The 82,779-nt window shown below is 71.1% G+C and carries 71 protein-coding genes, 6 tRNA genes and 1 riboswitch; of the genes, 36 read left to right on the top strand and 41 right to left on the bottom strand.

Going from position 1 to position 82,779, the window contains the following annotated elements:
• Positions 1–445: 445 nt before the first annotated feature.
• Entirely contained in the window at positions 446–787 is a 342-nt protein-coding gene (locus tag ACFXKZ_RS26635) for a DUF2277 domain-containing protein (RefSeq protein ID WP_380003495.1), read from the top strand.
• 208 nt (positions 788–995) lie between these two features.
• The gene (gene dnaE, locus ACFXKZ_RS26630) at positions 996–4,544 is read left to right on the top strand and encodes a DNA polymerase III subunit alpha (RefSeq protein WP_380003494.1); all 3,549 of its coding nucleotides are present in this window, start codon (positions 996–998) and stop codon (positions 4,542–4,544) included.
• A gap of 112 nt (positions 4,545–4,656) precedes the next feature.
• Here the strand turns inward: dnaE and ACFXKZ_RS26625 are convergent, their stop codons facing one another.
• Positions 4,657–5,064, bottom strand: coding sequence for a winged helix-turn-helix transcriptional regulator (locus tag ACFXKZ_RS26625; RefSeq protein ID WP_380003493.1), 408 nt, complete (start codon positions 5,062–5,064; stop codon positions 4,657–4,659).
• Positions 5,065–5,269: 205 nt separating this feature from the next.
• Between ACFXKZ_RS26625 and ACFXKZ_RS26620 the strand changes: the two genes are divergently transcribed.
• The gene (locus ACFXKZ_RS26620; protein ID WP_380003492.1) at positions 5,270–6,130 is read left to right on the top strand and encodes an NAD(P)H-binding protein; all 861 of its coding nucleotides are present in this window, start codon (positions 5,270–5,272) and stop codon (positions 6,128–6,130) included.
• A gap of 97 nt (positions 6,131–6,227) precedes the next feature.
• Here the strand turns inward: ACFXKZ_RS26620 and ACFXKZ_RS26615 are convergent, their stop codons facing one another.
• On the bottom strand, positions 6,228–7,421 hold the full coding sequence (locus ACFXKZ_RS26615; RefSeq protein WP_380003491.1) for a macrolide family glycosyltransferase: 1,194 nt from the start codon (positions 7,419–7,421) through the stop codon (positions 6,228–6,230).
• A gap of 899 nt (positions 7,422–8,320) precedes the next feature.
• Between ACFXKZ_RS26615 and ACFXKZ_RS26610 the strand changes: the two genes are divergently transcribed.
• Complete coding sequence (locus ACFXKZ_RS26610; RefSeq protein WP_380003490.1) at positions 8,321–8,800, top strand: hypothetical protein; 480 nt, start codon at positions 8,321–8,323, stop codon at positions 8,798–8,800.
• Positions 8,801–9,899: 1,099 nt separating this feature from the next.
• On the opposite strand, the gene ACFXKZ_RS26605 is transcribed toward ACFXKZ_RS26610, so the two are convergent.
• The gene (locus ACFXKZ_RS26605) at positions 9,900–10,469 is read right to left on the bottom strand and encodes a CGNR zinc finger domain-containing protein (RefSeq protein ID WP_380003489.1); all 570 of its coding nucleotides are present in this window, start codon (positions 10,467–10,469) and stop codon (positions 9,900–9,902) included.
• A gap of 156 nt (positions 10,470–10,625) precedes the next feature.
• Here ACFXKZ_RS26605 and ACFXKZ_RS26600 point away from each other — a divergent pair, with 156 nt between their 5' ends.
• Entirely contained in the window at positions 10,626–12,041 is a 1,416-nt protein-coding gene (locus tag ACFXKZ_RS26600; RefSeq protein WP_380003487.1) for an MFS transporter, read from the top strand.
• Between the two features lie 57 nt (positions 12,042–12,098).
• Here the strand turns inward: ACFXKZ_RS26600 and ACFXKZ_RS26595 are convergent, their stop codons facing one another.
• On the bottom strand, positions 12,099–12,590 hold the full coding sequence (locus ACFXKZ_RS26595; protein ID WP_380003486.1) for a MarR family winged helix-turn-helix transcriptional regulator: 492 nt from the start codon (positions 12,588–12,590) through the stop codon (positions 12,099–12,101).
• A gap of 245 nt (positions 12,591–12,835) precedes the next feature.
• Here ACFXKZ_RS26595 and ACFXKZ_RS26590 point away from each other — a divergent pair, with 245 nt between their 5' ends.
• A complete protein-coding gene (locus ACFXKZ_RS26590) occupies positions 12,836–14,518 on the top strand; it encodes an MFS transporter (protein WP_380003485.1) in 1,683 nt (560 codons plus the stop codon).
• A gap of 64 nt (positions 14,519–14,582) precedes the next feature.
• Here the strand turns inward: ACFXKZ_RS26590 and ACFXKZ_RS26585 are convergent, their stop codons facing one another.
• Entirely contained in the window at positions 14,583–15,941 is a 1,359-nt protein-coding gene (locus ACFXKZ_RS26585) for an MFS transporter (RefSeq protein ID WP_380003540.1), read from the bottom strand.
• A gap of 205 nt (positions 15,942–16,146) precedes the next feature.
• On the opposite strand from ACFXKZ_RS26585, the gene ACFXKZ_RS26580 reads away from it, so the two are divergent.
• The 4 genes from ACFXKZ_RS26580 to ACFXKZ_RS26565 all read left to right on the top strand — a co-directional run bounded on the left by ACFXKZ_RS26580 (position 16,147) and on the right by ACFXKZ_RS26565 (position 19,783).
• The gene (locus tag ACFXKZ_RS26580) at positions 16,147–16,614 is read left to right on the top strand and encodes a winged helix-turn-helix transcriptional regulator (protein ID WP_380003484.1); all 468 of its coding nucleotides are present in this window, start codon (positions 16,147–16,149) and stop codon (positions 16,612–16,614) included.
• Positions 16,615–17,090: 476 nt separating this feature from the next.
• A riboswitch (cyclic di-AMP (ydaO/yuaA leader) is annotated at positions 17,091–17,229 on the top strand.
• 8 nt (positions 17,230–17,237) lie between these two features.
• Positions 17,238–18,332, top strand: coding sequence for an NlpC/P60 family protein (locus ACFXKZ_RS26575; RefSeq protein WP_380003483.1), 1,095 nt, complete (start codon positions 17,238–17,240; stop codon positions 18,330–18,332).
• 176 nt (positions 18,333–18,508) lie between these two features.
• Positions 18,509–19,378 carry a DUF72 domain-containing protein gene (locus ACFXKZ_RS26570; RefSeq protein WP_380003482.1) on the top strand — a complete coding sequence of 290 codons (870 nt, stop codon included), beginning with the start codon at positions 18,509–18,511 and terminating at the stop codon, positions 19,376–19,378.
• Between the two features lie 332 nt (positions 19,379–19,710).
• Positions 19,711–19,783, top strand: a tRNA-Lys gene (locus tag ACFXKZ_RS26565).
• Positions 19,784–20,089: 306 nt separating this feature from the next.
• On the opposite strand, the gene ACFXKZ_RS26560 is transcribed toward ACFXKZ_RS26565, so the two are convergent.
• Positions 20,090–21,568, bottom strand: coding sequence for an MFS transporter (locus tag ACFXKZ_RS26560; RefSeq protein WP_380003481.1), 1,479 nt, complete (start codon positions 21,566–21,568; stop codon positions 20,090–20,092).
• 113 nt (positions 21,569–21,681) lie between these two features.
• Positions 21,682–22,059, bottom strand: coding sequence for a nuclear transport factor 2 family protein (locus tag ACFXKZ_RS26555; protein ID WP_380003480.1), 378 nt, complete (start codon positions 22,057–22,059; stop codon positions 21,682–21,684).
• 210 nt (positions 22,060–22,269) lie between these two features.
• On the opposite strand from ACFXKZ_RS26555, the gene ACFXKZ_RS26550 reads away from it, so the two are divergent.
• Positions 22,270–25,005: an ATP-binding protein gene (locus tag ACFXKZ_RS26550; protein WP_380003479.1), complete on the top strand. Its 2,736-nt coding sequence runs from the start codon at positions 22,270–22,272 to the stop codon at positions 25,003–25,005.
• A gap of 924 nt (positions 25,006–25,929) precedes the next feature.
• Here ACFXKZ_RS26550 and ACFXKZ_RS26545 read toward each other — a convergent pair.
• A complete protein-coding gene (locus ACFXKZ_RS26545; protein ID WP_380003478.1) occupies positions 25,930–26,508 on the bottom strand; it encodes a TIGR03086 family metal-binding protein in 579 nt (192 codons plus the stop codon).
• A 90-nt stretch (positions 26,509–26,598) separates the two neighbouring features.
• Here ACFXKZ_RS26545 and ACFXKZ_RS26540 point away from each other — a divergent pair, with 90 nt between their 5' ends.
• Both ACFXKZ_RS26540 and ACFXKZ_RS26535 read left to right on the top strand, forming a co-directional pair.
• On the top strand, positions 26,599–27,393 hold the full coding sequence (locus tag ACFXKZ_RS26540; RefSeq protein WP_380003477.1) for a DUF6597 domain-containing transcriptional factor: 795 nt from the start codon (positions 26,599–26,601) through the stop codon (positions 27,391–27,393).
• Between the two features lie 106 nt (positions 27,394–27,499).
• Positions 27,500–28,738, top strand: a complete 1,239-nt coding sequence (locus ACFXKZ_RS26535; RefSeq protein WP_380003476.1) for a DUF2786 domain-containing protein — start codon at positions 27,500–27,502, stop codon at positions 28,736–28,738.
• Between the two features lie 10 nt (positions 28,739–28,748).
• Here the strand turns inward: ACFXKZ_RS26535 and ACFXKZ_RS26530 are convergent, their stop codons facing one another.
• The 3 genes from ACFXKZ_RS26530 to ACFXKZ_RS26520 all read right to left on the bottom strand — a co-directional run bounded on the left by ACFXKZ_RS26530 (position 28,749) and on the right by ACFXKZ_RS26520 (position 33,389).
• A complete protein-coding gene (locus ACFXKZ_RS26530; protein ID WP_126636560.1) occupies positions 28,749–29,285 on the bottom strand; it encodes a helix-turn-helix domain-containing protein in 537 nt (178 codons plus the stop codon).
• 98 nt (positions 29,286–29,383) lie between these two features.
• A complete protein-coding gene (locus ACFXKZ_RS26525; protein WP_380003475.1) occupies positions 29,384–31,666 on the bottom strand; it encodes a DEAD/DEAH box helicase in 2,283 nt (760 codons plus the stop codon).
• Positions 31,667–31,874: 208 nt separating this feature from the next.
• Complete coding sequence (locus tag ACFXKZ_RS26520) at positions 31,875–33,389, bottom strand: hypothetical protein (protein WP_380003474.1); 1,515 nt, start codon at positions 33,387–33,389, stop codon at positions 31,875–31,877.
• Between the two features lie 253 nt (positions 33,390–33,642).
• Here ACFXKZ_RS26520 and crcB (ACFXKZ_RS26515) point away from each other — a divergent pair, with 253 nt between their 5' ends.
• Both crcB (ACFXKZ_RS26515) and crcB (ACFXKZ_RS26510) read left to right on the top strand, forming a co-directional pair.
• Complete coding sequence (crcB, locus tag ACFXKZ_RS26515) at positions 33,643–34,026, top strand: fluoride efflux transporter CrcB (protein ID WP_380003473.1); 384 nt, start codon at positions 33,643–33,645, stop codon at positions 34,024–34,026.
• Positions 34,023–34,373 (top strand): fluoride efflux transporter CrcB, encoded by a 351-nt coding sequence (crcB, locus tag ACFXKZ_RS26510; protein WP_380003471.1) that lies wholly within the window; start codon positions 34,023–34,025, stop codon positions 34,371–34,373. The genes crcB (ACFXKZ_RS26515) and crcB (ACFXKZ_RS26510) overlap by 4 nt, the downstream gene beginning before the upstream one ends.
• Positions 34,374–34,379: 6 nt before the next feature.
• Here crcB (ACFXKZ_RS26510) and ACFXKZ_RS26505 read toward each other — a convergent pair whose 3' ends face one another.
• On the bottom strand, positions 34,380–34,739 hold the full coding sequence (locus tag ACFXKZ_RS26505; RefSeq protein ID WP_078976134.1) for a metallopeptidase family protein: 360 nt from the start codon (positions 34,737–34,739) through the stop codon (positions 34,380–34,382).
• Positions 34,740–34,866: 127 nt separating this feature from the next.
• On the opposite strand from ACFXKZ_RS26505, the gene ACFXKZ_RS26500 reads away from it, so the two are divergent.
• From ACFXKZ_RS26500 to ACFXKZ_RS26480, 5 genes are all read left to right on the top strand, one after another.
• Positions 34,867–34,939: transfer RNA gene (locus tag ACFXKZ_RS26500), tRNA-Glu, on the top strand.
• A 107-nt stretch (positions 34,940–35,046) separates the two neighbouring features.
• Positions 35,047–35,121: transfer RNA gene (locus ACFXKZ_RS26495), tRNA-Asp, on the top strand.
• 44 nt (positions 35,122–35,165) lie between these two features.
• Positions 35,166–35,242: transfer RNA gene (locus ACFXKZ_RS26490), tRNA-Phe, on the top strand.
• Positions 35,243–35,418: 176 nt separating this feature from the next.
• Positions 35,419–36,150: a VIT family protein gene (locus tag ACFXKZ_RS26485; RefSeq protein WP_380003470.1), complete on the top strand. Its 732-nt coding sequence runs from the start codon at positions 35,419–35,421 to the stop codon at positions 36,148–36,150.
• Positions 36,151–36,236: 86 nt separating this feature from the next.
• Entirely contained in the window at positions 36,237–36,566 is a 330-nt protein-coding gene (locus ACFXKZ_RS26480) for a DUF6401 family natural product biosynthesis protein (RefSeq protein WP_380003469.1), read from the top strand.
• Positions 36,567–36,569: 3 nt separating this feature from the next.
• Here ACFXKZ_RS26480 and ACFXKZ_RS26475 read toward each other — a convergent pair whose 3' ends face one another.
• From ACFXKZ_RS26475 to ACFXKZ_RS26465, 3 genes are all read right to left on the bottom strand, one after another.
• A complete protein-coding gene (locus tag ACFXKZ_RS26475) occupies positions 36,570–37,343 on the bottom strand; it encodes a hypothetical protein (protein WP_380003468.1) in 774 nt (257 codons plus the stop codon).
• 920 nt (positions 37,344–38,263) lie between these two features.
• Positions 38,264–38,470, bottom strand: coding sequence for a developmental transcriptional regulator BldC (gene bldC / locus ACFXKZ_RS26470; RefSeq protein ID WP_020555617.1), 207 nt, complete (start codon positions 38,468–38,470; stop codon positions 38,264–38,266).
• 534 nt (positions 38,471–39,004) lie between these two features.
• Positions 39,005–39,883 (bottom strand): hypothetical protein, encoded by an 879-nt coding sequence (locus ACFXKZ_RS26465; RefSeq protein WP_380003467.1) that lies wholly within the window; start codon positions 39,881–39,883, stop codon positions 39,005–39,007.
• A gap of 155 nt (positions 39,884–40,038) precedes the next feature.
• On the opposite strand from ACFXKZ_RS26465, the gene ACFXKZ_RS26460 reads away from it, so the two are divergent.
• Complete coding sequence (locus ACFXKZ_RS26460; RefSeq protein WP_380003539.1) at positions 40,039–41,139, top strand: Glu/Leu/Phe/Val dehydrogenase; 1,101 nt, start codon at positions 40,039–40,041, stop codon at positions 41,137–41,139.
• A gap of 239 nt (positions 41,140–41,378) precedes the next feature.
• Complete coding sequence (locus tag ACFXKZ_RS26455; protein ID WP_020555620.1) at positions 41,379–41,630, top strand: DUF3073 domain-containing protein; 252 nt, start codon at positions 41,379–41,381, stop codon at positions 41,628–41,630.
• A 195-nt stretch (positions 41,631–41,825) separates the two neighbouring features.
• Here the strand turns inward: ACFXKZ_RS26455 and purM are convergent, their stop codons facing one another.
• From purM to ACFXKZ_RS26440, 3 genes are all read right to left on the bottom strand, one after another.
• On the bottom strand, positions 41,826–42,899 hold the full coding sequence (gene purM / locus ACFXKZ_RS26450; RefSeq protein ID WP_380003466.1) for a phosphoribosylformylglycinamidine cyclo-ligase: 1,074 nt from the start codon (positions 42,897–42,899) through the stop codon (positions 41,826–41,828).
• A 120-nt stretch (positions 42,900–43,019) separates the two neighbouring features.
• Positions 43,020–44,576 carry an amidophosphoribosyltransferase gene (gene purF, locus ACFXKZ_RS26445; RefSeq protein WP_380003465.1) on the bottom strand — a complete coding sequence of 519 codons (1,557 nt, stop codon included), beginning with the start codon at positions 44,574–44,576 and terminating at the stop codon, positions 43,020–43,022.
• A 37-nt stretch (positions 44,577–44,613) separates the two neighbouring features.
• Positions 44,614–45,402, bottom strand: coding sequence for a sterol carrier family protein (locus ACFXKZ_RS26440; protein ID WP_380003464.1), 789 nt, complete (start codon positions 45,400–45,402; stop codon positions 44,614–44,616).
• 126 nt (positions 45,403–45,528) lie between these two features.
• Here ACFXKZ_RS26440 and ACFXKZ_RS26435 point away from each other — a divergent pair, with 126 nt between their 5' ends.
• Positions 45,529–45,888, top strand: coding sequence for a hypothetical protein (locus tag ACFXKZ_RS26435; protein ID WP_380003462.1), 360 nt, complete (start codon positions 45,529–45,531; stop codon positions 45,886–45,888).
• Positions 45,858–46,727, top strand: coding sequence for a hypothetical protein (locus tag ACFXKZ_RS26430; RefSeq protein ID WP_380003461.1), 870 nt, complete (start codon positions 45,858–45,860; stop codon positions 46,725–46,727). Before ACFXKZ_RS26435 ends, ACFXKZ_RS26430 begins: the two co-directional genes overlap by 31 nt.
• 128 nt (positions 46,728–46,855) lie before the next feature.
• Here ACFXKZ_RS26430 and purL read toward each other — a convergent pair whose 3' ends face one another.
• From purL to purS, 3 genes are read right to left on the bottom strand one after another with little or no spacing between them, the layout of a single operon-like run.
• Complete coding sequence (purL, locus tag ACFXKZ_RS26425) at positions 46,856–49,105, bottom strand: phosphoribosylformylglycinamidine synthase subunit PurL (protein WP_380003460.1); 2,250 nt, start codon at positions 49,103–49,105, stop codon at positions 46,856–46,858.
• The gene (gene purQ, locus ACFXKZ_RS26420; RefSeq protein ID WP_380003459.1) at positions 49,105–49,782 is read right to left on the bottom strand and encodes a phosphoribosylformylglycinamidine synthase subunit PurQ; all 678 of its coding nucleotides are present in this window, start codon (positions 49,780–49,782) and stop codon (positions 49,105–49,107) included. Before purQ ends, purL begins: the two co-directional genes overlap by 1 nt.
• Complete coding sequence (gene purS / locus ACFXKZ_RS26415; protein ID WP_078976147.1) at positions 49,779–50,042, bottom strand: phosphoribosylformylglycinamidine synthase subunit PurS; 264 nt, start codon at positions 50,040–50,042, stop codon at positions 49,779–49,781. The genes purQ and purS overlap by 4 nt, the downstream gene beginning before the upstream one ends.
• A gap of 495 nt (positions 50,043–50,537) precedes the next feature.
• Here purS and ACFXKZ_RS26410 point away from each other — a divergent pair, with 495 nt between their 5' ends.
• From ACFXKZ_RS26410 to ACFXKZ_RS26400, 3 genes are all read left to right on the top strand, one after another.
• Complete coding sequence (locus ACFXKZ_RS26410; protein ID WP_126636576.1) at positions 50,538–50,864, top strand: Lsr2 family protein; 327 nt, start codon at positions 50,538–50,540, stop codon at positions 50,862–50,864.
• Between the two features lie 214 nt (positions 50,865–51,078).
• A tRNA-Gly gene (locus tag ACFXKZ_RS26405) sits at positions 51,079–51,150 on the top strand.
• A gap of 91 nt (positions 51,151–51,241) precedes the next feature.
• Positions 51,242–51,317, top strand: a tRNA-Gly gene (locus tag ACFXKZ_RS26400).
• Between the two features lie 151 nt (positions 51,318–51,468).
• Here ACFXKZ_RS26400 and ACFXKZ_RS26395 read toward each other — a convergent pair.
• From ACFXKZ_RS26395 to ACFXKZ_RS26365, 7 genes are all read right to left on the bottom strand, one after another.
• Complete coding sequence (locus ACFXKZ_RS26395) at positions 51,469–52,371, bottom strand: phosphoribosylaminoimidazolesuccinocarboxamide synthase (RefSeq protein ID WP_380003457.1); 903 nt, start codon at positions 52,369–52,371, stop codon at positions 51,469–51,471.
• 73 nt (positions 52,372–52,444) lie between these two features.
• Entirely contained in the window at positions 52,445–53,821 is a 1,377-nt protein-coding gene (locus tag ACFXKZ_RS26390; RefSeq protein WP_380003456.1) for a hypothetical protein, read from the bottom strand.
• Positions 53,822–54,013: 192 nt separating this feature from the next.
• Complete coding sequence (gene purD / locus ACFXKZ_RS26385) at positions 54,014–55,294, bottom strand: phosphoribosylamine--glycine ligase (RefSeq protein ID WP_380003455.1); 1,281 nt, start codon at positions 55,292–55,294, stop codon at positions 54,014–54,016.
• Positions 55,295–55,337: 43 nt separating this feature from the next.
• Complete coding sequence (locus ACFXKZ_RS26380; protein WP_380003454.1) at positions 55,338–55,940, bottom strand: hypothetical protein; 603 nt, start codon at positions 55,938–55,940, stop codon at positions 55,338–55,340.
• A gap of 89 nt (positions 55,941–56,029) precedes the next feature.
• A complete protein-coding gene (locus ACFXKZ_RS26375) occupies positions 56,030–56,752 on the bottom strand; it encodes a GntR family transcriptional regulator (RefSeq protein ID WP_380003452.1) in 723 nt (240 codons plus the stop codon).
• Between the two features lie 261 nt (positions 56,753–57,013).
• Positions 57,014–58,366 carry an aspartate aminotransferase family protein gene (locus ACFXKZ_RS26370; protein ID WP_380003451.1) on the bottom strand — a complete coding sequence of 451 codons (1,353 nt, stop codon included), beginning with the start codon at positions 58,364–58,366 and terminating at the stop codon, positions 57,014–57,016.
• Positions 58,367–58,478: 112 nt separating this feature from the next.
• Positions 58,479–59,771 carry an adenylosuccinate synthase gene (locus ACFXKZ_RS26365; protein ID WP_380003449.1) on the bottom strand — a complete coding sequence of 431 codons (1,293 nt, stop codon included), beginning with the start codon at positions 59,769–59,771 and terminating at the stop codon, positions 58,479–58,481.
• 124 nt (positions 59,772–59,895) lie between these two features.
• On the opposite strand from ACFXKZ_RS26365, the gene ACFXKZ_RS26360 reads away from it, so the two are divergent.
• Positions 59,896–60,837 carry a diacylglycerol kinase family protein gene (locus ACFXKZ_RS26360; RefSeq protein WP_380003448.1) on the top strand — a complete coding sequence of 314 codons (942 nt, stop codon included), beginning with the start codon at positions 59,896–59,898 and terminating at the stop codon, positions 60,835–60,837.
• Positions 60,838–61,010: 173 nt separating this feature from the next.
• Here ACFXKZ_RS26360 and ACFXKZ_RS26355 read toward each other — a convergent pair whose 3' ends face one another.
• The gene (locus ACFXKZ_RS26355) at positions 61,011–61,427 is read right to left on the bottom strand and encodes a DUF3151 domain-containing protein (protein WP_380003447.1); all 417 of its coding nucleotides are present in this window, start codon (positions 61,425–61,427) and stop codon (positions 61,011–61,013) included.
• A gap of 88 nt (positions 61,428–61,515) precedes the next feature.
• On the bottom strand, positions 61,516–62,538 hold the full coding sequence (gene fbaA, locus ACFXKZ_RS26350; RefSeq protein ID WP_380003446.1) for a class II fructose-bisphosphate aldolase: 1,023 nt from the start codon (positions 62,536–62,538) through the stop codon (positions 61,516–61,518).
• 461 nt (positions 62,539–62,999) lie between these two features.
• On the opposite strand from fbaA, the gene ACFXKZ_RS26345 reads away from it, so the two are divergent.
• The gene (locus ACFXKZ_RS26345) at positions 63,000–63,626 is read left to right on the top strand and encodes a sigma-70 family RNA polymerase sigma factor (protein WP_380003445.1); all 627 of its coding nucleotides are present in this window, start codon (positions 63,000–63,002) and stop codon (positions 63,624–63,626) included.
• Positions 63,623–64,588, top strand: coding sequence for a hypothetical protein (locus tag ACFXKZ_RS26340; protein ID WP_380003444.1), 966 nt, complete (start codon positions 63,623–63,625; stop codon positions 64,586–64,588). The genes ACFXKZ_RS26345 and ACFXKZ_RS26340 overlap by 4 nt, the downstream gene beginning before the upstream one ends.
• A gap of 28 nt (positions 64,589–64,616) precedes the next feature.
• Here ACFXKZ_RS26340 and ACFXKZ_RS26335 read toward each other — a convergent pair whose 3' ends face one another.
• The gene (locus ACFXKZ_RS26335; RefSeq protein ID WP_380003443.1) at positions 64,617–65,996 is read right to left on the bottom strand and encodes an FAD-dependent oxidoreductase; all 1,380 of its coding nucleotides are present in this window, start codon (positions 65,994–65,996) and stop codon (positions 64,617–64,619) included.
• 160 nt (positions 65,997–66,156) lie between these two features.
• On the opposite strand from ACFXKZ_RS26335, the gene ACFXKZ_RS26330 reads away from it, so the two are divergent.
• On the top strand, positions 66,157–66,822 hold the full coding sequence (locus ACFXKZ_RS26330) for a DedA family protein (RefSeq protein WP_078976160.1): 666 nt from the start codon (positions 66,157–66,159) through the stop codon (positions 66,820–66,822).
• Positions 66,823–67,342: 520 nt separating this feature from the next.
• Here ACFXKZ_RS26330 and pyrE read toward each other — a convergent pair.
• The 3 genes from pyrE to murJ form a co-directional block, all read right to left on the bottom strand.
• The gene (gene pyrE / locus ACFXKZ_RS26325; protein ID WP_126636590.1) at positions 67,343–67,882 is read right to left on the bottom strand and encodes an orotate phosphoribosyltransferase; all 540 of its coding nucleotides are present in this window, start codon (positions 67,880–67,882) and stop codon (positions 67,343–67,345) included.
• Positions 67,883–67,919: 37 nt separating this feature from the next.
• On the bottom strand, positions 67,920–68,663 hold the full coding sequence (locus ACFXKZ_RS26320) for a hypothetical protein (RefSeq protein ID WP_380003440.1): 744 nt from the start codon (positions 68,661–68,663) through the stop codon (positions 67,920–67,922).
• Between the two features lie 88 nt (positions 68,664–68,751).
• Entirely contained in the window at positions 68,752–70,413 is a 1,662-nt protein-coding gene (gene murJ / locus ACFXKZ_RS26315) for a murein biosynthesis integral membrane protein MurJ (protein WP_380003438.1), read from the bottom strand.
• A gap of 336 nt (positions 70,414–70,749) precedes the next feature.
• Here murJ and ACFXKZ_RS26310 point away from each other — a divergent pair, with 336 nt between their 5' ends.
• Positions 70,750–71,943, top strand: a complete 1,194-nt coding sequence (locus ACFXKZ_RS26310; protein WP_380003437.1) for a lipid II:glycine glycyltransferase FemX — start codon at positions 70,750–70,752, stop codon at positions 71,941–71,943.
• Positions 71,944–71,968: 25 nt separating this feature from the next.
• On the opposite strand, the gene ACFXKZ_RS26305 is transcribed toward ACFXKZ_RS26310, so the two are convergent.
• Positions 71,969–73,552, bottom strand: a complete 1,584-nt coding sequence (locus tag ACFXKZ_RS26305) for a polyamine aminopropyltransferase (RefSeq protein WP_380003435.1) — start codon at positions 73,550–73,552, stop codon at positions 71,969–71,971.
• A gap of 124 nt (positions 73,553–73,676) precedes the next feature.
• Positions 73,677–74,183, bottom strand: a complete 507-nt coding sequence (locus ACFXKZ_RS26300) for a DUF2617 family protein (RefSeq protein ID WP_380003433.1) — start codon at positions 74,181–74,183, stop codon at positions 73,677–73,679.
• Positions 74,184–74,413: 230 nt separating this feature from the next.
• Here ACFXKZ_RS26300 and ACFXKZ_RS26295 point away from each other — a divergent pair, with 230 nt between their 5' ends.
• On the top strand, positions 74,414–75,565 hold the full coding sequence (locus ACFXKZ_RS26295; protein WP_380003432.1) for a pyridoxal phosphate-dependent aminotransferase: 1,152 nt from the start codon (positions 74,414–74,416) through the stop codon (positions 75,563–75,565).
• Positions 75,566–75,638: 73 nt separating this feature from the next.
• Here ACFXKZ_RS26295 and ACFXKZ_RS26290 read toward each other — a convergent pair whose 3' ends face one another.
• From ACFXKZ_RS26290 to ACFXKZ_RS26275, 4 genes are all read right to left on the bottom strand, one after another.
• Entirely contained in the window at positions 75,639–76,130 is a 492-nt protein-coding gene (locus tag ACFXKZ_RS26290) for a YbjN domain-containing protein (RefSeq protein WP_380003431.1), read from the bottom strand.
• Positions 76,131–76,223: 93 nt separating this feature from the next.
• Positions 76,224–77,312: an RNA ligase (ATP) gene (locus tag ACFXKZ_RS26285; protein ID WP_380003430.1), complete on the bottom strand. Its 1,089-nt coding sequence runs from the start codon at positions 77,310–77,312 to the stop codon at positions 76,224–76,226.
• A 2,093-nt stretch (positions 77,313–79,405) separates the two neighbouring features.
• Positions 79,406–79,525, bottom strand: coding sequence for a DUF397 domain-containing protein (locus tag ACFXKZ_RS26280; RefSeq protein WP_380003429.1), 120 nt, complete (start codon positions 79,523–79,525; stop codon positions 79,406–79,408).
• On the bottom strand, positions 79,485–80,402 hold the full coding sequence (locus ACFXKZ_RS26275) for a helix-turn-helix domain-containing protein (protein WP_380003428.1): 918 nt from the start codon (positions 80,400–80,402) through the stop codon (positions 79,485–79,487). Before ACFXKZ_RS26275 ends, ACFXKZ_RS26280 begins: the two co-directional genes overlap by 41 nt.
• Positions 80,403–80,664: 262 nt before the next feature.
• Here ACFXKZ_RS26275 and ACFXKZ_RS26270 point away from each other — a divergent pair, with 262 nt between their 5' ends.
• On the top strand, positions 80,665–80,958 hold the full coding sequence (locus ACFXKZ_RS26270; protein ID WP_380003427.1) for a hypothetical protein: 294 nt from the start codon (positions 80,665–80,667) through the stop codon (positions 80,956–80,958).
• A 190-nt stretch (positions 80,959–81,148) separates the two neighbouring features.
• Entirely contained in the window at positions 81,149–81,481 is a 333-nt protein-coding gene (locus ACFXKZ_RS26265) for a hypothetical protein (RefSeq protein ID WP_380003425.1), read from the top strand.
• 229 nt (positions 81,482–81,710) lie between these two features.
• On the opposite strand, the gene ACFXKZ_RS26260 is transcribed toward ACFXKZ_RS26265, so the two are convergent.
• Positions 81,711–82,091 (bottom strand): hypothetical protein, encoded by a 381-nt coding sequence (locus tag ACFXKZ_RS26260; RefSeq protein ID WP_380003424.1) that lies wholly within the window; start codon positions 82,089–82,091, stop codon positions 81,711–81,713.
• 152 nt (positions 82,092–82,243) lie between these two features.
• Between ACFXKZ_RS26260 and ACFXKZ_RS26255 the strand changes: the two genes are divergently transcribed.
• Positions 82,244–82,606, top strand: a complete 363-nt coding sequence (locus ACFXKZ_RS26255; protein WP_380003422.1) for a cupin domain-containing protein — start codon at positions 82,244–82,246, stop codon at positions 82,604–82,606.
• The last annotated feature ends 173 nt before the right edge of the window (positions 82,607–82,779 follow it).

Genomic DNA, 82,779 nt, shown 5'->3' with positions numbered 1-82,779 from the left:
TCGCGGGGTCGCGGGGTCGCGGGGTCGCGGGGTCGCGGGGTCGCGGGGTCGCGGGGTCGCGGGGTCGCGGGGTCGCGGGGTCGCGGGGTCGCGGGGTCGCGGGGAAGAACGACACCCGACAGCCCAAGTCACGGCCCGAGCAAGCCAAATTCAGCCCGTCCGGCGTTTGAGGACAAGCGGGCCGCAGGCCGGCACGGGCGCATCGGGCGCCCACACCCGACACCGTCAACCCGACCAAACCCAGCCCGTCCGGCGCTTGAGGACAAGGCGGCCCGCAGACCGCGGCACGGGCGCATCGGGCGCCCACACCCGACACCGTCAACCCGACCAAACCCAGCCCGTCCGGCGCTTGAGGACAAGGCGGCCCGCAGACCGGCCAGGGACCACACCCGCCTCCACCGCCGGCCCAGGCCACATGTCGGCCACCCCGCCTAGCCTGAAAGGCATGTGCAGAAACATCACGACGCTCCGCGGACTCGACCCCGCCGCCACCGACGTCGAGATCGAAGCCGCCGCCCGTCAATACGTCCGCAAAGTGAGCGGCGTCCAGACCACCTCACCCCGCACAGAGGAGGCCGTGGAGCGCGCCGTCGCCACCATCACCGAAGCCACCAAGGCCCTACTCGCCGAACTCCCCGAACGCCGCCAACCCCCTCCCACCCTGCCCCCACTCCGCCGCCGCGCGGCCACCGCCCAAGCCGCCGAAGCCACCACCCGGACGCCCGACCACGCCCACGACCACACTCACGACCACCCCCACGATCACGCCCCCACCAAAACGGCCTGACTCACCCCAAATCCCACACCAAACCCACCCCAACCGCCCCACAAACCCCGCCGCAGCCCACTCCGGGCCCACCCGGATACGGCCAGGAAACGACTCGGAAAAGCCTTCGCCGAGGCACCGCGGACATCGGCCTCGGACACCCGTTTGCCGCCCCCGGCCGCGTTATGGTGGATGGTCCCCGCCGCCCCTCCGAGGAGCCTCACACACCGTGTCTGACTCGTTCGTTCACCTGCATGTCCACACCGAATACTCGATGCTGGACGGAGCGGCGAAGAACGACAAGCTGTTCGCCGAGGTGGCCCGGCAGGGCATGCCGGCGGTGGCCATGAGCGACCACGGCAACATGTTCGGCGCCTACGAGTTCCAGGGCACGTCCAAAAAACACGGCGTAAAACCGATCATCGGCATCGAGGCGTACGTCGCCCCCAGCACCCGCCACGCCCGCCGCCCCGAGTTCTGGGCCCCCGGCGGCAAACGCGCGCCGAGCGAGGACGGCGAGGGCGGCAAGGACGTCTCCGGCGGCGGCCGCTACACCCACATGACGATGTGGGCGGAGAACCCCCAGGGCCTGCGCAACCTGTTCCGGCTCTCCAGCCTGGCGTCCATCGAGGGCTACTACATGAAGCCCCGAATGGACCGCGAGCTGATCGCCGAGCACCACGAGGGCATCATCGCCACCACCGGCTGCCCGTCGGGCGAGGTGCAGACCCGCCTGCGCCTGGGCCAGTACGACGAGGCGATCAAGGCGGCCTCGACCTACCAGGACATCTTCGGCAAGGAGAATTACTTCCTCGAACTGATGGACCACGGCCTCGACATCGAGCGCACCGTCCGTCAGGACCTGCTGCGGATCGCCAAGGAGCTGAACATCCCGCTCCTGGCCACCAACGACTCGCACTACGTCACCGAGGACCAGGCCGACGCGCACGACTCGCTCCTGTGCGTGGGCGTGGGCAAGAACAAGGCCGACCCGAACCGGTTCAAGTTCGCCGGCACCGGCTACTACATCAAGACCTCCGACGAAATGCGCCGGCTGTTCGCCGAGATGCCCGAGTCGTGCGACAACACCCTCGCGATCGCCGAGCGCATCCAGCCCTACGACGAGGTCTTCGCCGAGGTCAACCGGATGCCGCAGTTCGACGTCCCGGAGGGCGAGACCCAGGCGAGCTACCTGCGCAAGAAGATCGCCACGGGCCTGAAGCACCGGTTCGGCGACAACCCGAGCCAGGAGGTGCTGGACCGGATCGAGTTGGAGATGGGCGTGATCACGCCCATGGGCTTCGACTCCTACTTCCTCGTGGTCGCCGACATCTGCCAGTACGCCCGGGACAACGGCATCCCGGTCGGCCCCGGCCGAGGCTCCGCCGCCGGTTCGATGGTGGCCTACCTGACCGGTATCACCGGCCTGAACCCGCTCGACTACGACCTGCTGTTCGAGCGCTTCCTCAACCCCGAGCGGATCAACCCGCCGGACGTCGACATCGACTTCGACGACCGCCAGCGCGACCAGATGGTGCGCTACGTCACCGAGAAGTACGGGTCCGCGTACACCGCGCAGGTCAACACCTTCGGCACGATCAAGGCCAAGGCCGCGATCAAGGACTCCAGCCGCATCCTGGGCTTCCCGTTCGCCACCGGCGACCGCATCACCAAGGCCTACCCGCCGGACATCATGGGCAAGTCGATGCCCTTGGCCGGCATGTTCGACAAGGACCACCCGCGCTACACCGAGGCCGGCGAGATCCGCGCGCTGTACGAGTCCGACCCCGAAGTGAAGATGGTGATCGACACCGCGCGCGGCATCGAGGGCCTGACCCGGGGCACCGGTGTGCACGCCGCGGCCGTCATCCTCTCCTCCACGCCGCTGATCGACCTGATCCCGCTGCACCGGCGGGACAAGGACGGCGTCATCATCACCGGCTTCGACTACCCGTCGTGCGAGGCCATGGGCCTGGTCAAGATGGACTTCCTGGGTCTGCGGAACCTGGGCATCATCGACCACGCCATCAAGATCATCAAGGCCAACCGGGGCATCGACGTCGACATCGAGAAGATCCCGCTCGACGACCCGGTCACCTTCGAACTGCTCTCCCGCGGCGACACGTTGGGCGTGTTCCAGCTCGATGGTGGTCCCATGCGGGCGCTGCTCAAGCTGATGAAGCCGACCGAGTTCGAGGACATCTCCGCGGTCTCCGCGCTGTACCGCCCCGGCCCGATGGGCATGAACTCGCACATCAACTACGCGCTCCGCAAGAACGGCCAGCAGGAAATCACGCCGATTCACCCGGAGTTGGAGAAGCCGCTCAACGAAGTCCTGGGCCCCACCTACGGTCTGATCGTGTATCAGGAGCAGGTACAGCGCGCCGCGCAGGTGCTGGCCGGCTACAGCCTCGGCCAAGCAGACCTGCTCCGCCGCGCGATGGGCAAGAAGAAGAAGGAAGTCCTGGAGAAGGAGTTCATCCCCTTCCAGGCGGGTTGCCGCGAACGTGGTTACGGCGACGAGGCGATCCAGGCCGTCTGGGACGTGCTGGTCCCGTTCGCCGGCTACGCGTTCAACAAGTCGCACTCCGCCGCCTACGGCCTGGTGTCCTACCAAACGGCCTACCTCAAGGCGAACTTCCCCGCCGAGTTCATGGCCGCGCTGCTCACCTCGGTGGGCGACGACAAGGACAAGATGGGGATGTACCTGGCCGACGCCCGCTCGGCCGGCATCCGGGTGCTCTCCCCCGACGTCAACGAGTCGGTGGCCGACTTCACCGCCGTCGGGTCCGACGTACGGTTCGGCCTGCGGGCCATCCGCAACGTGGGCGACAACGTCATCAACGACATCGTCGACGCCCGCACGAGCAAGGGCAAGTTCAACTCCTTCGCCGACTTCCTGACCAAGATCGGCCTGCCCGCCTGCAACAAGCGCGCGGTCGAATCCCTGGTCAAGGCCGGGGCGTTCGACGCGCTCGGGCACACCCGCCGAGCCCTGGTCGACGTGCACGAGCAGGCGCTCGACGCGGTGGTCGGGCTGAAGAAGCAGGAGGCCGCAGGCCAATACGACCTGTTCGGCGGCGGCGACGAGGCGGCCGACGAACCGGCCGTCGGGCTCGACTTCACGCTCACCGACCAGGAGTGGCCGCGCAAGCTCAAGTTGGCCACCGAGCGCGAGATGCTCGGTCTGTACGTCTCCGCTCACCCGCTCGACGGCGCCGAGCACATCCTGTCCCGACACCGCGACACCTCGATCACCGAGCTGAAGAACTCCGGCCGGACCGAGGGCAACGTGCAACTCGCCGGGCTGATCACCGGCATCCAGCGCAAGGTGAACAAGAGCGGCTCGCCCTGGGCGATGATCAACCTCGCCGACCACGACGGCGAGATCGAGGTGCTGTTCTTCCCGCAGTCGTACACCCTCGTCGCACACGCCCTCGAGGAGGACGTCGCGGTCAGCATCAAGGGTCGACTCAATGAACGCGACGGCGCGCTCAGCGTGTTCGGCTCGGAGTTGGTCCCGCTCGACATCGGTTCGGCCGAACACGGCGGCAAGGCGCCGGTGTGCCTGCGGCTGCCCACCACCAAGGTCAACGAGAAGCTGGTGAAGGACATCAAGCGGGTGTTGTCCTCGCATCCCGGCGACAACCCGGTGCACCTGATCCTGGAGAGCGCGCGCATGCGCACCCGCTACAACCTGGACTTCCGGGTCAACCCCGAGGGAGGCCTGGCGGGCGAGATCAAGTCGATGCTCGGCGCGGGCGTCTGGAGCATCTGAGCCCGGCCGGACCGGACCGACCGAAGGGGTCGGGACCACGGGAGTGAATCCCGTGGTCCCGACCCCTCGGGCGTAGTGGACGCCGGCGCCCGCCCCGCGCGGACCGAACGGCTCAGCCGTGGGTCCGGTCGTACTCCTCGCGGGCGAGCAGCACCCGAGCCATGTGACCCTCCAGGTGCTCGATCAGGTCGAGCAGCTTGGCCGCCGTCGCACTGCCCATGTCGGTCAGCGTGTACTCGACCCGGGGCGGGATCGTGCTGTGCACCTCGCGGAGCACAAAACCGTCCCGCTCCAGGGCCTGCAACGTCTGCGCGAGCATCTTCTCGCTGACTCCGTCCACCCGACGGCGCAGCGCGTTGAAGCGCATCGGGCCGTCGTAGAGCCCGCCCAGAACCAGCACGCCCCAGCGGCCGGTGATGTGCTCCATGGCCGTGCGCGAGCCGCACTCCTTCGCGAAGACGTCGAACTCGAACTCCGGGGTCGGGTCCGGACCGGTCCTGGTCTCGGTCTCGGCTTCCATCGCTACCCCCTTCGTCGACTGCGACTGCGACTGCATCTGTCGAGGCTACCTCCGAACCAGTGCTTTCAAAAGTGACGCACTCTCCGCATGCAGGCACTCACCGAGAAGCTGCACTCTCTCACAGGTTGCGCTTTCTAAAAGTTAGTGCCATCGTTTGGACAGCGGCCGGGCGACGGGTTCGGTGCGCGGGAGAGAGGAACGCATCATGATCGTCGTCACCGCAGCCACCGGGCAGTTCGGCCGCCTCGTCATCGACGCCCTGCTCGACCGGGGCACGCCCGCCTCGGAGATCGTCGCGGCGGTGCGCACGCCGGCCAAGGCCGCCGACATCGCGGCCCGAGGGGTCGAGGTGCGCGAGGCCGACTACAGCAAGCCCGAGACGCTGGTACCGGCCTTCACCGGCGCGGACAAGCTGCTGTTCGTGTCCTCCACCGGCCCCGAGGCGGACCGGATCGCGCACCACGCCGCCGTGGTCGCCGCCGCCACCGAGGCCCGGGTCGGCCAGCTGCTCTACACGTCGATCTACTCCGCGAGCGACAGCCCCCTCGGCCTGTCCCGGGTGCACCGCGACACCGAGGCGCGAATCGCCGCCTCCGGCCTGCCCAGCGTGCTGCTGCGCAACGGCTGGTACACCGAGAACTACACCGGCTCGCTCGCCGGCGCCGTCGAGCGCGGCGCGGTCGCGGGTTCGGCCGGCGAGGGCCGGATAGCCTCCGCCGCGCGCATCGACTTCGCCGAGGCCGCCGCGATCGTGCTGCTCGCCGACGACCAGGCCGGGAAGGTGTACGAGCTGACCGGCGACACCAACTGGAGCCTGGCCGAGCTGGCCGCCGAGGCGGCGCGGCAGAGCGGCAAGGAGGTCGCGTACGCGAACCTGCCGGCGGAGAAGTACGGCGAGATCCTCACCGGTGTCGGCCTCCCGGCATTCCTGGTCGAACTCCTTGTCGACGCCGACCTGCGGGTCTCCGAGGGCGCGCTCGCGGGCATCACCGGCGACCTGTCCGGCCTCCTCGGCCGCCCGACCACCCCGCTCGCGGACACGGTCGCGGCGGCGCTGAAGGGCTGAACGGCCACCCGTTCGGGCCTTTTCCGCACGAAGAGGCGCCCCGGACCCGGCATCGAGCCGGGTTCGGGGCGCTTCGTCGTGCGGCCGGTGTCCCGGATCAGCCCAGCTCGGCCTCGATCAGGTCGGCGGCGCGCTCGGTGCCGCCCTCGGCCCGGGCCCGCTCCCGCAGTTCGGCGGAGCGGGCGGCCACCGCCGGGTCGGTGGTCAGCGCGAGGAGGGCGCCGCGCAGGGCTTCGGGTGTGGCATCCGCGGTGTCCAGTCGACGGGCCACGCCGAGTTCGACGAGGCGATCCGCGTTCGCGAACTGATCGGCGGCCTGCGGCACGGCGATCATCGGCACTCCGGTCGTCAGCCCCTCGCCGCACCCGCCCATCCCGGCGTGCGTGACGAATGCGTCGGCCTGTTCGAGAATGGCCAACTGCGGGACCCACGAGTGCAGTTCGACGTTGCCCGGCAACTCGCCGAGATCGGCCGGGTCGACGTACCGACCGATCTGCAACACCACGTGCCACCCCGGCAGATCGCCGAACGCGGCAAGGCAGCTCCGATAGAACTCCGGCTGCCGGGTGAAGGCCGAACCCAGCGAAATCAGCAACACCCGCTTCGCGTCGGCGGGACGCCGCCAATCCCCCTGATCCGCACGGCGACCCAGGCACGGCCCGACGAAGTCGACCACGTCGGTGTCGACCCGGTCGGCGAACGGTTGCATGGCCCGCGACACGGTGGCCACGACCCGTCGCGGCCGGCCGCCGAAGCGGTCCACATCGATGGTGGTCGCCCCGGAGCCGGCGAGCCAGTCGGCGAATCGCGCCCAGTAGGCATCCGCCCCCGGCAACGCCTTCATCCCGGGCAACACCTCGTCCTCGTAGCCCTTCCAGGCCACATACGTCGGCGACAACTGCACGATCGGCCGCCCCTGAACCTCGGCAAGCGCCCGCGCCGCATAGGCACCGATGTCGTACAGGTACAGGTCGGCAGGGTCACGATCGTAAGCCGCGCGCAACTGCGGCAACGCCTGGATCGCATCATCCAGGAAAACCCCCATGGCACCGATCGCATCATCGGGCCACCCATTGTCCGCAACCGGCAAGGTAGACCGATACGCCACGAACTCCGCCCCGGTCGGCGCAATCAGATCGGCAACGACCGGGTCATTGGCATAGGTCACCCGATGCCCACGATCCACAAGCTCGCGCACAACTTCCAAACCCGGCAACACGTGACTGACGGCAGGTATGCCAACCATCGCGATATGAGCGGTGTGCACGGCATGACCAAAACGACGAGGCATGAGCACTCTCTTTCCAAACCCACGGCGAATCGACACGACAGCTCAACAACCCGGACGCCGGCATGAAACACATGCGCCCGGTGCGAACGAATCAGGGCAAAGCCCCGGCCGAAGTCAGCCGTAGATCTGAACGAAGTACATGCCACCCACCGTACCCAAGCCCTCACCACGCCCCAACCGGTTTTCCGAGCCCCTTCCCGGCATGCAACGCAAAGCCTCGACCAGTACCCGCCGGGGCTCCGCTCGACCGAGCGTCGCCCGACGCATGAGTCGCCGTGTCGGGGTGATGCCGGCGGTTCGGCGACCGGCCCGGGAGGCGCCCAGCGTCGCCGAGCCATCTGTGAGTCGACGTCGGCGCGGAGCCGAAGGTGTTCTGCCCAGCCATGGCTCAGGTGGCCGGGAGGTCGCACATCCCCGAGTCGCAGAGCAGGTGCAGGCGAGTCCGGCACGACCGGATGTCCGTCACGTTCGCCGCGTCCAGCTGCGGCTTTACCACTCTCGGCTTCGTCCGCAGGGACCTCGACGGTCATCCGAAGCCGCGCACGGTCCTCGACCGTCGCGCCGAACTTCGCGGCGCGGAGGCACAGTTCGCGCGAACTCCCATCGGCCCTTGGCCGCCGGATGTCCGATACGATTCTCGTGCTCCAACACACCGAATCAAACGCTCGTAACCGGGCGTGACTCCAGAGCCGAGACCGGACATTGGCGATGAAGGTGTCCAGTGTGTGAAGTGGTCGTTCGCTGCTGCGAATGACGTGCAAGAGGCTCCTGAGCAGCCTGCTTGAGTTCTTGGCGGTCCGACAGGACTCAGTCTCGCCATCGGTTTACGGTGTTCGAGCTGAGTGAGCCTGCCCGCCCACCGACTCGACTGCCGTGACAGCAGGAGTCGGAGAAGCACGATGAGCAACCCTGTCCTTGCATGGATCACCACGTTAGGGATCGTCGCCACCACAGCCATCTTGGGCCTCAAAACCCTGCTACCTCACGTTCGCGACCTCCTCGACGAGGTGGCGAAAACTACGGACAAGTGGCACGAGGTTCGCGGACGTTCAAGCGACCGACCGGCCAAGCAGTGGCCCGAGGTCGGCCAAGACAACGGGCGCGGCCTCAAAGGCATCTCGAGTCCGCATGATGTACCGACCGGCCCAGTAAGCCGCGGTGTTCCAAATCCCTTCGACCGAGACGACGCGCCCGCCTTCAAGGTCGCCGGGCCTCCAGATGTGGATTCCGCGACCGGACGGTGCAACCTCGACGTACGTGGGCCCGGCAGCCTCGACCAGACGCCGGGCCCCCAGCGCGAGTTGACCGGCCACGTCGATGCACCGATCAATGTCGAAGCAGAGACGCCGTCGCCTGAGCGGACGAACCCGAGTCCGTAGCCCCGGGCGGGCGCGGCATCCGCCGCGTGGCAGCAGCCGGCAGACGGAACAGGCACGTCCGCATAGCCGAGGGCGTATGGCTCGTCCCGGCGGAACGGGCCACCGCCGAGCAGCGATCGGTCTCCGAGGTCGCGGTCGCCCACTTGGCGCGCTACGGCTCATTGACCGTGCGACTCAGTTGGCGCTGGGCATGAACCCGTCTGTACGGTAGGTAAGTTCCTAGCCAAACTCCTCGTACCGGACCGTCTTAAATGTCAGCCAGTCGAGGTGTCGTGATAGAGCTACGGCCTGCGCCGACGGCGGGTCGTGAACACTCACGTGGCGATCTTGGAATTTTTGTGTCGTCGAGGCGTCATGCCTCCCGTGCTACGACCTGAGTTTTGGCAGTCGGCGCGACTCAGTCCAGACCACCGTTTGTGGCGTGGTCGGACTGAGGCTGCCCGCGTGCATCGGTCCGATCCGTCTCCGAGTCGATACGGAGAACTCGTTACCGATGCTGACGACCCTCATCGCGACCACAGTCGCGGCAATCGCCACCGTTGTAACTCTGTCCATCATGGGGCTGAAGAGCGTTCTCGATGCTCTCCCAGACCTCATCGAGTCCTGGCACAAGGTTCGTCGTGCCTGGACCCAGGAAGGACCGCACACTCCGACCGAGTAAGTTCGGCGACGCCGGGAGGGCGGCATTCTCAGCCGTCCTCCCGCAGGGTTCGCACGCAGATGAGTCAACGACGAGCAGGTTGCCGACGACGAGGTCAAGGCCGAGTTCTCGGTGTTTGCCTACGCACGCCTCGCGGGGTGGTTCGTCGTGGTCGACAAATCCGCCGGAGATGTTGCGATGGTTCGGTGCGGACACTGATGGCGCCAGTGCGCGAGGTGTAGCCGGGTATCGTTTCGGGCCCGGCGCCCATCTGCCCACCCTGCGCTCAAACCCAGGCGCCGACGACCTCGCTCCGGCCCACCGAACCCTGTCCGACTGCCGCCGACGCGCATCCCGCGCCCCGGGTGGTTCGCCCCCACCGTGACCACCGCAGTGCTCACGATGATGCCGAGAGGCATGCTCACTCGGGATCCCGGGCTCCCGGATCCGGCGGGAGTATTACGGGCTCGGAGTGTCGGTGGGATCGGCGTGTCTGGCCGCGTAGCGGCGGGCCTTGGTGCGGTTTCCGCATACGCGCATCGAGCACCAGCGTCGGCTGCGGTTCTTGGAGACGTCCCAGAAGACCCAGTGGCAACCGTGCTCCGGGCAGCGCTTGAGGCGGGTCGCCTCGCCGCTGCCGACCAGGGTGCTCCAGGCGATGGTCAGCTCGGCCAATGCCCGCTGTACGGGCGGGAGTTCGGGGCTCGGCACGAGGGCGGCGGGGTGGTCGGCGTGGCCCAGTTCGACGACCAGGGGCAATGCGCGGGTCACCTCGTCGGCGCGCCGGAGCAGGTCCGGGTCGGGTGCGTCCCCGACGGGTACGCCCAGCCGTTCGCGCAGTCCGGCCCGCAGTGCGAGCGCCGCGGCGTACTCGGTGGGGCCGATCGGGACGTCGGGATCGAGCAGCCCCTGCTCGGCCAGCCATGCGCCGAGTCGGGCGGGCGTGTCCACGTCGTCGGTGCCGAGCTCGACGTCGACCGTGTTGACGAACGCCTGCACGAGCAGGGCCGCGGCGGGTGCCTCGGGCATCGGCGCCTCCGGTTTCGGGTCGATTCGGTCGCCGGTCCCACCCTACTGCGACTAACCGGCTATCGCTTTTACCGGTTGACGCTGCGCGCGGGTCGATGCCAGGATCCACGAGAGTCGGGTCAACCGGTAAACGGCTTTGGTGGTTAGGGGTGGGCGATGGCCTTGCGGGGCGCGCGAACCGAGCGGGACGTCGAGTCCGCCGCACCACGCGAGGGCGGTCCTCGGGCGCGGAACACGGCCGTCCTGGTGGCCTTCACCGTGGTCACCAACCTGGCCGACGGCATCACCAAGATCGTGTTGCCGGTGCTGGCCGCCCGGGCCACCGATTCGCCGGCGTTGGTCACGCTGGTGTCTCTGGCCCTGTCGCTGCCGTGGTTGCTGGTGGCGTTGCACGTGGGCGTGCTGGTGGATCGGGTCGACCGGCGTCGATTGTTGTGGCTGGCCGGCGGGCTGCGGCTGGTGGCGATCGGGGGGCTGCTCGCGATCGTTGTGGCGGGCGAGGCCGGCATCGTCGTGCTGGGGCTCGGGGGTCTCGTGCTCGGCGTGGCCGAGGTGATCGCGCTGACCTCGACCGCGGCGCTGGTCCCGGTGATCGTGCCGAGGGCGGATCGGGAGCGGGCCAACGCGCTGATCACCGGGGCGGAGACGGCCGCGAACGAGTTCGCGGGGCCGTTCGTCGGTGGGTTGTTGCTGGCCGCGGGCACCGGTCTGGCGTTGGGGGCGACGTGGGTTGCGTACCTTGCCGCGAGTTTGTTGCTGCTTTTGCTGACCGGGCGGTTTCGGGCGGTTGGGCGGGCGGGGGTGGAGGGCGAGGGTGGGTCCGGTGGGTCCGGTGGGTCCGGTGGGTCGGATGGGCTCGATGCGCCCGCCACGGTCAATGCGCAGATCGCCGAGGGGCTGCGTTACCTCTGGGGGCATCGCCTCCTGCGCACGATGACGCTGATCCTCACCGTGTTGTTCGCGAGTTGGGGCGCGTGGCTGGCGCTGATGCCGCTGGTCGCGCACGACACCATGCATATGTCCGCCCGGGAGTACGGGGTCGTGCTGAGCGCGCTCGGCGTCGGCGGACTGCTCGGGGCGGTGCTGGTGGGCCGGCTGAACCGGCTGCTGGGCCACCGGCGGGTGATGCTGGCCGACCTGATCGCCACGATCGTGATGATGGCGGTGCCGGCGGTGACCACCGCGATGTGGGCGATCGCCGGCGCGGCGTTCGTCGGCGGGTTGGGCGGCACGCTGTGGTCGGTCAACGCCCGGTTGATCGCGCAGAACCTGGTCCCCGAGCACATGATGGGCCGCTACAGCGGCGCCGCCCGCCTGCTCGGCTGGGGTGCGATCCCCGTCGGCGCGGGCCTGATCGGCGTGCTCGCCGAGTGGTTCGGCGTCCGGGCGGCGTTCCTGGCCTTCGCCGTCGCCGCCGCCGCGACGATCCCGCCGTACCTGCGGGTGGTCACCGACGCCCGCCTGGCCCCCGCGTTCCGCGTGCCCGGGGCGGAGGAGACGGGGGCGGAGGAGACGGGGGCAGAGAAGACCGGGTCGCAGGAAACGCCGACGAAGGAGCCGAGGACACGTTAGGCGGCGCCCCCGGGTGAGCCGCGGTGGGCGCGGCGGCCCGGGTCGCCCACCCCCTTCTCAGTGCGGCGGTTCCGGCCACATTCGGCCCGCCGGGACGTCCGGGCCGTCGATGATCGCGCTGAGCATGCGCAGGTTCTCGGCGAACACCTCGGCCGCCTCGGGGCCGATCGTCCGGCTGATCATGCCGTCGACGTCCTTGACCACACGCCGGCCCTCGGCGACGCCGGCGCTGCCGAGTTCGGTCAGTTCCAGAAGGACCACCCGCTTGTGTACCGGGTGGGGGCGGCGGACGATCCAGCCGACACGTTCCAGCGCCAGCATCGCGGTGGTCACGCTCTGGGGGGTGATGTGGTGCGCGCGGGCGAGGTCGGCGGCGGACAACGCGCCGTTCTCGTCGAGCCGACCGGCCAGGCCCAGCTGGTTGATCGAGACGCCGATGCCTTCCAGGCGCTCGTTGAGCAGTCGCTGTACCGACTGCTGGGCGCGCCAGAGCAGATGGGGCAGCTGCTCGCTCCACGCGGCGGCGGCGACTTCCCGGTGGGCGGGCATCACACGTTTCCCTTCTTCGTACGGCCGGGGGTGCCGGGGTCCGCACCCCGTGGGTGCCTCACCGGTCACCGTAGGGCACGTCCGTCCCCCGGCCGGGCCACGTCGACGTACATATTCGCAGGTGAGGTGCATGTTCCCAGACGACGCGCATATTCGCAGGAGGCATGCATGTTCTAAGTATGCATACAAGTTCGCAGGCTTCTGATAACTTGACAGCCTTCGATTACTTGGAAGGCTGTCTCACCATGTCCACGACCCCGCAGTCCACCCCGTCCGCAACGAGTCCGCCGCCGACCGGGGCCGTGGCCCGGCCGGCGCTCACCGTGGTGCTCGCCTGCCTCGGGGTCTTCGCCTCGTACGTGCCCATCGGCGGGGTCGCGGTGTCCCTGCCGACCATCCAGCGCGGGCTCGGCGCGTCCACGAGCGATCTCCAGTGGATCAGCGACTTCTTCATCCTGCCGATGGCGGCGCTGATCCTGACTTTCGGCCTGATCGGCGACCTGTACGGGCGCAAGAAGGCGTTCCTGGCCGGGCTCGGCCTGCTCGCCGTCGGCGCGACCGTCAACCTGACCGCGCACAGCGTGGCCCAGGTCTGGGTGGGCCAGGCCCTCTCCGGCGCGGGCGGCGCGGCCCTGCTCACCTCCAGCCTGGCGCTGATCAGCCACGCCTACCCCGACTTCCGGGCCCGGGCCAAGGCGATATCCGCGTGGGCCGCGTCCCTGGGCCTGGGTATGTCCCTGGGCCCGCTGGTGAGCGGGACGATCCTGGAACACGCCTCCTGGCGCTGGGTCTTCGCGCCGACGGTACTGATCTGCCTGATCGGCGCGGTGATTGCGGCGGCGCTCCTGGAGGACTCGCGCTCGGCGCACGGCCGGGCAATCGACGTCCCCGGTCAGCTCACCGCGATCGTGGCGATCTCCGGCCTGATCTACGGCGTGATCGAGGGCGGCACCAGCGGCTGGACGCACGGTCCGGTCCTGGCCGCGTTCGCGCTCGCGGTGCTGGGCCTGGTGGCGTTCGTGTGGGTCGAGCGCCGTTCGGCGACGCCGATGTTGTCGCTGGACCTGTTCTCCTCCCGGGCCTTCAGCGGCGCCGGCGTGGTGACCATGCTGACCATGTTCGGCCTGGTCGGGATCGTCTTCTCGCTCAGCCTGTTCTTCGGCAACGTCCAGCACCTGAGCGCCCTCGAGATCGCCTACCGCTTCCTGCTCGTCAACGGTCTCGGCGTGGTGTTCGGCCCGGTGGTCGGCCGGCTGGTCGGGCGGATCGCCCCGGGCCTGCTGCTGACCGGCGGCCTGGTGCTCACCGGGATCGGCATGCTGGCCCTGAACACGCTGGACAAGGACACCGGATTCGCCGCGCTGATCGCCCCGTTGGCGGTGATCGGTATCGGCTTCGCCTTCGTCATGACGCCGATCACCTCGATCGCGGTGAGCAGTGTCCCGCACCACCTGGCCGGCATGGCGAGCGCGGGCAACAACACGCTGCGCCAACTTGGCGGCGCGCTCGGCCCGGCGGTCCTGGGCGCGGTATTGACCAGCCGGATCAGCGCGGGACTGCCGGGGCACCTGGCCGACTCCGGGCTGGCCGACGCCGACCGCGAACACGTGCGCGCGGCCGTATCGGACGAGGGATTGTCGGCGGCCGGCCATCTGGGTCTGGCTCCCGAGCCCACGGGCAGGGCGCTCGGCGCGATCGGCGACAGTTTCGTGGACGCGATGCACGTCTGCATGACGATCGCGGGGGTGGGCATGTTCGCGGCCGCCGTGATCACGGTGCTGACGATCGGGGTGCGGCGGGCGAAGCCGCACGGGAGTACGGCCGTTCTGGCGTCGGGTCCGGGAACGTCGGGCCGGGTGCCGACACAGGGCTCCGCCGCGACGGTGGCGGCCGGTACCGGTTCGGGGGCGGGCTCGGGCGGGGCCTGAGTCCCGATTCGACGAAGCCGCTCGCGCATCGGCGAGCGGCTTCGTCGGCTGTGGGGCGACTCGGCTAGGCCGCCGCCCGTCGCCCGCGCAGTCCGAACACGGTCACCGCCGCGCCCAGCGCCACCCCGACCAGCGGCACGATGAGCGCCGTCCGGAAGCCGTCCAGCTCGGAGCCGCCCGCACCGGCCAGTACCGCGGTGACCGTCGACAGGCCCAGCGCCGCGCCGAACTGGAAGGCGGTGTACAGGAGTCCGCCGGCCAGGCCCTGTTCGTCCTCGTCGATACCGTCGGTCGCGGCGATGGTGAGCGGGCCGTACGCCAGCGCGAAGGCCAGACCGAGCAGCAGCATCGTCGGGAACATCGCCACGTAGGAGGTGTCGCCGTCGATCGACAGGAACAGCGCGTACGCCGCGGCGGCGGCCACCATCCCGCCGAGGATCACCCGCAGGTTCCCGAAGCGCTCCACCAGCCTCGGTGTCAGCGTCGGCGCGAGTACCGCGTCCGCCCCGACCGCGAGCAGCGCGAAACTGGTCTCCAGGGTCGACCAGCCGCGGATCTCCTGGAGGTAGAAGACCGCGATGAACTGGAAGCCGAAGAACGAGCCCGCGAACAACATCGCGCCCAGGTTCGCCCGGACCAGCGCGCCCGAGCGCAGGATGCCGAGGCGTACCAGCGGATTCGCCGCGCGTCGTTCGACGGCCACGAAGGCGAGCAGAAGGGCGAGCCCGCCCGCGAAGACCACGATCGTCCAGCCCGGGCCGTCGGCGGGGTGTTCGAGCCGGACCACGCCGTAGACCAGCAGCAACATCGAACCGGTCACGCTGATCGCCCCGACGAGGTCGAAGCCCCCGCCGGCCTCGGGCCGCTCGTCCCGGGGGATCAGCGCCGACGCCGCCGTCAGGATCACCGCGGCGAGCGCGACCGGTACGAAGAACACCAGCCGCCAGTCGATCGCCGTCAGCAGTCCGCCGATCACCAGGCCGAGCGAGAAGCCGCCCGCGGCGGTGCCCGCGTAGAAGAGCAGTGCCCGGTTGCGCTGCGGCCCCTCCGGGAAGCCGGTGGTGATGATGGACAGCCCGGCAGGGGTCATGAAGGCAGCCGAGGCGCCGGTCACGAAGCGGGCCACGATCAGCATCCAGCCCTCGGTGGCGAATCCGCCCAGGCCGGAGAAGACCAGGAAGACGCTCAGCCACAAGAGGAACATCCGCCGCCGGCCGAGCAGATCGGCGGTGCGGCCACCGAGGAGCATGAAGCCGGCGTAGGCGAGCACGTACGCGCTCATCACCCAGCTCACGCCACCGGTGGACATGCCAAGGTCCTCGCGGATGGTGGGCAGCGCGACGTTGAGCATCGCGATGTCGATGCCCTCGAGGAAGATCGCGCCGCAGAGGACGAGCAGCATGCCCCAGGCGCGGGGGCTCATGCGGCCGGCGGGGGTGTCGCCGGCGGCGGATTCGGGGGCGGATTCGGTGGCGCTGCCGGGTGCGGACGTGGATGTGGACATGCGACAGCCCCTCGGGACGCGGGTGGGTGGGATTGCGGTGGGATCGGGGCACCGGGGGTCGGTTCTTCGGACGAACCCGGTTCCCTCTTGTAACCGACCCCATCCTTCGGCAGCATCGACTTCCATGGAAGAAGGCACTTCGAAGGAACCGACCCCCTGCCCGAGTAACCAGGAGGACTACGACGCCCTTCAGTGGGACGTGCGCGAGGGGTGCGAGGTCCGGCAGATCCTCGACCGGGTCGCCGACAAGTGGTCGCTTCTGGTGATCGCGATCCTGGAGAGCCGTACGTTGCGCTTCACCGAGTTGCGGCGGGAGATCGACGGGATCAGCCAGCGCATGCTCACCGTGACGCTGCGCCAGCTCGAACGCGACGGCCTGGTGCGCCGCACGGTGTATCCGGTCGTGCCGCCTCGGGTGGACTACGCGCTCACCCCGATGGGGACCACGCTGCACACCACGATCCGCTCGCTGGTCACCTGGACCGAGGAACATCAGGAACGCATCGCCGAGGCGCGGGCGGAGTACGACGCGCGAGTGGGAGCGGAAGGCGATCTGGCGGTGGCGGCGGCGGGGCGGTCGGTGTCGGGGTAGTGGGCGCGGCGCCGGACCGGGGGTCGATTTTCGAATCCGGGTTCGGGGTCTGCCCACACCTGTTCGATGTCGCTCGATGTCGCGTATTCGCCTCGGATCGGCCGGGCCTCGCGAATGCCCGGTTCGAAAAGGACAGGCAAGCCGGGCGAAACAGCGGAGCCTGGCGCGTGGTAGCCCCGTAGGCGGCCCATTTCGCGGGTGCGGCGACGTTTGCGGAGGTCGGACGGCAGATCCTTGCCATCAATCGTTGCCAAATCGGCCCAAGATCGACTTTCGGGATTCCGAGTGCTTTTCCTGTGATACGACGACGGGTGAAACGGAACTCTTGGTAAAGTTTTGGCAATGCAGAGACCCGGAGTGAGGGTCGTGACACGCCTGTGACTATCGTTCTGCGATAGGCGAGCGGCTCCACGTCGGCCACCCGGTCGACACGTTCGCCTCCGCCGAATTCGGTGACGGGTTTCGGTGACGGTGGGCAACCGCGGTCGCCGCGACACGAAGCCGGAACCGGGGACCCTTCACAGTCCCTGGGGTGAATCGGTGCTCCGGCACCGTAGGGCGCCTTCTTCCGCCCGAACCCGTCAGCTAACCCGGTAGGCGGCCGAGGAAGGAGACCGCCGCCAGTGGCGTCCCAGCGTCGATCCGGGCAGCACCGCAAGCCCAAGCCCCGCACCGCCGTGCGTACCGCCGCGACCGTGGTCACGGCCGCCGCGACGATGACCGGTGTGATGACCTTCGCCGGCACCGCGAGCGCGGACCCCGCGCAGTCGTTCCAGCAGACCAAGGACCGCGTCAACCAGCTGCACAGCGAGGCGATCAAGGCCACCGAAGCCGCCAACGGCGTCGACGAGCAGATCACCAAGCAGCAGGGCACCGCGAACCAGACCCAGGCCCGGATCACCGAGGAACAGGCCGCGCTCAACACGCTGCGCGACCAGATCGGTGTCCTGGCGGCCAATCAGTACCGCAGCGGTGGTCTGCCGCCCTCGCTCTCGCTCGCGCTCAGCGGCGACCCCGAGGGATACCTGCAGAAGTCGCAGATGTTGTCCCAGCTCGACGGCCAGCAGGCCGCGAAGCTGAAGCAGATCGCGGCGCAGGCCCGAGTTCTCCAGCAGGACCGCACCGAGGCCTCCTCGCAGCTCGCGGAACTGGAGAAGCTGCGCACCGAGCTGAACCGGCACAAGGGCGAGATCCAGAACAAGCTCACCGAGGCACAGCGCCTGCTGAACACGCTCACCGCGCAGCAGCAGAAGGAAGTCCTCGACTCGAACGAGCACAAGAACGACGCGGGTTCGCGCACCGAGACCGACCGCAGCTCGCGCGACAAGACGGACCCGCCGCCGACGACGGGCAAGGACGTCCCCGTGTCCGGCCGGGCGGCGGCCGCGATCGCGTTCGCGCGGGCCCAGATCGGCAAGCCGTACGCGCCGCGAGGCGTGGGCCCCGACTCGTACGACTGCTCGGGCCTGACCCAGGCCTCGTGGCGAGCCGCCAACGTCTCGCTCAGCCGCACCACGTGGACCCAGGTCAACGACGGCCCGCGGATCTCCAAGGACGCGCTCAAGCCGGGCGACCTGGTGTTCTACTTCTCGGACAACTCGCACGTGGGCATGTACATCGGCAACGGCAAGATCATCCACGCCCCCCGCCCCGGCAAGAACGTGACCGAGGCCCCCTTGGACTCGATGCCGTTCTACGCGGCCGTCCGACCGGGCTAGACCCACCCGACCGCGCTACACCGACGATCGGTCCGGGAGGGGGCGAGCACCCCTCCCGGACCGATCGTCGTTGTCGGCGCTGCCGGTGCCTCGGGGCACGCGGTATCTCGGGTTGCCTTGCCTTGCCTTGCCGTGCCGTGCGGAAGGTTCCGGGAACCGGGGTAGGCGTGTGGGCCATGGATCGTATATCGGTGGGCACGTGCTCGTGGACCGACTCCGCCTTGGTCTCCAGTGGTTGGTATCCGGCCGAATGCCGGGACGCGGAACACCGACTTCGGCACTACGCCCGGCAGTTCCCGGTGGTCGAGGTGGACGCGACCTACTACGCGTTGCCCAGCACCCGCAACAGCCTGCTGTGGGTGGAACGTACGCCTGCCGGATTCACCTTCGACGTCAAGGCGTTCTCGCTGCTCACCGGGCATCCCACCAGGCCGGGTTCGTTGCTGGCGGAGTTGCGGTCGCTGCTGCCGCCACGGGTGCGCCCGGGCGCTGTCGACGATCGTCTGTCGGACGAGGTCTGGCAACGGTTCAGCGGGGCGCTGCTGCCGTTGCGCGAGGCAGGACGTCTCGGCACATTGCTCTTTCAGTTCCCGCCGTCCTTGGCGCCCGGTCCGGCTGCCACACGTTTCCTCCACGACTGCGTCGAGCGGGCGCAAGGGTGGCCGCTCGCCGTCGAGTTCCGGCATCCGCTCTGGTGGCAGGACGAACATCGCGCCGCGACGACGGCTCTCCTCGAACGCCTCGAAGTCGCCGCGGTGGCGGTCGACACGGTGCAGTCGCTGCCCACGTCCATCCCCCCGGTTGCCGTGGCCACCACGCCCGAACTGGCGGTGGTTCGCTTCCACGGCCGCAACCGGGCCTGGGGGAGTGGGTCGAAGGAAGAACGGTTCCGCCACACATATACGAGCGCGGAACTGGCCGAGTGGGTGCCCCGAGTGCGCATGCTGGCCCAAACCGTCGACCGGATACACGTGTTGTTCAACAATTGTTGTGCCGACGCAGCCGCCCGGGCAGCCGAAACAATGCGCGCCCTACTCGACGCGTAGGGACCCGGATCGTGTCGTCGAACGGCGGCGAGTCCGCCGGCCGATCGACGGGACCGACGGGACCGACGGGACCGACCGGACCGACCGGACCGACCGGACCGACCACGGACGGTAACGGTATGGCCATCGCCGAGGGCCCGACGGGAGGGTGAACGGCAGCCATGTGCGTCCATTTTGCACACTCCGACCGTTTCGCGGCGCCCCATGCTCCCGCCCGTACGAGTCCACATCCCCGCAGGTCACGGCGTGTCCGGGGATACTCGCAGCATGTTCGATCCGATACCGGTACTCTGCCGGTGGGCAAAAAGCGGATCACCGCCGGACGCCCGACGGGGCCGTTAGCTCAATTGGCAGAGCAGCGGACTTTTAATCCGCGGGTTCAGGGTTCGATCCCCTGACGGCCCACCGCTTCCACCCTCTCCAACCCTGGTCAACGGCCTGCGGGTCCCCAGGACGGATTCTGTGCCTCCCTGGGTACGTACACATTTTGTACATCCGACTCCACGCCGCGTTGCGCCACACGATTCGAGGTCGTGGCCTTCACTGGATGCGCCGAAGCGGGGGGGGGGGCCCCCCGGGGGCCCCCCCCCCCCGGGGGGGGCCCCCCCCCGGGGGGGGGGGGGGGCGGGGGGGGGGGGCCCGGCGGGGGGGGGGGCCCCCGGGGGGCCCCCCCGCCGCTCGTCTTCCGCCCGGAGCCTCGGTCCGGGAAGCTCAGACCAACACCTCCGACCTGCCTACCGCCTCACCCACCACACCCGAGCCCGCTCGCCGCCCCGGCAGCAGCTGCACCAGCGCCGCGACCACCGCGCAGAAGGCCGTCAGCAGCCAAAGCCCGTTCACGAACGCGTCCCCGAAGGTGTCCGCCGTCGGCGCGTCGCCCAGCGTGTCGTAGAAGACGATGCCCACCAGGGCCACCCCCAGCGCCCCGCCCACCTGCTGCGCCGTGGACAGCAGGCCCGCCGCCGAACCGGCATGCCGCGCCCCGATACCGGCCAGTACCGTCGCCGCCATCGGGCCCATCACCAGCCCCATCCCGAACCCGGTCAGCGCGAGCCCCGGGATCAGCCACAACGTCTCGTGCGTGTTCGACACCGTCTCCACGAGCGCCACCTGCCCCGCGCCCTGCACCAGCGCGCCGAGCGCCAGCACCTGCCGGCCCAGCCCCGCCGCGATCCGCCCCGAGACCGCCGAGGACAGGAAGTACCCGACCCCGAGCGCGATGAACAGCAGCCCCGAGTCCAGCGCCGACATCCCGTGGCCCAGCTGTAGGTACAGCGCCAGGATCAGGAAGAACGCCGCGTTCACCAACCCGTACACCAGCGCCGTCGTGATGCCCACCGAGAACGGCCGCTCCCGGAACAACACCGGATCCACCAGCGGCGCGCCGGCGTTCCCGGCGAGCCGGCGCTGGTACAGCGTGAACGCGCCGAGCAGCAGCGGGGCGACGCCGAGCGACAACCAGGTCCACAGCGGCCAGCCCTGCTCCCGGCCCTGGACCAACGGCAACACCACGGCGACCAGGCCGAGCGTGACCAGTACGGTGCCGACCGGGTCGAGCCGGGTGCCGCCCCCGCCGCGCGTCTCCGGAATCACCCTCGGGACCAGCACCAGCGCGACCAGCCCGACCGGGACGTTGATCCAGTAGATGCTGCGCCAGTCGAGCCCGAACACATCGGCCTGGATCAGCGCGCCCCCGATCAGCTGACCGAACACCCCCGCGAAGCCCATCGCCAGCCCGTACGCGGTGAACGCCTTGACCCGCTGCTCGCCCACGTAGAGCACATTGACGATGCCCAGCACCTGCGGCATCAGCAGCGCCGCCGCCGCGCCCTGCACCACCCGGGCCGCGATCAGCGTCTCCGCGTTCCCGGCCAGCCCGCAGCCGGCCGATGCGATGGTGAACAGGGCCAGGCCGATCGCGAACATCCGCCGTCTGCCGTAGATGTCGCCCAGTCGACCGGCGGTGATCAGCCCGGCGGCAACCGCGAGGCCGAAGCCCGCCACCACCCATTGGATCGCGGCCGGCGTGGCGTGCAGGTCCTCCTGCGTGGCGGGGATCGCGACGTTGACGATGAAGAAGTCCAGCGTGGTGATGAAGATCCCGGCGAGCAGGACCAGCAGCGCGCCCCACGACTGCCGGGGCGTCGATGTCGCGGCGTCGGGAACGATGGCCGTCGTGGTGGCGGACATGGGTGGTTCCTTCCAAAGAAGAGGACGTAAAAGAAAAGGGCGTGCAAGAAAGAAGAGACGAAGACCCGCGGGGCCGAGCTACCGTCGCCCGGCCCCGAGTCCGACGCGGCGACTCACAACCCCGCCGGCACCTTGTCCAGGAAGCCACTGACCCGCGCGATCCGGCCGTCCTCGGCGATGTGGATCACGTCGAAGCCGACCACGATGGCCTCCGCGCCCGCCGGGCCGAGGTTCCACGTGAAACGCGCCAGGTCGTGGTGCCCGTCGACGGCCCCGCCCAGGGTGAAGACCAGGTTCGGGAACTGGCTCTGCACCGCGCCGAGCGTCGCGTCGATCGCGTCGTGCCCGAAGGCCGACACCAGCGGGTCGACGTACCCGGCGTCCTCGGTGTACAGCCCCTCGACCAGCTTGCGCCGGGCGGCCGGGTCGGTCTCGTTCCACACGGCGATGTAGCGCTCGGCCAGGGCGGTGTAGTCGATGTTCGTGGTCATGGCGACCGTCCTTCGTGGGGTGTTCCGGGCTTCCGGCGGTTCCGGCGAGCTCCGTTGCCCATGAACCTACGGAGCCCCGAACCGACGGGAATCGGTCGCGCATAGGTACTTTGGCGCGCAGGAGTCGGTAGGTCCGTACCGGTATCGACGACCACACACCCGGACGGACGGACCGGCCACGGAGCGGGCGGACATGGGGGACGCATCGGCATGTTGTACGGACGAGACGCCGAGCTGGGCACGATCAAGGAGCTGCTCGCCGCGGCCGAGGAGGGCCGCAGCGGCGTGCTCGTGCTCCGCGGCGAGCCCGGGATCGGCAAGACCGCCCTCCTCGATCGGGTGGTCGCCGACACCGACCTGCGGGTGATCCGCGGCACCGGCGTCGAATACGAGGCCGAACTTCCGTACGCCGGGCTCAGCCTGCTGCTCCGCCCCGCGCTCGGCGGCCTCGACCGGCTCCCCGACCCGCAGCGCCAGGCCCTCGAAGCCGCCTTCGGCCTGGCGGTCGGCGAACGCTCGGAGCCGATGTTCGTCGGCCTCGCGGTGTTGTCCCTGCTCTCCGAATACGCCGGCGACGGGCCGCTCCTGTGCGTCGTCGACGACGCACAATGGCTGGACCGCGCCTCCGCCGACGCACTGGTGTTCGCCGCCCGGCGGCTGTACGCGGAGGGCATCGCGCTGATCCTCGCCGCGCGCGACGACCGCGACGCCTTCCCCGTCCCCGGCCTGCCCGAACTGCACCTGCCCCCGCTGCCGCCCGAGCAGGCGGGCGCGCTCCTGGACACCCACGCGGAGGATCTGAGTCCCGCCGTCCGCCACCGCGTGCTCGCCGAGGCCCGGGGCAACCCGCTCGCGCTGCTCGAACTGCCCGTGTCACTGGCCGGCGAACAGGCCGGGGACACCCTGCGGCCGGGGGCGCTGCCGCTGACCAGCCGGCTGCAGATCGCCTTCCACGGCCGGGTCACCCGGCTCGACGAGCGCACCGGGATGTTGCTGCTGCTCGCCGCGTGCGACGACTCCGGCGACCTGGGCGTACTGCTGCGCGCGGGCGCCGCGTTCGGCGCGGGCGCGGCCGATCTGGCCGGCGCCGAGGAGGCGTCGCTGATCGTCGTCGACGACGACCGGCTGCGCTTTCGGCATCCGCTGATCCGCGCCGCGGTACAGCAGCGCGCCCCGCTCGACCGGCGCCTGGCCGCGCATCGCGCGCTGGCAGCCGCGTTCGCCGCGCCCGACCACGCGGACCGCCGCGCCTGGCACCTGGCCGCCGCCGCGACCGGCGTGGACGAGGCGGCGGCGACCGCCCTGGAGAGCACCGGCGAGCGGGCCCGCGAGCGCAGCGGCCACCTCGCCGCCGCGCTCGCCTACGAGCGGGCCGCCCGACTGACCGAAGACGTCTCGGCCCGCACCCGGCGGCTGACCCTGGCCGCCGAGGCCGCCGCCGAGGCGGGCGAGTCGGACCGGGCCCGCACGTTCGCCGAACGGGCGCTGACCGGCGCCCCGGACGATGCCGTCCGGGCCCGGCTGTTGCACGTCCATGCGCTGGCCGACTTCTGGCAGGGGGCGTTCCCCAGCGCACACGAGCTGCTGCGCCGGGGCGCCGCGCTCGCCGCCGGATCCGACCCCGAGCGCGCGGCCCGGATGTTGCTCCAGTCCGTGCACACCGCGTGGTACCTGGGAGAGAGGCAACTGCGGGAGAGCATCGACGAGTTGGCTGCACTGACGCTGCCGCCGACGGCCCCGGTGACGCCGGTCGCCGCATTCGTGACCGCCGCCTTCCCGGCCGACGAGCACACCACCGAGCGCCCGGTGCTCGGCGACCTGGTCCGGGTCGCCCACGACTTCGGCGGCGACGATCAGGGCGCCCTCCTGCTCGCCTGCGGCGTCGGGCTCACCCTGGGGCAGGACGTCGACGCGCACGACCTCGCGACGGTGCTCGCGGCCGACAGCCGACGACACGGCGGCATCGGTCGACTGCCCACGATTCTGTTCTTCCGGGCCGAGACGGAGATCTTCGAGAGCCGGCACACCGACGCGCTGGCCACCGCGACCGAGGCGCTGCGGATCGCCCAGGACACCGGACAGCGGCAGTGGATCAGCCAGTTCGAGAGCGTGCTGGCCTATCTCGCGGGCGTCGCCGGCGACGAGGAGGCGGCGCACCGGCACGCCGACGCGGCGCTGACCGGCGGCGTCGGCAGCGCGATGCCCGCCGGCGCACCCTGGTCGGCCTGGGCGCTGGGCCTGCTCGACCTGGGCCTGGGTCGCCCCGACGCGGCGCTCAACCGGCTGGAACAGCTCACCCGCGAACCGATGCGCCATCACATCTGCGCGACCCGCTCCGTCCCCGACCTCGTCGAGGCCGCGGTGCGCGCCGGCGACCCCGACCGGGCCCGCGAGCCGCTGGACCGCTTCGAGCGTTGGGCGCACCGGGCCGGCCGCGCATGGGCCGACGCCCTGGTCCTGCGCTGCCGCGCGCTGCTCGCCGGCGACGAGGAGGCGGAGCGGTCCTGGCTCGCCGCGCTGGCCCGGCACGAGGGCGAGCGCCAGCCGCTGGAGCGGGCCCGGACCGCGCTGCTGTACGGGGAGTGGCTGCGCCGCATGCGCCGCAAGACCGAGGCGCGCGACCGCCTGCGTACCGCCCTGGCCGAGTTCGACCGGCTCGACGCCCGCTCCTGGGCCGATCGGGCCCGTACCGAACTGGGCGCGATCGGCGGCAGCGCCACCCCGCGCGGCCCGCGACCCGCCGGCGTACTCGCCCTGCTCACCCCGCAGGAGCTACAGATCACCCGGCTCGCCGCGCAGGGCCTGTCCAACCGCGACATCGCCGCCCAGTTGTTCCTGAGCCCGCGCACGGTCGGACACCACCTGTACAAGGCCTATCCCAAGCTCGGCATCGTCTCCCGCACCGAACTGACCACGATCCCGGAGCTGACCACCTCGACCGGCTGAGCCGGCCGAATCTCGACCACCCACCCGCATCCGGCGCGGCCACCCCGCCACCACCTCGCGCAGCGCCGGATGCTCGGCCCCACCGCCGGCGCCGATGTGCTCGTACACCCCGCGCAACACCTCCGCGCCGCCGGCCGCCCACAACTCCTCGGCCGCCCGGGTCAACCCGAAGTGGAACCACGCGAAGTTGACCGCTCCGTGCTCGAACGAGCGCTCCATGTCCGCGAGTTCGCGCAGCGGGGCGACCTCGACCGGCAGCTCGTCCACGGTCGAGGTGAAGGCCCGCAGGACCGGCAGCAGATCCGGCTCGACCTCGTGCGCGTAGCCGACCATGGCCAGATTCGCGTGCAGCTCGGCGATCCACATGCCGGGATACGCCGGCCAGACCTGGTCCTGGAAGAGGTGGGTCAGCTCGTGCACCGCCACCAGGTCGAAGTACGGCCGCAGCGCGAGCGGTTCCCCGTACACCTCGCGCAGCCGCCGCACCGTGCCGGCGCCCAGGTGCGGCCGCAGTCCCGCGTACAACCGTGCCCCGAACCAGCCGTCGTCGGCGGCCACCCGCAGGTGGTCCCCGCTCCCCTGCGGCGTCCCGTACAGCGGCACCGTCGCCACCGCATCCCAGTCGTCCGCGTCCGCCACCGACAACCGCACCCGCGCCGCGAACCCGAGTCGCTCGCCCAACCACGCCGCGGCCCGGTCGACCCGCCCGGCCACGAACGCGGCCCGCAGCTGCGCCCCCGGGCTGTGCCGGACCGTGCTCGCGAAGCCGTCGAGTGTCGCCATCGTTGCCACGCATACCTCCGGAAGGTCGGCGGCCACCATAGGCACAGCCGATCCGCCCCCGCGCGGATTTCCCGACGCCGCGACGACCCGCCCGGTCACCGGCGGAATCGAGCCGACCCGCCTCCGCCCGCCCGACCCCGGTCAGGGCGTCCAGCGCGGATCCCGCCCCGAGGCGGCCAGCGCCCGCTCGAACGCGCTCGCGTCCGCGAAGCCCGCCACCTCCTCGGCGAAGCCGGAGTACTCGCGGTACATCGACGCGTACTTCGCCACGACGGCCTCGATCCCCTCGCCCAACTCGGTCGACGCCCGGTAGTCCTGCCCGGTCGCCCGGGCCACGTCCCAGCCGTGCAGGACCAGCTCCGCGAGCAACATCGCGGCGATCTCCGGCGCGGGCATCGTGCCGCCCCCGCCGAAGTCGATCTCGCCCTCCCACACCGCCGGATCGGCCCAGGCCGCCACACCCCGCCCCAGCTGCGCGGCGTAAGCGTCGGCCCAGTCCGGCTCGGCGACGAAGTCGCGCGCGATCAGGTCCTCGGGCAACTCCCGACGCAGCGCCCGATGCTCCAGGCCGTGCGAGGTGTACACCACCCAGTGGTTGATCAGCGCGCGCAGGTCGTAGTCGGTACACGGCGTCGGTCCGGCGGCGGGCGCGGGGGCGACACCGTGGGCGATCCGGTCGGCTTCGGCGGCTGCTTCGACGAACAGGTGGTGAATATTCATGGAAACGACGCTATGGCCCGCTCCCGTGACCGGTCTTGAACAAACGCGACAGCCCGAGCCGATGTCACCGGCGCCGGCTACCGTGGCCGGATGAGGCTTCCCTACCGCCCACGTGGAGTGCTGCGCGCCGACGCCGCGCCCGGCCACCGCGTGAGCCTCTACGAGCCGGCCGCCGACCTGGCGCCGTTCGTCGAGCACCACTGGATCGTGCACTGGGACCTGCGCGGGCGGGCGCCCTTCCGGCAGAAGGTGCTCTCGCACCCCAACGTGCACGTGGTCTTCGAGCAGCCGTTCCCGGCCGTCTACGGCGTGGTGCGCGACATCTTCGAACGGGAGCTGAGCGGGGTCGGCCACGTGTTCGGGATCAAGTTCCGCGCGGGCGGTTTCCGGCCGGTCCTGGGCGCCCCCGTGGCCACGCTGACCGATCGGGTGGTGCCCGCGGTCGACCTGTTCGGCCCGACGGTCGTGGCCGCCGGCGAGCGGGTGCTGGGCGCCGCCGCCGAGCCGGAGCGGGTCGCCCTCGCCGAGACCTGGCTGCGCGGCGCGCTGCCGGCGACCCCGACCGATCCCGCGGTGGCCGAGACCGCCGCGATCGTCGCGCGGATCACCACCGCCCCAAACCTGTTCCGGGTCGACGACCTGGCCGAGGAGGTCGGCGTCCCGGTCCGCCGGCTCCAGCGCCTGTTCGCCGAATACGTCGGGGTCGGCCCCAAGTGGGTGCTCCGCCGGGCCCGGCTCCAGGAGGTCGCCGAGCGGGCCGAGCACGGTGCCGGCATCGACTGGGCGGCGCTCGCGGCCGACCTGGGCTACGCCGACCAGGCGCACCTGACCCGCGATTTCACCGCCGCCGTCGGCACCGCGCCGAGCCGCTACGCCCGCGCCTGAGCGCCCCGCCCCGCCCGCAGCCGTGAACGGGGCCGTGAACCCAGCCGTGAACGGGGCCACACCCGGGCCCGGCTCGTTCGGGCGCCGGAAATGCAATCCTTGACGGGTGTCCTCCACGCTCGTCGAAACCCAATTCCATGCCGTCCTGAGCGCGTCCGACGACGCCCTGGCGGACGCGATCGATCTCGGCGCCTCTCTGCTCGCGGCCTCCGCCGCCGACTGGCCCGACGTCTCGCGCGCGGTGCTCGCGCTGTACGAGCGCACCGCCGACGGCTGCCGCCGCCGCGGCTGGGAACCCGCCGACGTGGTCCGCGCGGTCACCCGCGACCTGGGCGAGCGACACGCCCCGATCGCCGCCGACCTGGTCGCCGCGCAGGCCCGGGGCTACGCGGGCACCGGCCGCCGCTGGACCGCCCAGGTGCGCGAGCTGAACGCGACGACCCCGTGGTGGAGCGCCGACGACGCCTACCTCACCGAATTGGGCGCCCGCGAGGGCCTGGACCGCTTCGGCACCGCCGCGCGCGTGCTCGAACTGCTCCGCTCGATCGCCCGGCTGCCCGCCATCGAACCGCTCACCGCCGCGACCTTCCGGGAACCGGAGCGGACCCGCCCGGCGACCGGCGAGGAGCGCCAACTCGGCCGCGTGCGCGCCCTGTTGGCGAAGGCCGAGTCGACCGAATACCCGGAGGAGGCCGAGGCCCTCACGGCCAAGGCCCAGGAGTTGATGACCCGGCACCGGATCGACGAGGCACTGCTCGGCGTCGGCGCGGACGCGGCACACACCCCCGGCGCCTGCCGGATCGGTGTGGACAACCCGTACGAGGGCGCCAAGGCGCTGCTGCTCGACGCGGTCGCCGACGCCAACGGATGCCAGGCGATCTGGTCCGGCGCGCTGGGCTTTTCCACCGTGGTCGGCTTCGACTCCGACCTGGACGCGGTCGAGTTGTTGTACACCTCGCTCCTGGTCCAGGCCACCGCCGCGATGAACCGGGCCGGCTCGCACCTGCACGACTCCGGCCGGGCCCGGCGCACCAAGACCTTCCGCCAGTCGTTCCTGATCGCCTACGCCGACCGGATCCGCGAACGGCTGACCGCCGCCGAGGAGGAGGCCGTCGCGGACGCGAACGCGGCCTCCGACAACCGACTGCTCCCGGCACTGGCCGCCCGCGAGGTCGCGGTCAAGGAGAGCACGGAGCGCATGTTCCCCACCCGCACCACGCACCGCCTGCGCGGCCGGGACGCCGACGGCTGGCGGCACGGCAAGGCCGCCGCCGACCGGGCCGACCTCGGCACTCGCGACCGCCTGGAACGCGGCGACCGCGCCGGCGAGCCGAGCCGAGGCTAGGCCGGCCCCGCTACCAGGGCCCGCGCTGCGCCGGTACCGTCGACGCGCGGGCCCCGCATCGCCCCTCGGCCACCGCCCGATGCGCCTGACGCGGCGTCATACCCGGTCCGGTCAACGGCTCGACGTCCTCCAGGTGGAGCGGGTCGCCGCATACCGAACAGACCACCTCGGCCTGCGCCTCGTGCCCCTCCGAGCCGCCGTGCCGATAGACCACGGGCGGCCCGTCCTCATCCGCCAGCCAGGTATCGCCCCACCGGCCGATCGCCACGAGCACGGGAAAGAAGTCGCGCCCCTTGGCGGTCAGCACGTACTCGTGCCGGGGTCGCCGTTCCTCGTAGGGCACCCGATCGAGCAGGCCCTCCTCGACAAGCAGATTCAGCCGCTGGGCGAGCACGTTGCGGCCGATGCCCAGATTCTCCTGAAGATCCTCGAACCGCCGGACCCCGTAGGACGCTTCGCGCAACACGAGCGGCGTCCATCCGTCGCCGAACAACTCGAGGACGCGGGCGATGGAGCACGGCCAGGTTCCGAACGAGGTCCGCTTCATGCCGCCACATTACTGAGCGGGGCGGGATCGATACGCGATCGATCCCGCCCCGCTCGGTGGTTTGACTACAGCGCGATTACCGTGCGATTACACAGCGCTTACGCGTCACGCTTCCAGCGCGGCTTGCGGTCGCCCGCACCGCCGGCCGGACGGTCGTAGTGCCCGTCCCGACGCGGCGCACGGTCGTGCGAACGCTCGCCCGAGCCCGAGCCGTACGACGGACGGTCGCCGTAGGACGGCCGGTCGCCACGCGGGGCGCGGTCGCTGCCGTACGCGGGCCGGTCGGTGCGCGGCGCACGGTCGCCGTACGACGGACGGTCGCCGCGGTAGCCACCCTCGCGCCGGTCGCCGCCGCCGTAGGACGGACGGTCGCCGGTACGCGGAGCCCGGTCCCCGTACGAAGGACGGTCGCCACGCGGGGCGCGGTCGCCGTAGGACGGACGCTCACCACCACGCGCGGAACGGTCGCCGCCGTACGACGGACGGTCGTTGTACGCGGGCCGGTCGCCGCGGGGGCCGCGGTCACCCTGCGGACGGTCGCCGCGGTAGCCGCCCTCGCGCCGGTCCCCGCCGCCGTAGGACGGACGGTCACCCGTACGCGGACCCCGGTCGCCATAGGACGGACGGTCGCCACGCGGCGCACCACCACGACGGTCGCCGCCGCGGTCGCCGTACGACGGACGGTCGCCGCGGTCCCCGCGGTAGCCACCCTCGCGCCGGTCCCCGCGGTCACCACGATCCCCACGGTCACCGCGGTCGCGGTCCGGGCGCTCGTAGCGCTCGGTGCGCATCGGGACATCGCCGTTCTTGGCCGCCTCGGCCAGCTCGGCCGCCTTGCGGCGCAGCTCGGCGGCCTCGGCCTTGAGCTCGACGATGCGAACCGCCAGCCGCTCCGCCTCGGCCTCGGCCTCGACCGCGGCGTCCGCCACGGACTGCGCCTTGACCTCGGACAGCGTGCGCGCGCCGGTCAGCTTGCGCATCTCCGGGTCGTTGGAGCCCTGCACCCGAAGGCGGGTCGGCTCGACGCCGGCGTCCTCCATCAGGCGGTCCACCGTGCGGCGCTGGTGCGGCAGCGCGAGGGTGACCACCGCACCGGCCTCGCCGGCGCGCGCGGTACGACCCGCGCGGTGCAGGTAGTCCTTCGAGTCGGCGGCCGGGTCCACGTGCAGGACCAGGTCGATGCCGTCGACGTGGATGCCACGGGCGGCGACGTCGGTGGCGACCAGGACCGGCGTGCGGCCCTCCTTGTACTCGGCCAGGGTGCGGGTGCGCGCGCCCTGGGTCATGCCGCCGTGCAGCGCCTCGGCGCGGACACCGGCCTCGCGCAGCTGCTGCGCGACGCGGTCGGCGCCGAACTTGGTCCGCACGAAGATCATCGTGCGCCCGCGACGGGCCGCGATGGCCGCCGTGACGTACGTCTTGTCCTTCGGCTGCACCACGAGCACGTGGTGCGACATGGTGGTGACCGAGGACGCGTGCGGGTCCACCGAGTGGGTGACCGGGTTGTCCAGGTACTTGCGGACGATCGCGTCCACGCCCTTGTCCAGCGTGGCGGAGAACAACATCCGCTGACCGCCGGCCGGGATCAGGTCGAGCAGCGCGGTGACCTCGGGCAGGAAGCCCATGTCCGCCATCTGGTCGGCCTCGTCGAGGATGGTGATCTCGACGTTGTCCAGCACGGCCGAACCGCGGTCGACCAGGTCCTGGAGGCGGCCGGGGGTGGCCACCAGGATCTCGACGCCGCGCTCCAGCGCGAAGATCTGCTTCGGCATCGACATGCCGCCGGTGACGGTCTTCATCCGCAGGTCGAGGATGCGACCGTACGGCTCCAGCGCGTCGTGCACCTGCATCGCGAGCTCACGCGTCGGGGTGAGGATCAGCGCGAGGGGGCGCCGGGCGCGGGCCTTGCGACCGGAGAGCCGGGTGAGCATCGGCAGGCCGAAGCCCAGCGTCTTGCCGGAGCCGGTACGACCGCGGCCGAGGATGTCCTTGCCGGCCATCGCGTCCGGCAGCGTCGCGGCCTGGATCGGGAACGGGTGGGTCACGCCGCGGCGCGCGAGCGCCTCCACGACGTCCTTGTGCAGACCGAACTCGGCGAAGCTGGGGCCGGTCGGCTCGGGCTTCTCATCGGCCTCGACCTCGTCGGCGGCCTCGACCCGCTCGTCGGCCTCTTCGTCGTCCTCGACGCCCGCCTCGGCATCGGCGTCGGTGTCGGTGTCCTCGTCGGCGTCCGCCGCGGACACGGTGTCGTCGTCGTTCGCGACGACCTCGTCGGCAATCTCGATGGCGATCTCGGTGATCTCCGAAGCGACCTCGGTCACCTCGGCTGCCTGCGCATCCGCCACACCCTCCTGCACCTCGGCACCTTCGGTACCGGGCATGGGCGTGGCAGTGTCATTGGCATAGGGGGGCATGCAAAACCTTCCGGATGCGGCCCGTCTCGAAGGTCCGCAGCCGAAATGTGGTCGCACGAGAAAGCGACACTTCTGCGGAGCACCAGAACGAGCCTACGAGGCGCCGCGACTCATGGCGGCGCCTGGATATGGGCAAAGCGATTCACCAGCGTACCCGATCACTGCGCGTTTACGCCTATCGGGTGCGTTCGTACTCCACCCTCAGACGTGCGTCCTCGTGCACCACGAGCAGCCTCGGGCGCTGCCACGACCAGTGTTCGGGGAGCAGGAACAGTGCTCCCGGGGCACGGCGCAACAAGCGCAGTCCGGTGTAGCGGTAACGATAGGAAGCGCCGGTTTCTTCCTCGACCGCGATCCCGTCCTCGGACCGCATCCGCAGATCCTGCACCGAGTAGAGCACCACCCCGGTCCGCCGCGGCAGTTGGTGCGCGAAGGCCCGGCCGTCGTCCCGCCCCGACACCTTCGCGTACGACCCCGACGCCCAGAACAGACACAGCACCACGACCGCGGCGGTGAGCAGCGACGGCAGCGACCACGGCCGTCCGGGCGCGGCGGAACTGCGCCGGTGCGCGCCGATCCGACGCGAGAGCAGCACCCCGTACGCGCAGATCGACAGCCCGACCGCGAGCGCCCCGGGCAGCAGCAGCGGCTCCCAGCGCGGATCCCGCACCGGCCACCGGTATGCGGCGAGCAGGACCGCACCCGGCACCACGAACCACGCGCAGCGCAGCAAACGAATGCACCACCCGGCGATCCGTCGGTGCCGGCGCAGCCACACCAGCAGCCGGGGGTGCGCCATCCGCGCGGCGAGCAGCCCGCCGGTGAACACGAGCAGCGGCCGGTACAGGGTGCGCAGACCGTCCGCCAGATACTCCCGGGCCGGCGTGCCCAGCACGCTCTCGTCGAACCCGAGGTAGTCGGACCGGGCCGCGGCACGGGTCCAGCCGAAGTGGTACAGCAGGCCCGCGAGGATCAGCGCGGGCACCACGAAGAAGGTCGCGAACTCCCAACCGGCGCCGGTCGATCGCTCCTCGGGCAGCCCGCGCGCGACCTCGGTGCGAGCGGTCTCGGCGGCCCGCCGACCCCGGTACGCGGACCGGTGCCGCCGCGCGGCCCGCCGCTCGGTCGCCACGGCCTCGTGCTCGACGCGGGGCGCGCTCGGGATCGCATCGGGTTCGCCGAACCACTCGGCGAGCATCGACATCGGCTCGCCGTGGGAGACCTCCGACACCTCCGCCACCTCCGCCGTGAGGTTGCCGCCGGTGCGGAAGAGAGCGAAGTCCCCCGCCGGGTCGCCGATTCGGTCCGGGTGCGGGACCCGGGGGACCGCATGCCCGACGGTCCCCGCGTCCCGCGCCCCCGGTTCGGCCGTCGGGTCCGACCCGAACTCCTCGGCGTCGCCGGGGTCCGGGCCGGGCCGGTCGCGCGGCGGCTCCGGACTCCCCCACGCCTCGCCGGCGACCGGTTCGTACGGCTGTGCGCTCGGCACCGGACGCCGGGCGTCGCGAGCACGCGGCACGGCCGGCCGGCCCGCGTGCTCCGGCTCGGACCCGGGCGTCCCGGGGTCGCGCGCGGCATCGGCCGACCGCCGATCGGGCTCGCCCACTCGGGTCAACGATCCGGTTCCGGGAAACTCGGGCTCGTCGTCGGCGAAGTCCGTCATCGGCCCGATGTCCCCCTGCGTGGTCACCGGTTCAGCATGGCCAGACACCAACTCCCGCTCCAATTCCGGAACACCGCCCCTCACCCGTTCGGCGGCGGCGCGTGATGGCACGCCGGGAGCGTGCGCGATCCCCCGGCGGCAACCGCGGCCGGCGGTACCAGCGCGCGCCGGCGCGTGTCTTCAGACCCCCGTCCGGCTCCGCGGCGTGAGCGCGGCGAGGCGCGCTGCCGGGCGTCGTGGTGCTCGCCGGGGGTTCGAAGACACGCGCTAGCGTGGCCGGGTGCCCCCGTTCCGACTCCTCGCCGTGATCTCGCTCGGCGGCGCCATCGGCGCGCTGGGCCGCTGGGGCATCGCGCAGGCGATGCCGCACACGGGTACCGCCTTCCCCTGGGCGACGCTGATCACCAACGTGCTCGGCTGCCTGCTGATGGGCGTCCTGATGGGCGTGACCCCACCCGACCCGCTGCTGCGCCCGTTCCTGGGCACGGGGGTGCTGGGCGGCTTCACCACGTTCTCCACGTTCGCGATCGAGACCCGCGCCCTGCTCGCGGGCCACGCGTGGCTCGACGCCTGGCTCTACGCGGCCGGCAGCGTGCTGCTCGGCGCGATCGCGGTCCACCTCGGTCTGGCCGCCGTGCACCGCTCGCGGGGAGCGGCCGGATGATCCCGCTGATGGTGGTCCTCGGCGCCCTGGTCGGCGCCCCCGCCCGCTACCTGACCGACCGATACGTCTCCACGCGGTGGAAGTCGGCCTTCCCGTGGGGCGTGCTCACGGTGAACGTGGTCGGCTCGCTGATCCTGGGCATCGTCACCGGCCTCGCCCCGGGGGAGCGGGTGACCACCCTCCTCGGCACCGGCTTCTGCGGCACGCTCACCACCTTCAGCACGTTCGCCTACGCGACGGTGGAACTGCACACCGTGGGCCAACGCCTGCTCGCCGCCCTGTACGTACTCCTCAGCGTCACCCTCGGCCTGACCACCGCCGCCCTCGGCTACGCCCTGGCCCACTGACCCGCCTCAGCCGTACCCGTGCTCGTGCAACCACGCATCCCCGATCCCGAAGTGATGCGCCACCTCGTGCACGACGGTCACCTCGACCTCCTCGACGACGTGTTCGTACGTCTCGCAGATCCGCAGGATCGGGTTGCGGTAGACGGTGATCCGGTCCGGCAGCACCCCGGCGTACCAGTCCCCGCGCTCGGTCAGCGGGATGCCCTCGTACAGACCGAGCAGGTTGGTCCCGTGCTCCCCGGCGGGGTCGGGCTCGTCCTCGACGAAGATCGCCACGTTGTCCATGAGCTTGGTCAACTCGGGCGGGATCCGGTCCAGGGCCTCGGCCACCAGTTCCTCGAACTCCTCGCGCGACATCTCCAACACCCCCTCATTCTGCGGCCTCCACCCCCGCCCCGCGGGGTCCCGGTTATCCGCTTTGCAAGCGCCGGCGAAAACCCCGTATAGTTCGGGACGTCCCCGACGGCAACAAGACGCCGGACACGGCCAACAAGCCCCCATCGTCTAGTGGCCTAGGACGTCGCCCTTTCAAGGCGGTAGCACGGGTTCGAATCCCGTTGGGGGCACGCACCAACCCCCCTCGGGGGGCCGCAACAAGCCGGACAGCCAGTACGGTAGGGTTCAACACGAAACACCGCGAGGGAAACCCGGGAAGCCGGGAAGAGATCGCAGAGGTCCTGTGGAGCAGTTTGGAGTGCTCGTCACCCTGTCAAGGTGAAGGCCGCGGGTTCAAATCCCGTCAGGACCGCAAGATGGAAGATCGGGGCGCCGAAAGGCGCCCTGATCCATCGAGGCCAGGTAGCTCAGTTGGTACGAGCGTCCGACTGAAAATCGGAAGGTCGGCGGTTCGACCCCGCCCCTGGCCACCAGGCTCATTCAGCCACAACGCCCCGAGCGATCAGTTCGCCAGGGGCGTTTTTTGCGTTCCCGGCTGGTGCGTTCCCGGGTCCCGTTCGGTGCCGGTGGTTGGGCCGCTCGGGTTCGGGGTGGGGATTCCGGTCGTGTCCGGGCGCTTCGGGGGCGGGCGGATCGTGATACTTCGGGCATGAGTGCCGCTGACGGGTTCGGTCGGGCGTTGCCCACGCACGCTCCGCACGACGAGGGCATGGGTACGCGGCTGAACTGGTTGCGGGCGGCGGTGCTCGGGGCCAACGACGGCATCGTCTCCACCGCCGGTCTCGTGGTCGGGGTGGCCGGAGCCACCGACGAGCGGGCGCAGTTGCTCACCGCGGGGCTGGCCGGACTGCTCGCCGGATCGTTGTCGATGGCCGCGGGCGAGTATGTCTCGGTGAGCACGCAGCGCGACGCGGAGCGGGCCGCGCTGGTCCAGGAGCGCCGCGAGCTGAGCGACGAACCCGAGGCCGAGCTCGACGAGTTGACCGGACTCTACGAACAGCAGGGCCTCACCCGAGCGCTGGCGCGCGAGGTGGCCGAACAGCTCACCGAGCACGACGCGCTCGCCGCGCACGCCCAGGTCGAGCTGAAGATCGATCCGGACGAGCTGACCAACCCGTGGCACGCGGCCGGCGCCAGCTTCCTGGCCTTCACCGTCGGCGCGTTGTTGCCGCTGCTCGCGATGGTGTTGCCGCCCGCCTCGGTCCGGCTGCCGATCACGGTGGCCGCGGTGCTCGCCGCGCTGGTCCTGTGCGGCTGGAGCGGCGCCCGCCTCGGCGGCGCCCCACCGGCCCGCGGGATCGTCCGCACCACCGCCGGCGGAGCCCTGGCCATGGCGGTCACCTACGCCGTGGGCAGCCTGCTCGGCGCCGACGGAGTCTGACCGGGATCCCGGCGCCGGACCCCCGACGTCTGCTTCGCCACAAAAAGGTGCGGATTGGTGGCGAAAAATATGTTTAAAGTGGAGACATGAGTGAACTCTTCGACGCCGAGTTGCCCCGCTGCCCCCTCGCGGGGGTCGTGGACGCGTACCTGCCCCGGCTCGCGGAGTTCGCCTTCGAGCCGGGGCTGGTCGCCGCCGTGGACCAGCACGCCGCGGCGGTGCGCACGTCGCTGGCCGCCGACGGCGCGGGGCTGATCCCGCGCCAACTGCGCCGCGAGGACCTCGCCGACTATGTGCTGGGCTTCACCGACGTACTGGCCGAAACCGACTGGCGCGAGCCGGTCGGCTACGACTTCGCCGCGTTGCGCCTGACCGCCGTGTGCTGGCTGGTGCGCGAACACGACCTGCTGGGTTGAGCACTACCGGCGTTCCTCGCGCGTCTGCGCGGGCTGCCCGGCGATCGCGTCGCCCCGGCCCCGCTGGTACGCGGTGACGCTGGCCCGCGCGTTGACCGTCTCGCGCTCGGCCGCTTCCAGCCAGCGCTCCCAGCGCTGCCGCATCGGCTGGATCAGGCCGCCGCCGACGCCGATGATCAAAATGCCCGCGATGGTGGCGAGCGCCGCGGTGAGCACCGGACCGGTGATCGCCCCGGCGATGCCGGCCTGGCCGAGCGCGGCGATCACGCCGAGCGTCACGATGAACGCCCAGGCGATGGTGCCGACCGTCTTGCCGTAGGAGACCCCGCCGAGGGCCGAGCGCACGATGTCGCGCACCGCGCCGGCGATGGCCATCGTGACGACCACGATCACCAGCGCCACGATGCCGCGCGGGATCCACAACACGATGGCCCGCAGCATGTCGCTGATCGGGTTCGGTCCGAACACCCCGAAGCCCAATTGCAGCGTCATCAGCAGGATCGCGTAGTAGACGACCTTGGCGATGATCCCGGTGGCGTCGTATTTGGACCCCTCCAGGGTCTTGGCGACCCCGCCCCGTTCGGCCACCTTCTCGAAGCCGACCTTGCGCAGCACCCGGTCGAGGACTCGCGCGATCACCTTCGCGACGATCCAGCCGATCACCAGGATCACGAGGAACGCGATCAGCTTCGGCACGAACGTCGCGAAGGAGGACCACGCGTCCGTGAATCCCTGGCTGAAGTCGACCGACAGCGCAAGGTTCTGAGTCTGTGTCATGGCGTCCCTCTTCACTGAGGTCACTGAAGTTTCCACGCGTCACAGTGGTCACGCGCTTTCCCTCAAGTGGTAACACCGCGTACACGGACCCGCACGCGGAGCATCGACCATCTACGCCACAGTGATGACCGCGCCGATCCCGGTCGCATCGGCCCGGGCGCACGCGCCGGATCCGGCCGGCCGAGAATGCTCGCACACAGTCACGAAGGCCGGCGTCGCGGCACGATCCGGATCTTCGCCCGAGACCGCCGATGATCACTCAGCGTGTTCGACTGCCGATTTCCGTACCGGCCCGTCGAATCCGTCCCGATCGCCTCGTCCGTCCCGCCCGCGGAGCCCGATCCGGACCGTCTCCCCCGCCCCGCGAAGACCGGCCCGACCGGCGGACGCCACACCCCTCGCCACGGCTGCGAGCACGGCCCGGACGACCTCGACACCCACTCCACGACCCCGGCACGCGACGCCCGCTCGCGCCGACCCGGCGGGCACCTCACCGCAGTGCCGAAGTGGTCCCGGCCGGCAGAGGTTCGAACCATTGGCGCGAGTCGCCAGGACACCCTCCGGGAGGGCTGGTGTGACCAAGGTCACTGTTTCGACCGGCGATCGTTTTCATCGACGGCCGGAAATCATCCGTGCATTCTATGTGATATTTTACTGGACGTCGTCGTGATTCCCCCGCGAAAGCGCCGCCTCGGAGCACCGTCGGCGCCCCGACCGCCTCGCGCCCGACCTCGGCGGAAGCACCCCGCCGACCCCGCGACACGGTCGCGCACCACGACCGCGACGGGCCCGAGCGCACACGGCCGACGGCAGGCTCCCGACGGACCGGCAGGCGCGGGCGTGGGCACACAAAAGAGTGCTGCACCGGACCCGGCGGGATCCGGTGCAGCACTCAGGGGAAAAGCTTTTCGACGCAGCCCTCAGGCTTCGCTGCGCTGCTGCGGAATGCCCGCGAGCAGGGCGCGGACCTCCACCTCGCGGTAGCGACGGTGTCCGCCGAGCGTGCGGATCGACGTGAGCTTGCCGGCCTTGGCCCAGCGCGTCACCGTCTTGGGGTCGACGCGGAACATGCTGGCAACCTCGGCCGGCGTCAGCAGCGGCTCGGCATCAGGCGTACGAGCGGTCATGAGCGGCCTCCTCGGGAGAACCGAACCAACACGGTTCTTTCTTCAAATTCTGCACCTTGACCCACGATGTCCTAAATAGTTCACGAGGGCCAAGTCGGTTATAGGACGAACGGCTTGTCCTTCACAGTACAAGTACACCATCCGCCGCACCCGGTTGGTCAAACCGCCGGAATTGGCATCCCAGGGTTCAAGCCACGCGATCCCGAAGGACCAGGCATAGCGGACAGTCACATGACTGTGACGATGAGTCACACGGGCCCGGCCGTCCCCTCGCGTCCACCCCGCCCCACCAGCAACGAAGTATCCCCGATGACCCGACCCGACCAGACCGACTACATCTGGTTTGTCCTTTTCATCATATACGAACCATTCGCTGGCGTATGCACCTTGTTGTGAGTCGATCTCCGACAACCTGGAGAGCTGGGAGTCCCACAACTCGAACCAGCAGGTTGAGAGGCTTTCAGATCACGGGGTGACTGAACACGAAAGAGTGACGACGGTCACGCCGAAACTTCATGAAATGCGGACGCTTGCTCAGCTCGCGTGCTCCAGGGCGCGTACCGATTGCCAACGCTCCGTAATCCTGCGGTAGGCCGCCGATGCTCGCGCTCCGTCACCGGACCCCAGTGCGGCGATGCCCTCCGCGACGTCCGCGACGGAGGTGTCGGCGGTCGGATCGGGGGCGACCAGCCGCACCAGGCCGCCGTAGTCGAGCTCGACCATCGCGCGCGGATGGAACTCCTCCAGCCACCGGCCGACGTTCTCCAGGCCGGTGATCAGCGCACCGTCCTCGACCGTCTCGCGCAGCACCTTCAACGCCCGGGCGATCCGTCGCCTGGCCTGCACCATGGGGGTCCGGTAGTACAGCTCCCCGGGCCCCGCCGAGCCGCCCTCGGCCGCGGGCACCACGACCCGCTCCTCCGGCGCGAACAGCACGAACCAGCGCACCGGGACGTGCCACGTGCTGCTGTGGATGTGCGGATGCACGTCGGGGTGCGCCGACTTCCACCGCTCGTGCTCCAGGTGCGCCTGGTCGATCACCAGCCGGGGCCAGAACACGTCCAGGACGGTCGCCGGATACTCCCGGCGCAGCTCGGCCAGCGCGGTCCAGCAGCGCAGCCGGGTCTGCCGGGGGCAGATCACCGTGACGCCGTCCACGACCTGCACGTAGGCGTCCTCGCTCTCGTGCGGCGGGGCGATCACCGGCGGGGTGGCCAGAAGGTTCTCCAGGCCGCTCCGGTGCTCCTGCGCGGTGAGTCCGGCGGGCGAGGGCGGTTCGGCCGTCGCGGAGGTGCCTGACGGCCGCGTGGCGGCATACGCGGCCCACCGGCCGCGTTCCGGCTCGGGAAACGCCGCCAGCGGCTCGTACACCCGCAGATACGCCGCGTAGGGGGCAACCACCGAAGTCCGCACGAACGCATCTTGGCATGTCGCCGATGTCCCGAGCCGGCGAAGGTCCAACCCGGTGATCCGCTCGGGTTCTAGGCTTGAACCGCCGCGCACATCCGCGCGGCGCAGTGTCATCACGCCACCACGAAACCCATGGAGTCACCACAGTGACCGACAGCATGGACGGCCCGCACGACACGACGTCGGGCCTGGTGTTCGGCAGGTCGACCGGCCACGAACAGGTCGTCTTCTGCCAGGACCGCGCGAGCGGACTGCGCGCGATCATCGCGATCTACTCCAGTGCCCTGGGGCCCGCGCTCGGCGGTACCAGGTTCCACCCCTACGACACCGAGGAGGAGGCCGTCGCCGACGTCCTCAACCTCTCCCGCGGCATGGCCTACAAGAACGCCCTCGCCGGCCTCGACCACGGCGGCGGCAAGGCCGTGATCATCGGCGACCCGAACCGGGACAAGTCCGAGGTGCTGCTGCGCGCCTACGGCCGCTTCGTCCAGTCCCTGGGCGGTCGCTACATCACCGCCTGCGACGTGGGCACCTACGTCGACGACATGGACGTGGTCGCCAAGGAGTGCGACTTCGTCACCGGCCGCTCCCCCGAGAACGGCGGCGCGGGCGACTCGTCCGTGCTGACCGCGTACGGGGTCTTCCAGGGCATGCTCGCCTCCGCCGAACACCGCTGGGGCGCCCCGACGCTGCGCGGACGCCGAGTGGGCGTGGCGGGCGTCGGGAAGGTGGGCCGGCACCTGGTCGGGCACCTGATCGCCGACGGCGCCTCGGTGGTGATCACCGACGTCGACGAGCGGGCGGTGGCCCGGGTGCGGCACGAGCATCCCGAGGTGGACTTCGTGGCCGACACCGACACCCTGATCCGCATACCGGACCTGGACGTCTACGCCCCCTGCGCGCTCGGCGGCGCGCTGAACGACGAGACCGTGCCGGTGCTGACCGCGGCCGTGGTCTGCGGCGCGGCCAACAATCAGCTGGCCCATCCGGGGATCGAGAAGGCGCTGGCCGAACGCGGCGTGCTCTACGCGCCGGACTACCTGGTCAACTCCGGCGGGGTGATCCAGGTGGCCGACGAGCGGCACGGATTCGACTTCGAGCGGGCCAAGCGCAAGGCCTCCGGCATCCGCGCCACCACCGCACGGATCTTCGCCCTGGCCGACGAGGAGGGTGTGCCACCGGCCGTCGCGGCCGACCGATTGGCCGAGCGGCGGATGGCGGATGTGGGCCGGCTGCGTGACATCTACCTCCAAAGCTGACCGACAGGGTATCGTCAGACCCGGCAAAGGACCCCAGATCAGGCCCCTGACCAGCTGCAACGGCATAGCCCGGTCGGGGTCCGAGCCCCGCTGTCACCCATGCGACGTACCGTCCGGCGGCGGAAGCAGGTACCGTTAATCCCCTACGGGCCGGTTCTCAAGTGCCATCGAACCGTCTCTGACTATGAACGCGTGTCAAGACCCGGGGCCGTGAGCCCCGTCGTTGAGGGGGTCGAGCCATGGGGCGCGGCCGGGCCAAGGCCAAGCAGACAAAGGTCGCCCGCCAGCTGAAGTACAACAGCGGCGGTACGGATCTGAGCCGTCTGGCTGAAGAGCTGGGCGCGTCGTCGCCAACCGACTTGCCGATCGGCAAGCCCGAGGTTGACGACGACACGAGTGAAGACGAGTTCGACGACCCCTACGCGGGGTATTCGGCTCGCTACAACGATGACGAGGACGAGGAAGACGACGGCCGATCGCGCCATCGTTGACCCCGCACCCCTCGTCGTCGGGCACGGGAGGAAACACCCTCTTCAGCCGGGGTGCCCGTGCGCAGTGACACCGCCCGGTCCGGGACCGAGTAGGACGACTACTCGACCCCGGGCCGTTTGGCGTGTTCGCGAACACGCCCACGGCCGAGCCGCCGTCCCGTCGCGGGACGACGGCGGGCGCCGCGGGTGCCTTCGTCATGCCCGGTGATCGCCGCTCAGTACGGCCCGGCCGGAGCCGGTGACCACGTCGCCGAGGATCCAGGCCGGCACGCCGCGCTCGGCGAGCACCGCGAGGGCCGCGTCGGCCGCGTCGGCGGCGACCACCGCGACCATGCCCACACCCATGTTCAGCGTCTTCTCCAGCTCCGACCGGGGCACCTCGCCGAGCGCGCCGACCAGGCCGAAGATCGGGGCCGGGGTCCAGGTCGAGCGGTCCAGGCGGGCGTCCAGGTGGGCCGGGAGCACCCGGGCCAGGTTGGCCTCCAGGCCGCCGCCGGTGACGTGCGAGTAGGCGTGCACGTCGGTGCGCCGGGCCAGGTCCAGGCAGTCGAGCGAGTAGATCCGGGTCGGCTCGAGCAGTTCCTCGCCGAGTGTGCGGCCCAGTTCCGGGACGTCGCGGTCGAGCTTCCAGCCGGCGACGGCGAAGAACACGTGGCGCGCCAGCGAGTAGCCGTTGGAGTGCAGGCCGGAGGCGGCCATCGCGATCACCACGTCGCCCTCGCGCACGCGCTCCGCGCCGAGCAGGCCGTCGGCCTCCACCACGCCGGTGCCGGCGCCCGCGACGTCGTACTCGTTCGGGTCGAGCAGGCCGGGGTGCTCGGCCGTCTCGCCGCCGACCAGCGCGCAGCCGGCCAGGACGCAGCCCTCGGCGATGCCCTTGACGATCGCCGCGACCCGCTCGGGGAAGACCTTGCCGGTGGCGATGTAGTCGGTCATGAACAGCGGTTCGGCGCCGCACACGACCAGGTCGTCGACGACCATGCCGACCAGGTCGTGGCCGATCGTGTCGTGCTTGTCCATCGCCTGCGCGATGGCGACCTTGGTGCCCACGCCGTCGGTCGCGGTGGCCAGCAGGGGGCGCTCGTACCGCTTGAGCGCGGAGACGTCGAACAGGCCGGCGAAGCCGCCCAGGCCGCCGACGACCTCGGGCCGGGTGGCCTTGCCGACCCATTGCTTCATCAGCTCGACGGCGCGGTCACCGGCCTCGATGTCGACGCCGGCCGCGGCGTAGCTCGCGGTGCGGGGGGTGGGGGTGGACTGGTCGCTCACGGCGGCGGCCCTTTCGGGTCGGGGTGGATCCTTGCGGAACGCCCGTCGCGCCCCCGGGAAGGGGGACACGACGCGGCGCACCGGAAACGGAAACTCGCTGGACTGCGCGGACTCGGCGGATCAGGGACGACGGAGCGCGTCCTCCGCGCCGCCGCCGCCGAGGAGGGCCTGCACGCCGTCCACGTCGGTGCGGACGGACTGCTCGATGCCTTCGAGCAGGTGCTTGCCCAACCGCTCGGGGTCGGGCAGCTCGATCGGGTATTCCCCGTCGAAGCAGGCCCGGCACAGCCGGTCCTTGGGAATGGTGGTCGCCTCGACCATCGCGTCGAGCGAGATGTAGGCGAGCGAGTCGGCGCCGAGCGACTTGGCGATCTCGTCCACCGAGAGACCGTTGGCGATCAGTTCGGCCCGGGTGGCGAAGTCGATGCCGAAGAAGCACGGCCACTTCACCGGCGGCGAGGAGATCCGCACGTGCACCTCGGCCGCGCCGGCCTCGCGCAACATGCGCACCAGCGCGCGCTGGGTGTTGCCGCGCACGATCGAGTCGTCGACCACGACCAGGCGCTTGCCCTGGATGACCTCGCGCAGCGGGTTGAGCTTGAGCCGGATGCCCAGCTGACGGATGGTCTGGCTGGGCTGGATGAAGGTCCGGCCCACGTAGGAGTTCTTGACCAGGCCGTTTCCGTACGGGATGCCGGACTGTTCGGCGTAGCCGATCGCGGCGGGGGTGCCCGATTCCGGGGTCGGCATGACCAGGTCGGCGTCGACCGGGTACTCCTGGGCCAGCCGGCGACCCATCTCGACCCGGGACGCGTAGACGCCGCGGCCCGCGATGGTGGTGTCGGGGCGGGCCAGGTAGACGTATTCGAAGACGCAGCCCTTGGGCTTGGCCTCGGCGAAGCGCCGGGTGCGCAGGCCGTGCTCGTCGACCGCGATCAGCTCGCCCGGTTCGATCTCGCGGATGAACGAGGCGCCGACGATGTCGAGGGCGGCGGTCTCGCTCGCCACCACCCAACCGCGCTCCAGGCGGCCGAGCACGAGGGGCCGGATGCCCTGGGGGTCGCGCGCGGCGTAGAGCGTGGTCTCGTCCATGAAGACCAGCGAGAAGGCGCCCTTGACCTCGGGCAACACCTGCATCGCGGTCTGTTCCAGGGACAGGTCGGGACTGCCGGCCAGGAGCGAGGCGAGCAGGTCGGTGTCGCTGCTGGCCTCGATCCGGCCCTGGTAGGGGTAGTTGAGTTCGCCGCGCTCGGGGCCCTGCTCGGCGACCAGACGGGACAGCTCACCCGTGTTGGTGAGGTTTCCGTTGTGGCCGAGCGCGATGCTGCCGGTCGCGGTGGCCCGGAAGGTCGGCTGGGCGTTCTCCCAGACGGACGATCCGGTGGTCGAGTAGCGGGCATGGCCTACGGCCATGTGCCCGCGGAGCGAGCCCAGAGTGGTTTCGTCGAAGACCTGGGAGACCAGGCCCATGTCCTTGAAGACCAGGATCTGGGATCCGTTGCTCACAGCTATGCCGGCGGATTCCGTTCCGCGGTGCTGCAAAGCGTAGAGACCGAAATAGGTGAGTTTTGCGACCTCTTCGCCGGGGGCCCAGACGCCGAAGACGCCGCAGGCGTCCTGCGGGCCCTTCTCGCCGGGGAAGAGATCGTGGTTGAGTCGTCCATCGCCACGTGGCACGTGATCGAGTCTACGACAGGGCCGGATCGGTCGCGGATCACCCCATCAGTGGCAGGTATCCGGACAAGTCGCTACGTTCGCCACTGGCCAGGACCCGACCGTCGTCGACGGCGTCCGCCCAGGTCAGACGGCCGGTGGCGAGGCGGATCCAGGTCCTTGGGTCGGTCTCGACCACGTTGGGCGGAACGCCCCGAGTGTGCCGGGGTCCTGTGACGCACTGCACTACGGCGAACGGCGGGACGCGGACCTCGACCGCGTGTCCGGGGGCGCGGACGGCGAGCGCGTCGGCCAGTGCGCGCACCACCGTGCCGAGCGCGTGGCGGTCGTGCGGGAAGGGCTCGCCGGTGGCCCGCTCCAGGTCGTCGCTGTGCACGACGCCCTCGACGAGGCGGGTGACGAGCATGTCGGGCAGGCGCATCGGGCCGATCCGGGTGATCGTCGTGCGGGTGTCCGGGACGCCGTCCAGGGCGGCGATCGCGGCGTCGACGCAGTCGGCGGGGGTGCGGCCGGCCTCGGCCATGTCGTCGGCGATGGCGGAGATCACCGAGGCGTGCGCGCGGGTGCCGTTGGCCCACTGCTCGACGGTGATCGGCGGGCCGGTCGGGACGGGTTCGGCGAGCCAGCGCGGGACCGCCTCGACGCTCGCGGCCAGGTGGCCGACCAGGTTGGCGGTGGACCAGCCGGTCAGCCCGGAAGGGGCGGCCAGTTGCGCCGGGGTCAGCCGCGCCGTGACCTCGGCCATCGCGCGCCACTCGGCGATCAGCGCGGTGCGCACCTTGGCCGGATCGACCTTGCGGGGGCGGGGGGCGGCGGGGCGGTTCGTCATGGGTGCAGGTTAGAGGGCGGTGCGCGGGTGGGGTGGAGGGTTTTCGGCCCGAAGTAGGCGATTCGTTTCTGCACGGATTCGGCGCGCGCTCGCGCGCCGCGACCGGCGTGCCGTGACGCTGGGGGCATGAGCGATTACGGGGATCCCGGCCGGGTCGAGGCGATCGCGGCCGAGTTGGCCGGGGCGGCGGAGCGGGTGCGGCCGGTCTCGACGGCGGTCGACTGGCGCGGCGGGGCGGCGGAGGCGTTCGCGGCCCGGGCGCAGGTCTGGCGGCGGGAGTGCGCGGCGACGGAGCCGGCGGTGCTGGCCGTGGTCGAGGCGCTGCGGGCGCACGCGGCGGCGATACGGGCCGCCCTGGGCCGCATCGCGGCGAACGAGCGGGCGGCTCGGGAAAGGGTGGGGTCGGCGGCGGGGTCGGATGCGGCGGAGTGTTTTCCGGCGTCGGGCAGTGCGGCGTGGTTGGACGAGCGGTGGGCGGCGCGGTGATCGCCGGGTTCGCCGCCGCGCCCGGCGCGCTGGTCACGCTCGCGGGTCGGTTGCGGGCGGTGGCGCGGGAGGTGTGGGGGCTGCGCGAGCGGGTGGCGGCGGTCGATGTCGCGGCGAGCCGCCCGTTGGCGCCTGAGACCTTCGAGGTGCTGCGGACCCGGCTTCGGGAGGCGGTGGAGACGCTGGATCGGGCCGAGCGGGGCGGGGTGGATCTGGCCGATCGGCTGGTCGACAACGCCCGGTCCTACGCGGAGGCGGACCACGGCGCGGCCACCCGACTGCTCGACCTGGCGCCGGCGGGCGGGGGGCACGCGGGGCCGGGGCCGGCCGACGGGTGGATCCGCGCGGGCGAGCCGTCGTTCGCGCCGCCGGAGGTGTACGACGGGCCGTTCGCGGTCCGGCCGATCGGTCGCGGGGCGGGTGTCGTGCGGGTCGCGGCGCCGGAGGCGGGCGGGGAGGAGATCGTGGCCCGGGCGAAGCGGTGGGCCGACCTGGGGCTGGGCTACAGCATGAGCGGCTTCCACGACGGCTACCGCACGGACTGCTCGGGGCTGGTCTCGATGGCCTGGGGGCTGCCGCCGCCGGGGCTGACCACGGTGACGCTGCCGGAGGTGTCCCACCCGATCGGCCGGGACGAGCTGCGACCCGGCGACATCCTGCTCAACACCGCTCCGGGCGCGGCCGGCCACACGCTGATCTTCGCGGGCTGGGCGGACGCGGCGCACACCAGGTACCACGCGTACGAGGAGAGCGCGCGAAAGGGCGCACATTTCGACACGATCCCCTACCCGTACTGGCCCGGGCACGGCATGTTCCGGCCGTATCGGCTGGGGACGTAGGAATGGCGGGGCCCCGCCGCGGTCCCGGGCGGCGCGCCGGCGGAACACCGGGACGGCGGCGCCGGGAAACGGCGATGCCCGTGAGGGGTGCACGGGGCACCCCTCACGGGCACGGGAAAGCCGCCTACTCAGCCGAACAGGGTCTTCAGGGTCTGCTCGTGGGCGGTGCGCAGTTCCTCCAGCGCCACCGTGAAGTGACCCTGGAAGTCGAGCGTGTCGCCGTCGACCACACCGATCCGGGCGCACGGCAGGCCGCGCACCTTGCACATGTCGGTGAAGCGCATCTCCTCGCTCCTGGGCACCGCGACGATCGCCCGGCCCGCCGACTCGCTGAACAGCGCGACGGTCGGGTCCAGGTCCTCCGCCAGCACCACCCGCGCGCCGTGGCCGCCGGTCAGGCACGCCTCGACCAGGGCCTGGGCCAGACCGCCGTCGGCGAGGTCGTGCGCGGCGTCGATCATGCCGTCGCGCGAGCCCGCGATCAGGATCTCGGCGAGCAGCCGCTCGCGCTCCAGGTCCACCCTCGGCGGCAGGCCGCCGAGGTGGTCGTGGGCCACCTGCGCCCACGCCGAGCCGGACAGTTCCTCGTGCGTGTCGCCCAGGAGCAGGATGATCTGCCCCTCCTCGGCGAAGCCGACCGGCGTGCGCCGCTCGACGTCGTCGATCACGCCGAGCACGCCGACCACCGGGGTCGGGTGGATCGCCGTCTCGCCGGTCTGGTTGTAGAACGACACGTTGCCGCCGGTCACCGGCGTGCCCAGGATCTGACACGCGTCGGCCAAACCGCGCGTGGTCTCGGCGAACTGCCACATCACCGCCGGGTCCTCGGGCGAGCCGAAGTTCAGGCAGTCGGTGACGGCCAGCGGCCTGGCGCCGGTGGTGGCCACGTTGCGATACGCCTCGGCCAGCGCGAGCTGGGCGCCGGTGTACGGGTCGAGCTTGCAGAAGCGGCCGTTGCCGTCGGTGGCGAGCGCCACGCCCAGGCCGGTCTCCTCGTCGATGCGGACCATGCCGGAGTCCTCCGGCTGGGCCAGCACGGTGTTGCCGAGCACGTAGCGGTCGTACTGGTCGGTGACCCACGACTTGTCCGCCAGATTCGGCGAGGCGACCAGGTCGAGCAGGGTCGCCTTCAGCTCGTCGGCCGTGCCCGGGCGGGGCAGCCGCTCGGCCGCGTCGGCCTGGAGGGTGTCCTGCCACTGCGGGCGCGCGTACGGCCGCTCGTAGACCGGCCCCTCGTGCGCCACGGTGCGCGGCGGCACGTCGACGATCTGCTCGCCGTGCCAGAAGATCTCCAGCCGGTCGCCCTCGGTGACCTCGCCGACGACGGTGGCGATGACATCCCACTTGTCGCAGATCTCCATGAAGCGGGCCACGTGGGCCGGCTCCACGACCGCGCACATGCGCTCCTGCGACTCGCTCATCAGGATCTCTTCGGGCGAGAGCGTGTGGTCGCGCAGCGGGACGGTGTCCAACTCGACCCGCATGCCGCCGGACCCGGCCGAGGCCAGCTCCGAGGTGGCGCAGGACAGGCCCGCGCCGCCGAGGTCCTGGATGCCCGCGACCAGGTGCTCGCGGAACAGCTCCAGGGTGCACTCGATCAGCAGCTTCTCCTGGAACGGGTCGCCGACCTGGACGGCCGGGCGCTTGGCCGGGCCATCCGCGTCGAACGTCTCCGAGGCCAGGACCGAGACCCCACCGATCCCGTCGCCGCCGGTGCGGGCGCCGTACAGGATCACCAGGTTGCCTGCGCCGGACGCCTGCGCGAGGTGGATGTCCTCGTGCTTCATCACGCCCACGCACAGCGCGTTGACCAGCGGGTTTCCCTGATAGCAGGGGTCGAAGACGATCTCGCCGCCGATGTTGGGCAGGCCCAGGCAGTTGCCGTAGCCGCCGATGCCCGCGACCACGCCGGGCAACACGCGCCGGGTGTCGGGGTGTTCGGCCGCGCCGAAGCGCAGCGGGTCCATCACCGCGACCGGGCGGGCGCCCATCGCCAGGATGTCGCGCACGATGCCGCCGATCCCGGTCGCGGCGCCCTGGTAGGGCTCCACGTAGGACGGGTGGTTGTGCGACTCGACCTTGAAGGTCACCGCGTAGCCCTGGCCGACGTCGACGACGCCGGCGTTCTCGCCGATGCCCACGAGCATCGCGTCGTTCTCGGGCATCTTGTCGCCGAACTGGCGCAGGTGCACCTTGCTCGACTTGTACGAGCAGTGCTCGGACCACATCACCGAGTACATGGCCAGCTCGGAGGAGGTCGGCCGGCGGCCCAGGATCTCCCGGATGCGGCTGTATTCGTCCGGCTTGAGGCCGAGTTCGGCGAAGGGCTGCTCGACGTCGGGGTGTTCGAGCGCGTTCTTGACGGTGTCGAGGCTCATCAGGCGTTCACCAGGCGCTTCAGGATCGAGGTGAAGAAGGGGAGGCCCTCGGTCGTGGGACCGGTCAGCGGCTCCACCGCATGCTCGGGGTGCGGCATCAGACCGACCACGTTCCCGGCCGCGTTGCTGATGCCGGCGATGTCGCGGCGCGACCCGTTCGGGTTGAGGTCCAGGTAGCGGGCGATCACCCGGCCCTCGGCCTCCAGCATGTCCAGGGTGCGCTCGTCCGCGACGAAACCGCCTTCACCGTTCTTGAGCGGAACGGTGATCTCCTGTCCGGGCTCGAAGTCCGACGTCCATGCGGTGGACGTGTTCTCGATCCGCAGCTTTTGGTCCCGACAGATGAAGTGGAGGTGGTCGTTGCGGGTGAGCGCGCCCGGCAGCAGGTGCGATTCGCAAAGAATTTGGAAACCGTTGCAGATGCCCAATACCGGAAGACCGGCCTGCGCCTGCTCGATCACCGATTCCATGACCGGCGAGAAGCGCGAGATGGCTCCGCAACGCAGGTAGTCGCCGTACGAGAATCCGCCGGGCAGGACGACCGCGTCGACCTGCTGGAGGTTCTTGTCCTTGTGCCACAGGGCGACCGGCTCGGCACCGGCGATGCGCACCGCGCGCCGGGCGTCGTGGTCGTCGAGCGAACCGGGGAAGGTGACGACGCCGACGCGGATCGTCACTTCTCCCCCTCCGCCTCGACGCGGACGGTGAAGTCCTCGATCACGGTGTTGGCGAGGAAGGACTCGGCGGCTTCGCGGATGCGGGCGAGGGCGGCCTCGTCGACCGGTCCCTCCAGCTCCAGCTCGAAACGCTTGCCCTGGCGGACGTCGGTGATTCCGTCGAATCCCAGCCGTGGCAGCGCGCGCTGCACGGCCTGTCCCTGGGGATCGAGGATTTCCGGCTTGAGCATGACGTCGACGACGACGCGTGCCACAGGCACTCCCACTGTGATGGTTCGGGCCGGTCGTCCGTATCGCGGGATACGGGGGGTCGGACCCTGCTGCTGGATCGGGTCGGTCGACGCCGGCACCCGATGGATCGGCGGTATCAGGGTACCGGCCGCCTCCGGGCGACCCGCCCCGGCGCCGAGTTATCCACAGCTTTGGGGTTGTCCACAGGGAGCCCGACCGGGTCCGGATGTCAATAAATCGCCTTCAACCGGGCAATGTACCCCGGCTGGGCTCATCCGGCGGTCGACTCGACGCCGCGTTGTCCACAGGCTGTGGATCAAACCGGCCGACACTCGGGACACGCCCGCCCTCGCGCGGCGAGAGGAATATCTCGCGTATCGTGAAAACGAATCGCCGACCGGTAAATTAGCGCTTACCGAACCGGAGAACAGCGGACCACACCGCAACGGTTCGCGTTTAGCGCTTAGACTCGGCAATGTAGTTTTGTTTTTCGCCTCGGTGCTATCACCCGAGAGGACACCGCCATGGCCCAGCGTGTAGTCGTCAGCCTGCACGACGACATCGACGGAAGCGAGGCCACGGAAACCATCCGTTTCGGCCTCGACGGCAAGTCGTATGAAATCGACCTTTCGGAAGAGCACGTTCAGCAGATGCGGGATGCGCTGGCTCCTTATCTCGCGGTCGCGCGACGTACCGCGCGCACCGGAAAGCCCTTCCGCCAGACGACCGTCACCTCCGACCCCGCGGCGGTACGGGCCTGGGCCCGTGCCCGCGGTATGGACGTACCCGCCCGCGGGCGCATCCCGGCCCGGGTATACGCCGAATTCGAGGCCGCCAACACGGCGAACTGAGCGCGCCTCCGCACCGGCGACCGACACCACACGTGTCCGACCCGGCCACCTCTCGGCCCCCGTCCCCGCCCGCGGCGGAGCGGGGGCCGGGGTCGTTCCGAAAGAACTTTCCCTGGCAAACCCGGACATCCGTGATGATCCGACTCCGGAGCGTACTGGGCACCCTCGGGGGTCCTATAGAGTTCTCTTGCACCCGGGAAACCGGGGAACACACGCAGGCGTAGCTCAGTGGTAGAGCGCCCCCTTTCCAAGGGGGAGACGCAGTGTTCAATTCCTGTCGCCTGCTCTGCTCGACCCCTCGAACCGAGGTCGGTGGCAACCACCTCCGCGGATCGGGTAGGGTTGGGGACACAACGCGGGGCAACGCCCCGAGTCGTGCGGACGTGGCTCAGTTGGTAGAGCATCACCTTGCCAAGGTGAGGGTCGCGAGTTCGAATCTCGTCGTCCGCTCCACGAGAAGGCCGGATCACTTATGTGATCCGGCCTTTCTGTCGTGTGCGCCGAGTCCGCCGGGGACGCGTGGGCCGAATACCGTCCCGGCCGGCCCGACGGGTGTCGGGCCGGCCGGGAATCGGCGTTCGGCGGGCCGGCGCGTGTGGATCGATCAGGCCCAGCGGTTGCCGGTCAGTCGCTCGTACACCTCGACGTACTTCTCGTGCGTGCGCGCGACGACCTCCTCGGGCATGTCCGGCGGCGGGGTGTCCGCCACGCGGTCCCAGCCCGACTCGGGTGAGGTGAGCCAGTCGCGCACGTACTGCTTGTCGAAGGACGGCTGGGCGTGCCCCGGCGCCCAGCGGTCGGCGGGCCAGTAGCGGGACGAGTCGGGGGTCAGCACCTCGTCGGCGAGCACCAGGCCGCCCGCCGGGTCGAGGCCGAACTCGAACTTGGTGTCGGCCAGGACGAGCCCGCGCTCGCGCGCGATGTCCCGGGCCCGGCCGTAGACGGAGAGCGTGGCCCGGCGCAGCGCGTCGGCCAGTTCCGCGCCGTGCCGCTCGGCGACGTACGCGAAGGAGACGTTCTCGTCGTGCTCGCCGACCTCGGCCTTGGTGGCCGGGGTGAAGATCGGCTCGGGCAACTCGGAGCCCTCGGTCAGGCCCTCGGGCAGCGCGACGCCGCATACCGAGCCCGAGGCGCGGTACTCCACGGTGCCGGACCCGGCCAGGTAGCCGCGCGCCACACACTCGACCGGCACCATGTCCAGCCGACGGCACACCAGGGTGCGGCCGGCCCAGTCGGCGGGGGCGCCGGCGGGCACGTCGGTGGACAACACGTGGTTCGGGTACAGATCCGCCAGCAGGTCGAACCACCACAGCGACAGGCTCGTGAGGATCCGGCCCTTGTCCGGGATCCCGGGCTCCAGGACCCAGTCGTAGGCGGAGATCCGGTCGCTCGCCACCATCACGAGGTTGTCGTCGGCGTCGGTGTACAGCTCGCGCACCTTGCCGGTGTGGATGTGGGTCAGACCGGGGACCTCGACCGGCTCGGGCTTGGTGACGAATCCGCTCACGGAACCAGCGCTTTCTTGGGGTGTGGTGGGGCAGGGTGAGTCTTTCACGGGCCCCACCGCGGACCCGAGGGCGTCAGGCCGCCGAACCGTCGGGGTGGACCGGCTCGCGGGTGGCGATGCCGATCCGGGCCAGCCAGGCGCGCAGCGGGGCGTCGTTGCGCTCGTCGACGGCACGGGTGATCAGCGTCGCCAGGTCGACCGCGCGGCCGGAGCCGTCGACCAGGACCGGGCCGTCAAGCCAGTCCACCGCGGGGTGCATCCGGCCGGTGTCCAGGGCCGCGCACGCCACCACCGCGAACAGGTGGTCGGCGGCCTTGCGGTGGTCCTCGTCCGGATCCCGGCGCAGCACCGCCAGGGCATCGTCGACGGGGGCCGCGAACGCCGCTGCGCGGGCCCGCCACACCGGCTCGATGACCGCGTCGGGGTAGTCGGCCCAGGAGACCGGCTCGGGGGTGGGTCCGTCGGCGAAGATGCCCGCCGCGAGCCGGGAGATCTCGCCGTCCATGGCCACCGGGTCGGCGAGCAGGTCGCCGGCGGCCCGCTCGGCCAGGCGGGCGCCGAACGCGTCGGCGAGCTTGTCCCGCCGGGACAACTCGGTCAGCGCCGAGACCACGCCCGCCATCAGCGCGTCCGGGCGGCGGCCGATGGCCCAGGCGGGAGCGGCGAGCCGGGTCAGCAGGCGGTCCCAGCCGGCGTAGGCCAGGCCGACCTGTTCGTGCGCGGTGGCGCGCAGTTCGGGCTCCAGCGGGATGGCCAGGGCCGCCGCGCCGACCGCGATCTCGCGCTCCATCAGTTCGGCGTGGCCCTGGCACAGGCCGAGCAGTTGGCGGGCGAAGGAGCGGGAGAGCCGGCGGGCCGGGCGCAGCGGGGCCGGGCCTAGCGGGCGCCGTACGTCGGCGACCGCGTCGAGGCGGCGGACCCAGCGGCGGGCACCGGCGACCACCGGTTCGGCGGACGCCTCGGTGCCCGCCACGACCGGGGCGAGCAGGGCGCGCAGCTCGCCCACCCGCAGCCACCACAGGAACGGCGCGCCGACCACCAGGACGGTGCGTCGGGGTCGGCGAGGGTCGGGTTCCAGCCAGCTGTCGCATTCCGGGCACAGGCGGATGCCGTCGGGCACCGGCACGTTCAGGCGCTCGGCCAGCTCGCGCACCATCGTGTGCAGTTCCGGCGCGTCCTCCGGGGCCAGCACGACCGCCGGGACACCGGAGCGGCGCACCAGCGCCAGGTCGAGCGCGACCCACCCGAGCACGGCCACGATGGCCACCGCCAAGGCGGCGAGCAGCGTAGCCGGGGCGCTCTCGCCGAACGTGCGCGAGGCCCAGTACACCAGCAGGCCGGCGGCCGTCAGCGCGGCCAGGACGGCACCGTTGCGCACCCACAGCACCGCGCGCGCCCGCGCGCGTGCCTCGGCCAGCGCCAGTGGTTCGGCCGACTCGCCCACACGCATCGCCCCCATCCGATCCTGGATCCGGGGATCACTCGTCCGGGTCGTCGGTCACGACCCGCGGTGCTCGCACGATAATGCGACGAGTTCTGGTGTTCAGCCGCTTCGGGCCGAACACCATCCCTGCGAGTGAGATCCGGGGCCGGACGGCTGTGTGGGTTTGAGCCGACCGGTAAAGGGGCCGAACGGCCGAATTCAGCCCTGGGGCCGGTAGCCGGCGACCGAGATCTCGCCCCGGCTCGCCTTGGCGGCGATGTCGGTGCGGTGGTGCGAGCCGGGCAGGCCGATCAGGGCCACCCCCTCGTACGCACGCTCCCGGGCCTGCTCCAGGGTCGCCCCGGTGCCGGTGACGGAGAGCACCCGGCCGCCGGAGGACAACACCTCGCCGCCCTCGCCGCGGCGGGTGCCGCCGTGCAGGACGTAGGTGTGCGGGAGCTTGGCCACCTCGGCCAGACCCTTGATCGGGTCGCCCGTGCGCGGGGTGGCGGGGTAGTTCTCGGCGGCCACCACCACGGTCACGGCCGCGCCCTCGTGCCAGCGCAGCGGCTCCAGTTCGCCCAGTCGCCCGGTCGCGGCGGCGTGCAGCACGCCGGCCAGTGGGGTGGCCAGGCTCGCCAGCACGACCTGGGTCTCGGGGTCGCCGAAGCGGCAGTTGTACTCGATCACGCGCGGGCCGCGCGAGGTGAGCGCCAGGCCGATGAACAACACGCCGGAGAACGGGGTGCCGCGGCGGCGCATCTCGTCCACGGTGGGTTGGGCGACGGTGCGCACCAGGTCCTCGGTCAGGCCCTCGGGGGCCCACGGGAGCGGGGTGTAGGCGCCCATGCCTCCGGTGTTGGGGCCCGCGTCGTCGTCGCCGACCCGCTTGAAGTCCTGGGCGGGCTGGAGGGCCACCACGTCGTCGCCGTCGCAGAGCACGAACAGCGAGACCTCGGGGCCGTCCAGGAACTCCTCGATCACCACCCGGTCGCAGGACGCGGCGTGCGCGCGGGCGACGTCGAGGTCGTCGGTGACCACGACGCCCTTGCCGGCGGCGAGGCCGTCGTCCTTGACCACGTAGGGCGGCCCGAACGCGTCGAGGGCGCGGTCGGCCTCCTCGGCGGTGGTGCACACGTAGCTGCGGGCGGTGGGCACGCCGGCGGCGGCCATCACCTCCTTGGCGAACGCCTTGGAGCCTTCCAGGCGCGCGGCGGTGCCGGACGGGCCGAAGCAGTCGATGCCCCGCGCGCGCACGGCGTCCGCGACCCCGGCGACCAGCGGGGCCTCGGGGCCGACGACGACGAGGTCGACGCCGAGGCGCTGGGCGAGGTCGGCGACGTCCCCGGCGTTGAGGGCGTCGACCTGGCGCAGTTCGGCCACCTGCGCGATGCCGGCGTTGCCGGGCGCGCAGTAGACGGCGGACACCGCGGAGTCGAGGGAGAGCGAGCGGCACAGGGCGTGCTCACGGGCACCGCTGCCAATCACGAGGACCTTCACACGGGCAGCCTAGTGGCACGCCCGGCGGCGGATGCCCCCGCGCTCAGGCGAAGACGACCATCGCGCCCAGGGTCACGCTCTCCTGGGCGGCGGCGTACAGGGTCGCCCAGACGAAACGTTCGCGGGCGAACGGGGCGCCGTCGTAGGTCGGCGTCGGCCTGGGCGGGTCGAGCAGGTCCACGCCGATGTACGGGGCCAGGTCCTCCAGCTCGCGCAGCATGCCCAGGCTGGAGCCGAGCGGCCCGCCTTCCTCGGGCAGCGGGTCGTCCATCAGCGGTTGCGGAAAGTCGATCGGCAGGTAGGCGCCGGCGTGGTCGTAGTGCCACACCAGGTGGGAGAACTGGGCGGCCGCCTCGAAGGTCTCCAGGAGGCGGTCGTAGTCCTCGCCCAGTCGCTCCACCGGGGTGACCGGGAACCCCGTGCGATGCAGCAGGTAGGCGCGGCGCAGGTAGTGCAGCGACTCGTGGTCGAACGCGCCCGCGAGCCGCACCTCGGCGGTGCCCGGCTGCCAGGTGCGCACCGGCACGGTGGGCAGGCCGTGGCCCACCAGTGCGGCGTCGTAGGCGGCCAGTTCGTCGCGGAACGGATTCTCCGGGTTGTGACACAGCGCGTCCACCAGCGGAACGAGCCAGACGTCGCAATCCACGGTGCAGCTCCCGGTCCTGTCGATCCCACGCGGCGGTTACCGGCGCCACCGTACCGCCACCGCGCCGGCCCGCATTCCGTGGGCAAGCGTCAGTGCGCGTCCGCGAGTTCGCGGGCGAGCCGGCGACCGGCCGAGGTGTAGTCGCGCATCAGCGCCATCGATCCCTCCGCGTCGCGCGCGGCGACCTTGTCGGCGAGTTCGCGATAGCGGCCCCAGCCCGATGCGGTCGGCGGGGCGTCGCGCAGGTAGGGGACGATGTACATCCAGGCCTGGACCCGGAAGACCGCGAGCACGTCGGCGAGTCGGCGATTGCCGCTCCAGCGACCCAGTTCGCCGAAGAACCGCCGGTCGAGCAACGCGACCTCGGACACGTCGCCGTTCCAGTGCGCGCCGTCGAGTCGGTCGCCGAGCGCGCGCAGCACCGGCATCGCCTCGTCCGGCGCGGTCCGGGCGATCCGGCCGATCAGCGGCACGCCGAGCAGTCGGCGCGACTCGACGATCTCGGCGAAGTCGGTCCAGGTGAACCGGCAGACCTGGAAGCCGCGATGGTGGCCGCCGAGCAGCAGGCCCTGCGCGGCCAGTTGGATCAGCGCCTCGCGCACGGGGGTCGCCGACACCCCGAAACGTTGCGCGGTCTCGTTGACGGTCAGCGAGGTACCGGCCGGCAGCCGGCCCGTCACCAGGTCGTCGCTCAACACCTCGGCGATCTCCTGGCGCAGGCTGATCCGCCGCAACGGGGCCTGAGCACCGCCGGGATCGGCCGGGCCGAGAAGCAGGCCGCCGTCTAAAACACTGCCCTGTGCCGACTGCACGCGGTCTCTTCTCGCCGGCCGTCGGCACCGTCGCGCCGACGGGCACCCGTCCGATCAAGTCGATCGCGTCGATCATATGAACCGATATCCGATTTGGGGAGCAACGTGCCCATCCGATTTCGCCCGGGACGCCGGGAGTCGGTGCCCGAAGGGGTGATCGGACGGCGAACACCGGGGGTGGAAACGCGAAAAAGCCGTACCCGCGCCGAAGTCGGCGCGGGTACGGCCCGGTTCGCGAAGGGTTGCACGCAGTGCGAAGGGCTACCCGCAGAACGCGTCGGCGACGGTCAGCGCCTCGTCCAGGATGGCCAAGCCCTCCTTGACCTCGGCCTCGGTGCTCGTGCACGGCGGCACCACGTGGGTGCGGTTCATGTTGACGAACGGCCACAGGCCGCGTGCCTTGCATGCCGCGGTGAACTCGTTCATCGGCTGCGCGGCGGGGCCGGCGGCGTTGTAGGCGACCAGCGGCTCGCGGGTCTCCTTGTTCTTGACCAGCTCGATCGCCCAGAACACGCCGAGGCCGCGCACCTCGCCGACGCTCGCGTGCCGCGTCGCCATCGCGCGCAGTTCGGGGCCGATCACGCTCTCCCCGAGCCACTTGGCGTTCTCGACGATCTTCTCGTCGCGCATCGCGTTGATCGTCGCGACGGCGGCGGCGCAGGCCAGCGGGTGACCGGAGTAGGTCAGGCCGCCCGGGTAGGGGCGCTCGCGGAAGGTCTCGAAGATCCGGTCCGAGATGATCACGCCGCCGAGCGGGACGTAGCCGGAGTTGACGCCCTTGGCGAAGGTGATCAGGTCGGGGGTGATGTCCCAGTTGTCCACCGCGAACCACGCACCGGTGCGGCCGAACCCGGCCATCACCTCGTCGGCGATGAAGATGATCCCGTACTTGTCGCACAGCGCCCGCACACCCGCGAGGTAGCCGGCCGGCGGCACCAGGATGCCGGCGGTGCCGACCACGGTCTCCAGCACGATCGCGGCGATCGTCTGGGCGCCCTCGAACACGATGGTGTTCTCCAGGTGCGCCAGCGCGCGCTCGCACTCCTGCGCCTCGCCGTCGGCGTGGAACGCGGAGCGGTAGGCGTACGGGCCCCAGAAGTGCACGATGCCGGACACGCCGGTCTCGTTCGGCCAGCGGCGCGGGTCGCCGGTCAGCGCGATCGCGTTGGCGGTGGCGCCGTGGTACGAGCGGTAGGTGGAGAGCACCTTGTGCCGGCCGGTGTGCAGCCGCGCCATCCGGATCGCGTTCTCGTTCGCCTCGGCGCCGCCGTTGGTGAAGAAGACCCGGTTCAGGTCGCCGGGCGCCAGCTCGGTGATCAGCCGCGCGGCCTCGCTGCGGGCGTCGTTGGCGAAGGCCGGCTGGACCATGCACAGCTTGTCGGCCTGTGCCTTGATCGCCGCGACGACCTTGGGGTGCTGGTGTCCGATGTTGGTGTTGACCAGCTGGGACGCGAAGTCCAGGTATCGGTTGCCGTCGTAGTCCCAGAAGTAGGAACCCTCGGCGCCCGCGACCGCCAGCGGGCTGATGAGCCCCTGTGCGGACCAGGAGTGGAAGACGTGGGCGCGGTCGGCGTCGTAGACGGCCTTCCCGGCCGCCGGGTCCAGAGTGCTCATGCGGCCCACCCTAAGGCCGGGCAAACGCCGTCCGAAGCGACAGATTGTCACCGATCACGGGGTCCTGCCGACAGTGTGTCGGCAGGACCCCGCGTGGCCTCGAAGCCCTGCGCTACTTGCCGCGCAGCAGGCTGTTGATCTCGATGGTCTGCGTGCGGCCGGGGCCGACGCCGATCGCCGAGATCGGGGCGCCGGACATCTCCTCCAGGGCCCGGACGTACGCCTGCGCATTCCCCGGCAGATCCGCGAAGGTGCGCGCGCCGGTGATGTCCTCGGTCCAGCCCGGCAACATCTCGTAGATCGGCTTCGCGTGGTGGAAGTCGGTCTGCGACATGGGCAGTTCGTCGTGCCGCACGCCGTCGATGTCGTACGCGACGCAGACCGGGATCCGCTCCCACCCGGTGAGCACGTCCAGCTTGGTCAGGAAGAAGTCGGTGAGCCCGTTGACCCGCGTGGCATACCGCGCGATGACCGCGTCGAACCAGCCGCAGCGCCGGTCGCGCCCGGTGGTCACGCCGCGCTCGTGGCCGATCCGGCGCAGCGCCTCGCCGTCCTCGTCGAAGAGTTCGGTCGGGAAGGGGCCGGCACCCACGCGCGTGGTGTACGCCTTGAGGATGCCGATCACGCCGGTGATCTTGGTCGGGCCGATGCCGGATCCGGCGCACGCGCCGCCCGCCGTGGGGTTGGACGAGGTGACGAACGGATAGGTGCCGTGGTCCACGTCCAACAGCGTGCCCTGACCGCCCTCGAGGAGGACGACCTTGCCCTGGTCCAGGGCCTGGTTCAGGACCAGCGTGGTGTCGGCGACGTAGGGCCGCAGCTGGTCGGCGTAGCCGAGGTATTCCTCGACGATCTCCTCGACCTTCAGCTCGCGGCGGTTGTACATCTTGACCAGCATCTGGTTCTTGTCCGACAGCGCGCTCTCGACCTTTTGGGTCAGGATGCCCGCGTCGAACAGGTCCTGGACGCGGATCCCGACCCGGTTGATCTTGTCGGCGTAGGACGGGCCGATGCCGCGTCCGGTGGTGCCGATCTTGCGCTTGCCGAGGAACCGTTCCGTCACCTTGTCCAAAGTGCGGTGGTACGGCGTGATCAGGTGCGCATTGCCCGAGATGAGCAACTTGGAGGTGTCGATGCCACGTTCGACCAGGGTGCTGATCTCGTGCAGCAGCACCCCCGGGTCGACCACGACACCGTTGCCGATGACGGGCGTGCACTCGGGCGTGAGGATGCCGGAGGGCAGCAGGTGGAGGGCGTACTTCTGATCGCCGATGACAACGGTATGGCCGGCATTGTTGCCGCCCTGGTACCGAACCACGTAGTCGACGGATCCGCCGAGCAGGTCGGTAGCCTTCCCCTTGCCCTCGTCTCCCCATTGGGCGCCGACGAGTACGAGTGCGGGCATGAGGCGTACACCCCTTCCAGGCGGGGCATGTTTGACAACGGGAGCCCCGGACGGTCCAAGCCCCTTGACGCGATGCGCGGCAAGGGGCTCTTGCGGGGAGAGGTTACCTGAGGAAGGACGACCGGTGTCGGCCGAGCGCTCGCTGCTCGTGATCACGGACCCTGCGGCTCGCTCGGCGGACGGCGAATCCGTCCGGGTCGCGCTCGATGTTCTGCGGGCCTGCGCCCCCAGCAAGATCGTCATTCCCACCGACCCCGCCGACCTGCAGCGCGCCCTCGCGCGGCGGGGGCGTCGGCGTGTCGTGGTGATCGGCGGGGATGCCGGAGTACACGCCGTCGCGCGGTTACTGGATCGTGCGGGCGAGCTCGGCGAGACCCCGCTGGGCATCGTCCCGATCGACACCGGAAGCGGCCACGGGCTCGCCGAGGCGCTGGGCCTGCCGGCCGAGCCCGCCAAGGCGGCACGCGTGGCACTGGGCGAGAACGAACGTTCCTTCGACCTGTTGTCGGACGACCTGGGCGGCCTCGCGCTGCGCTCGGTCCGGATCGGACACGGCGTGCGCGCCGGCCGCGTCGGGCCGGTCACGGGCATGTCCGGACGCGGCTGGCGCGGGTTGTGGGACCAGGCCGCGCGAACCGTGTCGAGCACCGTCGGCGCCGCCGTCGGGCCCTCGGGACACCGGCTGCGGATCGAGGCGGACGGTCGGGTCGTGGCCGACACGGATCGCCCCGTGTTGTCCGTGCACCTGGGCTGCGACGGGTCGAGCACGCCCGGCCCGAGGATGACGGAAGTCACAGTGAACGGGTACAACGGCCGAAACGGAACACACGGGGCAAACGGCTCGAACGGCGCGGGCACCGCGACCGTGATGATCACCGGCCACCCGGGCACGTCCCGCTTCGGCCCCAACCCGGTCCTCGACGCACCGGTACAACTGCGCGCACACGAAATCACGGTACGCGGCCGCGACTTCACCTACGCCGCCGACGGAATGCCCACCGGCCCGGTCCACCTGCGCACCTGGACGGTACGCCCGACAGCCTGGCGCCTGTTCGTCCCGGCGTGACACCGCAGCGACCGCGCCCCACATGGGCACAGCCACCCAGCAACCACCCAAAAACGCCGGCCAGGCAAACCCACCAGCCCGGCCGGCGTTTGAGGCCAAACTCAGCCCGGCCGGCGCTTGAGGCCAATCAGCCCGGCCGGCGTTTGAGGCCACCTCGGCCGGAGGCCGGGTGCTCAGCCCTCCAGGACGTTGGCCCCCGTCGCACTGCTGTCCCGCAGGAAGATGGTGCAGCGCGAGTACTCCTCCTCCTCACCAATGGCCCCCGCAGCCCGCGCAAGCGCATGCAGGGAGCGCAGGAACCCCCGGTTCGGCTCGTGCTCCCACGGCACCGGCCCGTGCCCGCGCCACCCCGCCCGCCGCAGCGCGTCCAGTCCGCGGTGGTAGCCCACCCGCGCGTAGGCGTAGGACTCGATCACGCTGCCCCGCTCGAAGGCCTCGTCGGCCAGGTCGGCCCACGCGAGCGAGAAGGTCGGGAACTTCGCGGCCACCTCGGCCGCCGGCACGCCGTCCACGAGCAGCGCCAGCGGCTCGGACTCCTCGGGCAGGTAGGTGGGATCGGGTCCGCCGAAAAGGTTCTGGTCGATGGTCATGGACCCCATGATCGCCCATCACGCGCAAAGGCCCGCGACCTCGTGGTCGCGGGCCTCTGCGCGGATCGTCGCCGATCGCGGGTGTCGACTACTTCATCCGGGTGCCCGCGGAGCGCAGATCGCGGCAGGCCTCGACGACCCGCTCGGCCATCCCGGTCTCGGCCGCCTTGCCGTACGAACGCGGGTCGTACAGCTTCTTGTTGCCGACCTCGCCGTCCACCTTGAGCACACCGTCGTAGTTGCGCAGCATGTGGTCGACGATCGGGCGGGTGAAGGCGTACTGGGTGTCGGTGTCGACGTTCATCTTGACCACGCCGTAGTCCAGCGCCTCGCGGATCTCCTCGAGCAGCGAGCCGGAGCCGCCGTGGAAGACCAGGTCGAACGGCTTCTCCCGGCCGTACTTCGCGCCGACCGCGTCCTGGAGGTCCTTGAGGATGCTCGGCCGCAGCTTGACGTTGCCCGGCTTGTACACGCCGTGCACGTTGCCGAAGGTCGCGGCCAGCATGTAACGGCCCTGCTCGCCCAGGCCGATCGCCTCGACGGTCTCCAGCGCGTCGGCCGCGGTGGTGTAGAGCTTGTCGTTGATCTCGTTGGCGACGCCGTCCTCCTCGCCGCCGACGACGCCGATCTCCAGCTCCATGACGATCCGCGCGGCGGCGCACTTGGCGATCAGCTCACGGGCGATCTCCAGGTTCTCCGCCAGCGGTACGGCCGAGCCGTCCCACATGTGCGACTGGAACAGCGGGTCCTGCCCCTTGGCCACACGCTCCGCGGAGATGTCGATCAGCGGGCGCATGAACCCGTCGAGCTTGTCCTTGGGGCAGTGGTCGGTGTGCAGCGCGATGTTCACCGAGTACTTCTCGGCGATCACTTTCGCGTACTCGGCGAACGCGACCGAACCCACCACCATGTCCTTGACGGTGGTGCCCGACAGGAACTCCGCGCCGCCCGTGGACACCTGGACGATGCCGTCGCTCTCCGCCTCGGCGAACCCGCGCAGCGCCGCGTTCAGGGTCTGGGACGAGGTCACGTTGATCGCCGGGTAGGCGAATCGACCGGCCTTGGCCCGGTCCAGCATCTCGGCGTAGACCTCGGGAGTTGCGATGGGCATGCGTGTGCTCCTTGTTGCTCGAGCCGGCGGTGATATGAGGGTTTCGGACACGGATGGCCGTATCCCCGCTTGCCGCCCATCCTGGCAGACCGACTTGATCGACACCGCATCCAGTCCGCCACGTTCGGCGGAGCGGACCGAGGATCCGACGGATCATCGAAACGGTGCCACAGAGGCCACACCGGGCTCGGAAAAATCTTCCGCACGGACTTTCACTCGGGACGCAACCATCCCATCGGACAAGCTGCTTGGTAGGTGAAGGGGCAAGCGGAGAGCGGCGGATCACGACCCACGGAACGCGTCTTCGTTTTCTTCCCACCACCTTCCCCAGGGGACACCCCTGTCATGCACAGGGACTTCGGCGGCGGGCGCAACCCGGGGCGCGTCGAGACGTCTACCGGACACGGGCTGTGCACATGGGGTGGGGGCGGTCCGATGACAGCGAAGGGGGCGGCGGGGCCGTGGCGCTGCTGAGCATGCCGGCATTCGGGGGCGGCGAGCGATCGCCGGAGTCCGCGTCCGAGGACGCGACGGCCGATGCCGCAACGCGCCGACCGCGGCTGCGCATCCTGCGGGGCGGCCGGGAGGAACCGGTTGCCCGCCCGACCCTGACCCAGCTCTACCACGCCCAACGGCTGGGCATGGTCCGACTCTCCATCCTGCTCGTGGACGACCTGGGCACCGCCGAGGACGTGGTCCAGGACGCCTTCACCGCGTTGTACCGCCGCTTCGGCGAGGATCTGGACGACGTCGACAACGCGATGGCCTACCTGCGCACGTCGGTGGTCAACCTCTCCCGCTCGGTGCTGCGCCGGCGCCGCACGGCCCGTGCCTACGTTCCCCCACACGAGCCGGCCGCCGCCTCGCCCGAGGACGCCGTGGTGCTGTCCGAGGAACATCTGCGGGTGCTCGGCGCGGTGCAGCGCCTGGCCCCGCGACAGCGCGAGGTGCTCGTGCTGCGCTACTGGTCGGACATGACGGAGGCGCAGATCGCCGAAACGCTCGGACTCTCCCGTGGAGCGGTGAAGTCCACGGCGAGTCGTGCCATCGACGCCCTCGAAAAACTCATGAAGGACGAACAGTCGTGACCGAACACAATGCGCGCGACGAATCGGTGGAGGACCTGCTGCGCGCGGCGATGGCGGCCCGGGCGGACACCGTCACCGTGTGCCGGCTGCGACCGCCGTCACCGCCGCACCCCGACGGGGCCGCACCCTCCCGGTGGAAGACCATCGGGCTGCCGCTGGCCGCGGTGCTCCTGACCGCGGCGGCCGTCGGCGGCGTGTCCCTGGTGGAGGCGCCCACCACGAACCGGAGCACGCCGCTCCAGTCCCGGGTGTCCACGCCACTGCCCACCGTGTTCGTGACCCCCTCCCCCGGCATGACGTCGGCGCCGCCGACGGACATCGCCGCGATCGACGTCCCGGAGGCGAACCGGACGCCGGCGTCGAGCACGGCGGGGTCGGAGGACACCCGATCCGACAACCGCCCGACGACCCGGCCGCCGTCGTCGAAGCCGGCGAGCACCGCTCCCGGTTCGTCCGCCAAGCCCAGGTCCGACGACGTCTCGGCGGTGAAGTTCCGGACCCAGCCGTCGTGGCGGGTGGTGCGGGAGGACGCCCGGCACGAGTGTGTGCTCGCCGACCCCGCGTACACCGGCGACTGCCTGGGTCACGGCGCCTGGGTCAACGTCGAGCCCGTCCCGGACACCTCGGGGAGCTGGCCCTCGACGGGGACCGTCGACAAGGACGACGGCGGACCGCCGCGGCCGTCGTGCATGCGCGACGGCGTCCCCGTCACGCCTCCGGCGCACCGGGAATCGACCGTGCGGCTGACCGCCAAGTCGACCGTGACGGTCGCCGGGCACCCCGCGAAGTACCGCTCCTGGACCGTGACATGCGCCGACGTGGGGCCGTACGACATCCGGCTGTGGTGGCTGGTCGACCAGGGCGTGTACATCCACACCATCGGGCTCCCGGCCGGCTCCGACATCGCCGACCGGGTGGTCGCGTCCCTCGATCTCTCCGGCTACAAACCGCCGACGAGCTGACCCCCGGCCGGCGGGGGCCGGGGGCGGGTCAGCGATCCTCGGCGACCTTCTGCGCCGCCTTGCGGGCGGCAACCAGGATCGGGTCCCAGACGGGGGAGAACGGGGGCGCGTAGCCCAGGTCGAGGGAGGTGATCTCCTCGACCGTCATCCGGTGGGTGAGCGCGACGGCCGCGGTGTCGATGCGCTTGGCGGCGCCGTCGCGGCCGACGATCTGTACGCCCAGGAGCCGGCCGGTGATGCGCTCGGCGATCATCTTGACCCGCATCGACCGCGCGCCCGGGTAGTAGCCGGCCCGGCCGGTGGACTCGATGGTCGCGGTGACGAACTCGAAGCCGGCCGCCGCCGCGTCCTTCTCGCGCAGGCCGGTGCGGCCGATCTCCAGGTCGCACACCTTGCTGACGGCGGTGCCGACCACGCCGGGGAAGGTGGCGTAGTCGCCGCCGATGTTGGTGCCGATCACCCGGCCGTGTTTGTTCGCGTGGGTGCCGAGCGCGATGTGCCGGCGGCGGCCGGAGACGAGGTCGAGCACTTCGACGCAGTCGCCGCCGGCCCAGATGCCCTCGACGCCGCCGTCGACGCCGACCCGCATCCGCAGGTCGGTGGTCAGCCCGCCGCTCGCGCCGAGCGGCAGGCCGGCCGCGCGGGCGAGTTCGGTGGCGGGGCGCACGCCCAGGCCCAGGACCACGATGTCGGCGGGAAAACGGCCGTCGGCGGTCAGTACGGCGCTCGCCCGACCGTCGGTCACCTCGATCCCCACCACCTCGGTCTCGGTCACCACGTCGATGTCCATGCCCTCCATGGCCTCGTGCACCAGGGCGCCCATGTCGGGGTCCAGGGTGGACATCGGCTGCGCGGAGCGGTCCACGACGGTGACCGCCAGGCCCTTGCGGACCATCGCCTCGGCCATCTCGATGCCGATGTAGCCGCCGCCGATCACCACCGCCCGCCGGTGCTCGGGGGCCAACCACTCGATCAACTCGCGGGCGTCCTCCAGGGTCTGCACGCCGTGCACGCCGGGTGCGTCGATCCCGGGCAGCGGCGGCCGGATCGGCACCGCGCCGGTGGCCAGGACCAGCTGGTCGAAGCCGATCCGATCGGGCCTGCCGGTGGTCAGGTCGCGGATCTCCACCGTGCGGCGATCCAGGTCCAGACCCTCCGCCTCGACACCCAGGCGCAGGTCGATCCCGCGCTTGCGGTGCTCGTCGGGCGTACGGGCGATCAATGCGTCGGGGCCGTCCACGTCCCCGGAGACCAGATACGGGATGCCGCACGCGGAGTACGAGGTGAACCGGCCCCGCTCGATCACCACGATCTCCAGGTCGTCCTCGCCGCGCCGCCGCCGGGCCTGCGAGGCCGCACTCATCCCGGCGGCGTCACCGCCGATCACCACCAGCCGCTCGTTGCCCACGTGCTACCCCTGACTCTGTGTACGTACGTGTGTCCGCGCAGATGCGGACGCCGCCGAAAACGGCCCTCGATCGCCGCCGGACGTCCCGACCCGGTAATGATGCGTGCCCCGGAGCGGGGACGGGTGACCACCCGGGCCACACGCGCACTACCCTCACAAGGTGGAATTCCAAGCTGTCAACGTCCTCGACGCGACGTCCCTCATCTCGACGTTCGGACTCATCGGCATCCTCGCGATCATCTTCGCCGAGACGGGTCTGCTGGTCGGGTTCTTCTTCCCCGGCGACTCGATGCTGTTCCTGGCCGGCGTCGCCGCGTCCTCGTCGGCGGAGGAGATCGTCGGCACATCCATCTCGCTGCCCTGGCTGCTCCTCGGGGCACCGGTGTGCGCGATCGCCGGTGCCCAGTTCGGCCACTTCCTGGGCGCCCGCTACGGCACGAAGATGTTCAGCAAACCGGACTCGAAGCTGTTCAAGGCCGAGTACGTGACCAAGGCCGAGCAGTACTTCGAGAAGTTCGGCCCGGCCAAGGCGGTGCTGCTCGCCCGGTTCATCCCGATCGTCCGCACCTTCCTGAACCCGGTCGCCGGGGTGCTGGAGATGCCGGCCCGGACGTTCTTCCTCTGGAACGTCATCGGCGGCCTGGTGTGGACCGACGGCATCATCCTGCTCGGCTACAAGCTCGGTGACACGATCGGCAGCAGCATCGACAAATATCTTTTGCCGGGCGTTTTCGTCATCGTGCTCATCTCGGTGCTGCCGATCATCATCGAGGTCGTGCGCAGCAAGCGGGAGGCGAAGCGCGAAGCGGCTTCCTCGGGTAACTGAACACATACGCTCCGAAGCGGCGGCACGCATTGGCGCGCCGCCGCTTTTTGTCGTCCCGGAGGGTGTTCCGGGTACGACACCGGCAATTGACCGGAATGAAATACGCGGGCGTACAACCTTTCCGCTTCGCCGTGCGTCGGGCCGCCGGGCGGTCGGTGCAATGCACAACACCCCGCCCCCGGACGGGGACCGGGAGCGGGGTGGACTCGGAGGCTGCCGAAGGCGAAGGTGGCCGCCGGGTCGGACGGGGAACCGACCCGGCGGCCCGAGGGGAAAGGGCAGAGGTGTTCAACGCCCCGATCGGCGCAGGACGACTCGGCCGCGACAGCGCGGCGAGCGCGTGCAGGGCGGCATACACGACGAATTCATACTTCCCCCCCGGGAAGTCCGGTCGGCGGATGCGCCGACGTCGGAACTGGTTCGACAATATCCGAGACGGCGAAAAAAGCAATGGCCGTCCCATGAATGCGCAAGGCATCACACGGGACGGCCGACGGCGGAATGCGCGGGCGGGGGGCCGCTAATTCAGTTCGAGGTCTTCCAGGTGGTAGGCGACCCGATACTCGAGGCCGGCCTTTTCCACGGTGGGCGCGGCACCGCGCTCGACGATCACCGCGACCGCGACGACCTCGGCGCCGGCCTCGCGCAGCGCCTCGACGGCGGTCAGCACCGAGCCGCCCGTGGTGGAGGTGTCCTCGACCGCGAGCACCCGGCGGCCCCGTACGTCCGGGCCCTCGATCCGGCGCTGCAGGCCGTGCGCCTTGCCGGCCTTGCGCACCACGAACGCGTCCAGCCTGCGGCCCTGCGCGGCGGCGGCGTGCAGCATCGCCCCGGCCACCGGGTCGGCGCCCAGGGTCAGCCCGCCGACCGCGTCGAAGTCCAGGTCGGCGGTGAGGTCGAGCATGACCTTGCCGACCAGCGGCGCGGCCTCGCCGTCCAGGGTGATCCGGCGCAGGTCGACGTAGTAGTCCGCCTCCCGACCGGAGGACAGGACGACCCGGCCGTGCACGACGGCCTTGGTCTTGATCTGTTCGAGCAGCGCATCACGGTCGGAGGTCATGGCACGGGAGCCTATCGCCGCGACCCACCCGGCCCGTTCAGGCTCGGCCGACGCGCTCGCGGCGGGCCCGGACCCGGACCAGGCGCCAGAGCACGACCGCACCCAGTGCCGGGACCAGCACCCGGATCGCCCGGCGCGCGGCGCGTCCGCTGCCGTGTCCGACCTCGGACCACAGGTCCGCCTCGGAGCCGGCCTCGGCCGGACGCGGCGGCACGGGCCGGGTGCGCGGCGGCGTCGAGAACGGCTCGGCGAGCGGGCGGACCGGCTCGAACGGCGTGTCGGCCGCCGTCTCGGGCGCGAGTTCGTCGGCCAGCGCGGCGGCGAACAGGTCGGCCGCGCGGGCGAACGCGGTCTGCCGCGCGGCCTCGACCGGGCCGAACTCGCCCGGCTCGGCGGCGAACACGATCCGGGTCTCGCCGGTGTGCTCCGCGTCGTCGTCCTCGGCCGCGGCGAGGTCGTACAGCCGCACCGTGAACTCGGCGTCCAGGCGGGCGGCGCGCGGCCCCTCGCCCCCGGCCGCGCCCGACTCCTCGACCCCGACCACGGTCGCGATCAGCGCCAGCGGCTCGGCCGCGGCGGCAAGCCGGAGCAGGCCGCGGAAGGCGACGGTGTCGGCGTCGACCCGCACCCGCCAGCGGCCGGTCAGCACGACACCCTCGGTACCGCCGCGGACCGGCTCCTCGGGCGTCAGGCCCGGGATGCACCGCCCCAGGCGTTCGGCGTCGTGGAAGGTCTCCCAGACAGATCGGACCGGGATCGGCACGACGACTTCGTACTGCATCCGTTCTCCCCCGTTCGTGGCGGCGGGCCGCCGTCCGGCGACGCGCCCGCGCACCGACCCGGACGGTCGGTGTGTACCGCCCACCCCATCACACCCGCCGGTGCCGCCCGGTCGGCGCGTCGGGGTCGATCACCCTCGGCATCGCGTCCGGGTCCGGGGCCGGCCGCGCCGGCTCCTCGGGCAACCACAACCGGCGGGCCCTCGGGTAGGCCACGGGCGCCACGATCACCGCGAACAACACGACCGCGCCGGCCAGCGCGACCGCGGCCCCCAGCGGCCCCGAGCCGAGCGTGTGCGCACACCAGCGGGCCAGGAGCCAGGAGCCGCCCGCCGCGCCCGCGGAGACCAGCGCCAGGCCCAGGTGGGTGCGCGCCACCCGGACCGTGTCCAGGCCGCGCAGCCGCCGGCGCAACACCCGGGCCAGCCACACCAGGCCGATCACCTGCGCGACGCTGTATCCGGCGGCCATCCCGGTGACCGCCCACTCGGCGGGCAGCGTCCAGTAGGCGACCAGCGAGAACAGCGCGCCGGCCGCGGTCATCGCCGCGTTGGCCCAGAACGGCGTGCGGGCGTCCTGTACCGCGTACAGGCCGCGCTGGATCAGGTATTGCCCCGAGTAGGCGATCAGCCCGGGCGCGAACGCGGTCAACATCAGGCCCATCGCACGGGTGTCCGCCTCGGTGGTGATGCCGTGCTGGAAGACCACCGCGGTCACCTGCGGGCCGAGGGCGAGGAACAGGAACGACACCGGCACGATCACCAGGGCGTTCAGCCGCAGGCCCCGGGAGACCAACGCGCGGACCGTGGCGGGGTGTCCGTCGGCCGCCGCACGGCTGATTCGGGGCATCAGCATGGTCGCGATCGACACGGTGACCACGCCGTGCGGCACGATCCAGAGCAACTGCGCGTTGGCGTAGGCGGTGTAGCCCACGCCGTGGCCGAGCCCGGACTTCACCGCCTTGTCGGACACCTCGACCGCGAGCCGGGTCACCAGCCAGTAGCCCAGTTGCGAGACGCCGACCATGGCGACCGCCCAGCCGGCCATCCGCAGCGGCGCGCCCAGGCCGTGGCCGCGCCAGTCGAAGCGGGGCCGAAAGCGCACCCCCGCCGCGCGCAGGTACGGCACCAGGGTCAGCGCCTGTACGACGATGCCGAGCGTGGTGCCCAGGCCGAGGAGGCGGACCTGCGCCGGGGTGATGCCCTGCGCATCCCGCACATCGTGCGCGACCAGCAGGAAGGACCCGAAGACCGCGATCACCACGACGTTGTTCAGGATCGGCGTCCAGGCCATCGGCCCGAACCGCCCGCGCGCGTTGAGCACTTCGCCGACCAGCGCGAACATGCCGTAGAAGAGGATCTGCGGCAGGCACATCCGGGCCAGTGCGACGGTCAGCGTGCGCTGGGCACCGTCGTAGTCCGCGTAGGCGGACACGATCGCGGGCGCCGCGAGCACACCGGCGAGGGTGAGCACGAGCAGCAGGCAGCCCACCGCGGTCAACAGCCGGTCGGTGTAGCCGGCCCCGCCGTCGGCGTCGCGCCGGGCCGCGCGCACCAGTTGCGGTACCAGGACCGAGTTGAGCGCGCCGCCGACGAGCAGGATGTAGAGGATGTTGGGCACCGTGTTCGCCACGTTGTAGCCGTCGGCGAACAGGCCGGTACCCAGCGCCGCGACCACGGTGGCGCTGCGGGCGAACCCGGTCAGCCGGGAGACCGCGGAGCCGAGCGCCAGGTTCGCGCCGCCGCGCAGCATCGATCGGCCGCCGGCTCTTTCGGGTTTGCCCCCTTCGCCCCGACCCGGCGCCCGCTCGACCGGGCGCGCGGGCCCGTGCGCCGGTGTCTCGGACCCGGGTCGGCGATCCTCCGCACGAGCGTGCCGGCCCCCCGGTCGACCCGAGACGACATGGCTCACAAACGTCTCCAATTCGGCCGCGTTCGGGGTTTCGGACATGCTCCCCCGTTGTCTGAGTGCCTGGGAGGCCACTTCCGTTGCATCCGAATTTCTCGGTGACGAAACCGTTCGCCCACGGGCTCTAAGGGTTTGCGGGGCTACCCCACCCGCATCACTCCGTCCCCTAGGAGACGTCCCGTGGTCACGCTGCTTCCGGCGCCGCCCGCCCGACCGTCCGTTCCCGCCGCGCCCGCCGGCTCCGTCGCGCCCGCCGGGCCGGCCGACCGGGCGTTGCGGGTCGCCCCGCTGACCGCGGACGCGCACCTCGCGCATCTCGACGGACGCGGCGACGCGGGGTTCCTGCAGTACCCGTCGTGGGCCGTGGTCAAGGAGGCGTGGCGCAGCGAGGGCATCGGCTGGTTCGACGCGAACGGCGCCGTGGTCGGCACGGCCCTGGTGCTGTACCGCAAGATGCCCAAGGTGCCGTACTGGTTCGCGTACCTCCCCGAGGGCCCGGTGATCGACTGGGCCGACCCGAACCCGCAGCGCTGGCTGGCGCCGCTGATCGAACACATGCGCGCCAGGCACGTGTTCACCGTGCGGATGGGGCCGCCGCTGGCCTATCGGCGCTGGCAGGCGCAGACCGTCAAGGACGCGGTCCGGCACGGGCTCAAGCACCTGGATCGGGTCACCCCGGACGAGATCGACCCGCTGGGCGCGACGGTCGCGCTGCGGCTGGGCGACCTGGGGTGGCGGGCCTCGGGCGACGGCGCGGACGCGCAGCCCCGGTACACCTTCGAGCTGCCGTTCGAGGGACGGGCCCTGGACCAGGTCAAGGCGGGCTTCAACCAGGAGTGGAAGCGCGCGATCACCAAGGCGGGCAAGGCGGGCGTGGACATCGCCGTGGGCGGCTACGAGGACCTGCCCGCGTTCTTCGACCTGCTCCAGGTGACCGAGCGCCGCAACGGGTTCCGGCTGGGCCGCGAACTCCCGTACTACCAGCGGCAGTACCGGGCGCTGAACACCGAGGCTGCGGGCCGGATGAAGCTGTACCTGGCCCGGTTCGAGGACCGGCTCCTGGCCGCGCACACGCTGATCACCGCGGGCGAGCGGGTCTGGTACCAGACCGGCGCCTCCACCGACCACGGCCGAGGGGTGCGGCCCAGCCACGCGCTCCAGTGGCGGATGATCCAGGACGTGCACGAGCGCGGCATACCGGTCTACGACATGCGCGGGGTCAGTCCGGTGATCGACCCCGACGACCGACTGTTCGGGGTGCTGCGCTGGAAGCTGGGCACGAACGGGCGCGTGGTGGAGAACCTGGGCGAGTGGGAGTACCCGGTGCAGCCCGCGCTGCACAAGGCGTTCCGCGCCTACATGTCGATCCGCTGAGCGGGTGGGCCACACGCGGGCCGGGCTACTCGCGGGCGTAGTCGGCGATGCGCGGGTCGTTCAGGGTGGACGGCGGCACCTCCACCCGTGCCTCGTGCGGCGGGAACGAACTCGCGAGGGCGGGACGGTCGGCGGCCAGGAACGGTACGACCGCCGGGTCCGGCGCGTCGTCGGCCGGCCGCAACGCGGCCCCGGGCACGAGCGCGGGCGCGGGCGCGGCGAGCAGGAAGCCGCGATCGGCCGGGCCCGGCACGGTGATCCGATAGGGCAGCGTGCGCAGCCCCGCGGCGCGCAGGCCCGCGTCGACGCACCAGAACGCTCGGCGGTGCGCATCGGGCGCGGGCGCGCGCACCACGATCCGGCCCGCCGGGCGCAGCACGGTGCGGGTCAGGCCGTAGAACTCCTGGGTGTACAGGCGCGCGGCGGCACCGACGGTGGGCCCGGGCAGGTCGGCGACCACCACGTCGAAGCGCTCGGCGCTCGCCCGTACCCACGCGAAGGCGTCCGCGCCGACCACGCGCACCCGGGGGTCGGCGAACGCGTCGCCGGCGAGGGCGCGCAGGGCGGGATCGGTGCGGGCAGGCGCGGTCTCGCCGAGGTGTGCGACCACGACCACCACGTCGCGCACCGCCGCGTAGCGCAGCACCTCGCGCAGGGCCAGCCCGTCTCCCCCGCCGAGCACGAGCACCCGTTCGTGCCGGCCGGCCATCGCCGGGTGCACCAGCGCCTGGGCGGTCTCGCTCGCCCCCGTGGCCGCCACCCGGCGCTCGCCGGCCACGTACATCTCGGGGCCGGCGGCGGTGTGGGTGACCACCACGTCCTCGTGGGCGGACACCACGTCGCCGTCGTAGAGGGCGTCGCGCGCGGCCCGTTCGAAGGCGGGCGTGTACAGCCAGGTGCCGGCGAGCAGTGCGAGTACGGCGCCCACCGCGGCGTACATGCCCATCCGTAGGCGCGCCGGCAGGTCGGCCCGGAACAGCCACAACACCACGAGCGCGCCGGCGATCGCGTTGACCATGCCCGCGAGCACCACCGTGCGCAGTTGGCCCAGGCGCGGCAGCAGCAGGAACGGGAAGAGCAGGCCGCCGACCAGCGCGCCCACGTAGTCGGCCGCGAACAGGTCGGCCACCGCGCTGCCCGCCTCCTGCGGCCGGATCCGCTGGACGAGCGTCATCAACAGCGGGATCTCGGCGCCGATCAGCAGCCCGAGCACGGCCGCGACGGCGATCATCGGCCAGCGGTAGACGTCGTACCAGGCGAACCCGGCGAACAGCACGGTCGCGCACATCCCGCCGCACGCGGCGAGCAGGATCTCGGCGGCCAGGAACGCCGGTGCCGCGCGGCGCACGAACGGCTTGGCGACGAGCGCGCCGACGCCCATTGCGAAGACCATCACCGACAACACGATCGAGGTCTCCACCACCGGATCGCCGCCCAGCGTGCCGCCGAGCGCAGCCAGCGCGAGTTCGTAGACCAGGCCGCAGGCCGCGCAGACGAGGACGGCGAGCAGGACCACGAATCGCGCGGGCCCGGGGGCGATCGTGGTGGAGGGGGTCCGGGCGGCCGACGCGCGCACGATCGTGGCGGCGCGCGGCGCTGGGGAGTTCACCCCGAGCACGCTAGGCGCGCAGCGCGCGGGGATCGCCGAACGCGCCGACGGTTCACCCGATCCGACTACGCGGTGCGGGTGCGCGCGCCGGGCCCGCGCCCGCCGGTCCCGCGCGCGTGCGGCCTCACATGGCGCGGCTCCGGGTGCTCACGATCCGGCATTCCTGCGGGTATGTGTGCCACGTGGACCAGACCGCGCCCGCCCCGCAGCGCTCCACCACCATGGCGGTGACCGCGTACGGCAGGCCCGGATACTCGCCGATCAGGCCGTAGCGGTGCCCGGTGGCCAGCGCGACGATCTCGCGCACCCGGGCCGCGAACGCGCCGTCGCCGAGTTGCTGGGTCAGTGCGGTGAACTCGTACTCCCACCGACCGAGCCGGGTCGCGGCCCGGGCGGGCAGCGGGGTGGCCGCGCCCGGCACGCACGCGACCGTCTCGGACACCGGCTCGCCCCCGCCCGGCTCGGGGCCGATCAGCACCTGGTGCGAGGCGCCGAGCAGGCGCAGGTCCAGCTTCAGTCCTCCGAGGTCGACGTCGCGCGCGGCCAACGCGGGAAGCGGCGGCAGACCCAGGCACCAGCCGAGGGCGTCCGCACGGGTGTCGGTGTACGTGGTGGTGAGTGTGGCGTGCATGTCTCGCGCTCATCTGTCCGGGCAACGGGAACACCCTCGGGAGGCTCCCGGGGCGACAATCGGCTGCAAACCAGGGGACATGACTCACCGTAGGCGCCCGAAGGCACACCGTCGTCACCCACGAAGGTGAAAGGCAATCACACGAACGGGTGAAGGGCACTCTGTGAGCACCGGGGTGTCGCAGGCGAGGATGGGCCCGAAGAGCCGACCCTCGCGAAGGAGCCGTACGGATGAACCGACCCCTGTTGGCCAGACACCTGGACGGCCTCGGCACGACGATCTTCGCCGAGATGTCCGCCCTCGCGCGCACCACCGGCGCGATCAACCTCGGCCAGGGTTTCCCCGACACCGACGGCCCGGCGGAGGTGATCGAGGCAGCCGTCGCGGCGATGCGTGACGGGGCGAACCAATACCCGCCGGGCGACGGCATCCCGGATCTACGGCTGGCCGTGGCGGAGCACCGGCAGCGCTTCTACGACCAGACGTTCGACCCGGACGGCGAGGTGCTGATCACCACCGGCGCCACCGAGGCGATCGCCGCCGCGCTGCTCGCGCTGCTCGAACCGGGCGACGAGGTGATCGCGCTCGAACCGTTCTACGACTCGTACGCGGCCTGCATCGCGATGGCCGGCGCCCGCCGGGTGGGCGTCACCCTGCGCCCCCCGCACTTTCGTCCGAACCTCGACGAGCTGCGCGCGGCGGTCACCGACCGCACCCGGGTGATCATGCTCAACACCCCGCACAACCCGACCGGCACGGTGCTCACCCGGGCCGAGCTGGAGGCGATCGCCGCCGTCGCGATCGAGCACGACCTGATCGTGGTCACCGACGAGGTGTACGAACACCTGGTCTACACCGGCGAGCACATCCCGATCTCGACCCTGCCGGGCATGCGCGAGCGCACCGTCACCATCTCGTCGGCGGGCAAGACGTTCTCGTTCACCGGCTGGAAGGTCGGCTGGGTGTGCGCGCCGAGGGAGCTGATCGCGGCGGTACGCACGACCAAGCAGTTCCTGACCTACACCTCGGGCGCCCCGTTCCAGCCCGCGATCGCGCACGCGCTGCGCCTGCCGGACACGTACTTCGACGGGCTGCGCGAGGACCTGCGGCACAAGCGCGACCTGCTCGGCGGTGGGCTGCGGGCGGCCGGACTGACCGTCTACGAGCCGCAGGGCACCTACTTCACCACCACCGACATCACCCCGCTCGGCTACGCCGACGGCCTCGACTTCTGCCGCAAGCTGCCCGAACTGCGCGGCGTGGTCGCGATCCCCGAGGTGGTCTTCTTCGACAACACGGAGGTGGGCCGCCCCCTGGTCCGCTTCGCCTTCTGCAAGCGCGTCGAGGTCCTGGAGGAGGCCGCCAAGCGGCTCGCCGGCTGAGTCCCAGCCAGTGGATGGCAGGGGCGGTTGCGTGTGGGGGTCGGGCTGCGGCCCCCACACGCGCGGGTTCCGCCTATGCCTCGCCGTCGGTCGCCGGCTTGTCCTCGGGGCCGTACTGCTCGGTGATCCAGTTCGCGAACGAGATGCACGTGCTGATCCACGCGCGCGTGGTGAACACGAACAGCTCGCGGTTGATCCCCGGCTCGCAGTCGAGCTGGGCCTCGCCGATCAGCCGCAGCTGTCCCTCGTGCTCGTGCGTGTAGACCTTGGGCCAGAAGAACTGGCGGTGCCACTCGTCCAGCAGTTCCAGCATCCGCGGCCGGTCGGCCGGGTCGAACGCACGGTCCAGGAACATCCGGACCGTGAAGATCTCCTGCTTGTCTCCGCGCAGCATGAAGTAGACGCGGAAGCCATCCCAGGGCGCACAGATGTCGCCCTCGTCGTCGGTGAAATGGTTCACCTGGAGTTCGTCGAGGACCTGGTTGATCAGGTCCGCCGACGGCTTGACGACCGGCGCGGCCGGAACGAAGGTCGACCTCGGAAGCGAGGACGGGTCGATGCTCATGAAGGATCCTCTCCAGACGTATCGACGCCATCCTCTCTCATTCGGCCCAGGGCGGTGGGTCTCCAGGGGGCCCGAGGGTTCCCGAGGGTGCGCTCATTCGTACTCCGTGCCGCCCTTGCGCATCAGGTACGACGCGGAGACGATCTTGCCGATCGCGCGCCCCCCGACCACGGCGCTGTACCGCTCGCGTGCCGGGCGCACCACCAGGCCCTCGCGCAGGTGCGCGGCGGTGCCCGAGACGGTCTCCCGGCCCTCGGCCAAGGCCGGCAGTTCGGCCTCGTCGTAGGGCCCGGTGTAGAGGGTCGGCACCACCGGCGGCGCGATCGTGAGGTCGGCGAGCAGGTCGGCCAACTCTTCGGCGTCGACGTGCCGTACCGCGCCGCTCTCGTCCGCGAGCGCGATGTCGAACACCGCGTAGCCGGGCAGCTCGGACCGCCCCTGCGCGCCGTAGCCCAGGTCCTGCACGCCCTGCCCGAACACCTCGCCGAACACGCCCACCCGGGCCGCGCCGAACCGCGCGGCCACCTCCGCGGCGACCTCGGGCAGCCGGTGCGCGAGCACGCTGCGCCAGTAGAGGTTGTGCTCGTCCCGGACCAGCGCCTGTGACCGGGCGCCGAAGCCCTTGGAGGAGACGAAGCTCTCGCCGGTGTGAGTGAGGTAGGTGTAGAGGCAGGCCGTGCCGTGGATCTTCTCGGTGGCCACCACCGGCTCGCCGGCCGTGAACAGGTCCGGGTAGCGCTGGATGTTCTCCATGTCGACCCACGGCAGCAGATCGGGCGCGGCCACGATGTCGCCGCTCATGTGCACGGGGATGGGCGGCACCCATTTGACGATGCCGAGCAGCTCGGCGAAGTCCTTGCCGTCGGCGAGCGCGGCATCGAGGTCGAGGTCGGCCAGCGCGGCCGGCCGACAGACGATGCCCTGCGACAACTCGCCCCGCAGCCGGATGGCCCGCACCCGGTTCTTGGCCGAGCCGGCGAGCTTCCCGGTGAGCCCGAGTTCCTCGACGAGGCCGGCGGGCAACACCGCCTGCTCCGGGATGTAGAGCGCCACATCGCCGGTGACGTAGGCCCCCTTGGCGACAACGGCCCGGTACAACCCGACTTGGGCCAGCTCCAACGCATCGGCATTCGGGTGCGGATGCACCACCAACCGCTCGACCGTGACCTTGAGTGTGGACATGGCCGCCCCCTTCCCCCGTGACCGCCGAGCGGCCGCTTCCCCGTCGCCTCCACGGTCCCAAGGGGCTGGGGGAGGTGGCCAACGATTTACGGGCGGGTGGGGTGGGCGGGGTGGGGTGGGTGGAGTTGGGTTGGGTTGGGTTGGGGAGGGAGCGGAGCGTGAGGTAGGTACTCGGGGCCGGGTCTGCTGGGGGCTTCCCGAGTGGGTCGGGTGCTCCCGGCGAGCGTTGCGCCTTTGGCTGCGGGTGGCCGGTCCGGGGCCGGTCAGAGTCGGTGGTGGGCCGCCGCCGGCGTGCGGTGCTCTGAGGCGGAGGGCTCCCGACGAGACGGGCGCATTGCTCAGTGGGAAAAGCGGCCGGCAGCAGCGGGCAGGGAGGGACTCGGGTCGGATCTGCTGAGGGGCCTTTTCGAGTGGGTCGGTTGCTCCCGGCGGGCGTTGCGCTTTCGGTTGCGGGTGGCCTGGTGCGGGGCCGGTCAGAGTCGGTGGTGGGCCGCCGCCGGCGTGCGGGGCTCCAAGACCGAAGCTCCCGACGAGACGGGTGTGTTGCTCAGCGGAAAACCGGCCGGCAGCAGCGGGCAGGAAGGGGCTCGGGCCGGGTCTGCTGTGGAGGCTTCCCGGGTGAGTCGGGCGTTCGCGGTGAGTGTTGCGCTTGTGGTTGCGGGTGGCTGGTGCATGGCCGGTCAGAGTCGGTGGTGAGCCGCCGCCGGCGTGCGGGGCTCCGGGACGGCGGGCTCCCGACGAGACGGGCGCATTGCTCAGCGGAAAACCGGCCGGCAGCAGCGGGGAGGGTGGGTGGTCGGGTCGGGTCCTCCGGGGAGGCTTCGCGGGTGGGTCGGGTGCTTTCGGCGAGAGCCGCGTCTCGGTCGGCTGCGCGGGCCGGTCAGAGTCGAGGGTGGGCCGCCGCCGGCGTGCGGGGCTCCGAGACGCGAGGTTCTCGACGAGACGCCGGCGTTGCTCGGCGGGAAAGACGGCTGGCAGCGGCGGGCGGGGTGACGGGGCGGGTTGAGCGTGCCGTGGGGCCTTCCCGGTGGGTTGGGGTGTTTCGGGGGCGTCTGGAGAGAGGTTGGGGTGCGAAACCGGATCCCGGTGGGTGGTTGGGGGCTTCGGGTCTCGGTGACCTGCGGTTTTGTGGGGTTGGGTTGGAAAGTCGGGTGTCGAGTGCCGGATTCGTGTGCTCCGGCCCCCTCGACTCCCGTGTGGAGACCGAAACCGCTCAGTCGGAGCCGATCCCGGGCGCTGCGGTCTCTCGGAGGCCGAAAGTGCCCTGTGGGCGTCGAAACCGGATCCCGAGGCGCTCGAAACGGCGGTCGCTTGCGCTGACCTGCGGTTTTCTCTCGTGCGGAGGCTGCGGCACCCCACGGGATCCGGTTTCGTGAACCTCCGTCACCCACATGCCCACCGCACCCCGAAAACACCCGGCCGCCCGACTCACTCGGGAAGTCTCCCCGGCAGACCCACCCGAGCGCCTCCCCGCCCGCCACTGCCGGCCGGTTTTCCGCCGACCAACGCACCCGCCTCGCCAGGAGCCCCGGTCTCAAAGCCCCGCACGCTGGCGGCGGCCCACCTCGACGACTCTGACCGACCCCGCACCAGCCCTCCGCAACCGAAAGCGCAACGCCCGCCGGGAACACCCAACCCACCCGCGAAGCCTCTCCGGCGAACGCGACCCGAGCCCCCACCCTCCCCGCCGCTGCCGGCCGCTTTTCCCGCCGAGCAACGCCGTCATCTCGTCAGGAACCCCAAGCCTCGGAGCCCCGCACGCTGGCGGCGACCCCGCTCGACGACTCTGACCGACCCCGCGCAACCGACCAAGACGCGACTCTCACCGGAAGGCACCCGACCCACCCGCAAAGCCTCTCCGGAGGACCCGACCCGAGCGCCCTCCCTACCCGCCGCTGCCGGCCGCTTTTCCTGCCGAGCAACGCGCCGGTCTCGTTGGGAGCCCTGCGTCCCGGAGCCCCGCACGCCGGCGGCGGCCCACCACCGACTCTGACCGGCCCCGCACCAGCCACCACGCAACCAAAGGCGCAACCCCGGCAGAGGCAGCAGGAAGCCCCGCCGACCGGCAACGGCCGACGGGGCGTCAGGTCGCGCTAACCGCGCAGCGCCTCTGTAAGTGCCGTCCACGAAGCCGTAGGGACGATGAGGTGACCCAGGCTTCGATCTTTGCTGTCACGAACCGGAACGGCGTCTTGGGATGTAGCGACTTCCACGCACTCCGCGCCTTGCTGGTTGCTGTAGCTGGAAGTTCGCCAACCGGTGGGGTGCACGATACATACCTTTCGCTACGGATCTGATCATCGCTTCGGACTCCCGAGCAGACAGGGCCGATGCCCGAAGTTGCTCGTAGGTTAGGCCAAACGCGTTCACCTCTGACCGCCCCTCCCAGAGTCGCCCATCGAATGCACTTTCGGTATACGCGTATCGGCTGCCGTCCGCCGTCTGAACAAGTGTCAGAGAGCCACCCATGGCCGCGTGTTCCCCCGCACAGAACGGCAAGACCTGGATCTTGGTACCTGCGTTCGCTTCCTCCAGCAGCCGGGCCATTTGGCCACGCATCACTGACTGACTGCCCGCGCTCCGGGCCAGAACTGCTTCGTCGAGGATGACCCGGATACGAGGAGGGCTGTCGCCGCGCAGAATGCGCGCCTGACGGTCCAAACGTCGCGAGATACGATCCCGAAGCTCGTCGTCACTGGTCAGCGCTTGCCCAAGTCGGAGCGTAGCGCGAGCGTATGCCTTTGTCTGAAGCAAGCCCGGCACGATCTGCGCTGCGTACAAACGTAGGCCGATTGCCGCCTGCTCTCGATCCATGTACTCACGCACATAGTCGGGGACCAACTCCCGCTGGCTCGCCTTCCACAGGTCCGTGAGCAGGTCATCGGCACCCAGCGCGGCATCCAGGCGCCACGCCTGTTCCCACGTCGGCGGACTGCCCGTGCGCCGTTCGATTTGGGTGATGCGCGTGGGGTGCACGTGGATCAAGGCTGCCAGTTGGGCTTGCGTAAGCCCGCGCAACTTACGCAGCTTCGTCACGCGTGCGGCGAACATATTTGCGGACGATTGTGTTGGGTCGATCGCTTCGGCCAAGTCGTTTAATCCCTCAAGATCATTTATTCCTGATTGCTGCGCAAATCAGGTTCTCGCCTGGCCGCATCGTAAGGCGGCGGCTTGATCCTGGGATAGACATTCCGTGTCCACAGAATGTGGCCGGATATCCACCCGCCGCAGCGCGAGAGGGACAGGCATGCCCATGACCGTGACGAGACAACAACCGCCCACAGAAGCCGACTTGCGGCGTCTCTTGGCGGCCTCCGACGAGGTGCGCATTCGGGACACGCGGAGCGGATACGTGGGCACGCTCTACCGCGTGGCCACCGGCTATGTCGTGGCGCTCACGGCCAACGGCAGCGCCTACACCATTTCCATGGCGCGCCTCGAAGTCGTGGACGACGAAGCCGACATCGGGCAACCCGGCCCGGTCGCGCACGGTGTGCGCGATGTGCGCGGGCCCGGCGAGATCGTGGCGGCGCAACCGCTGCCGAACGAAGTGCGTTTCCCCATGGCCCGGTTCGGTCCGGATGTCCAGTGGCGCATGCCCTCCGACAGCGTGCGGCCGACCGGCCGACCGGAAGCCACTTCCTGAACTGCCGTGCCGCCGAATCCATTTGGTCGTGGCTACCGGCGGCGCGGCTCCGAACCCTCTCCGCCTTTCCATGGCCGGTCGGCGGAGAGGGCCACAAGCGGTATCCAGTCAGCAGCCAACCGCCAGGGGCCGGCGCTCGCTCGCCAGTGATCCGCCGGCCCCCGGCCTCCCCCACCGAAGCGAGGTCGACATGAAACTACCGATCCCACCGTCGGACGAAACAACCCCGAGCGGCAGCGGCATCGGGGACAAGGTGAAGCACGTCATGGACGCACGCCGGCCCGAACAGCCGCCCGGCGCGGTCGTGCGGGTGGACGACACCGGCCGGGTGACGGTCCAGCCGTTCGATGCGGCGCGAGCCGAGTGGACCGCCGACCCGGCGGACGTCGTGCCGGACGACGGCGTCTGGTTCCCCACCGACGGCGCCCGGCCCGACGACCTGCTGCCCTTCCCGATCCCGCCCGGCACGATCACCCCGCTCCGCTACGGCGGCCTACGCCCGAAACCACGCCCCGGCCACTGACCCCGACGACGGAAGCCCCGGCCCTTCGAGAGTCGGGGCTTCCTTTCGCTTTTGTCACCCCATGAGTTCCACGACCGTGACCAGCAACGAGTTATTCGTGATTTGGTAGACCACGATCACGCTGCCACACGTCGCCTCGCGCCTATCCTTGTGGTACGTCGCCGACGATCCGCATCCGTACGGATCCTGGGCGATGCATGCCATGCCGTTGTCCAGATCCCGGCGCTTGTCAGCGGGCAGACTCAGGCGGGCCCTCTCGCAGGCGGGACTGTACGCGATCGAGTACGACACTCCGTTCCTCCCCCATGATCGTCATTGCATCGGCTTCGGCGTGGATCCCTTCGACCCAGTCGTGCGTTCGCTCGATTGCCTCGTCGACTTCCGGGCGGGTGCGGCGGGCCCATCGGTTGAGGGTCAGGGGCAGGTCCCGTGCCGGTGTGTCCTCGATCGCCTTGGTGAACTCCTCGCGCTGCTCGGCGGGCAAGGCGGCCCGAATGCCGGCGATGGTGGCCGGGAGTTCGATCAACTCGCCCGTTGCCCATGTGCGCCAGGTACGTCCGTCCGGCTCCGGCCCGTCCTGGTGCTCGTGTTCGTCGATGTGCTCGTCCATAGGCATCCTCCACTGTGACGACCCGGCTACTTACAGTGTGCGCCCCGGGGGCATCCGGCGGAAGTCGCGGGATCGACACGGCCGACGCCGATTCCCCCGTCGCCACGCCAGGCCGTCGGCGATTCGGCGGCCTCCTGGGACAGGATGGGGGCATGCCGAAATTCATCGAGAAGCCGACCGTCGTCGAGGCGGCCGGGAACATCCCCAAGACCATTCGCGAGTTCGTGGGCCGGGTCAACACCGGCGACGAGGCGCTGAGCATCGCGCACATGACCAGCCCCGGCGGCTGGGAGGAGCCGGGTCAGCGCCCCGAGTTCGACGAATACACGGTGGTCCTGCGCGGCGTGCTCACCGTGGAGCACGAGGGCGGCACCCACGAGGTCGCGGCCGGCCAGGGCATCCACACCGCCGCCGGCGAATGGGTCCGCTACAGCACTCGGGGCGAAGAGGGCGCCGACTACATCGCCGTCTGCCTCCCCGGCTTCACCCCGGACACGGTGCACCGCGACGAGTAGGCGATCCGCCGACTGCCGAACGTCGCCATGGCTGTCCGCCGACACGCAAAGGCGTCGGGCGCGCCCCCAGGGGGGGGGGCCCCCCCCCCCCCGGGGCAACCACAAACCCCGCGCCATCGAGCGTCCACCACCCCCCCTGGCGGCAGGGGCGCCCCCGCGCGCACAGTGGGCCC

The sequence above is a fragment of the Embleya sp. NPDC059237 genome (assembly GCF_042754105.1).
Lineage (GTDB): Bacteria > Actinomycetota > Actinomycetes > Streptomycetales > Streptomycetaceae > Embleya.
Note: the sequence above shows the minus strand (reverse complement) of the source record. Positions and strands in the feature narration are given on the sequence as shown.

Bases quoted from the DNA above. Each gene is read 5' to 3' on its own strand.
- ACFXKZ_RS26595 (WP_380003486.1), bottom strand. From the start codon at position 12,590: ATGCCCGCCCACCGGGAAGTCGCCGCCGCCGCGTGGAGCGAGCAGCTG.
- ACFXKZ_RS26545 (WP_380003478.1), bottom strand. From the start codon at position 26,508: ATGAATATTCACCACCTGTTCGTCGAAGCAGCCGCCGAAGCCGACCGG.
- ACFXKZ_RS26625 (WP_380003493.1), bottom strand. From the start codon at position 5,064: ATGGAAGCCGAGACCGAGACCAGGACCGGTCCGGACCCGACCCCGGAG.
- ACFXKZ_RS26590 (WP_380003485.1), top strand. From the start codon at position 12,836: ATGTCCACGACCCCGCAGTCCACCCCGTCCGCAACGAGTCCGCCGCCG.
- ACFXKZ_RS26570 (WP_380003482.1), top strand. From the start codon at position 18,509: ATGGATCGTATATCGGTGGGCACGTGCTCGTGGACCGACTCCGCCTTG.
- ACFXKZ_RS26410 (WP_126636576.1), top strand. From the start codon at position 50,538: ATGGCCCAGCGTGTAGTCGTCAGCCTGCACGACGACATCGACGGAAGC.
- purL (WP_380003460.1), bottom strand. From the start codon at position 49,105: ATGAGCCTCGACACCGTCAAGAACGCGCTCGAACACCCCGACGTCGAG.
- ACFXKZ_RS26290 (WP_380003431.1), bottom strand. From the start codon at position 76,130: ATGAGCATCGACCCGTCCTCGCTTCCGAGGTCGACCTTCGTTCCGGCC.
- ACFXKZ_RS26370 (WP_380003451.1), bottom strand. From the start codon at position 58,366: ATGAGCACTCTGGACCCGGCGGCCGGGAAGGCCGTCTACGACGCCGAC.
- ACFXKZ_RS26605 (WP_380003489.1), bottom strand. From the start codon at position 10,469: ATGCCCGAGGCACCCGCCGCGGCCCTGCTCGTGCAGGCGTTCGTCAAC.
- ACFXKZ_RS26610 (WP_380003490.1), top strand. From the start codon at position 8,321: ATGAGCAACCCTGTCCTTGCATGGATCACCACGTTAGGGATCGTCGCC.
- crcB (WP_380003471.1), top strand. From the start codon at position 34,023: ATGATCCCGCTGATGGTGGTCCTCGGCGCCCTGGTCGGCGCCCCCGCC.
- ACFXKZ_RS26365 (WP_380003449.1), bottom strand. From the start codon at position 59,771: ATGCCCGCACTCGTACTCGTCGGCGCCCAATGGGGAGACGAGGGCAAG.
- ACFXKZ_RS26475 (WP_380003468.1), bottom strand. From the start codon at position 37,343: ATGACACAGACTCAGAACCTTGCGCTGTCGGTCGACTTCAGCCAGGGA.
- ACFXKZ_RS26455 (WP_020555620.1), top strand. From the start codon at position 41,379: ATGGGGCGCGGCCGGGCCAAGGCCAAGCAGACAAAGGTCGCCCGCCAG.
- bldC (WP_020555617.1), bottom strand. From the start codon at position 38,470: ATGACCGCTCGTACGCCTGATGCCGAGCCGCTGCTGACGCCGGCCGAG.
- ACFXKZ_RS26540 (WP_380003477.1), top strand. From the start codon at position 26,599: ATGAGGCTTCCCTACCGCCCACGTGGAGTGCTGCGCGCCGACGCCGCG.
- ACFXKZ_RS26265 (WP_380003425.1), top strand. From the start codon at position 81,149: ATGAAACTACCGATCCCACCGTCGGACGAAACAACCCCGAGCGGCAGC.
- ACFXKZ_RS26440 (WP_380003464.1), bottom strand. From the start codon at position 45,402: ATGACGAACCGCCCCGCCGCCCCCCGCCCCCGCAAGGTCGATCCGGCC.
- ACFXKZ_RS26285 (WP_380003430.1), bottom strand. From the start codon at position 77,312: ATGTCCACACTCAAGGTCACGGTCGAGCGGTTGGTGGTGCATCCGCAC.
- ACFXKZ_RS26600 (WP_380003487.1), top strand. From the start codon at position 10,626: ATGGCCTTGCGGGGCGCGCGAACCGAGCGGGACGTCGAGTCCGCCGCA.
- pyrE (WP_126636590.1), bottom strand. From the start codon at position 67,882: ATGACCTCCGACCGTGATGCGCTGCTCGAACAGATCAAGACCAAGGCC.
- ACFXKZ_RS26530 (WP_126636560.1), bottom strand. From the start codon at position 29,285: ATGAAGCGGACCTCGTTCGGAACCTGGCCGTGCTCCATCGCCCGCGTC.
- ACFXKZ_RS26460 (WP_380003539.1), top strand. From the start codon at position 40,039: ATGGACGGCCCGCACGACACGACGTCGGGCCTGGTGTTCGGCAGGTCG.
- ACFXKZ_RS26480 (WP_380003469.1), top strand. From the start codon at position 36,237: ATGAGTGAACTCTTCGACGCCGAGTTGCCCCGCTGCCCCCTCGCGGGG.
- ACFXKZ_RS26635 (WP_380003495.1), top strand. From the start codon at position 446: ATGTGCAGAAACATCACGACGCTCCGCGGACTCGACCCCGCCGCCACC.
- ACFXKZ_RS26550 (WP_380003479.1), top strand. From the start codon at position 22,270: ATGTTGTACGGACGAGACGCCGAGCTGGGCACGATCAAGGAGCTGCTC.
- ACFXKZ_RS26355 (WP_380003447.1), bottom strand. From the start codon at position 61,427: ATGACCATCGACCAGAACCTTTTCGGCGGACCCGATCCCACCTACCTG.
- ACFXKZ_RS26615 (WP_380003491.1), bottom strand. From the start codon at position 7,421: ATGCCTCGTCGTTTTGGTCATGCCGTGCACACCGCTCATATCGCGATG.
- ACFXKZ_RS26485 (WP_380003470.1), top strand. From the start codon at position 35,419: ATGAGTGCCGCTGACGGGTTCGGTCGGGCGTTGCCCACGCACGCTCCG.
- ACFXKZ_RS26255 (WP_380003422.1), top strand. From the start codon at position 82,244: ATGCCGAAATTCATCGAGAAGCCGACCGTCGTCGAGGCGGCCGGGAAC.
- murJ (WP_380003438.1), bottom strand. From the start codon at position 70,413: ATGCTGCGCGGCGGCGCGAACCTGGCGCTCGGCTCCGCGGTCTCCCGG.
- ACFXKZ_RS26620 (WP_380003492.1), top strand. From the start codon at position 5,270: ATGATCGTCGTCACCGCAGCCACCGGGCAGTTCGGCCGCCTCGTCATC.
- ACFXKZ_RS26260 (WP_380003424.1), bottom strand. From the start codon at position 82,091: ATGGACGAGCACATCGACGAACACGAGCACCAGGACGGGCCGGAGCCG.
- fbaA (WP_380003446.1), bottom strand. From the start codon at position 62,538: ATGCCCATCGCAACTCCCGAGGTCTACGCCGAGATGCTGGACCGGGCC.
- ACFXKZ_RS26300 (WP_380003433.1), bottom strand. From the start codon at position 74,183: ATGCACGCCACACTCACCACCACGTACACCGACACCCGTGCGGACGCC.
- ACFXKZ_RS26560 (WP_380003481.1), bottom strand. From the start codon at position 21,568: ATGTCCGCCACCACGACGGCCATCGTTCCCGACGCCGCGACATCGACG.
- ACFXKZ_RS26295 (WP_380003432.1), top strand. From the start codon at position 74,414: ATGAACCGACCCCTGTTGGCCAGACACCTGGACGGCCTCGGCACGACG.
- ACFXKZ_RS26555 (WP_380003480.1), bottom strand. From the start codon at position 22,059: ATGACCACGAACATCGACTACACCGCCCTGGCCGAGCGCTACATCGCC.
- ACFXKZ_RS26525 (WP_380003475.1), bottom strand. From the start codon at position 31,666: ATGCCCGGTACCGAAGGTGCCGAGGTGCAGGAGGGTGTGGCGGATGCG.
- ACFXKZ_RS26320 (WP_380003440.1), bottom strand. From the start codon at position 68,663: ATGCAGTACGAAGTCGTCGTGCCGATCCCGGTCCGATCTGTCTGGGAG.
- ACFXKZ_RS26580 (WP_380003484.1), top strand. From the start codon at position 16,147: ATGGAAGAAGGCACTTCGAAGGAACCGACCCCCTGCCCGAGTAACCAG.
- ACFXKZ_RS26390 (WP_380003456.1), bottom strand. From the start codon at position 53,821: ATGCGTGTGGGCGAGTCGGCCGAACCACTGGCGCTGGCCGAGGCACGC.
- ACFXKZ_RS26585 (WP_380003540.1), bottom strand. From the start codon at position 15,941: ATGAGCCCCCGCGCCTGGGGCATGCTGCTCGTCCTCTGCGGCGCGATC.
- ACFXKZ_RS26435 (WP_380003462.1), top strand. From the start codon at position 45,529: ATGAGCGATTACGGGGATCCCGGCCGGGTCGAGGCGATCGCGGCCGAG.